At 70.5% G+C, this 115,343-nt stretch carries 78 protein-coding genes (1 of these 78 cut by a window edge); 37 read left to right on the top strand and 41 right to left on the bottom strand.

From position 1 onward, the window contains the following. From dgoD to ACFWXQ_RS19405, 8 genes are all read right to left on the bottom strand, one after another. On the bottom strand, window positions 1-227 hold the 5' end (the start) of the coding sequence (gene dgoD / locus ACFWXQ_RS19440; RefSeq protein ID WP_383942259.1) for a galactonate dehydratase. Its footprint begins 919 nt before the window's first position; only the first 227 of its 1,146 coding nucleotides appear in the window; the start codon lies at window positions 225-227; its stop codon lies off the left edge, out of view. Further along, a complete protein-coding gene (locus ACFWXQ_RS19435; protein ID WP_383942256.1) occupies window positions 224-997 on the bottom strand; it encodes a FadR/GntR family transcriptional regulator in 774 nt (257 codons plus the stop codon). Before ACFWXQ_RS19435 ends, dgoD begins: the two co-directional genes overlap by 4 nt. Window positions 998-1,031: 34 nt before the next feature. Beyond that, the gene (locus tag ACFWXQ_RS19430) at window positions 1,032-1,805 is read right to left on the bottom strand and encodes an SDR family NAD(P)-dependent oxidoreductase (RefSeq protein ID WP_383942253.1); all 774 of its coding nucleotides are present in this window, start codon (window positions 1,803-1,805) and stop codon (window positions 1,032-1,034) included. 71 nt (window positions 1,806-1,876) lie between these two features. Then, window positions 1,877-3,940, bottom strand: coding sequence for an alpha-galactosidase (locus ACFWXQ_RS19425; protein WP_383942250.1), 2,064 nt, complete (start codon window positions 3,938-3,940; stop codon window positions 1,877-1,879). After that, entirely contained in the window at window positions 3,937-4,785 is an 849-nt protein-coding gene (locus tag ACFWXQ_RS19420) for a carbohydrate ABC transporter permease (protein WP_383942247.1), read from the bottom strand. The genes ACFWXQ_RS19425 and ACFWXQ_RS19420 overlap by 4 nt, the downstream gene beginning before the upstream one ends. Further along, complete coding sequence (locus ACFWXQ_RS19415; protein ID WP_383942243.1) at window positions 4,785-5,720, bottom strand: carbohydrate ABC transporter permease; 936 nt, start codon at window positions 5,718-5,720, stop codon at window positions 4,785-4,787. Before ACFWXQ_RS19415 ends, ACFWXQ_RS19420 begins: the two co-directional genes overlap by 1 nt. Before the next feature lies 1 nt (window position 5,721). After that, window positions 5,722-7,011 (bottom strand): ABC transporter substrate-binding protein, encoded by a 1,290-nt coding sequence (locus ACFWXQ_RS19410; protein ID WP_383942240.1) that lies wholly within the window; start codon window positions 7,009-7,011, stop codon window positions 5,722-5,724. A gap of 113 nt (window positions 7,012-7,124) precedes the next feature. Continuing rightward, complete coding sequence (locus ACFWXQ_RS19405) at window positions 7,125-9,296, bottom strand: glycoside hydrolase family 27 protein (protein ID WP_383942238.1); 2,172 nt, start codon at window positions 9,294-9,296, stop codon at window positions 7,125-7,127. A 302-nt stretch (window positions 9,297-9,598) separates the two neighbouring features. Here ACFWXQ_RS19405 and ACFWXQ_RS19400 point away from each other — a divergent pair, with 302 nt between their 5' ends. After that, on the top strand, window positions 9,599-13,678 hold the full coding sequence (locus ACFWXQ_RS19400; RefSeq protein ID WP_383942235.1) for a discoidin domain-containing protein: 4,080 nt from the start codon (window positions 9,599-9,601) through the stop codon (window positions 13,676-13,678). A 28-nt stretch (window positions 13,679-13,706) separates the two neighbouring features. Here ACFWXQ_RS19400 and ACFWXQ_RS19395 read toward each other — a convergent pair whose 3' ends face one another. From ACFWXQ_RS19395 to ACFWXQ_RS19380, 4 genes are all read right to left on the bottom strand, one after another. After that, window positions 13,707-14,090 carry a VOC family protein gene (locus ACFWXQ_RS19395; RefSeq protein WP_383942232.1) on the bottom strand — a complete coding sequence of 128 codons (384 nt, stop codon included), beginning with the start codon at window positions 14,088-14,090 and terminating at the stop codon, window positions 13,707-13,709. Between the two features lie 85 nt (window positions 14,091-14,175). Continuing rightward, window positions 14,176-14,757: a PadR family transcriptional regulator gene (locus tag ACFWXQ_RS19390; RefSeq protein WP_383942229.1), complete on the bottom strand. Its 582-nt coding sequence runs from the start codon at window positions 14,755-14,757 to the stop codon at window positions 14,176-14,178. Window positions 14,758-14,810: 53 nt separating this feature from the next. Beyond that, window positions 14,811-15,608 carry an SGNH/GDSL hydrolase family protein gene (locus ACFWXQ_RS19385; protein WP_383942226.1) on the bottom strand — a complete coding sequence of 266 codons (798 nt, stop codon included), beginning with the start codon at window positions 15,606-15,608 and terminating at the stop codon, window positions 14,811-14,813. Between the two features lie 167 nt (window positions 15,609-15,775). Then, window positions 15,776-16,792 carry a LacI family DNA-binding transcriptional regulator gene (locus ACFWXQ_RS19380; protein WP_383942223.1) on the bottom strand — a complete coding sequence of 339 codons (1,017 nt, stop codon included), beginning with the start codon at window positions 16,790-16,792 and terminating at the stop codon, window positions 15,776-15,778. A 301-nt stretch (window positions 16,793-17,093) separates the two neighbouring features. On the opposite strand from ACFWXQ_RS19380, the gene ACFWXQ_RS19375 reads away from it, so the two are divergent. Together ACFWXQ_RS19375 and ACFWXQ_RS19370 are read left to right on the top strand one after the other, a co-directional pair. Beyond that, the gene (locus tag ACFWXQ_RS19375) at window positions 17,094-20,402 is read left to right on the top strand and encodes a discoidin domain-containing protein (protein WP_383942220.1); all 3,309 of its coding nucleotides are present in this window, start codon (window positions 17,094-17,096) and stop codon (window positions 20,400-20,402) included. Window positions 20,403-20,415: 13 nt separating this feature from the next. Further along, window positions 20,416-21,915, top strand: coding sequence for a family 43 glycosylhydrolase (locus ACFWXQ_RS19370; RefSeq protein ID WP_383942217.1), 1,500 nt, complete (start codon window positions 20,416-20,418; stop codon window positions 21,913-21,915). On the opposite strand, the gene ACFWXQ_RS19365 is transcribed toward ACFWXQ_RS19370, so the two are convergent. From ACFWXQ_RS19365 to ACFWXQ_RS19350, 4 genes are all read right to left on the bottom strand, one after another. Then, window positions 21,887-23,140, bottom strand: coding sequence for a PP2C family protein-serine/threonine phosphatase (locus tag ACFWXQ_RS19365; RefSeq protein ID WP_383942214.1), 1,254 nt, complete (start codon window positions 23,138-23,140; stop codon window positions 21,887-21,889). The genes ACFWXQ_RS19370 and ACFWXQ_RS19365 overlap by 29 nt on opposite strands. A 99-nt stretch (window positions 23,141-23,239) precedes the next feature. Continuing rightward, window positions 23,240-23,998, bottom strand: coding sequence for an IclR family transcriptional regulator (locus ACFWXQ_RS19360; protein WP_383942211.1), 759 nt, complete (start codon window positions 23,996-23,998; stop codon window positions 23,240-23,242). 50 nt (window positions 23,999-24,048) lie between these two features. Further along, entirely contained in the window at window positions 24,049-24,516 is a 468-nt protein-coding gene (rraA, locus tag ACFWXQ_RS19355) for a ribonuclease E activity regulator RraA (protein WP_383942208.1), read from the bottom strand. Continuing rightward, window positions 24,513-24,803 carry a hypothetical protein gene (locus ACFWXQ_RS19350; protein WP_383942205.1) on the bottom strand — a complete coding sequence of 97 codons (291 nt, stop codon included), beginning with the start codon at window positions 24,801-24,803 and terminating at the stop codon, window positions 24,513-24,515. Before ACFWXQ_RS19350 ends, rraA begins: the two co-directional genes overlap by 4 nt. A 293-nt stretch (window positions 24,804-25,096) precedes the next feature. On the opposite strand from ACFWXQ_RS19350, the gene icmF reads away from it, so the two are divergent. Together icmF and ACFWXQ_RS19340 are read left to right on the top strand one after the other, a co-directional pair. After that, window positions 25,097-28,327, top strand: a complete 3,231-nt coding sequence (gene icmF / locus ACFWXQ_RS19345; protein ID WP_386268663.1) for a fused isobutyryl-CoA mutase/GTPase IcmF — start codon at window positions 25,097-25,099, stop codon at window positions 28,325-28,327. Between the two features lie 237 nt (window positions 28,328-28,564). Continuing rightward, window positions 28,565-31,690 carry a discoidin domain-containing protein gene (locus tag ACFWXQ_RS19340; RefSeq protein WP_383953469.1) on the top strand — a complete coding sequence of 1,042 codons (3,126 nt, stop codon included), beginning with the start codon at window positions 28,565-28,567 and terminating at the stop codon, window positions 31,688-31,690. Between the two features lie 46 nt (window positions 31,691-31,736). Here the strand turns inward: ACFWXQ_RS19340 and ACFWXQ_RS19335 are convergent, their stop codons facing one another. The 3 genes from ACFWXQ_RS19335 to ACFWXQ_RS19325 form a co-directional block, all read right to left on the bottom strand. After that, a complete protein-coding gene (locus ACFWXQ_RS19335) occupies window positions 31,737-33,410 on the bottom strand; it encodes a hypothetical protein (protein WP_383953467.1) in 1,674 nt (557 codons plus the stop codon). 174 nt (window positions 33,411-33,584) lie between these two features. Next, the gene (locus tag ACFWXQ_RS19330; protein ID WP_383953465.1) at window positions 33,585-35,858 is read right to left on the bottom strand and encodes a M4 family metallopeptidase; all 2,274 of its coding nucleotides are present in this window, start codon (window positions 35,856-35,858) and stop codon (window positions 33,585-33,587) included. A gap of 423 nt (window positions 35,859-36,281) precedes the next feature. Further along, entirely contained in the window at window positions 36,282-36,599 is a 318-nt protein-coding gene (locus ACFWXQ_RS19325; protein ID WP_383953463.1) for a hypothetical protein, read from the bottom strand. A gap of 266 nt (window positions 36,600-36,865) precedes the next feature. On the opposite strand from ACFWXQ_RS19325, the gene ACFWXQ_RS19320 reads away from it, so the two are divergent. Further along, window positions 36,866-49,282 carry an amino acid adenylation domain-containing protein gene (locus ACFWXQ_RS19320; protein ID WP_386268660.1) on the top strand — a complete coding sequence of 4,139 codons (12,417 nt, stop codon included), beginning with the start codon at window positions 36,866-36,868 and terminating at the stop codon, window positions 49,280-49,282. Window positions 49,283-49,522: 240 nt separating this feature from the next. Here the strand turns inward: ACFWXQ_RS19320 and ACFWXQ_RS19315 are convergent, their stop codons facing one another. Further along, complete coding sequence (locus tag ACFWXQ_RS19315; protein WP_383953165.1) at window positions 49,523-49,963, bottom strand: hypothetical protein; 441 nt, start codon at window positions 49,961-49,963, stop codon at window positions 49,523-49,525. A gap of 131 nt (window positions 49,964-50,094) precedes the next feature. Between ACFWXQ_RS19315 and ACFWXQ_RS19310 the strand changes: the two genes are divergently transcribed. Beyond that, window positions 50,095-51,672, top strand: coding sequence for a CHAD domain-containing protein (locus tag ACFWXQ_RS19310; protein WP_383953167.1), 1,578 nt, complete (start codon window positions 50,095-50,097; stop codon window positions 51,670-51,672). 43 nt (window positions 51,673-51,715) lie between these two features. Here ACFWXQ_RS19310 and ACFWXQ_RS19305 read toward each other — a convergent pair whose 3' ends face one another. After that, on the bottom strand, window positions 51,716-52,765 hold the full coding sequence (locus ACFWXQ_RS19305; RefSeq protein ID WP_383953169.1) for a cytochrome P450: 1,050 nt from the start codon (window positions 52,763-52,765) through the stop codon (window positions 51,716-51,718). A gap of 346 nt (window positions 52,766-53,111) precedes the next feature. Beyond that, window positions 53,112-54,017: an NADP-dependent oxidoreductase gene (locus ACFWXQ_RS19300; RefSeq protein ID WP_386268656.1), complete on the bottom strand. Its 906-nt coding sequence runs from the start codon at window positions 54,015-54,017 to the stop codon at window positions 53,112-53,114. Between the two features lie 148 nt (window positions 54,018-54,165). Between ACFWXQ_RS19300 and ACFWXQ_RS19295 the strand changes: the two genes are divergently transcribed. From ACFWXQ_RS19295 to ACFWXQ_RS19280, 4 genes are all read left to right on the top strand, one after another. Further along, entirely contained in the window at window positions 54,166-54,531 is a 366-nt protein-coding gene (locus ACFWXQ_RS19295; RefSeq protein WP_383956355.1) for a MerR family transcriptional regulator, read from the top strand. A gap of 107 nt (window positions 54,532-54,638) precedes the next feature. Then, window positions 54,639-55,304 carry a hypothetical protein gene (locus ACFWXQ_RS19290; RefSeq protein WP_383956358.1) on the top strand — a complete coding sequence of 222 codons (666 nt, stop codon included), beginning with the start codon at window positions 54,639-54,641 and terminating at the stop codon, window positions 55,302-55,304. A 62-nt stretch (window positions 55,305-55,366) separates the two neighbouring features. Further along, window positions 55,367-55,906, top strand: a complete 540-nt coding sequence (locus tag ACFWXQ_RS19285) for a PadR family transcriptional regulator (RefSeq protein ID WP_383956361.1) — start codon at window positions 55,367-55,369, stop codon at window positions 55,904-55,906. A gap of 20 nt (window positions 55,907-55,926) precedes the next feature. Then, window positions 55,927-56,907: an NADPH:quinone reductase gene (locus ACFWXQ_RS19280; RefSeq protein ID WP_383956364.1), complete on the top strand. Its 981-nt coding sequence runs from the start codon at window positions 55,927-55,929 to the stop codon at window positions 56,905-56,907. A 33-nt stretch (window positions 56,908-56,940) separates the two neighbouring features. On the opposite strand, the gene ACFWXQ_RS19275 is transcribed toward ACFWXQ_RS19280, so the two are convergent. Both ACFWXQ_RS19275 and ACFWXQ_RS19270 read right to left on the bottom strand, forming a co-directional pair. Beyond that, a complete protein-coding gene (locus tag ACFWXQ_RS19275; protein WP_055610229.1) occupies window positions 56,941-57,615 on the bottom strand; it encodes a response regulator transcription factor in 675 nt (224 codons plus the stop codon). Beyond that, the gene (locus ACFWXQ_RS19270; RefSeq protein ID WP_383956369.1) at window positions 57,612-58,826 is read right to left on the bottom strand and encodes a sensor histidine kinase; all 1,215 of its coding nucleotides are present in this window, start codon (window positions 58,824-58,826) and stop codon (window positions 57,612-57,614) included. The genes ACFWXQ_RS19275 and ACFWXQ_RS19270 overlap by 4 nt, the downstream gene beginning before the upstream one ends. A gap of 401 nt (window positions 58,827-59,227) precedes the next feature. Between ACFWXQ_RS19270 and ACFWXQ_RS19265 the strand changes: the two genes are divergently transcribed. The 3 genes from ACFWXQ_RS19265 to ACFWXQ_RS19255 all read left to right on the top strand — a co-directional run bounded on the left by ACFWXQ_RS19265 (window position 59,228) and on the right by ACFWXQ_RS19255 (window position 63,841). Further along, the gene (locus tag ACFWXQ_RS19265; RefSeq protein ID WP_383953249.1) at window positions 59,228-61,435 is read left to right on the top strand and encodes an MMPL family transporter; all 2,208 of its coding nucleotides are present in this window, start codon (window positions 59,228-59,230) and stop codon (window positions 61,433-61,435) included. A gap of 139 nt (window positions 61,436-61,574) precedes the next feature. Beyond that, window positions 61,575-62,786: an NAD(P)/FAD-dependent oxidoreductase gene (locus tag ACFWXQ_RS19260; RefSeq protein WP_383953247.1), complete on the top strand. Its 1,212-nt coding sequence runs from the start codon at window positions 61,575-61,577 to the stop codon at window positions 62,784-62,786. 53 nt (window positions 62,787-62,839) lie between these two features. Continuing rightward, on the top strand, window positions 62,840-63,841 hold the full coding sequence (locus ACFWXQ_RS19255) for an NAD-dependent epimerase/dehydratase family protein (RefSeq protein WP_383953245.1): 1,002 nt from the start codon (window positions 62,840-62,842) through the stop codon (window positions 63,839-63,841). 29 nt (window positions 63,842-63,870) lie between these two features. Here the strand turns inward: ACFWXQ_RS19255 and ACFWXQ_RS19250 are convergent, their stop codons facing one another. Together ACFWXQ_RS19250 and ACFWXQ_RS19245 are read right to left on the bottom strand one after the other, a co-directional pair. Next, on the bottom strand, window positions 63,871-64,983 hold the full coding sequence (locus ACFWXQ_RS19250; RefSeq protein ID WP_384084797.1) for a sensor histidine kinase: 1,113 nt from the start codon (window positions 64,981-64,983) through the stop codon (window positions 63,871-63,873). Between the two features lie 2 nt (window positions 64,984-64,985). Next, the gene (locus ACFWXQ_RS19245; RefSeq protein ID WP_383953241.1) at window positions 64,986-65,795 is read right to left on the bottom strand and encodes a response regulator transcription factor; all 810 of its coding nucleotides are present in this window, start codon (window positions 65,793-65,795) and stop codon (window positions 64,986-64,988) included. 126 nt (window positions 65,796-65,921) lie between these two features. Here ACFWXQ_RS19245 and ACFWXQ_RS19240 point away from each other — a divergent pair, with 126 nt between their 5' ends. The 3 genes from ACFWXQ_RS19240 to ACFWXQ_RS19230 are packed head-to-tail and all read left to right on the top strand — an operon-like array spanning window position 65,922 to window position 68,034. Beyond that, window positions 65,922-66,644: a glycosyltransferase family 2 protein gene (locus tag ACFWXQ_RS19240; RefSeq protein ID WP_386268775.1), complete on the top strand. Its 723-nt coding sequence runs from the start codon at window positions 65,922-65,924 to the stop codon at window positions 66,642-66,644. Continuing rightward, on the top strand, window positions 66,641-67,258 hold the full coding sequence (locus ACFWXQ_RS19235; RefSeq protein WP_383953239.1) for a DUF2064 domain-containing protein: 618 nt from the start codon (window positions 66,641-66,643) through the stop codon (window positions 67,256-67,258). Before ACFWXQ_RS19240 ends, ACFWXQ_RS19235 begins: the two co-directional genes overlap by 4 nt. Then, window positions 67,255-68,034, top strand: coding sequence for a methyltransferase domain-containing protein (locus ACFWXQ_RS19230; protein WP_383953237.1), 780 nt, complete (start codon window positions 67,255-67,257; stop codon window positions 68,032-68,034). The genes ACFWXQ_RS19235 and ACFWXQ_RS19230 overlap by 4 nt, the downstream gene beginning before the upstream one ends. A gap of 316 nt (window positions 68,035-68,350) precedes the next feature. On the opposite strand, the gene ACFWXQ_RS19225 is transcribed toward ACFWXQ_RS19230, so the two are convergent. Further along, window positions 68,351-69,628: a molybdopterin-dependent oxidoreductase gene (locus tag ACFWXQ_RS19225; RefSeq protein WP_383953235.1), complete on the bottom strand. Its 1,278-nt coding sequence runs from the start codon at window positions 69,626-69,628 to the stop codon at window positions 68,351-68,353. Window positions 69,629-69,741: 113 nt separating this feature from the next. Here ACFWXQ_RS19225 and ACFWXQ_RS19220 point away from each other — a divergent pair, with 113 nt between their 5' ends. Further along, on the top strand, window positions 69,742-71,187 hold the full coding sequence (locus tag ACFWXQ_RS19220) for a hypothetical protein (RefSeq protein ID WP_383953233.1): 1,446 nt from the start codon (window positions 69,742-69,744) through the stop codon (window positions 71,185-71,187). 114 nt (window positions 71,188-71,301) lie between these two features. Here ACFWXQ_RS19220 and ACFWXQ_RS19215 read toward each other — a convergent pair whose 3' ends face one another. Both ACFWXQ_RS19215 and ACFWXQ_RS19210 read right to left on the bottom strand, forming a co-directional pair. Next, window positions 71,302-72,246 carry an SGNH/GDSL hydrolase family protein gene (locus ACFWXQ_RS19215; RefSeq protein ID WP_383953232.1) on the bottom strand — a complete coding sequence of 315 codons (945 nt, stop codon included), beginning with the start codon at window positions 72,244-72,246 and terminating at the stop codon, window positions 71,302-71,304. 399 nt (window positions 72,247-72,645) lie between these two features. Then, on the bottom strand, window positions 72,646-73,560 hold the full coding sequence (locus ACFWXQ_RS19210; RefSeq protein ID WP_386268650.1) for an LLM class F420-dependent oxidoreductase: 915 nt from the start codon (window positions 73,558-73,560) through the stop codon (window positions 72,646-72,648). 92 nt (window positions 73,561-73,652) lie between these two features. Here ACFWXQ_RS19210 and ACFWXQ_RS19205 point away from each other — a divergent pair, with 92 nt between their 5' ends. The 4 genes from ACFWXQ_RS19205 to ACFWXQ_RS19190 all read left to right on the top strand — a co-directional run bounded on the left by ACFWXQ_RS19205 (window position 73,653) and on the right by ACFWXQ_RS19190 (window position 80,448). Continuing rightward, window positions 73,653-74,216 carry a TetR/AcrR family transcriptional regulator gene (locus tag ACFWXQ_RS19205; protein WP_383944579.1) on the top strand — a complete coding sequence of 188 codons (564 nt, stop codon included), beginning with the start codon at window positions 73,653-73,655 and terminating at the stop codon, window positions 74,214-74,216. A 281-nt stretch (window positions 74,217-74,497) separates the two neighbouring features. Beyond that, the gene (locus tag ACFWXQ_RS19200; protein WP_383944582.1) at window positions 74,498-75,970 is read left to right on the top strand and encodes a glycoside hydrolase family 76 protein; all 1,473 of its coding nucleotides are present in this window, start codon (window positions 74,498-74,500) and stop codon (window positions 75,968-75,970) included. 217 nt (window positions 75,971-76,187) lie between these two features. After that, on the top strand, window positions 76,188-78,479 hold the full coding sequence (locus ACFWXQ_RS19195; RefSeq protein ID WP_383944653.1) for an AbfB domain-containing protein: 2,292 nt from the start codon (window positions 76,188-76,190) through the stop codon (window positions 78,477-78,479). A gap of 103 nt (window positions 78,480-78,582) precedes the next feature. Next, window positions 78,583-80,448, top strand: coding sequence for a glycoside hydrolase family 76 protein (locus ACFWXQ_RS19190; RefSeq protein WP_383944585.1), 1,866 nt, complete (start codon window positions 78,583-78,585; stop codon window positions 80,446-80,448). 38 nt (window positions 80,449-80,486) lie between these two features. Here the strand turns inward: ACFWXQ_RS19190 and ACFWXQ_RS19185 are convergent, their stop codons facing one another. After that, complete coding sequence (locus ACFWXQ_RS19185) at window positions 80,487-82,871, bottom strand: phosphoketolase (protein ID WP_383944588.1); 2,385 nt, start codon at window positions 82,869-82,871, stop codon at window positions 80,487-80,489. Window positions 82,872-82,921: 50 nt separating this feature from the next. Here ACFWXQ_RS19185 and ppk2 point away from each other — a divergent pair, with 50 nt between their 5' ends. After that, window positions 82,922-83,725, top strand: a complete 804-nt coding sequence (ppk2, locus tag ACFWXQ_RS19180; protein ID WP_383944591.1) for a polyphosphate kinase 2 — start codon at window positions 82,922-82,924, stop codon at window positions 83,723-83,725. A gap of 242 nt (window positions 83,726-83,967) precedes the next feature. Then, on the top strand, window positions 83,968-85,743 hold the full coding sequence (locus tag ACFWXQ_RS19175; protein ID WP_386268649.1) for a SulP family inorganic anion transporter: 1,776 nt from the start codon (window positions 83,968-83,970) through the stop codon (window positions 85,741-85,743). Window positions 85,744-85,750: 7 nt separating this feature from the next. On the opposite strand, the gene ACFWXQ_RS19170 is transcribed toward ACFWXQ_RS19175, so the two are convergent. The 3 genes from ACFWXQ_RS19170 to ACFWXQ_RS19160 form a co-directional block, all read right to left on the bottom strand. Next, window positions 85,751-87,259 (bottom strand): metallophosphoesterase, encoded by a 1,509-nt coding sequence (locus ACFWXQ_RS19170; RefSeq protein WP_383944597.1) that lies wholly within the window; start codon window positions 87,257-87,259, stop codon window positions 85,751-85,753. 102 nt (window positions 87,260-87,361) lie between these two features. Next, a complete protein-coding gene (locus tag ACFWXQ_RS19165) occupies window positions 87,362-88,072 on the bottom strand; it encodes a response regulator (RefSeq protein ID WP_383944599.1) in 711 nt (236 codons plus the stop codon). Next, window positions 88,069-89,211 (bottom strand): sensor histidine kinase, encoded by a 1,143-nt coding sequence (locus tag ACFWXQ_RS19160; RefSeq protein WP_383944602.1) that lies wholly within the window; start codon window positions 89,209-89,211, stop codon window positions 88,069-88,071. Before ACFWXQ_RS19160 ends, ACFWXQ_RS19165 begins: the two co-directional genes overlap by 4 nt. A 241-nt stretch (window positions 89,212-89,452) precedes the next feature. Between ACFWXQ_RS19160 and ACFWXQ_RS19155 the strand changes: the two genes are divergently transcribed. After that, entirely contained in the window at window positions 89,453-90,073 is a 621-nt protein-coding gene (locus ACFWXQ_RS19155) for a hypothetical protein (RefSeq protein ID WP_383944605.1), read from the top strand. A gap of 49 nt (window positions 90,074-90,122) precedes the next feature. On the opposite strand, the gene ACFWXQ_RS19150 is transcribed toward ACFWXQ_RS19155, so the two are convergent. Then, complete coding sequence (locus tag ACFWXQ_RS19150; protein ID WP_383944608.1) at window positions 90,123-91,778, bottom strand: glycosyltransferase family 39 protein; 1,656 nt, start codon at window positions 91,776-91,778, stop codon at window positions 90,123-90,125. 461 nt (window positions 91,779-92,239) lie between these two features. On the opposite strand from ACFWXQ_RS19150, the gene ACFWXQ_RS19145 reads away from it, so the two are divergent. Then, the gene (locus ACFWXQ_RS19145; RefSeq protein ID WP_383944612.1) at window positions 92,240-92,752 is read left to right on the top strand and encodes a hypothetical protein; all 513 of its coding nucleotides are present in this window, start codon (window positions 92,240-92,242) and stop codon (window positions 92,750-92,752) included. A 133-nt stretch (window positions 92,753-92,885) separates the two neighbouring features. Here ACFWXQ_RS19145 and ACFWXQ_RS19140 read toward each other — a convergent pair whose 3' ends face one another. Beyond that, a complete protein-coding gene (locus ACFWXQ_RS19140) occupies window positions 92,886-93,362 on the bottom strand; it encodes a DUF6069 family protein (RefSeq protein ID WP_383944615.1) in 477 nt (158 codons plus the stop codon). 150 nt (window positions 93,363-93,512) lie between these two features. On the opposite strand from ACFWXQ_RS19140, the gene ACFWXQ_RS19135 reads away from it, so the two are divergent. Both ACFWXQ_RS19135 and ACFWXQ_RS19130 read left to right on the top strand, forming a co-directional pair. Next, entirely contained in the window at window positions 93,513-94,364 is an 852-nt protein-coding gene (locus ACFWXQ_RS19135) for a class I SAM-dependent methyltransferase (RefSeq protein WP_386268647.1), read from the top strand. A gap of 95 nt (window positions 94,365-94,459) precedes the next feature. Next, the gene (locus ACFWXQ_RS19130) at window positions 94,460-95,005 is read left to right on the top strand and encodes a hypothetical protein (RefSeq protein ID WP_383944621.1); all 546 of its coding nucleotides are present in this window, start codon (window positions 94,460-94,462) and stop codon (window positions 95,003-95,005) included. A 29-nt stretch (window positions 95,006-95,034) separates the two neighbouring features. Here ACFWXQ_RS19130 and ACFWXQ_RS19125 read toward each other — a convergent pair whose 3' ends face one another. The 3 genes from ACFWXQ_RS19125 to ACFWXQ_RS19115 are packed head-to-tail and all read right to left on the bottom strand — an operon-like array spanning window position 95,035 to window position 98,444. Continuing rightward, window positions 95,035-95,751: an ABC transporter ATP-binding protein gene (locus ACFWXQ_RS19125; RefSeq protein ID WP_383944624.1), complete on the bottom strand. Its 717-nt coding sequence runs from the start codon at window positions 95,749-95,751 to the stop codon at window positions 95,035-95,037. Next, on the bottom strand, window positions 95,748-97,133 hold the full coding sequence (locus ACFWXQ_RS19120; RefSeq protein ID WP_383944626.1) for an ABC transporter permease: 1,386 nt from the start codon (window positions 97,131-97,133) through the stop codon (window positions 95,748-95,750). Before ACFWXQ_RS19120 ends, ACFWXQ_RS19125 begins: the two co-directional genes overlap by 4 nt. A 36-nt stretch (window positions 97,134-97,169) precedes the next feature. Continuing rightward, window positions 97,170-98,444: an ABC transporter permease gene (locus tag ACFWXQ_RS19115; RefSeq protein WP_383944629.1), complete on the bottom strand. Its 1,275-nt coding sequence runs from the start codon at window positions 98,442-98,444 to the stop codon at window positions 97,170-97,172. A gap of 144 nt (window positions 98,445-98,588) precedes the next feature. Between ACFWXQ_RS19115 and ACFWXQ_RS19110 the strand changes: the two genes are divergently transcribed. After that, a complete protein-coding gene (locus tag ACFWXQ_RS19110) occupies window positions 98,589-99,251 on the top strand; it encodes a response regulator transcription factor (protein WP_383944632.1) in 663 nt (220 codons plus the stop codon). Beyond that, the gene (locus ACFWXQ_RS19105; RefSeq protein ID WP_383944635.1) at window positions 99,242-100,444 is read left to right on the top strand and encodes a sensor histidine kinase; all 1,203 of its coding nucleotides are present in this window, start codon (window positions 99,242-99,244) and stop codon (window positions 100,442-100,444) included. The genes ACFWXQ_RS19110 and ACFWXQ_RS19105 overlap by 10 nt, the downstream gene beginning before the upstream one ends. Window positions 100,445-100,523: 79 nt before the next feature. Here the strand turns inward: ACFWXQ_RS19105 and ACFWXQ_RS19100 are convergent, their stop codons facing one another. Both ACFWXQ_RS19100 and ACFWXQ_RS19095 read right to left on the bottom strand, forming a co-directional pair. Beyond that, on the bottom strand, window positions 100,524-101,360 hold the full coding sequence (locus ACFWXQ_RS19100; protein ID WP_383944638.1) for a methyltransferase domain-containing protein: 837 nt from the start codon (window positions 101,358-101,360) through the stop codon (window positions 100,524-100,526). Window positions 101,361-101,529: 169 nt separating this feature from the next. Further along, the gene (locus ACFWXQ_RS19095; RefSeq protein ID WP_386268646.1) at window positions 101,530-104,130 is read right to left on the bottom strand and encodes a PA14 domain-containing protein; all 2,601 of its coding nucleotides are present in this window, start codon (window positions 104,128-104,130) and stop codon (window positions 101,530-101,532) included. 158 nt (window positions 104,131-104,288) lie between these two features. Here ACFWXQ_RS19095 and ACFWXQ_RS19090 point away from each other — a divergent pair, with 158 nt between their 5' ends. From ACFWXQ_RS19090 to ACFWXQ_RS19070, 5 genes are all read left to right on the top strand, one after another. Next, a complete protein-coding gene (locus tag ACFWXQ_RS19090) occupies window positions 104,289-105,302 on the top strand; it encodes a LacI family DNA-binding transcriptional regulator (RefSeq protein WP_383944644.1) in 1,014 nt (337 codons plus the stop codon). Window positions 105,303-105,467: 165 nt separating this feature from the next. Beyond that, entirely contained in the window at window positions 105,468-106,565 is a 1,098-nt protein-coding gene (locus ACFWXQ_RS19085) for an ABC transporter substrate-binding protein (RefSeq protein WP_383944647.1), read from the top strand. A gap of 1 nt (window position 106,566) precedes the next feature. Then, window positions 106,567-108,084, top strand: a complete 1,518-nt coding sequence (locus ACFWXQ_RS19080) for a sugar ABC transporter ATP-binding protein (RefSeq protein ID WP_383944650.1) — start codon at window positions 106,567-106,569, stop codon at window positions 108,082-108,084. Beyond that, window positions 108,077-109,039 carry an ABC transporter permease gene (locus ACFWXQ_RS19075; protein ID WP_386268644.1) on the top strand — a complete coding sequence of 321 codons (963 nt, stop codon included), beginning with the start codon at window positions 108,077-108,079 and terminating at the stop codon, window positions 109,037-109,039. Before ACFWXQ_RS19080 ends, ACFWXQ_RS19075 begins: the two co-directional genes overlap by 8 nt. Before the next feature lie 23 nt (window positions 109,040-109,062). After that, window positions 109,063-110,067 (top strand): ABC transporter permease, encoded by a 1,005-nt coding sequence (locus tag ACFWXQ_RS19070; protein ID WP_383955716.1) that lies wholly within the window; start codon window positions 109,063-109,065, stop codon window positions 110,065-110,067. 125 nt (window positions 110,068-110,192) lie between these two features. On the opposite strand, the gene ACFWXQ_RS19065 is transcribed toward ACFWXQ_RS19070, so the two are convergent. Then, window positions 110,193-113,402: an alpha-L-rhamnosidase gene (locus ACFWXQ_RS19065; protein ID WP_383955710.1), complete on the bottom strand. Its 3,210-nt coding sequence runs from the start codon at window positions 113,400-113,402 to the stop codon at window positions 110,193-110,195. 287 nt (window positions 113,403-113,689) lie between these two features. Between ACFWXQ_RS19065 and ACFWXQ_RS19060 the strand changes: the two genes are divergently transcribed. Continuing rightward, on the top strand, window positions 113,690-114,178 hold the full coding sequence (locus tag ACFWXQ_RS19060; protein WP_383955708.1) for a carboxymuconolactone decarboxylase family protein: 489 nt from the start codon (window positions 113,690-113,692) through the stop codon (window positions 114,176-114,178). A gap of 155 nt (window positions 114,179-114,333) precedes the next feature. Further along, window positions 114,334-115,200 carry a GyrI-like domain-containing protein gene (locus ACFWXQ_RS19055; protein ID WP_383955705.1) on the top strand — a complete coding sequence of 289 codons (867 nt, stop codon included), beginning with the start codon at window positions 114,334-114,336 and terminating at the stop codon, window positions 115,198-115,200. The last annotated feature ends 143 nt before the right edge of the window (window positions 115,201-115,343 follow it).

Below are 115,343 nucleotides of genomic sequence, written 5' to 3'. Positions count from 1 at the left end.
CCGCCCCGGTAGAAGCCGCCCTTGGTGAGCACCTGCCAGTGGTCCTGGATGCGCAGCGGGTCCTGGCCGACGAGGTATTCGGCCAGGACGTCGATGGCGGCGCGGACGACTTCGGCGCGCCCTTCGACGACCGGTTCTCCCCAGCCGACCACGCCCTCGTCGGTCTCGACGCGGCAGAACAGCCAGCGGGGCGGGACCAGGAAGGTCTCGATGCGGGTGATCTTCACTGGGAGCGGGAGCCTTCCACGGAATCGGAGACCGAGTCGGAAACCGAATCGGAGTCGGAGTCGGAGTCTTCGACGCGGTCCAGATCGCGGCCGGCCTGGTCGAGCAGGGCACGCATCGCCGCTTCGGCGGCACCCGCGTCCCGGTCGCGTACGGCGTCCAGGACGGCGCGGTGGGCCGGGACCGGGTCCTCACTGTGCGGGGAGCTGTGCACGATGCGGTCGCGGTGGGCCAGGCCGGACTCGATGACCATCTCCATGCGTTCGAGGAGTTCGTTGTGGGTGGCGGTGAGCAGGGCACGGTGGAAGGCGAGGTCGGACTCGACGGCGTGGGCGGCGCCGTTGTCCCGCTCCCCCATCGCCTCGATGGCGGCGTCCAGGGCGGCGAGGTCCTCGTCGGTGCGGCGCTCGGCGGCCAGGCGCACGGCTGCCGGTTCGATGATGGCGCGTACTTCGGCGAGGTTGTGCAGCAGCGCACGGTCGGACGCGTTGGTGCGGCCGCCCTCGAACTGCCAGCGCAGCACGTCGGCGTCGAGCAGGTTCCACTCGGCGCGGGAGCGCACGAAGGTGCCGCGCTTCTGGCGGGCGTCGACCATTCCCTTGGCGGCGAGCACCTTGAGCGACTCGCGCAGCGCGGTCAGGCTCACGTCCAGCTCGCTCTGCAGCGCCACCAGGTCCAGCGTGGCCCCCTCGGGGATCTCACCGCCCAGGATGCGGCGGGCGAGGAGTTCCACGGTCTGGCCGTGCACGCCGCGACGGGCATAGGGCGTCATGTCGTACAGCCTTTCTGCTGTTGAGGGAGCGTGGTCATGCGGAGGCCTTGACGACGCTCCAGCCGCCGTCCACGACGAGGCTCGTCCCGGTGATGTAGGAGGCTTCGTCGGCGCCGAGGAACGCGATGGCCGCGGCGACCTCCTCGGGGGAGCCGAAGCGGCGCACCGCCGTCTCGGCGATGCTGCGTTCCCGGTCCTCGGGCGGGACCCGGTCCCAGGCGGCGGTCAGGATCGGGCCCGGGACGACGGCGTTGACGCGTACCTCGGGTCCGTATTCGACGGCGAGTTGGCCGCACAGGGAGAGCAGGGCGCCCTTGGAGGCGGCGTAGGCGGGGTGGCCGGGGATGCCCTTGTGGGCGTGGACGGACGAGGTCAGTACGGCTGCGCCCCGCCGGTCCCGCAGATCGGGCAGCACCGCCCGGAAGCCGAGGAAGCTGCCGGTGAGGTTGACGTCGAGCTGCCGCTGCCACGAGGGGAGGGACATCTCGTGGGCGGGGGTGACGTCGACGGTGAAGGCGTTGCTGACGAGGACGTCCACGGGCCCGTAGGCGTGCGCCGCGGCGACCACCCGGGCCCAGTCCTCCTCGGCCGCGACGTCGGCGGTCACGAACCGGGCCCGCCCGCCGTCCTTGCCGATCCGGTCCGCCACGGCCTCGCCCCGCTCCTGGGCGAGGTCGACGAGCACGACGGCGGCTCCCTCCTCGGCGAGGCGTGCGGCCGTGGCGGCTCCGATGCCGGAGGCCGCTCCGGTGACCACGGCCGTGCGGCCGTCGAAGCGGGCGCCGTGCCGTCGTACGGGCTGGTCCATCGTGGGGTTCGACTCCTTCGCGGGCGTGTGACGGTTGATCGGCCGTCCTGAAAACATATGCCGGACCGGGCTCACTGCCGTATCAGCACCACCAGTTCGGCGTCGTGGCCGGCGCTCCACGCGAACGGCAGTCCGTAGTGGAGCAGGTGGGCTCCGCTGTACGTCGTCCCCGTCGCGGTGTCCCGGTAGTGCGCCGCCGGTTCCATGCCCCGCAGCCGCAGCCGGTCGGGCCGCCCTGGCACGAGCGGGGCCCCGTCCAGGCGACCGGTGCCGAGGGCGGCGACGACCGTACGGTTGCCGAGGTCGTACTGCACGCCGCAGGTGCTGTCGTGCGGCGTGCCGAGGAGGCGGGCCTCTCCCCGATGGACGACGTCCCGTACGTTCTTGTACCGGGCGATCCACCCGGCGGCCTCGGCCCGCTCCTGTGGTGTCCAGGCGCGCAGGTCGGCGCCGATGCCGAGGACTCCGCAGATGGCGTTGACGAAGCGGAAGGCGAGGCTGCGGGGGCGTGGGTCGAAGATGCCGGGGGCGTCGGTCACCCAGGAGCTCATGACGTGCGGGGCGTGGGCGTGCAGGAACCCGTACTGGATCGAAAGCCGGTCCAGGGGAGCCGTGTTGTCGCTGGGCCAGACGACATCGGTGCGGGCGATGGTCGCGTGCTCGATGCGGGCGCCGCCGCCCGCGCAGCCCTCGATGGTGACGTCGGGATGGGCGGACCGGAGGTGGTCGAGGACGCGCAGGTATCCGGCGACATGCTCGGCGTCCAGGTCGGCGGGTCCGGCACCGGGGCGTCCGCGCTCGGTGGGCGGGCGGTTCATGTCCCACTTGAGGTAGCTGATGTCGTGGGCGCCGAGCAGCCGGTCGAGCGTGCCGATCACGAAGTCCTGGACGTCGGTTCGGCCCAGGTCGAGCAGCAGCTGGTTGCGGACCAGCCGGGCGGGGCGGTCCTCGATCCGGTAGACCCACTCGGGGTGTTCGGCGTACAGGCGGCTGGCCGGGCTGACGGCCTCGGGTTCGACCCACAGGCCGAAGTCCAGCCCGAGCGCCCGGATGTCCTCGACGAACGGGCCGAAACCGTGCGGGAACGCCGCCGGGTCCGGGTACCAGTCGCCCAGTCCCCCGGTGTCGTCGCCGCGGCCGGTGAACCATCCGTCGTCGACGACGAACAGTTCGGCGCCGATGTCGGAGGCCAGCTTGGCCAGTTCCAGTTGGCCGGCCGCGTCGACGTCGAAGCCGGTGGCCTCCCAGGAGTTGTAGAGCACCTTGCGGGGGCGGTGCAGCCGCTCGCCGGAGAGGTGGCGTTCGTAGCGGTGCCAGACGCGGGACAGTCCGTCGAGGCCTTCGGGGCTGAAGGCGCAGGCGAGGCGGGGGGTGGTGAGGGTGGCGCCGGGTGTCAGGTGGACGACTCCCTCGTGCGGGACCCGCCCGGCGCGGACACGGACGCTGCCGCCAGGCTCTGCCTCCGCGGTGATGTGCCAGTTGCCCGGCCATTCGAGGGCGATTCCATAGGCCGCCTCGGCCTCCGCGTCCTGCACGGCGAGCCAGGGCGCGTACGCGTGTCCGGGCGCGCCCTGGAGGCTGCCCATGGTGAACGTGCCTCTGGCCAGGTCGAGTTGGGTGCGCTGGAACTCCTGGGACCACTGGCCGGTGAGGTACGTCAGCCGGGCGGTACCCGTGACGGGGATGTTCACGGCGGCCGAGTCGAGCCGCTCCAGGCGGAGTTCTTGCGTGGAGGTCAGTTCGGTCCAGCGCAGGATCACGTCCGTGCCCGGAACCGTCTCGTAGCAGAGGACCGTACGCAGTCCCACGACGTCGTCGGTGAAGGTGAGCCGCAGGCTGCCCTCCCGCTCCTCCGCGCCGTCGAAGTCCCACCACACGCCCCGGTCCTGGCCCGGGCGTGCCGCCACCAGCTCGGATCCGGTGAACGGCCGCAGCCCGTACGGCAGATACTCGGCGGGTGCCGCGTCGGCGGGGGTGACGAAGTGGGTGCGGTGGGACCAGTCGAGGGCGGAGGGGCCGTCCTCGACGCCGAGCGGGCCCCAGGCGTCGAGCTCGGCCCACGGGCCGTCCGGGGACAGGCGGACGGTGTAGCTGGTGTGCTCGGTGCGCAGCGTCCAGCGCGGGTACGACGTCACTTCACCGCTCCCAGGTTGAGGCCGGCCACGAAGTGCCGCTGGAACCGCAGGAACACGATCACGGTGGGCGCGGCGGCGATGACCGAGCCGGCGGCGATCACGTTCCACATCGATACGTACTGTCCCTGAAGTCCGATGAGGGCCGCGGTGATCGGCATCTTGGTGTCGCTGCGCAGCACGGTGATGGCCCAGAGCAGGTCGTTGAAGATCCAGGTGAAGGACAGGGCGCTGAGGGCGGCCAGGGCGGGGCGGGTGAGCGGGAGGATGATCCGCCAGAAGATCTGCCAGGGCCCCGCGCCGTCCACGACCGCCGCCTGCTGGATCTCGGCCGGTATGGAGCGCATGAAGCCGTGCAGGACGAAGACGTAGAAGCCGACGCCGAAGCCGATCTGTACGCCGATCAGCGCGGGCAGCGTGTCGAAGACGCCCATCTGCTCGCTGAGCTTGGAGACCGGGATGAGCAGGATCTGCGGCGGGAGCAGGTTGCCGCCGAGCATGAGCAGCAACAGGGAACGCCGGAAGGGCATTTCGTAGCGGCTGAGCGAGAAGGCGGCCATGGCGGCCAGTGCGAGCGTCACCAGGACGCACGGCACGGTGACCAGCAGGCTGTTGATCAGGGCGCGCTGCTGGCCGCCGTCGTTCCAGGCCTGGCCGAAGTTGTCGAGGGTGAAGGACTGCGGCCAGCTGCCCAGGCCGTTCGCGGCGATGTCGTCGAAGGAGCGCAGGCTGGTCACCAGGACCAGGGCGATGGGCAGCAGCCACAGGAGGGCCAGCGCCCCGGCGCCCAGGTGGAATCCGGCGGTCGCGGCCCGCCTGCGGCGCAGGGCCGTGGAGTTGGCGGACATCAGTCGGCCTCCCGGAACGCGCGGACGAGATAGGAGCAGATGACGCCGAAGGCCAGGACGAAGATGACGACGGCGAGTGCGGAGCCGTAGCCGAGTCGCAGGGACTGGAAGGCGGTTGAGTACATGTAGGTGCTCAGCAGCTCGGACGAGTGGTAGGGGCCGCCGCGGGTCAGCGACCACACGACGTCGAAGGAGCGCAGCGAGTCGATGACGATGACGGACAGGACGACCGCGTTGACGCTGCGCAGTTGGGGCAGGGTGACGTGCCGCAGGCGTTGCCAGGCGCTCGCGCCGTCGACCTTGGCCGCCTCGTACAGGGCCGGGTCGATGCCCTTGAGGCCGGCGAGGTAGAGGACCATGACGTAGCCGATCTGCCGCCAGAGCGCGGGCACGATGACCGCGTACAGGGCGGTGTCCTGGTCGGCGAGCCAGGCGTGGCGCAGGCTGCCGAGGCCGACCGACTCCAGGAGTTGGTTCAGGACGCCGTCGGGCTGGTAGATCGCCTGCCAGACCAGGGCGGTGGCGACCAGGGAGAAGACGACGGGCAGGAACAGGGCCGCGCGGTAGAAGCCGACTCCGCGCCGCTCCTGCTGGAGCAGCAGCGCGGCGGCGAGGCCGAGCAGGGCGGAGAGGCCGCCGAAGAGCACGAGCCACAGGACGGTGTGGCCGGCCGCGCTGCGGAAGACCTCGTCGTGGGCCATCTCCCGGAAGTTGTCCAGGCCCACGAACTGTGGTGGCGAGACACCGTCCCAGCGGGTGAGGGCGAGGTAGAAGCCCTGCAGGGCGGGCCAGAACACCCATACCGCTTCGGCCAGCAGCGGGACGAGGACGAACGCGAGCACCAGCGGGGGTGTACGGCGCGGGCCCCCGGTCCGCCGGCCGCGGGGCGACGGCGGGGCCGGGGACTTCCGTTCGGGCGCGGTCAGGACTGCCATGTCAGGCGTTCCAGATCTTCTCGGCGTCGCGCTGCCAGCCGGTGAGGATGCTGCCTATCTCCTTCGGCTTGGCCAGGAACCTGGTCAGTGCGGTGTCCGCGGTGGGCTGGAGGGCGTCGCTGGAGTCCCGGTTGAAGAACTGGGTGATCTCGGCGGCCTCCTCGACGTGCGCGCGGCCCTTCTTCACCAGGGCGGTGCCGGCGTCCTTGGCCTTCGGGTTGCACGGCAGGACGGTGCCCGAGGAGCCCTTGATGTAGATCTCCTGGGACTCCGCGGTGGCGAGGTAGCTCATCAGGTCGACGACCTGGTCGCGGCGGCCGGTGCGGGCGCTGGCGAAGTACCCGTCGACCGGGGCCTCTTCGGCGAGCGGGATCTTCGGGTCGATGACGGGGAAGCGGAAGAAGTCGATGTCGTCGAGCGCGTCCTTGGGGGCCGCGTCGGCGAAGAAGGTGCCGATGAGCATCATGCCGGTGCGGCCGTTGAGCAGGGCGGTCGTGGCGTCCTGGAAGGGGACGGCGTCGCCGTTCGGGTCGAAGTACGGCAGCACCTCCTGCCAGCGGTCGAAGACCTTGCGCACCTCGGGGTCGTCGAACCGGTGCTTTCCGGCGAGGAGTTCGCGGTGGTACTCGGCGCCGTTGATCCGGATGTCGAGGTAGTCGAACCAGGCGGAGGCCACCCAGGCGGTGTTGCCGCCCGCGCCGAGGCCGATCGGGTCGACGCCCTTGCTCTTGAGCTTGTCGCACAGGTCGAGGAAGTCGTCCCAGCTCTTGGGCTCGCTCACGCCCCACTTGGCGAAGTTGGACTTCCGGTAGAACATGCCCCACCAGTAGTAGGTGGCGGGGACGAAGACCTTCTTGCCCGATTTCGCGGTGCACAGGGAGTTCAGGGCCTTGGAGTAGCTCTTGAGGTCGGCCGAGGAGCTCCAGACCTCGCCGAGGTCGAGCAGCAGGTCCTTCTTCGCGTAGGCGTCCGCCACCGAGCCGGGGTACCAGGTGTACACGTCCGGCGGGTTGGCGGAGGTCAGGTAGGTCGGCAGCTGGGTGCGGAAGGTCTCCGCGGCGACCGTGTTGAGGCTGGCGCGCCCCGACCCCTTCTTGGCGTACGCGGCGACGAGGTCCTGCATCGCGGCCTTGGCCTGCGGTGCGGACACGTTGGACTGGAGGGTCACCGCGCCCTTGGAGGAGCTCTTGCCGGAGGAGGTGGCGGTGACACAGCCGCTGAGCAGCGCCGTCGTCCCGGCGGCACCGAGTCCTGCGAGGAACCGGCGTCGGCCGGTCTGATGGTTCGTCATGGATGGCTCCCTGTGGATCCGCGCGGGCGGGGCGGCCCTCCTGACGGCCGGGCCCCGCTCGCGCGGATACAGATTCGCGTGGCACTCACGCCACGTCAAGAATAATTACTAATTTATTTGAACTGGGTCCGGTGCACGTAGCCGTCGACTCCGCGGAACACCGCGTCGACCGTGCCGCCCGGCCCTGCCACCGCTCCGAGCGCGCCCTCGAAGGCCGCGCTGGGGAACTCCTGCCGCTTGGTCCAGCCCTGCCAGGCACCGTTCTCGTACCGCTGCTGCCAGAGCGTGTAGTCGGAGGCCCGCGCGTACAGCACCACGGCGTCTCCTACGGCGACGAGCGTCGGGCTGCCGCCGACGGTCCCGCCGATCGACTTCCATGGCGACCACTCCCCCGACGCCGACGCTTCCCTGGACCGCGTCCACACGTCGTCCGCCGCGGAGCGCACGGCCACGTGGACCCGCCCCTGCGAGTCGACGGCGGCGGACGGCCGCCCGTACACCGCCCGGTCACCGGGTGCGCCGAGCGAGGACCATCCGGTCGAAGGGCCGCGCTGCACGACCTGCCCGTCGGAGCCGGTGGCGAACAGCGTCCAGTGCCCGGGGTCGGTGAACGCCACCGACGGCGCGTCGGTCACCCGGCCGCCCAGGTTCTGCCAGGTGCCCCAGCGGCCGTCGGCGAAGACCCGCCGGTACACCCGCGAGTCGGTGCCGCGCACGAAGACATCGATCCGGCCGCCGGCCGAGGCGTACGCGGCGGGCTGGCCGAGGATCCTGCCCTTCGTGGGGCCGCCGAGATCCCGCGTCCGAGCCCTGCCGTCACCGTCTGCGGTGGCTGTGTGCTGGACGAGCGAGCCGTTCGGTCCGCGCAGGAACGTCGTGAGCGTGTCGCCGTCGCGCACCACCGCAGGGCTCGCCGTGGCCCGCTGGCCCAGGCTGGTGCCGGGCAGGGCGTCGGCCCCGGTCAGCTTCAGGAAAGCGGTGCCGTGTGCGGGGACCTCGACCGTGTACGAGTCGGTGTGGGTACCCCGGTCCGCCCTGGCCCGCAGGTCGCGCACCTTCACCCCGCCGCCGAGGCCGACGTCGGAGAACCGGACAGTGCGCTCGACCGCCTGGTCGGAGCGGTTGAGCAGCACGACCGCGCGCCTGCCGTCACCTGCGAGGACCTTGCTGTAGACGTCGCCGACGGAGTCACTGGCCACCCGTACGCCCTGGATGGCGAGGGGGTCCTGGTCGACGGCGATGATCTCCGGGTTGCGCAGTGTCTTGATCATCGAGTCCGACAGGGTGCGCGGATCGGATCCGATGACCAGCGGCGAGCCCATCTGGGCCCACATCACGAACTGTGTGGTGGACTCCTCCTGCGTCAGCTCCAGGGATCCGTCACCCATGCGCCGCATGGGGATGAGGTAGTCCGGGTCGTTGTAGTGGCCCGGCCCCTGCGCCTCGGGGTGCCAGGCGTTCGCGTCCATGTTGCGCAGCACGTTGGGCCACTGTCCGGGGCTCGGGGTGCCCCAGGCGATGTCCGTTCCGGTGCGCCAGGAGTCGGCGATCGTCGGGGCGTAGACGTACGAGTTGTGCGCGTCCTGCTCGGGTGTGTGCGGCAGACCCCAGTCGTCGGTGAGCGGGTTGCACAGGTTGAGCAGCATCCTGCGGCCGGACTTGGCCACCGCGTCGCTGAACTCCTTGAACGCCGGGCCCGGATCGAGCTTGGCGCCGATCCCGCAGAGGAAGTCGACCTTGACCGCGTCGATCTTCCAGTCCGCGAACTGCCGGGCGTCCTCCTCGTAGTGGCCCCTGCTGCCGAGGCCACAGGTCTTGCCACCGTCGTAGGCGCCGGCGTCGGTGTAGATGCCCGCCTTCAGGCCGCGCTTGTGCAGGTAGGAGACCAGCGCCGGGATGCCGGAGGGAAAGCGGTCCGGATGGGCGGCCAACCGCCCCTTCGCGTCACGTGGATTGTCGGCCTGCCACCCGCCGTCCAGCCACACGATGTCGTAACCGCTGTCGCGCAGACCGCTGCTGACCAGCTTGTCCGCGACGGAGCGCACCGCCTGTTCGGTGGGTGCGCCCAGCCCGTAGTAGGTGTTCCAGCCCATGTAGGGCGTCGGTGCGAGACCACTGTCGTAGTACTCGGGTGCGCCCTGGTCGACGGCGCCCCGATCGGTGCCGGTCTGCGCCGTGGCCGCCGGGGCGGCGGTCACCGCCAGCACGGTTGCGATCGCGACCGCGGTGGCTCGGCGCGTCAGTCTGGACGCCGCGGGTGTGCGGACCTGCGGGTGTGAAATCACTTGCCTCTCCCGAGGGTTGGGAAGCACGAGGACGTGACGCGGGCCGCGCTGCGACAGGGGGCCGTCCACGTCACGGCGAAGACTGTGGCGTGCGGCCGAAACCCTGTCAATATTAATTCCTAATTTAATAGAAAGAGGCGTCGTGCCAACGCCGGCCAACCAGGTCTCAAGAGACGAAGTCCGCCTCGGGGGTTGACAGATTCCCGCCCGCGCCACAGCCTTTGGCAACGTTGTCATTCGTTGGATCACGTGCCGTGTCGTACCCGGCCCGCACCGCTGTCTTTTGATGGGACATCACGCTCATGACAGATCAGTCGAGCTCGCCACGCCTGTCGCGACGCTCCCTCGTCACCACGGGTTCCACCCTGCTGGCGGGGTTCGGACTTGGTTCCCTGTTGCCCGCGCCGACCGCCGCCGCAGCGGGCGCCGACGCGTCGGCCGCGCCCACCTCGCCTCGCGAACTGGCGCTCTACCGCCCCGTCACGGTCTCCTCGACGGCCTACGCGCCCACTCCCGGCTCGTTCGTGGTCGACCGGCTCGCCTCACCGGGAGTGCGGGGCAGTGGCTGGCGTGCCGGGGCGGGTGACCCGCAGTGGATCTCGATCGATCTGCAGGCCGCCTGCGAGGTCACCTGGATCCGTCTCACGTTCGAAGGCGACGCGAGCGACCCGGTGTTCACTCCCCCGACCACGGGAAATCCCGCCAGTGGCACCACGGGCAAGGAGATCCAGTCGAGCTACGCGGTCGAGTACGTGGTCGAGACCTCCACCAATCGCGAATCCTGGACCAGCGTGTACCGCACGACGGCGGGCACCGGCGGAGTGGTGAACATCCAGCTCCCGCGCCCGGTCACCGCGCGCCATGTGCGGATGACCTCGCGCAAACGCTCCAACCCCAACCCCCTCGGTCTGAACGGCTTCGAGGTCTACGGCAGCCCCAAGGGGCACCGTCCTTCGGCCACCGGCTGGACGGACTGGGGCAAGAACTCCGGGCCCGCGCCCAAGCTGGTGATGGCCGACGACGGCACGGTGCCGGTGGAGTCGGGCTGGCGGCTGACCCTCGACGACTGGGCCGACGCCGACGGCAAGGAGTTGTCGAAGACGACTGTCGACACCAGCGGTTGGCTGCCGGCGACCGTTCCCGGCACGGTCCTGGCCTCGCTCGTGGACCAGGGCAAGCTGCCCGATCCCGTCGCCGGACTCAACAACCTCCATGTCCCCGAAGCCCTGTCGCGGCACGCGTGGTGGTACAAGCGGGACTTCGAGCTGCCGCGCGGGCTGCGCACCGGAGCCGGGCGGCGGATCTGGCTGGAGTTCGACGGCATCAACCACAAGGCCGACATCTGGCTCAACGGCAAGCAGGTGGGGGACCTGACCTATCCCTTCGCCCGCTCGGCCCACGACGTGACCGAGCTGCTCTCGACGGGCGGCGCGAACGCGCTCGCGGTGAAGATCACGCCGATGCCGGTGCCCGGCAGCCCCGGCGACAAGGGCCCCGCGGGCGAGGCCTGGGTGGACGCGGGCGCCAACCAGATGAACCTCAACTCGCCCACCTACCTGGCCTCTTCGGGCTGGGACTGGATGCCCGCGGTACGCGACCGGGCCGCCGGTATCTGGAACCACGTCCGGCTGAGATCCACCGGGCATGTCGTGATCGGCGATCCCCGTGTCGACACCCTCCTGCCGAAGCTGCCGGACGTGTCGGTCGCCGAACTGACCATCGTCGTTCCGGTCCGCAACGCCGACACCTCCGACCACAGAGCGACGGTCTCCGCGGCCTTCGACGGCGTACGGGTGTCCAAGGTCGTCACCGTGCCCGCGGGCGAGAGCATCGACGTCACGTTCACCCCCGACGCCTTCGGTCAACTGCGGCTCCGCAACCCGAAACTGTGGTGGCCCAACGGACTCGGCGACCCCGCTCTGCACGATCTCACCCTGGTCGCCTCGCTCGACGGCGCCGAGAGCGACCGCCGCACCACCCGGTTCGGCATCCGCCAGTTCGGCTACGAGTACGAGGTGCCGCTGCCGTTCACCGCCTCCGAGGACGCCTACACCCAGTCGGTGACCTTCGACCGGCAGCAGGCCAGGTACGTACGCGTCAAGTGCCTGACCAGGGCCTCCGGTTGGGGCAACTCGCTGTGGACGCTGGCCGTGTCCGACAGCGCACGGCCCTCCGTCGACCTCGCCCTGCACGCACCCGCCGAGGCGTCGAGCAAGGACGGGGACGACCGCGGTCCGGCCAATGCGACGGACGGCGATCCCGGCACCCGCTGGTCCTCGGCCTACGAGGACGACCAGTGGATCCGGGTCGATCTGGGCTCCCCACAGTCCTTCGACCGGATCGACCTGACGTGGGAGCAGGCATACGCGAAGACGTACGTGGTGCAGGTCTCCTCCGACGACGCCGACTGGACCGATGTGGCGTCGGTGGACAACAGCGCGGTGCCGCTGCCCTTCAACAACGGCAACGCCAGTCTCCAGGTCGAGGAGTTCGCTCCGCGCACCGCCCGGTACGTCCGTATCGCCTGCGGGGTGCGCAACACGAGCTGGGGCAACTCCCTGTGGTCCCTCGGCGTCATCGACAGCGCCAAGCCCGGAACGGATCTCGCCCTGCGTCAGAAGGCGACCGCCTCGACCGAGGAGTCCGACCACCCGGCCGCGCACGCCACCGACGGCGATACGGGAACCCGCTGGTCGTCGCAGTACGAGGACCAGCAGTGGATCCAGGTCGACCTGGGCACCGCGAAGAGGTTCGACCGGGTGGCGATCGTGTGGGAGCCGGCCTACCCGAAGACCTACGTGATCCAGGTGTCCGACGACGGGGACACATGGACCGACGTGAAGTCCGTGTCCAACACCCCCGACCCGCTGAAGATCAGCGTGAACGGCGTGCGGGTCCTGGCCCGCGGCGGCAACTGGGGCTGGGACGAACTGCTGCGCCGGATGCCGCCGGAGCGGATGGACGCGGCCGTGCGGATGCACCGCGACATGAACTTCACCATGATCCGCAACTGGGTCGGCACCTGCGACCGGGAGGAGTTCTTCGCCGCCTGCGACGAGCACGGGATCCTGGTCTGGAACGACTTCCCCAACGCGTGGGCCATGGACCCGCCGGACCACGACGCCTTCAACTCCATCGCGCGGGACACCGTCCTGCGCTACCGCATCCACCCCAGCGTGGTGATCTGGTGCGGAGCCAACGAGGGCAACCCGCCCGCCGCCATCGACAAGGGCATGCGCCAGGCCGTCGAACAGCAGGTCCCCGGCATCCTCTACCAGAACAACTCGGCCGGCGGCATCATCACCGGCGGCGGTCCCTACGGCTGGGTCGAGCCGGAGAAGTACTTCGATCCGTCCACGTACGGCAGCAAGGACTTCGGCTTCCACACCGAGATCGGCATGCCGGTCGTCTCCACCGCGGCCAGCGTGCGGAACATGACGGGCGACGAGCCCGAGTGGCCGATCCGCGGCGCGTGGTACTACCACGACTGGAGTGAACGCGGGAACCAGGCACCGCACACCTACAAGGCAGCCGTCGAGGCCCGACTCGGGGAGACCGAGGACCTGGACGACTTCGCCCGCAAGGCCCAGTTCGTCAACTACGAGAACACGCGCGCCATGTTCGAGGCATGGAACGCGAACCTGTGGGACAACGCCAGCGGCCTGATGCTGTGGATGTCCCACCCCGCGTGGCACAGCACGGTCTGGCAGACCTACGACTACGACTTCGACGTCAACGGCACCTACTACGGCGCCCGCACGGCCTGCGAGCCGCTACATGTCCAGGCCGACCCGAAGGGACAGGTCCTGGCCGTCAACCACACGCGCAAGGACCTCAAGAACGCCACCGTCTCGGCGCAGTTGTTCGACCTGTCGGGTCGTCAGCTCGGCAAGACCAAGAACGCGCGGCTGGACGTGGCACCGGCCGCCACCACGAAGGCGTTCACCAGCGCCTGGACCGACGACCTGCCCGACCTGCACCTGCTGCGCCTGACCCTGGAGAGCAGCGACGGCCGCGTCCTGTCGCGCAACACGTACTGGCGCCATCGCACCGCGGCCGCCATGCGGGCGCTGACCAAGGCGCCGCAGACCAAGGTGTCCGCAGCCGTGACGCGCCTGTCCCGTTCCGGAACCCGTCACGAACTCACCGCCACCGTACGCAACCATGGTCGGTCAGTCGCCGCCATGGTCCGGCTGTCCCTGCTGAACGACAAGACCGGTCATCGCGTGCTGCCGACGCTCTACAGCGACAACTACCTGTGGCTGCTGCCCGGCGAGTCGCAGACCGTCACCTTGTCCTGGCCCGCCCGTGCTCTGCCCTCGCACCGACCGCTCCTGAAGGTGGAGGCGTACAACAGCCGCTCCGCGACAGCGCGCCCGTAGGTTCCTGTCCGACGCACCCCCGGCCAGGTCAGAGGGGCTTGAGCCGGGTGTGCAGGAGGCAGAACTCGTTGCCTTCCGGGTCGGCCAGGGTGTGCCAGTTCTCGGCGCCGGTCTGGCCGACGTCGGCCGGCCTGGCGCCGAGGGCGAGCAGCCGCTCCAACTCGGCGTCCTGGTCGCGGTCGGTGGCGTTGACGTCGATGTGCAGGGGGAGCTTCCCCCTCCGCGGGTCGCTGCTGGGGCTCAGGACGAGGGTGGGCTGCGGGCCGCCGAAGCCGGCGTCGGGCGGCCCGATCTCGATGCTTCCGTCGTCCTCCCGGCCGAGTTCGACGTAGCCGAGAACCTCGCACCAGAATGCGGCGAGCCGTTCGGGGTCGGCGCAGTCGAGTACCAGTTCACTGATGCGGCATGCCATGCCGGGGAGTGTACATAGACAGCCCCGAGGCCGATTGTCGGCCGCGGCATGAGCAACCGCGGGATCGCGGCGGGGGCGTACGCGCTCAGTCTCGTGCTGGGGAAGCGAGCGCCTCCGCGCGCTGTGCGAGTCGTTTGAGGGCCACTTCGCCCCAGGTCACGTTGTCCCGTTCGAGGGACAGGCCACGCAGACAGGTGAGATACGGCCCGATGCGTTCGGCGGTGGTGAAGTACTCGTCCTCGGTACGTCCGGCCAGCAGCCATTCCCGTACCCGCTCATAGCGCGCGATCTTGGTCGCCGCCAGCTCCATGCGCTGGGCGATGGCCGTTCGTACGGCCTCCATGTCGCCGACGTCCACGCACTGGACCTTGACCAGCAACTCGTCCCGGATCGCCGTCGGTTTGGCGGGCGGCTCGGCGGTGTAGGCCCGTACGGCGGCAAGACCCTCGTCGGTGAGCGAGAACAGCCGCTTGTTCGGACGGCGCTCCTGCTGCACGACGCGAGCGGCGACGAGGCCCTCGCCTTCCATACGCTCCAGCTCGCGGTAGAGCTGCTGCGGTGTGGCCATCCAGAAGTTGGCGACCGACGCCTCGAACCCCTTGGCAAGGTCGTACCCCGACGCCTCACCCTCCAGAAGCGCCGCCATCACCGCGTTGCGAAGAGCCATGAATCCAACCTAACAGCCTGTTGATTACTCAGTGCGACGACTATGAGCGGGCCTCACGAGGGGCCTTCGACGACCTGTGCCACCGGAAGCAGGGCGGGCCGCTTGGCCTCCCGGCCGTCACCGGACGAGCGGCCGCACAGGCGACGGGCGAGCCAGGGGCCGAGGAAGGAGCCCGCCCAGCGCAGCTCGGTCCCGACGACGCGCAGCCTCGAATGCGCGCGCTCGTCGGCGGGCAGAGGTCTGATCCAGCTGTCGTCGCTTCCCGGTACGGCGAGTGCCTCGGCGACCGCGGCGGCGATCAGGGCATGGCCGCGCGGGCTCGCGTGCAGCCGGTCGGGACTCCACAGCCGGAGGTCGGTGACCACCGGGTGAGGCTCCGCGTCGGCCACCACTACACCGTGGCGGCGGGCCGCCTCGCGAATGCGGCTGTTCAGTGCGGTGACCCGGTGGGCGATGGGTCTGGCGGCCGGGACGATCCGCGCGAAGTCGGGGAAGGTCAGCGTCGCGACGCGGGCACCGCTCCCGGTGAGCGCGGCGAACATCGCCTCCAGGTGCTCGGCCACCTCGTCCGCGTCGAAGCGGGGACGCAGCACGTCGTTGACACCGGCGACGACCGTCGCCAGATCCGGGCGCAGTGCCAGCGCGGGCTCCAACTGCTGTGAGCGCACCTCACCCGCAAGGCGCCCACGGACGGCGAGGTTGGCGTACAGGAGGCCGGTGTCGGTCCGCGCGATCTGCTCGGCGAGCCGGTCCGCCCACCCTCGCGGGTTCCCGGTGCCGTCGTCGTCACCGAGGCCCTCGGTCTGACTGTCACCCAGGGCGACGTACCGCGCGTAGCCACTGTTCGCCATGATCGCCCGCCTTCTCGGAGCTCGAACCCCCGCTGCCTGCGGAGCGAGAGCGGATGACTGACTAGTCGGCTATTAAGATAGTTGACTATGCCAGGAAGTGCACATGTCGGTCGCGCACGGCTCACAGGAGTGGGAACTCGCCCAGCAGGCACCCCGGCCCCGCGGTCCTACTCCACCACTGTCGACTCCCGGATCGTCAGGCTGCAGGGCATGCGGTGCACCCCCGAGGCGGCCCGGCCGCCGATGGCGGCGAACAGATGCTGGGCGGCCGTGCGGCCCAGCACCTCCAGGTTCATGTCGACGGTCGTCAGAGGTGGCCTGGTCTCGGCGGACAGGACCTCCCAGTTGTCGTATCCGACGACCGCGATGTCGTCGGGAACGCGGCGGCCCCGTTCACGGACCGCCTCGACGAACCCCGCAGCGATCTGATCGCTTCCGCAGAACACGGCGTCGGTCTCCGAGTCGGCGGTGAGTACGATCTCGGCCGCCTGCCGCCCCCATCGCCGCGACCAGGCGCCGAAGAGAACCTGGCCGCCGGAGAGGGGAAGTCCGGCTTCTTCCAGGGTTTCGACGGTGCCGGCCGCCCTGTCCTGGGCGGCCTGGTAATGGGTGGGCCCGGTGATGTGGGCGATACGCCGTCTGCCCACGGTCAGCAGGTGATGAACGGCGATGCGCGCCCCGCCCACGTCGTCGGGCACGAACGAGACGTCCTGCGGATCGTCGGAGGGTGCGTAGGCGTAGACGACGGGCACGGGCAGATCGAGGTTGATCGAGGGTCGTGGGTCCGTGCTCTCGCCGACCACGATGATCCCGTCGACGCGGCGGGCCAGCAGGGTGCGAAGGTAGTGCCGCTCGCGGATGGCGTCTCCGCGGGCGTCACAGAGCAGGACGGCCATCTCCCCCGTGCCGAAGGCGTCCTCCGCGCCGAGCAGCACGGGGATGCCGAAGCGGCCGACGCTGTCGCTGGTGAGCAGCCCGACCGTGCGGGTCTGCCCGGAGATCAGGCTCTGGGCAAGCGCGTTCGGCTGGTATCCCAGTTCCTCCGCGGCCCGGAGAACACGCTGGAGCGTCTCGGCGCGGACCTGGCTCCGGCCGTTGAGTGCCTTGGACGCGGTCGCGATCGACACCCCCGCGCGTGTGGCCACATCGGTGATCGTGGTCGCGCGTCGCCGCGTAGAGTCCATCGTCACGAAAACCTTTTCCGCCTAGAGGAAACCGTCACTTCAGACGCCGTCCGCACTCGCCCGGTCCGAACCTAGACCGGTAAGCCCTTGCCATGTAAGGGATGAGCTCCACTCCCGGCTATTGACAGTGCGTCAGCCCGCCTCTACGTTGCGAAAACCTTTTAGGTCAGCCTCATTTATGGCGTCGCAATCACGCTTTACGTGTGTCAGGGGCACGCCATAGCCCACGGCCCCGGCGGTCGCGCGGCTGAACGCACCATCGCGAGCAACCGCCTGCTGTCAACCGCACAGGGAGCCTCCGATGAGAAGACCGCACGTCCTACTGGTACGACGTCGGCGCACGAGATGCCTCCTCCTCGCACTGATGCTCAGCGTCTGTTCCGTCGTCGCCGGGACCCCGGCCCATGCCGCGCAGACCATCGGCTTCCCCACCTTCGGCGGACCCGCGATCCCGGCCGCGCCCGTCGGCTACACGCCCGGCGACATGATGCGGAGCATCTACGACGCGGAGAGCTCGGGGACCGACTTCTGGATGGACCGCCTCCTGGCCCGCTCGGGCAACGACCCGGCGGGATCCTGGCTGATGAGCCGTGGGCGCGCGGTCTTCATGAAGACCCACGATCCCGCGGTGCTCGGCTTCGGCGGCCATGTCGCCTACTGGGAGAGCATCAACGACCAGAACGCCTACAGCGTCGCGATCAGCCCGGGCACCTTCACGGAGCAGGTCGCCCAGCGCCGGCAGGTGCCCAGCCACTGGAAGAGCGTGCACACCAGCGGTTCGGTCACGGTCGACCAGACCAAGTTCATCACCGACAACAACGTCGCGGTGACCAACCTGTCGATCAGGAACAACGGCAGCAGCCCCACCACGCTGCAGTTGCGGGCCACTTCCCCGTACGCCACCACGGGCGGCGGCAGCGAGTTGACCGGCCAGGTGGGCGCCTACAACAACCTCACCACGATCCGCCCTCGGCTCACGGGCGACGGTTTCGCGGTCTCCAACGGCGGTCTCAACCGGTCCGTGACGATCGCGGCCGGGGCCACCGTCACCGCCAAGGTGGTCATGGGCTTCGTCACCGATGAGATCCCCCAGTCGATCACCGAGTACAACGCCTACGCCGGTTACTCCAACGCCACCGCGTTCGCCACCCACGTCAGGGCCTACAACCTGTGGTGGGCGCAGAACGTGCCCTACATCGACGTGCCCGAGGGCGCGATCAAGAAGAACATCTACTACCGCTGGTGGCTGATGCGCTTCAACAGCCTCGACGCCGACATCCCCGGGCAGACCTTCCAGTTCCCGACCTCCACCGAGGGCGTCCTCGGCTACAACAACGCGATAGCGCTGACCCAGCCCATGCACATCGACGACCTCAAGTACCTGCGTAACCCGGCCTACGCGTACGGGGACTGGCTGAGCGTCGGCCAGACCTCCAAGGGGGCCCGCTTCCTCGACAACCCGGGCGACCCGGAGAACTGGTCCAACAGCTACACCCAGTACATCGCCGAGGCGGCCTGGAAGAGCTACCAGATCCACGGCGGCCAGCCCGGCATCGCAGCCAACCTGGCCCGCTACGCCGAGGGAGACGTCAAGGGACAGCTCGCGCACTACGACCACGACAACAACAAGCTCATCGAGTACGACTGGGGCGCCCTGACCGGCAACGACGCCGACGCGGTCTCCTTCCACTGGAAGCCCGGCAACATGGACCGCGCCGAGTCCGCCTACCAGTACAGCGGCGCGCTCGCCGCCGCGCAGGCCTACGAGGCGACCGGCAACACGGCCAAGGCCACCGAGATGCGCACGCTCGCGACGCAGATCAAGGACGCCATCGCCAACGTGCTGTGGAACCCCAACCGACAGCTTTTCGAGCACCGGTTGAAGTCGACCAACGAATGGGTGCCCTGGAAGGAGATCAACAACTACTACCCGTTCTCGGTCGGAGCCGTGCCCAACACCACTGCCTACAAGCAGGCGTTGCGACTCTACGACGACCCGGCCCAGTATCCGATCTTCCCCTTCTACACGGCCAACCAGGTCGACAAGAAGGCCGCGGCCGACGCGGGCAACCCGGGCTCGAACAACTTCTCCACCATCAACTCGACCGTCCAGTTCCGGCTGTACTCGTCGGTGCTGCGCAACTACTCCAACTCATGGATGAGCGCGACCGACTACAAGAAGCTCCTGTACTGGAACACCTGGGCGCAGTACGTCGGCGGCAACACCCAGTGGCCGGACGCCAACGAGTTCTGGGCCGACTGGAACGGCAGCTCGATCAACTACCGCTCCTGGATCCACCACAACATCCTGGGCAGCAGCAACTGGACTGTGATCGAGGACGTCGCCGGTCTGCGGCCCCGCAACGACGCCAAGGTCGAGCTCTCCCCCATCGACATCGGCTGGAGCCACTTCACCGTCAACAACCTCCGCTACCGGGGCGCCGACCTGTCCATCGTCTGGGACGACCCGGCCGACGGAGTGGTGCGCTACCCCGGCGTGCCCGAGGGGTACTCGATCTACGTCAACGGCAGCCGGGCCGCCACTGTCAGCTCGCTCGTGCCCTTCACCTGGGACCCGGCCACCGGTGACGTGACCACGAGCGGTACGGTCACCCACCACACGTCCGTCGCCGGGCTGAAGGCCCCGAACCAGGTCGTCCAGGACAGCCCCCAGATGGTCGACATGCTCGCCAAGGCCGGCGTCGATCTGACGGCCGACCTGACCAACCTCGCCTCCGGGGCGAGCGTGTCCGCCTCCCACACCGGGTCCGGCAGCGCGGCCTCCGGAGCTGTCGACGGCTACCCCACCAACGAACCGTTCTGGGGCGCGGGCGGTTCCCCCAACAGCCAGGACTGGTACGAGCTGAACCTCGGCACCGCCCGCACGCTCAACGAGGTGCGCCTGTACTTCAAGGACAGCCGCCCGGCCAGTGCCACCTACCGGGCCCCGTCCGCGTACACCATCCAGTACTACAACGGCATTTCATGGGTGAGCGCGCCGGGGCAGGCCAAGAGTCCGGCCGTGCCGCGGGCCAACTACAACGTGGTGCAGTTCCCGGCGATCAGCGCCCAGCGCATACGGGTCCTGGCCACCAACGCGTCGGGGGCGAAGACGGGCCTCACCGAGGTCAAGGTGTTCAACAGGGGCGGTGTCCAGCCACCGGCCAACCAGGCGACATCCGCGGCGACTTCGGCGTCGTACACCTCCGCCTGGGAAACCGTCACCGCGATCAACGACGGGATCGATCCGCCGTCGTCCAACGACACCGTGAACCCACGCTGGGGAACCTGGCCGGAGACCGGTCAGCAATGGGCGGAGCTGACCTGGCCGTCCGCGAGGACCCTCGACAGGGCCGAGGTGTACTTCTTCGACGACGACCAGGGCATCGACATGCCCGCCTCGTGGAAGCTGCAGTACTGGAACGGCAGCGCCTACGTCGACGTACCGGGTGCGGGCGGCTATCCGCTGGCCAAGAACCAGTACAACACCGTCACCTTCACCGCGACGAGCACCACACGGCTACGGGTGCTGCTCACCGGGAACGGCACCAACTCCGTGGGGCTTCTGGAGACGAAGGTGTACGGCCCCGGCGCGACCGCCAAGCGATGAAGGGTGTGCCCAAGTGACTCGTTCCAGATGCCTGTCCGTGCTCACCGCCGTGCTCGCCATGGTGGTCGCCTTCCTGGTGGCGCCGCCGACCGCTGCCGCCGCCGTCTCGTTCACCTCGACGGGGGTGAACCAGAACGGCGCCAACTGCCTTGACGTACCGGGCAGTTCGACGACGAGCGGGACACAGCTCCGCGCCAGCACATGTGCCTCCGGCGCGAGCCAGTCCTTCGGCTTCACCCCGGTCGCGGGGACGGCCGACACCTACACCATCAGTACGCACGCCTCCGGCCAGTGTGTCGACGTGTACGGCGCGTCCACCGCGGACAACGCCACGATCATCCAGTGGACCTGCCACAACGGCACGAACCAGCGGTGGCGGCTCGTGCCCGTGACAGTCAGCGGAACCGACAAGACGTTCAACCTCGTCTCCGTCGGCTCCGGCAAGTGCGTGGCGCCGAGCGGCGGTTCGTCTGCCTCGAACACGGGCCTGGTGCAGCTGCCGTGCGGTACCGGGAACGGCAGGGTGTGGCGCCTGCCCGGCTTCAGCGGCGGCGGCACGGGCCCGGGCACGTTCACCAACCCGCTCTCCCAGCGCGGGCCCGACCCCTGGCTGACGTACTACGACGGCTACTACTACCTCGCCACGACCACCTGGAACTCGACGGTCACCATGCGCAAGGCCGGCACCCTGGCGGGCCTCGCCACGGCCACCGACCAGGTGATCTTCAACCTCACCAGGCCCAACGGCGCCGGCACGATGTGGGCTCCGGAGTTCCACCTGCTCGACGGTCCCAACGGGAAGCGGTGGTACTTCTACTACACGGCCGGACGGGAGCCGTACGACCTGGGAACCCAGCGGATCCACGTCCTGGAGAGCGCAGGCCTGGACCCGATGGGCCCCTACAGCTTCAAGGCCGACCTGCTCGACCCGACCCAGGACAACACCTGGGAACTGGACCCGGGCATCCTGCAGTTGAACGGCCAGCTCTATCTCCTCGGCACGTTCTACAACGGCTCGCAGCCCATGTTCATCCGGCCGCTGTCGAACCCCTGGACCGCGAGCGGCACCCGCCGGGTGCTGTCCACTCCGACCTACAGCTGGGAGACGGTGGGCGGCGCGGTCAACGAGGGCGCCGAGGTGCTGCAACGGGGCGGCAAGACGTTCATCGTCTACTCCGCGAGCCACTGCTCCACGCCCGACTACAAGCTGGGGATGCTGACGTACAACGGAGGTGACCCGCTCAGCTCCTCCTCCTGGGTCAAGTCACCGAACCCGGTCTTCCAGCGGTCCAACGCCAACGGTGTGTACGGCCCCGGCCACAACGGCTTCTTCAAGTCGCCGGACGGGTCCGAGGACTGGATCGTCTACCACGCGAACAACTCCGCGGGCGGTGGCTGCGACATGAACCGGTCGACCCGGGCGCAGAAGTTCACCTGGAACGCCGACGGCACACCGAACTTCGGCACACCGGTGGCCCTCGGCGTCACACTGACCGCGCCGTCGGGCGAGTAGGCGTCACTTCGGACTCAGCAGTGGCTCCGCTCGCTCCGCAGACCGTCGGTTCGGGAACCAGCACTTCCCGGAGCGTCGGTTTGCGGATCAGCAGCAGCGCCGCGTCGTCGTGCAGCCGGCCGCCGACATGGGCCAGCAGTTCGTCATGCAGCGCGGTGAGGGTGCGAGCCGGCTCGTCGCACACGTGGCGGGCCAGCCCTTCGGCGAGCCGGTAGAACTCACGGCCGCGGTCGCGGGCCTCGGTGACCCCGTCGGTGTAGAGCAGCAACTGATCCCCGTCCGCGAACGGCACTACGTCCAGGGCGGGGGCGTGCTTCGCGAGGGCGCGCAGTCCGAGGGGCGGGGCCGGATGCGCGGGCTCCACCGGCTCGACGCTTCCGGACTCGCGTATCAGCAGCGGAGGCGCGTGTCCGCAGTTCACGACCTCCAGCTGCCCGTCCTGGGAGTAGCCGGCGACCACGGCGGTGACGAAGTCGTCGCTACCGAGATTGCGCGCCAGGCTCCGCTCGATCCGGTCGATGACGGTGAGGAGGTCGGGCTCGTCGTAGGCGGCCTCCCGGAAGACACCGAGCACCAGCGCGGCGGTCCCCACGGCCGGCAGTCCCTTGCCCCGTACGTCGCCGACGATCAGCCGCACTCCGTACGGGGTGGGTATCAGCGCGTAGAGATCCCCGCCGATACGGGCCTCGGCCGCCGCGGCGCTGTAGCGGACGGCCACCTGGAACGGGCCGACGGTCGCCGGTACGGGCTTGAGCAGCGCGTGCTGGGCGGTCTCCGCGACCGAGCGGACAGCGGCGAGCACCCGGTCGCGGCGCCCGCGCAGCGCGCTGGCCAGGCCACTCGCCACGGTGACGGCGGCAAGGGCGGACAGCAGGGCCGCCAGTTCACTGCCCGGAACGCCGTCACGGGCTCCGAGCGTCGCCCCGAGCACCGCGGCGAGGACGCCGACGCACGCGACACCGCGCGGCCCGTTCGTGGTGGCGGCCAGTGCGGGCCCGGCCACCAGGAGGGGCAGCCAGACCATGCCCGCTCCGCCGACGAAGTCGGCGAGCACGACGACGGAGACGATCAGCACGGGCAGTACGTGGAGCAGGTGCAGTACGGGCGTCCCGGCGGCCAACCGCGCGGTTGCCCGGCCGCGTGCCGAAGCCCCGGATTCGGTCACCCGGTTCCTGCGTGTCCGTATGGACCAGTGGTTGCCGCCATGATCACGGGCCTGACTCATACTTCGTCCGCTGTCCTCACCTGTGCACGGCGCACATTCCTGAAATGCCGGTTTCATCCAGGAAACGGTGTCGGCCCGGACCTTACAAGAAGCTGATTTTCAGATAGTGAGCGACAGCCTCCTGGTCACGCGGTTCGCGGTCGGGATCAGCCGCGCGCGGACGTCCCGCATCCGGGAGAGCCGTTCCACCGGCATCGAGACGCCGAGCGAGCCGAGCGTGTCCCCGCTGTAGACGGGTACGGCGACGCAGACCGTGCCCAGGGCGTACTCCTCCAGATCCGTGACGGCCGGGGCCACGGGTGAGGTGTCCAGGCGCCGGAGCAGTTCCGGCCTGCTGGTGATCGTCCGTGGTGTGAGATCGGCGAGATGGTGCCTGGCGAGGTAGTCCTTACGGTCCTCGTCGTCCAGTTCCCTGAGCACGGCCTTGCCCAGCGCGGTGGCGTGGCCCGCGTCCTCGAACCCCACCCAGAGGTCGACGCGGGGCGCCCTGGGGCCGTCGACGATCTCCGCGACCCGGATCTCGCCCTCCTCGTAGAAGGTGAGGTAGGCGGCGGTCGTGAGTTCGTCGCGCAGCGCGGCGAGCGTGGGGCGGACACGGCTGAGCAGCGCCTGGCCTCGGCCCGTGCTCTGCATCATCTGCAGCTTGTCGCCGAGGACGAAGCCGCCGTCGTCCAGCTTCCGCAGGTATCCGTCGTGGACCAGTGTCCGCAGCAGGTGATAGGCGGTGGCCAGGGGCAGGCCCGTCTCACGTGCCAGCTGCTTCGCCGGCGCCCCGTTCTGGTGCGCGCTGACGGCTTCCAGGAGGCGGAAGGCCCGCTGGACGGACGTGATGAGGGTGGGGCCGTCGTGCTCGCCCATACGACCAGCGTGCGCCGGACGGGCGCCGCGGGCAAGGCGAGCGCTCGGCCCTACCCGCGAGTGACGAGGATCCCGTCGGTGTCGCTGTAGAGGTGGCAGCCGGGTGTGAAGGTCACCCCGCCGAACGAGACCTCGACGTCCCTGTCCCCGACACCCTCCTTGCGGCTCTTGCGGGGGTTGGAACCGAGGGCCTTCACGCCGAGGTCGATCTTGGACAGCGCCTCGACATCACGGACCGCGCCATTGATGACGACACCCTCCCAGCCGCTGGACGCGCCCAGGTCGGCGATGAGGTCCCCCATCAGAGCGGCGGCCAGCGAGCCACCGCCGTCGACGACGAGCACCCGCCCCGCACCCGGCTCACCGAGCGTGGCCTTGAGGACCACGTTGTCCTCGTGGCATCGCACGGTCGTGACAACGCCCTCGAACGACGTCCGGGCACCGAAGATCCGGAACAGGGTGGTGCACGACTGGAGGTCGTCACCGTGCTCGTCGTAGAGGTCGGCTGTGGGCTTCATCGGATTCCTCTCGTGTTCCCTGAGGTCAGGAAGAAAGTGACAGCGTAGGTGAAGCGTCCGGTGCGGACCGCTTGATCGAACTGGGCCACGAACCGGTCGGCGGCAGCGGTGTGGGCCCAGCTCCGGAGTCCCATCACGTTGTCGGCGGGCGTCGGGTCGCGGACGACGAGGGTGCGGGCTTCCACGAACGGCTCGGCGGTCAGGCGCTTCAGGACCTCGACGAGTTCGGCCGGCCGGGACTGGCTGTCGACCGCAGTGAAAGCGTGTGGCACGTTGCGGCGGCTCATGGATGAAAGCTAGCGCTGAGCGGGACGGGCGTGGCCCCACCCTTCGCGCCAACCGCGTCAACCAGGCCGACCGGGGTCGATCGCCCAGGTCGGCGGCATCACCGTGCCGTCCGCCGGTCTGCGGTCGCCGAGCTTGTAGCCTGCACGGGCCCCGGGAGGGGGCGCTCACGACGCCGAGACGACTCGCGCGCTCCCTGTGCTTCTGCTCACACCGCCGTCGCCTCCTGTAATTTACTAGGACGTCCTACTATCTAGTTAGTCAGCGTTCCCCTGACCTGTCTGGGAAGGCCCCCATGAGCGACCTGCACCGCCCCGCGAACCCCATCCGTCTGGTCACCGCGTCGGCGCTGTTCGACGGGCATGACGCCTCGATCAACATCATGCGGCGGATCTTCCAGTCCCAAGGGGCCGAGGTGATTCATCTCGGACACAACCGGTCGGTGCAGGAGGTCGTGGACGCGGCCCTTGAGGAGGACGCGCACGGTGTGGCGGTCTCGTCCTACCAGGGCGGGCACGTGGAGTACTTCGAGTACCTGGTCGACTCGCTGCGCCGGCAGGGAGCCGAGCACGTGCGCGTGGTGGGCGGCGGGGGCGGCGTCATCGTGCCCGAGGAGATCACCCGGCTGCGCAGCAGCGGGGTGACCATCTTCTCCCCGGAGGACGGCCAGCGCATGGGCCTCGCCGGGATGGTCAACACGGTGGTGAAGGACTGCGACTTCGACCTCTGGGACGGCAAGCCCGCCGACGCGGCCGCCGTCCTCGCGGGCGACCGGTTCGCGATCGCCCGCTCCATCACGGGTGCGGAGCTCGGCAAACTGCCCACGGATTTCCTGGAGCAGTTGCGTGCCGCCGGGGCCGCGCGCAGCACGCCGGTGGTCGGTATCACCGGCACCGGCGGCTCGGGCAAGTCCTCGCTGACCGACGAGCTGGTGCGCCGGTTCCGTCTGGACCAGCAGGACAAGCTGCGGATCGCGGTGATCGCGGTCGACCCGACCCGCCGCCGCGGCGGCGGTGCGCTGCTCGGTGACCGGATCCGTATGAACTCCCTCGACGGGAACCGGATCTTCTTCCGGAGTCTTGCCACCCGCGGCAGCCACGAGCTGCCCGCGCACCTCTCCGAGGTGATCGACGTGGTCAAGGCCGCCGGCTTCGACCTGGTGATCGTGGAGACACCGGGCATCGGCCAGGGCGACGCGGCGATCGTGCCGTTCGTCGACACCTCGCTGTACGTGATGACGCCGGAGTTCGGCGCCGCCTCGCAGCTGGAGAAGATCGACATGCTCGACTTCGCCGACGTCGTGGCTATCAACAAGTTCGAGCGGCGCGGCGCCAAGGACGCGCTGCGGGACGTGGGCCGCCAACTGGTCCGTAACCGCGAGGCGTTCGGGAAGCGGCCCGAGGACATGCCGGTGCTCGGCACCTCGGCGGCCACGTTCAACGACGACGGTGTCACCGCGCTCTACCAGTACGTGAAGGCGGCGCTGGCCGAGCACGGGCTGCCGTTGTCCGAGGGCACGCTGGCACCGGTCGACGTGCGCCACTCCTCCGGCATCCGGCAGGTGGTTCCCGCGGACCGGGTGCGCTACCTCGCCGAGATCACCGACTCGGTCCGCGGATACCACTCCGCCACCGAGCTGCTGGCCGAGGCGGCCCGGCGGGTGCAGCGCCTGGAGGCCGTCGAGGGCGAACTGGTCGCTGCCGGCTCCGAGGCGGCCAACGTCCAGTCGCTGCTCGACGGCGCCCGCAAGCACCTCCCGCAGGACGTCAGGGAGCAGATCGCCAACTGGCCCGCCGTCGTTGCCTCGTACTCCGGCGACGAGCTGGTCGTGAAGGCGCGGGACAAGGAGATCCGCACCAAGCTGACCCGCGAGTCCCTCTCGGGCAACAAGATCCCTCGTGTCTCGCTGCCCCGGTTCACCGACCACGGGGAGCTGGTGCGGTTCTGGCGTCGGGAGAACCTGCCCGGCCACTTCCCGTTCGCCGCCGGGGTGTTCCCCTTCAAGCGCGACGGTGAGGACCCGGCGCGGATGTTCGCCGGAGAGGGAGATCCGTTCCGCACCAACCGACGCTTCAAGCTGCTGTCCGAGGGCCAGCCGGCGACCCGGCTGTCCACCGCCTTCGACTCGGTCACCCTCTACGGCCGCGACCCGGACGAGCGTCCCGACATCTACGGCAAGGTCGGCACGTCCGGCGTGTCGGTCGCCACCCTCGACGACATGAAGACGCTCTACGACGGCTTCGACCTGATCGCGCCGACGACCTCGGTGTCGATGACGATCAACGGCCCGGCCCCGACCGTGCTCGCGTTCTTCCTCAACACCGCCATCGACCAGCAGGTCGAGCGGTTCCGTACCGCGGAGGGCCGTGACCCCTCCCCCGAGGAGACGGTCGAACTGCGTGCGCACGCACTGGCGAACGTGCGCGGCACGGTGCAGGCCGACATCCTCAAGGAGGACCAGGGACAGAACACCTGTCTGTTCTCCACCGAGTTCAGCCTGCGGATGATGGCCGACATCCAGGAGTGGTTCATCGCCAACAAGGTCCGCAACTTCTACTCGGTGTCCATCTCCGGCTACCACATCGCCGAGGCCGGGGCGAACCCCATCAGCCAGCTCGCCTTCACCCTCGCCAACGGCTTCACCTATGTGGAGGCCTACCTCGCGCGGGGCATGCACATCGACGACTTCGCCCCCAACCTGTCGTTCTTCTTCTCCAACGGCATGGACCCGGAGTACTCGGTCCTGGGCCGCGTCGCCCGCCGGATCTGGGCCGTCGCGATGAAGGAGAAGTACGGGGCCAACGAGCGCAGCCAGAAGCTGAAGTACCACGTCCAGACCTCCGGACGCTCCCTGCACGCCCAGGAGATGGACTTCAACGACATCCGCACCACCCTGCAGGCGCTCATCGCCATCTACGACAACTGCAACAGCCTGCACACCAACGCCTACGACGAGGCCGTGACCACCCCCACCGAGGACTCCGTCCGCCGGGCCCTGGCCATCCAGTTGATCATCAACAGGGAGTGGGGCCTGGCCATGAACGAGAACCCCCTCCAGGGCTCGTTCATCATCGACGAACTCACCGATCTGGTCGAGGAGTCCGTCCTCCAGGAGTTCGAGCGGATCAGCGAGCGGGGCGGTGTGCTCGGCGCCATGGAGACCGGCTACCAGCGCGGCCGCATCCAGGACGAGTCGATGCTCTACGAACAGCGCAAGCACGACGGCACCCTGCCCCTCATCGGCGTCAACACCTTCCGCAACCCCCACGCGGACACCGCCGAACCCGTCGTCATCGAGCTGGCCCGCGCCACCGAGGACGAGAAGCAGTCCCAGCTGGAGCGCGTGCGCGACTACCAGTCCAGCCACCGCGACCCGGCCCACGCGGCCCTGGCCGCACTCAAGGACGCGGCGGTCAGCGGCGACAACGTCTTCGCCGTCCTCATGGAGACCGCCCGCGTCTGCTCGCTCCAGCAGATCACCGACGCCTTCTTCGAGGTCGGGGGCCAGTACCGCCGCAACGTCTGATCCGGCGCCCGTCCCGTCAAACGTCTGATCCGGCGTCCGTCCCGTCAAGCGCCTCGCCACGCGACCCGGTCGAGCAGCTCAGCCCGCGGCGCAGGGCGAGGCGCCGTCGCGTCCGCGCACGCCCACCTTCGCGGGCGGCCACCGAGTGCTGCGAGGGACTCCGAGAGTCTTGACGTGCGCACGGGACGACCACAGAATGACCGCACACTCTGACAACGTTGTCGAAAGGTTGCGTTCATGTCGCAGCGCGCCGTGGGGTTCACACGCCGTCGAGCCATGCAACTCCTCGGCGCTTCCGGCATCGTGACCGGGCTCCCGCTCGCCCTGGGTTCGGGCCGGGCCTCCGCCGCGACAACCGCGGCCGCCCCAGGAGAGGACCCCGTCTCCGACACGTACTACCGGGTCCTGCTCTCCCACACCCGGTGGTCGGAGCAGCAATGGGACCCGGCCCAGGGCCACTACACCGACAGGGACTTCGGCTTCGCCGTCGTACTCGGCAACGCCGTCCTGCTGACCCGGGGCCCGTACGACGCCGAGCGGGCCGGAGTCGACAAGGACACCCTGCGCGCCAGGACCCTCGCCACCGTGCAGCACTTCGCGGCGTCCAACCGGCTGACCGGCGGTACCAAGTGGGGGCGGCGACTGTTCTGGGACACCACGTTCCAGTCGTACTTCGTGCTCGCGGCCCGCCTGTTGTGGGACGACCTCGATGAGGCGACGCGCCGGAACATCGACACCATCGCCCGCGAACAGGCGCAGTACACCACGCAGTTGGGCACGGGCGACGATCCCGACTCCGGTGACTGGACCCCGCACGGCCTGACCGGCGGATTCCAAGGCGACACCAAGCTGGAGGAGATGGGGGTCTACACCCAGTCACTGGCCCCCGGTCTGGCCTGGGCGAGCGACGATCCGCGGTACGACGCGTGGCGCGCCGCCTTCGGCCGGTGGAGCCGCAACGAGGCGGGGCTCCCGGCCGCGGACCTCGCCAACCCGGCCCGCGTGGACGGGGTCGCCGTCAGCGCGAACACCGCGCAGAACCTCTATGACACGTTCATCGTCGAGAACCACGGTTCGTTCGGCCCGCACTATCAGGAAGAGCTCTGGCGTACTTCGGGACGCAACAGCGCCCACTTCCTCGCCGCGGGCCGCGCCCTGCCCGAGGTGTTCACGGCACAGCCGAACGCCGGGCCGTTGTGGCGCACCCTGCTCGGCGTGATGAGCGACGCGGGCGAACCCCTGATGCCGATGGTCGCCGATCGCGAGCACCTCTACGGGCGGGACGTCATTCCGCTCGCCTTCCTGGCCCAGGTCGTCGGCGACCGTGCGGCGGCCCGCTGTGAAGTGGCCCTGGCCGAGCGCCTGGAGGCATATCAGGAGTACCCGCCGCAGTACCGCCTGGCGAAGTTCTCGGGCGAGTCCAAGTACGAGCCGGAGGCCCGGGCCGAGCTGGCCATCAGCTACCTGCTGCACGAGTGGCGGGCCCGGTCGGGCAAGGCACCCGTGCGTCCCCTGTCTCAGCGCGAGCTCTTCGAGCGGGCGAGCGGCGTCACCGACTACGGCCCGGGACCCGGCCTCGTCTCCCATCAGTCGCCGGGCGCGTGGTCCGGTGCGGTCAGCAAGTCCGGCTTCGTGAAGTTCGCCTGGCAACCGGCCCATGACGACTGGCTGTTCGCACTCAGCGGTTCGACCCCGATGTTCCTGCCGAGCACCGGTGCCAAGGTCACCCGGCGTTCGGTCGTCACCTACTCGCGGCTGCGGGACGGGTTCGACGGCAGCGCGAGTCTGCTCACGCTGGACCACGGGTACGCGGGCTTCACCACGCTGCCGTCCGGCGCCGTCGTGTACGCGACCTCCGGGACGGCTTACGGCGAGGGCCACTTGGAGGTGCGCAACCTGACCATGCCCGGGATGCCGGGGCTGGACGGGAAGCGCACCTATCGGGCGGCCGAGGGAAGCACGACGGTCGTCGCCGGGAGCGGTGGCACGTCCGCCGGCCCACGCGTCGACGAACTCACCTTTCCGCGTGACCGGTTCCGTCATCTGCGCATGCTCGGAGTGCGCCCCGACCCGTCGTACGGCTATTCGCTGTACGCCTTCGAGATACGTGACGGAGCCTCGGGCCCCGACCTGGCGCGCGAGGCCGGGTCGGCGGCCTCCGCCTCGTCCTTCGACCCGGGCAGGGAGCCCAGGCTCGCCGTCGACGGCAACGCCACCAGCCGCTGGGCGGTGTCGCGCGCGGACCGTCCACGGGCGGACAGCTGGATCGCGGTCGACCTGGGCGCGTCCCGGGACGTGGACCGGGTGACGCTTCGCTGGGAGGCCGCGGCGGGCCGTGCGTACCGGATACAGGGATCGGCCGACGGGCAGCAGTGGACCGACCTGGTCTCCTGGCCGCGGCCGGACCTCACCAGCCGTGGCGGATGGCTGGACGTCGACGGCCGCGCGGGTCTCCTCGTGCGAGGCGGCGCCAACCCGGTCTCGGTGTACGGAGACACAGTCGCCCTCTCCGACGGACCGGCCGAGAGCGTGCTCATCGAGGCACTCCCCGGCGCAACGCCCGAGGAACTGCGTACCGCCGCCGCCCGCAAAACCCCCTCGACGCAGTCCGCTCAGGTGAAGGCGGCCCTCACCGAGCACCACCTGAGCCTGTTCAACCTTTCCTCGGACGCCGTGACCACCACCGTGACGATCCCGGGTTCGCGTGCCGAGGGAATCCGTCTCTACCAAGGCGTTCAGACCGTCACCGAGGCGGGCACGGCCTTCCACGCCGAACTGTCCGCCGCATCCGCCGCCCTGGCGCCCGCGCGCCTCGTCCTCTCCGGCGGCCGCATTCCTGTCGGACTCCGCGCCGAGGTGCGCGACGGCCGGACCGTACGACTCACCGGCCCCTCCTGCCACGTCACCGTCTCGGCGCAGGGCAAGAGCGTCGATGCCAGGGTCCGCGCGGGCCGCACGACCACCGTCACCGTGCCGCGCGCCAAGGCGTACCCCTTCGACGACCTGGCACTCGGGCGCACCACCTTCCCGACCGCACCGCTGCCGCCCGGTATGACGGACCCCAGGGCCGCGGTCGACGGCGACGCGGGCACCGCATGGTCGCCCGGTCCCGACGGTCGCATGGTCGTCGACCTGGGCTCCGAACAGCACATCACCGAGATCCGGACCCAGTGGCGAGGAGGCCACGCCCCGGCATCCCAGGTCGAGTTCAGCCTGGACGGCCGTACGTACAGTGGCGCGGCGCGGCTGTCGGCGCGTGGCGTCCTGCGTACCGACCGCACGACCCGCTACGTGGCACTACGGGTCATGACGTCGGCCGCGCGCCCTGTCTCACTCATCGCCCTCACTGTCACGCGGGAGTGACCGCACCGAACACTTCCGGGGGTGGCGAGGACGTTGCCTCGCCCCTTCAGCAACACCCGCCGTCAGTACCGCCGTTGACCGCTTCGAGGCGGCAGAAGCACGACGCCTCGACCGGTACGTCCGCCAACGCCGTGGCGATCTTCAGTTGCTGGGCAACGATCTCCGCCTCCCCCGTCTTGCCCAGCCGGACGAGGCATTCGTGGAAGCCGTGCAGGGCCCAGACGTTGCCGGGGTGCTGGAGGGCGCGCGGGAGCGTGTCGTCCAGGCCCAGGTCGGCCCGGTAGACGGCTTCGGCCTCCGTGATGCGGCCCTGTTCGAGGAGTAGGGCGCCGTACGCGTGGCGGGTGGGCTGCATCCAGCCCCACGGTTCGTCGTAGGGGAGGTTGTCGTCCAGTGCGATGGACCGTTCCAGGGCGGCGAAGGCGGCCTCGTGGTTGCCCTTGCGGTACTCCAGTTCGCCGTCGAGCATCGCCGACGCGATCGCGAGGATGTCGGCGCAGGTGTTGTTGAACAGCATCCGCGTCTCCGGTACCCGGGTGACGGCCTCGCGGAACAGTTCGCGTTCGGCCGCGGCCGCGTCGATCCGACCGGTGGCCGAGAACGCGACCCCGCGGGCGTAGTGGAGCATCGCGGACGTCGCGCAGTACAGCTTCGGATCGGCGGGCAGTGGCAGTTCCACGATGTCGGACCAGCGGCCGAAGCGGATCAGCGCGTGGACCCGCATGGCGAGGAAGGCCTCCAGCCAGTCCGCCATGGGCGGGCTCTGCACCCGCAGCAGGTCCTCCGGGATGGAGGCTTCGAGCTGGGCGGCCGTCTCCAGAGCGGTCTTCGACTGACCGAGGAACATCGCGCCGTAGATCTTGAAGTGGTAGTTGTGCGAGCGGTACAGCGTGTAGAAGTTCATCGCTCCGGCCCGCGCGCGGTACTTCTCGTCGGCGACGATGGCCGTGCTGTTGTCGGACACCACACGCCGGTAGTCGCCGCAGAGGACGTCCAGGTGTGTGGGCATGTGCTGCAGATGGCCGGCGTCGGGGACCAGGCCGCGCAGCCGGTCCGCGACGGGCAGCGCGGTCTCGGGGGCCGAGGACATCTCCATCAGGTGGATGTACATGTGCAGGACGCCGGGGTGCCGCGCCCCTGCCTCGGTGGCGACCGCCCGTTCCAGGACCGCCTTCGCGTCGAGCGTGCGAGCGCCCTCGGCCGGTTGGCCGGTGCGCAGGTCCCACAGCTGCCACGGGGTGAGGTTCATCAGCGCGTCGGCGTAGAGGGTGGCGATGTCGAGGTCGTCGGGGGCGAGTTCGTACACGGCGCGCATGCTGTCGGCGTAGGGCTCGTTCCACACCGAGCAGTCCTCGACCGCCTCCGCCTGCGGATAGCGGGCCCGCAGCGCGCCGATCAGCGCCTGTTCGACGGGGGTGGCTCCGGCTGCCTTCTCCTGCGCCAGTTCCACGGCGGCGTGGGTGCGGTCGACGGTACGGGCCAGGTCCTCGCCGTCGAAGAACTCCCAGGGCTTGTTGTAGTTGGGGCCCAGGGCGTAGGCGATGCCCCAGTGGGCCATGGCGCAGTCGGGATCCGCGGCCACGGCCGCCTCGAAGCAGGAGACGGCTTCCTCGTGATGGAAGGCGTACGACCAGACCAGGCCGCGGTCGAACCACTTCTGGGCCTCGGGGGACGTTGTCGTCACGGGCCGCCTGTGGGTGCCGAGATCGTAGTAGTCCATCGGTCCGCCTCTCCTGTGCCGCCTCCGTGGCCGAAACCGCGAAGGACATCTCTACCACCGAGGCTAGAGGCGGTACCGGACACGCCGTAGCGCTCCTGGGCGAATGGAACGTACGACGCGAACGCCCGCCCGGACCATGGCGCGGTCCGGGCGGGCGTGGGAGCGGGCGGTGGATCAGGGAGTGATCCTCCACTGCTGGATGTAGCCGACGTCGATCGACGCCACGTCACGCACCCGCAGCTTCCAGGTGCCCTCGATGGGCTGCGCCGAGGCGTCCACGACGAAGGTCTGGTTGACGTTGTCGGCCGAACCGCCGCTGCGGTTCAGCAGCGAGTACACGGTCCCGTTGGGTCCGACCAGATCGACCGTCAGGTCACCCCGGTAGGTGTGCACGATGTTGACGTACACCTCCGTGGTGGCCGAGGCGTTGCCCGGGCGGCCGGTGATGGTGACGGGCGACTCGACCGCCGCACCGACGTCGGGGATGTCGACCCGGGTGGAGTTGCCGTAGACGTACGCCACCCGCCACTCGAAGGTGTCCGACGCGGTCGCACCCGTGCTGTCGGTCACCGTCACGGTGACGTCACTGGTGCCGGTCGTGGTCGGGACCCCGGAGATCAGCCCGCCGGCGCTCGCGGTCAGGCCGTCGGGCAGGCCGGTGACCTCGTAGGTCAGCGTCGCGTCCGTGTTGGTCGTGTAGGCGTCGATCTGCAGGGACACCTCCTGGCCGACCCCGGAGGCCTGGTCGTCGATCGGGGAGACGTTGACGCCCAGTGCTATGCGGTCACCGACGTTGATGCCCGCCCAGGCGGCGGCGACGGCGAGGTAGGTGTCGCTGTAGGCACCGAAGAGGTCACCCGCGGCCTGCAGGGTCGCGACCCTGGCACCCGCGTAGTTGGTCGACGACGTCATGTACGTCGTCAGCGCCCGGTACCAGATCCGGGCCGCGTTCTCGATGCCGATGCCCGCGACCGGGACGCCGTCGGCGGTGGGGCTGTCGTAGTTCACCCCGTTGACGGTCTTCGCGCCGCTGCCCTCGGACAGCAGGTAGAAGAAGTGGTTCGCGGGACCGGAGGAGTAGTGGACGTCGATGCTGCCCAGCGAGGCGTCCCAGTTGTCGCGGGACTGGCCGTCCTTGGAGGGCTTGTCCATGTACCGCAGCGGGGTGCCGTTGCCGTTGATGTCGATCTTCTCGCCGACCAGGTAGTCGGGGACGTCGGCGTCCAGACCTGCGTTGAACTCCACCGCCGCGGCGAAGATGTCGGAGGTCGCCTCGTTCAGACCGCCCGACTCCCCCGAGTACGTCAGGTTGGCGGTGGCGCTGGTGACACCGTGGGTCATCTCGTGCGCCGCCACGTCCAGCGAGGTCAGCGGCTTGGCGTTGCCGGACCCGTCGCCGTACGTCATGCAGAAGCAGGAGTCCTGCCAGAAGGCGTTGACGTAGTTGTTGCCGTAGTGGGCGCGGCTGTAGGCGGCGACACCGTCGTTACGGATGCCGTTGCGGCCGTAAACGTTCTTGTAGTAGTCCCAGGTCGCGGCCGCGCCGAAGGCGACGTCCACACCGGCGGTCTGCCGGTTGCCCGGGGTGCCGTCACCCCAGACATCGTTGTCATCCGTGAACAGTGCGCCGGTCCCGGAGGTTCCCTGGTTCAGGTCGTACGTGCGCTGTCCCGCGCGGTCCCCGTCGACCATCTGGTACGACGAACCGGACGGCGTGGTGCCGACCGCGACCGAGCCGTTGTACTGGCCCGTGCCCGTGCCGGTGTGCACGCTCTCGTACTTCGAGGCGACCTTGCCGGAGGCCGCGTCGGTGACGACGTGCAGTTCGCTGGGCGTGCCGTCCTCCTGGAACCCCTCGACGACGGATTCCCAGGCCAGGACCGGCTTGGACCCGGCGGCGGCCCAGACGACGAGCCGCGGCTTGCCTTCGACCTCGGACCGCTCCACGTCGGCCGCCTTGCCGATCGCGAGCGCCTTGGTGGCGGCGCCGGCCGCGGAGATCTTCGGCGTGGTGGTGGGCACCGCGATGGTGGCGCGGGTGGCCTTGGACGTGGTGGTCCGGCCGTTCTTCAGGTGCAGCACCAGGTCACCGCCGAGGACCGGGAGTCCCGCGTAGGTGCGCTCGTACCGGGTGTGGGTCGTGCCGTCGGCGTCCTTGATGACATCCTTGACGACGAGCTTCTCCCGGGAGCCGAGGCCGAGTTGCCCGGCCGTTTCCCCGGCGGTGGCGGTCGCGCTCTTGAGGAGCGCGGCGCGCTTCGCGGGCGACAGCTCGGTCTGCGCCGCACCGGCACGCGGTGTGGCGGTGATCTTCGAGGAACCGGGATCCGCGGGCGCGGCGGATACGGGTCCGGACTGGACTCCGAGGACGAGCAGCGAGCTCGCGGTCGTGAGGGCCAGGGCCGCGGCGCGTCTGCGCCGGTGGGTGGAACGGTGATACCCGGACAAGGTCTTCTCCTCCTGCGACAGCCGGCCCCTGGTGAGGGCCGACGGCGAGCGGACCGACTGGGTTGCGGCCGGTCCGGAATGGGGGGTGGAGCGGGAAGGAGCACCGCACCGGCCGACACGCGCAGGCGTCCGAAGACGCGGTGACGCGTGCGACGTGAGGGTGCGGGGATGTACGAGTGGGAGACGTGGGAGGTGTGAGAGGTGCGACGATGTGAACGAACAGTGAATGTTCCACAGCAGAGTGACACCACTCGCACAGGCTTGTCATGGAAGTGACAAGACAACGGCTTGAATTGACCATTGCTTGCTGTGAGTTCATCACCGCCGACGAACACTTTCAGCCGCTGCGCGGGTACGTGCCCGGCCGTGTGGGGCTGGGCACGTACGGGTGGGGTGTGCCTGGCCGTGTGAGGCTGTGCCTTCTCAGAACTCGCTGTCGATGCCGGTGACGACCGCCTGCCCCAGCGGGGCGTCGTCCTCGGTGAATCCGCTGTCGCGCAGAGCCTTCGACACCAGCCCCACCGCCTCGCTCTCGGCGCTGGAGCGGTCCGCCGCCTCGACCTCGATCCTGGCCGAGAACATGCCACCCTCCTCGACGGTCAGCAGGCTCAGTTCCTCGCTCTCGCCCAGGTCCGTGTTCTGCGGGTCACGAGGCCGGAGCCTGTCCTCGATGCCGGAGCGCACGGCGTCGGAGACGCTGCGGACGAACGTGCCGGGAACGGTGATGACGTACGTGGTCACTGGAACTCCTTACGAGGACGCCCGGTCTCCCATGTACTCCACGTTCCCCGCCTTCGGCCGGGAATGCGAACCGCCCGCCCGGCCGACGCCTCGGACAGTGGTTCGATACGGAACCCCGTTTGAGTATGCGTACTCATGAAACGGGACACAGGCTCCGGCAGGCTCCCGAATGAACGAAAGGACGAGGTCAAGGGCCTTCGGCTCGCCACCCGGCCTGACCCACCGCTGTTCCGGCTCATTTCACCCACGCACGAACGAACGGACCCATGAAGACTGCATCGCTGTTCGACGTACTGCTGGACGCAGCCCGCCAGGCCCCTGAGCAGGTCGTCGTCCATGTCCGTGGGGACGGCAGCGAACTGGCGGTCACGTTCCGGGAGTTGCTCGACGAGTCCCTGCGCGTCGCAGGTGGCTATCGCGGAGCGGGCGTCGAGCCGGGCACCTGTGTGCCGCTGCTCGCGGACCGCAGCGAGGACTTCCAGCCGATGTTCTGGGGCGCGCTCGCCGCAGGCCTGGTGCCGGTGCCTCTCGCACCCGACGCGCGTCGGGTCGCCCCGGTGTGGGAGCACCTCGGCCGTCCGCCCGTCGTGGTGGACGCGGCCTGCGCGGGGGTGGCTGCCGAACTGCCCGACGGTGTACGGGTGTTGCGGCTGGAGACGCTGCGGGAGCGCGCCGAACCGGCCGCACCAGTCGTGCCGGTCGTGCCGGTCGTGCCGGTCGTGCCGGGCCCGGACGATCTGGCCTTCCTGCAGTTCTCCTCCGGAAGTACCGGGTCTCCCAAGGGGGTTGAGCTGACACACGCGGCGGTTCTGGCGAACCTGCGGCAGATGGCCGCCGCCTCGGGGCTCAACGAGCATGACGTCGTGGTCAGTTGGATGCCCTACTTCCACGACATGGGTCTCATCGGCACTCATCTGGCGCCGCTGGCCGTGCGGGCGAAGCAAGTGAAGATCGGTCCCCTGTCCTTCGCGAAGTCGCCGCGCCTGTGGTTCGACGTGGCCGCGGCGCACCGGGCCACGGTGTTGTCGGCCGCCAACTTCGCGCTCGCCCTGACCGTCCGCCGGGTCCCCGACGAGGTACTCGCCGCCGTGGACCTGCGCACGGTGCGGCTGATGCTGGTCGGGGCCGAACCGATCTCGGCGACGGTGTGGCGTGATTTCGCGGCCAGGATGCGGCCGACCGGACTGGACCCCCGGGCGGCCACGCCCGTCTACGGGCTCGCCGAGTCGACCCTGGCCGTCACCTTCCCGCCGCTCGGCGAAGTGGCGGCACCCGTGGTACTGGACCGGGCCGCTCTCAGCCGTGGCCGGGCGGTGGAAGTGGACGGGGAGGTTGGCGGCGACGCCGTGGAAGTGATGGACGTCGGCGTACCGGTGCCCGGCTGCGCGGTGCGGATCACCGACGACCTCGGCCGGCCGCTGGGTGACCGGCGGGTGGGTCACATCGAGGTCGGCGGCCCGCAGATCGCGCGCGGCTACCACCGGCTTCCCGAGCCGACCGCGCAGACCTTCACGGACGGCTGGCTGCGCACCGGGGACCTCGGCTTCCTTCGGGACGGCCGACTGTGTGTCAGCGGCCGCCACAAGGACGTCCTCTTCCTCAACGGCCGCACCTTCCACGCCCCGGACATGGAGGAGGTGGCGGCCGCGACGCCCGGGCTGCCTGCGGGCCTCACGGCCGTGGTCGGCTCGACCGACCCGGTGACCGGGAGCGAGCGCGTCGTGGTGTTCGTGTCCTGGAGCCGTCCGCCGCGCACCGCGACGGAGGTACTTGACCAGGTCGCGCGGCGGGTTCGTGGAGCACTGGGCCACGACGACGTGCGCGTCCTCGCTCTCCCGCCGTCGGCCTTCCCCCGCACCACGAGCGGCAAGCTGCAGCGGCAGCGGATGCGGGCCCGCTTCGAGGCGGGCTCGTACCAGCCTGCTGCCTCGTCCGGCCCTGGCGGAGCGGCGGGTGGGCCGCGGCAACCTGACGGCGTACGGCGATCGGCGCCACCCCGTTCGCGCGCCGACGTACGGCAGCTGGTGCGCGACGTGTGGGCGCGCGTACTCGCACGACCGGAGGCGTCCTTCACGGACCGGGACCGGTTCACCGATCTGGGCGGCACCTCGCTCAAAGCCATGGAAGTGCTCGCCGAATTGGAGCATGCCCTCGACGTCACCCTCGCTCCGGCCGTGATGCGCAATGACACCGTCAACACGCTCTCCGACCAGCTGCTGGCGACAGTTGACGTTCCGTCAGTTCGACGGTCGTACGCCGCCGATGGGCAGGGGGCCGATGGACAGGGGGCCGATGGACAGGGGCCGGTGCCCGTCCGAGCCGGCACACCCGGGACGGCGATCGTCGCGATGGCCTGCCGGTTCCCCGGTGCGAGCACACCGGAGGAGTTCTGGGACCTGCTGGCCGCCGGACGGGACGCCGTCACCACCGTGCCGTCGGGCCGCTGGGACGGCGCGCCCCCGCCAGAGAGGGGCGAGCAGGTGTCCCCCGGCTCGGGCGGACGCTGGGGGGCCTTCCTCGACGACCCGGCCGCCTTCGACGCCGGGCACTTCGGCATCGGCGACGAGGAGGCCCGCACGCTCGACCCGCAGGCGCGGATCTTCCTCGAACTCGCCCACGAGGCACTGGAACGGGCCGGCTACGCCGGAACCCGCCGCCGTGGGCTGCGCGTCGGCGTCTTCGCCGCCGTCGGAGACAGCGGCTACCGGCAGATCCTCGCCGACGCGGCCCCGGCCGGTACGCCACCCGCGGCCACGGCCCTGACCGGGAACCTGCCCAACCTGGTCGCCGCCCGTGTCGCGCACTGCCTCGACCTCGACGGGCCGGCGCTCGCCGTGGACACCGCGTGCTCGTCGGGTCTGGTGGCGCTGCACCTGGCCCGGCGCAGCCTCGCGGACGGGGAGTGCGACCTCGCCGTCGTCGGCGGCGTGAACCTCCACCTCACGCCCGACGGTTACCAGGCACTGGAGTCGGCACAGGCCCTGTCACCGACCGGCCGCAGCCGCGCCTTCAGCACCGAGGCCGACGGGTTCGTACCCGGCGAGGGCGGAGCTGCCCTCGTCCTGCGGCCACTTGAGGAAGCGGGCCGCGACAACGACGAGATCCTGGCCGTCGTCCGCGGCACAGCCGTCAACAACGACGGCACCTCCCTGAGCCTGATGGCACCCAATCCGCTGCGACAGCACGAGGTGATCGGCCGGGCGTACGAGACCTGCGGCGTCGATCCACGGTCGGTGACGTATGTCGAGGCCCACGGGACGGGCACGGCCGTCGGCGACCCGATCGAACTGCGGTCCCTGGCGCAGGCCTTCCCGGCCGATCCGGACAGGCGGCCGCGGCTGCTCGGTTCGGTGAAGACGAACGTCGGACACCTGCTGAACTCGGCCGCCCTGCCCTCGCTGGTCAAGGTGGTGCTGGCTCTCGGGCACGGCCGACTGCCGGCCTCGCTGCACCACACGTCGCCCTCCCCCGCGGTCGAGCGCTCCGGGTTCGCCCTGGTCACCGAGCTGACCGACTGGGAGTCGCAGGGTCCGCGCAGGGCGGGCATCAACGCCTTCGGCTTCGGCGGCACGAACGCGCACGCGGTACTGGAACAGGCACCGCCGACCCCGGATTCCTCGCCTGCCCCGCGCGAGGTAGGCGGTCCGCACCTGCTGACCCTCTCGGCGCACAGTGCGGACGGTCTGGCCGCCTGGACGTCCCGTCTCTCGGACCATCTGCGCGACCACCCGGAACTCGACGAGGGCGATGTCTGTCTGACGGCGGCCACGGCTCGGGACGAGGGGCCGCACCGCCTCGCCGTCGTGGCCGACGGGGACCTCCGGGAACGGCTCGCCGAGGCGACCGCCGCGAGTGACGGCCGGCCGCCGGGAGTGATCACCGGAACCGTGGCGAACCGGCCGCGGACCGTCTTCGTCTTCCCCGGCCAAGGCTCACTGCAGCCGGGCCAGGGCCGTGCGTTGTACGCGACGGCACCGGTGTACCGCGACACGCTCGACGAGGCGTCGGCCCGCGTCGGCGCCGTACACGGACGGGAGTTGACGTCCTGGTGCGTGGACGCGGAGGTGGATCCGCAAGCACAGGCCTCCACCGAGGTGGCGCAGCCGCTGCTGATCGCCCACGGGGTGGCCCTCGCCCGGCAGTTGATGGCCTGGGGCGTACGGCCCGACGCACTCGTCGGACACAGCGTCGGCGAGCTGGCGGCCGCCTGTGTCGGCGGGACGCTGTCGCTTGCCGACGCGGTGGGGTTCGCTGCGGAACGCGGGCGGCTCATGGGCACGTTGACCGCGCCGGGCGCGATGCTGGCCGTACGGGGAGCCGCCGAACAGGATGTGGCGGCCCTGGTGGCCGCGGCACCGGGCGAGCTCGCGGTGGCCGCGTACAACGGTCCCGGCCGGTTGGTGATCTCCGGCAGCCCCGATGCGGTCGAGCGGGCGGCGGAGAAGCTCGCCGGTCTGGGAGCGGTGGTGCGCCCGCTGAGGGTGTCGCACGCCTTTCACTCACCGTTGATGGAGCCGGTCGCGCAGGCCCTCACAGACGCGGCACGCACCCTGGACGCCGGCGCTGCCGACCTGCCCGTGATGAGCACGCTCACCGCCGAGTGGCAGCCGCGCATCGACCCGGACCATCTGCGCGAACACGCCCTGCGGCCGGTGCTGTTCGGCCGGGCCGTGGCACGGCTGCTCGACGAGGGCTACGACACGTTCGTCGAGCTCGGGCCGGACGAGAACCTCGCGGGCCCGATCCGCGCGGCGGCAGCCCATCACCGGGCCGACGACACGGACGGCAGTCGTGCGCTCGTCGTGTCCGCGCCCGGGGAACCGGACCGTGTCGGGGCCGCCGAGGGCGGTACCCCGGGCGGGGCGCGGGAGTTGCTGGCGACGGTGGGGCGCCTTTGGGCGCGGGGCGTGACGCTGGACCGTACGGCGCTCGACGCGGGCCGTCGGCGTGTGCCGCTGCCGCCCTACCCCTACCAGCGGCGCCGGTACTGGCCCGATGCTTCGGCGGACGGGCTCCTGCACCGCCTGACGTGGCAGGCGGCGCCCCTGGCCGACGACGCTCCCGCCGGACCCGTACTGGTGACCGGCCCGGACGCGACGGCGGCGCGCGAACTCGCGGAACAGCTCGCGGGGCGGGGCGTGGACGCGACCACGGACTTCGGAGTCGTTCAGGCGCAGACGGTGATCCTGCTCGCCGGGCCGGCCAGGCACGGGACGACGGCCGCCGAGTTCGAGCGCATGCAGCGTGGGTGGGTCACGACGTTCCGGGAAGCGCTCGCGCTGCTCGAACGGGCTGGAGCCAGTCGTCTGCTGGTCGTGACCGAGGACGTGCACGTCACCGGGCACGGCTCCGAGCGTTCGGATCCGGCACAGGCAGTGCTGGGTGCCCTCGCCCTGGCCGTGCCCGAGGAGTTCCCCGGCGTGGTGGCGAACTGGATCGACCTGACCTCCCTCGACGACGCCGGGCAACGGCTCCGGGCCGTCCTCGGCGAGGCTGCGGCGCCGCAGGCGGCCGGGGTGGTCGCCTGGCGGGAGGGGCGGCGGCTCGTACGGACCGTCGTCCCGCAACCGGCCGAGACGGCCGAGACGCGCCTCGGCGGGGAGTGGCTGCCCGCCGACGGCACCTTTCTGATCACGGGCGGCTGCGGGGGCATCGGTTCCGCCCTGGCCCGGGACCTCGCCGGCCGTGGGCGTCCGGTTGTCATCCTCACGGGCCGTTCTCCTCAGCCGCCCGAGGGCCTGGTGGAGGAACTCGTGGCGCTCGGCGCAGATGCCCGCTACCACCCGGCCGACCTCGCGGCGCAGGACGATGTCGACAAGCTCGTCGCCGAACTGCCCGCGCTGGACGGTGTCTTCCACGCGGCCGGAGTGGTGCGGCCAGGGAGCCTGCGCGCGACGGACGTACAGGAAGCAGTGGATGCGCTTCAGGCGAAGACGCTCGGCACGATGCTCCTGTCGGAGGCACTGCTCCGGCACGGCCAGCGTCCCGGGGTGTGCGTGGCGTTCTCCTCCGTGTCCTCGGTGCTGCCCGGGCTGGCCGGGGCGCTCGGCGTCTACGCGGCCGCGAACGCCTTCCTCGACTCCTTCGCCGCCGCCGAGCGGCGGGCCGGACGACCGTGGCTGTCGGTGAACCTCGGGCCGTTCGCCGAGACGGGACTCGCCTCGTCGTTGACCCCCTCGCTCGGCGCCGACGCCGGCGCCGGCGCTCTCGCGCGTGTCGGAAGTCGTCCGCTGGCGACCGCCACCGCGCTGGCCGCGCTGCGTTCGGCGTGCGACATGGACGCGGCGCAACTGGTACTCGCCGACCTGACGTCCGTACGGGGGCCGGTCCTTGGCGGCTCGCCGGGGCGACCTGCGGTGATATCGCCGCCGCGGGCCTCTTCATCGGCGGCACGTCAGCCCTCCGGCGCGGACGGGCCGACGTGCGTCTCCAACTCCCGTTCCGTCTCCGGGGCCGGCTCCGGCTCCGGCTCGGACTCGGACTCGGACTCGGACTCGGACTGCAGTTTCAGCTTCGCTTCCGTGCTCCGGGAACTGCTTGCGCAGTCGCTGGGCGTACCGGCGTCGGCCGTCGACGACGACGCCCCGTTCCTGTCGCTCGGGCTGGACTCGCTGGGCGCCGTCGACCTCGTCAAGCGGCTGGAGCGCAGGACGGGACGGCCATGGCCCACCACGCTCTTCTTCGAGTACCGGACCGTGCGCGAGCTGGCCGCCCACCTGGACGCGCAGACCGTGGCCGATCCCGATCCCGGACCCGGGGCCGATCCTGATCCTGATGGTGATGCCGTCGAGCGGGGGCGGCGGGACGCTCTCCGCGCCCAGCTTCCACCCGTGGCGGCCGACGGCACGCCCTTCGCCCTCACCTCAGTACAACTGGCGCTCTACACCAGCAGCCGACTGCACCCGGACGTCCCGGCCCGCGGCCATCTGCGCCTGACGATTCGCGGCCCGCTGGACACCCACGTCCTCGGCCGGGCGTTGACAGCGCTGGCCGAGCGGCACGGCATGCTGCGGCTGCGTATCGACGGCGCGGGTGCCACGCCGATGCAGCGGCTGGCGCCGACGATGCCCCTGCAGAGCTGGTACGAGGTGCGCGAGGGGACTGCCCAGAGCGTGGCCGACGTCGAATCGGCCCTGTGCAACGGGCCCTTCGACCTGGCCGTCGAACCGCCGGTGCGGGCCGTCGTACTCCGTCAGGAACCGAGCCTCGCTCACCTGCTGTTGGTGGTCCATCACGCGGCGGCGGACGGGTACAGCCTGAACGTCCTGGCCGAGGATCTGTGGGCCCTGTACACCTCGCTCTGGCGCGGAGAACGTCCCCAACTGCTCCCGCCGCCGCTGGACTTCGCGACGTACGCGGCAGCGCGCGTCCACTCCACCGGTTCCAACACCCTGGACGACACACGGCGTTACTGGGCGGAACGCCTGGCCGGGCGGGGCGAACCGTTGCGGCTGCCGTACGACGGCGATCCCGACGCACCTCCGTCGGGCCCGCTCGTGCAACACCACGGCGTACTCGACTCTGCCCTCACCACCGGCCTGGAACGGCTGGCCGCCACGCATGACGTATCGCTGTTCCACCTGTTGCTCGCTGCCTACGTGCGCTGCCTGGTGCGGTGGACGGGCCGCCGGGACATCGCCGTGAACGTCGCCCGGGCCCGGCGCGAGGACCGGTTCGACGGGGTGGACCGGCTTGTCGGTCCGCTGGCCGACACGCTTCCACTGCTGTGCGAGGCGGACCCGGAGGAGCCGCTCGTGGCGTTGGCGGCGCGGCTGCGCCGGGAATGGCTGGAGAGCGAGCGGCACGCCGACCTGAGCAGCCTTGACCTGGCCGGGCTGTTGTCCGGCGCGGACGGCGGCCCCCGCACGGCGAGCCCGGCGGGCTTCAGTTTCGCCCGGTTCCCGGCCCGCCTGGCTGCCGACTGCCCGGTGGACGTGCGGGCGACCGCGGCCGGCACCGGGTCGGCCGCGACCCGGCTGAGCCTGCTGTGCTGGGCGGACGGCCCTGTGCTGCGTATGTCGTGGAACTTCCCGCTGCCGCTCTTCGAGCGGGGGACGGTGGCGCGTCTGGACCGGGAGTACCGCGCGGAACTGGAGGAACTGGCCGCGCTGTCTGCGCTCCCCGCACCGCCTGCGCCTGCGCCTGCTCTTACGCCTCCGCTTGCTCTTGCGCCTGCTCTCGCATCTGCTGAGGTCGCTTCCCCGGCTTCCGCCGTGGCGTCCGTGGCGCTCGCAGGATCGGGCGGCGGCTCGCGCCTGGTCGCCCGGCTGCTCGACCGGTTCCGTGCCACGCCCACGGCAACCGCGGTCGACGACGGAGCGACGACACTCACCTACGCAGGCCTCGACCACGCATCGGCTCTGCTCGCCGCGCGCTTGCGGGCCCTCGGCGTGCGTCCGGGCGACCTGGTCGGACTCCTCACCGAGCCGGGCCCGGACACCGTGATCGGCGTGGTGGGCATCCTGCGGGCCGGTGCCGGCTGGGTTCCGCTGGATGCGGGCCACCCCACGGCACGGCTGGCGGTTCAGCTGGCCCGCACCGGTGCCACCGTCGTCGTCTGCCATGCCTCGACGCTGTCAACCGCCGCCGCCCTCGGCGGAGTTCGGGCCGTGGCCGTCGACGATCTGCCGACCACAGAGGCCGCCGTCCCCGCGTCCGCGGCGGAGGCCGAGACCGAGGCGGAGACTCAGACTGAGGCGATCGCGTACGTCATCTTCACCTCCGGATCCACCGGCCGCCCCAAGGCGGTACCCATCACCCACCGGGCGATGGAGAACTACCTCGACTGGGCAGTCACCACCTTCGGCTACGGCCCGCAGGACCGCCTGGCCCAGACGGCGTCGCCGTGCTTCGACGCCTCCGTACGCCAGTTGCTCGCACCGCTCCTGGTCGGCGCCACCGTGGTGACCGTGCCGCCAGACCTGCGGCGCGACCCCGAGCTGCTGCTCGCGTACGTGGAGCGGGCGCGGATCACCGTATGGAGCTCCGTGCCGACGCTGTGGGAGCAACTGCTGTCGGCCGCCGAGGAGCAGGGGCGACGCGGGGCGGGCCGACCGGACCTGTCGGCGCTGCGCTGGGTGCACGTCGGAGGCGAGGCGCTGCCCGCCGCGCACGTACGCCGGTGGTTCGACCTGTTCGGAACAGGCACACGGATCGCCAACCTGTACGGGCCCACGGAGGCGACCGTCAACGCCACCTGCCATGTCATCGACGTCCGCCCCGCCGATGACGTACAACTGCTGCCGATCGGACGGCCCGTAGCCGGTACCAACCTGCAGGTGGTCGGCCCCGACGGCAGGCCGTGCGGGCCGGGCGGGTTCGGCGAACTGCTCATCGCCGGCGTCGGGTTGACACCTGGTTACCTGGGCGAGCCGGACCTGACGGCCCGCGCGTTCGCCGTACGCGACGGTCGCCGCTGGTATCGCAGCGGGGACCGGGTACGCCTCGGCGAGGGCGGCATCCTGGAGTTCCTGGGCCGTGTCGACGACCAGGTGAAGATCCGTGGGAACCGGGTGGAACCGGGAGAGGTCGAAGCGGCCCTCCAGACGCACCCCGGCATCGCACGGGCCGCGGTGATCGCGCGCGAAGGGCGGCTGCTGGCGTTCGTGACCGTCCGGCCCGATTCCGACCGACCCGCTTCCGACCAGCCCGATTCGGACCGGCCGGATTCCGACCGGCCGGACACCCGCGATGTGCGCCGGCACCTGTCGGACATCGTGCCGCCGTACATGATCCCGGCACGCATCACGGTCGTCGACGCGTTGCCGCTGACCGGAACCGGCAAGGTCGACCGCCGCGCCCTGTCCGACCGCGCAACGGCCCCGGTGGACCGTGCGGGCAAGGCACCGGCTGCACTGTCGATGCCCGCCGGTCGGGGCACTCCCCCGGCGACGCCCACCGAACGGCGGCTGGCGGCGATCTGGTCCGAACTGCTGGAGGTCGACACGGTCTGCCGGGAGGACGACTTCTTCGCCCTCGGCGGGGACTCGATGCTCGTCCTCCAGGTGTTCGCCCGGCTCGGGGAGCAGGAGGGACCGTTGCCCAGGCCGACCGCCGTCTACCGGCACCGCACTCTCGCCGCGCTCGCCACGGCAGTGGACACGGCAATGGACGCAGCGGTTGACACGGCGGTGGATGCTGCCGCCGGGCCGGCGTGCGGGACGGGGACGGTCACCGCCACGCGCTCCCGCTCGGCCCGTGAGGACCACACGGCCCCCTTCCCCCTCACACCGGGCCAGCGCGGATTTCTCCTCGCCGAGGAGCTCTCACCGGGCGGCGGCGCCTGGCTGGCACGGCTGCGGCTGTCCGGCCCCCTGGACCAGGAGGTTTTCCAAGCCGCGGTGGACCTCCTGGTGGAACGCCACGCGATGCTGCGCACGGTCTTCCCTTCGGGCGCGCGGCCGCCCGTCCAGCAGGAACTGCCGCGCTCGCTGCGACTGCCGGTCGTCTTCGAGACGCTCCGCGACCGCGGTGACGTGGACGAGCGGGCCACGGCCGAGGCCGGCCGACGCTTCGAGCCGTGGACCTGGCCCCTGCTGCGACTTCGGGTGCTCACCCTGGCTCCGCACGAGCACGTCCTCCTCGTACACGCACACCACCTCATCGGCGACGGGTACAGCGCCGCACTGCTCATGCGGGAACTGACGGACGCGTACGACCTGCTGACCGCCGACCGCACCGCCGAACTGCCCACACCTCGCGCCACCTTCCGCGACCACTGTCTGCTGCTGACCGAGACGGGCATCGAAGCCGGAACGGCAGCAGAGGGAGCGGAAGCGGGATGCGGCTCAGCGCCTGACGCCGCGGAACGGCGAGCCCGGCTGAGTGTCCCGTACCGGCCCCCGGTGCTCCGCGCCCCCGACGACACCAGCGGCAGCAGTACGACTATCGGCGGCGCCACCCCCGCCTTCCATTCGGCGGAGTTCGTGCTCGACGCGAGTCGTACGGCAGCGCTCCGCGCGCTCGCGGCTGAAGCGGGTGCCACCCTGTACGCGCCCCTGCTGACCGCCTACTACCAGCAGTTGGCGGAGACGACCGGCCAAGCGGACCTGGTCCTCGGGCTGGCGGTGAGCGGGCGGGACCGTCCGCTGCCGGACGTGCACCGGATCTTCGGCCCGTTCGCCGCGGCCGTACCGGTGCGGCCGGGCGCCGCGGCGGGCCAGGAGCCGAGGCAAGGAGACTTCGGCGATGCCCTGCGCCGGATCGTCGCCGAGGCCGAAGAGGCACGGACCCACGACGACGTCCTGCCGCGGCACGCCAACGGGCTGCCGCTGACGTCGCAGTTCTTCTTCACCTTCCTGGACTTCTCCGCGCTGGCTGCCCCCGGTGGCGGCACGCTGACGGTGTCGTGGGAGGACGCTGACAGCGCGTTCGCTCCGCCGTCGACGGCGACGGACGTGTTCATGGCGGTGCGGCCGGACGGGGACGGGCTGCGTGTGACGCTCCGTGGGTCCGCGAGGGCCTTCTCGCCGCCCGCGCTGGACGGCTTCGCGCACGCGATCCGGGCCCGGCTGACGCGGGCGTCAAGCCCTGGGTCGGCGGTTCGACGGCAGAGGCATCGGGAGACGATGGACGCGGCGCTGGTCGGGTACCTGCCCTCCCCCGACCATCTGGCGCGGCTGGCGGGCCTGCCCGACGGGGCGCTGCCACGCGCCGAGCTGCGCGCGATGCTGTTCCCCGAAGGCGCGCCGCGCCTCCTGGAGACGGTGGAGACGCCACTGGGCCGGTCGGGCTTCGTCTGCGTGCCGCTCTTCGCCGACGAACTCGGCCGGGACCCCGGCCTCGTCCGGCACACCGGCCGCGCGGTGTCGCTGGCTTCTTCGCTCGGCGCGCGCTGCGTCTCACTGGCGGGCATGATCCCGTCGCTGACCGGTTACGGCTTCGACGTGCTGTCCTGTGTCGAGGGGGCGGCGGCCGTGACGACAGGCCACGCCGCGACCGTTGTGTCGGTGGTCAGGACGGTGCAGGCGGCCCTCGACGCCACCGGCCAGAAGCTCGCGGATCTCGATGTCGCGTTCGTCGGGCTGGGTTCGATCGGCTCCTCCTCGCTGGAACTGCTCCTCTCAGGGGTCGCCCGTCCACCCCGGCGGCTTCTGCTGTGCGACGTACGAGGCAGCGGACCACGACTGACGGAACTGGCCCGGAACCTGCGTGAGCGAGGGCTGGCCGACGAGGTCGACGTGGCGGAGTCCCGGCAGGCACTGCCGGACGCGGTGTACGGGGCCGATCTGCTCGTGACCGCGATCAGCGGCAGCGCCGCGGTCCTGGACGTGGACCGGCTGAAGCCCGGCACCACGGTGATCGACGACTCGTTCCCCCACTGCTTCGACACCGCCCGGGCACTCTCCCGGATGCGGGAGCGGCAGGACGTACTGGTCCTGGGCGGCGGGCTGCTCCACATCGGCCGCACCCGCCGTGAGCCCGCCGAGGGACTGCCCGCCGCGGCGGCGGCCGGCTACCTCGCCCAGCCCTGGATCGAGGACACCCTCGCTTCCTGTCGTACGGAGTCACTGCTCCGAGCCGCACTGCCCGAACTGCCGCTGGTGCACGGCCTGGTGGACCAGGAGACGGCTCACGCCTACGCCCGGGCCGTCGAACGGGCCGGGGTGACGGCGGCCCCGCTCCACCTGCTCGGGCACGTCGTCGGCACGGAGCTGGCGGCCGGTGTGCCGAGGAAACGCTGACGGGTGCCGACGCGGGCGGCAGGCGCGGTCGGTGGGCAGCGGGCGGCGGGCGTGGGTGGCCGACACCGCCCCGCGCCGGCCGCCGGTCCCCGTACGAGCCGGTCGAAGGGCCGGGTACGAGCCGGTCGAAGGGCCAGGCCCGTGACCAGTCCCGTACACGCCGGTCGAACGGTCGGGCCCGCCAGAGCGGAAAGCTCTCGCGGGCCCGTGCCGAGGAGCGCCCCGGTGGCGTTCTGCTGCTCAGATACGGCCGCCACTGAGGCGGGAGAGCGGTCCACGCCGACGCAGACCGGCACGGCGGCCCAGTGTGTAGGAGCAGAGAACCACGGTGGCGGTGCCCGCTCCGGCGGCGACCGCCAGGACCTTCCTGGCCTTCAGGAGGGTCCATGCCGTGCCGACCTTCCCGATCGTCTGCTGGGCGGCCGAGGAGACGGTGCCCTGCACTGTCCTGGCCGCTTCCCTGGCCTTCTGCGACGCCGCTCCGCCGAGAGTGACCACGGCTTCCTTGCTGCCGTGGCCCACGGCTGCGGCCGCTTCTCCAGCGCTCTCCGCCGCCTGGGCGGCAGCCCGCTGCGACTCCTTCGCCGGTTCCGCGGCGCCTTGGGTCACGGTCTTCGTCGCCTCTCGCGCGCTCGCGGTCGGCGACTGTCCGTTCGTCGTCCTGTTACTTGCTCCAGCCATGCGCGTCGGGTATCCAGCCGCACGGTCGGCAAACAGCGGTCCACGTCGCACAGACGGCGACCCGCGTACCGAATTGCGAAATCACGTCCAAGGCCGTGTTTCACCCGGCGCATCGCGCCTACCGGTACTACATGGTCCAGTCGATGCGCGAAACAGAACGTAAGTACGCCGTCCCTTCGTCCTCCGACACCTCCTGGCTGTCCGGAGCCTCCTGGCTGTCACGGCTGGAGCGTGTGGAAGGTGTCACGGCGGTCGTCGACCGGGGACCCGAGGAGTTGGACGCGGTCTACTACGACACCGCCGACCTTCGCCTGTCCGGTTCCTCGGCCACGTTGCGCCGAAGGACGGGCGGCTCCGACGCCGGGTGGCATCTCAAGCTGCCGTTGCCGGGCGACAGCCGGGAGGAGATCCGGTCGGCTCTGACCGACGCCGACGCCGATGCCGTCCCGGACACCATGCTCGACCTGACGGCCTCCCGTACGCGCGGGGCAAGGCTGACCCCGGTGGTCCGTATCCGCTCGACCCGCGAGGTGCGGCATCTTGTCGACGCCGAAGGCACTCTCCGTGCCGCGTTGAACATCGACACGGTTCGCGCGGAGTCCCTGCGTGCGGAGGGCAGGCGTGCCGTGTGGAACGAGGTGGAAGTGGAGCTGGCCGAGGGCGCGGATCCCGCTCTGCTGGACGCCGTGGACAAGAGGCTGCGCAAGAAGGGCATCGCCCGTGCGCAGTCCCCGTCGAAGCTGGCCCGAGCCCTCGACGAGACGGCGACGCCCGCCGCTCCGGCCGATGGCGCCGGCCGGTCCGGCGACCTGGGCCTGGACCAGGGCTCGGCCGGCGAGCAGGTCCTCGTATACGTACGAGACCAGATCCGCACCCTCACCGCCCTCGACCCGGCCGTACGACGCGACCGGCCCGACTCGGTGCACAGGATGCGCGTCGCCTGCCGCCGGCTGCGCAGTTGTCTGCGCTCCTACCGGTCCGTCCTCGACCGCGATGTCACGGACCCGATCCGGGCCGAGCTGAAGTGGCTGGCCGGGGAGTTGGGCGCCGAGCGCGATCAGGAAGTACTGATGGAGCGCCTCACCCACCGCGTCGGCGTCCTGCCCGAAGAACTCGTTCTCGGCCCCGTGGTGGCGCGGCTTCAGACGTGGAACGTCGTGCGTGGCACCGAGTCCCATCAGCGCACTCTCGACGCCCTGGGATCGCCCCGCTACCTGACCCTGCTCGACTCCCTCGCCGAGCTGCTGGAACAGCCTCCGCTGCGTACCAAGGCCGGCAAGAAGGCGGGCAAGGTCATGGCCAGGGCTGTCCTCAAGGAGTACGACCGCCTGACCGAGCACATGACCCACGCTCTGGACCTGTCGCCCGGCCCGAAGCGTGACATGGCGCTGCACGAGGCCCGCAAGGCGGCGAAGAAGGTGCGGTACGCGACCGAGGTGGCCCGTCCTGCCCTCGGCAAACCGGCCGAGCGTCTGGGCAAGCGGGTCAAGGCGGTGCAGAAGGTCCTCGGCGATCACCAGGACAGTGTGGTCGCCCGCGGCACGATCAGGGATCTGGCCGTGGCGGCCCAGGGGGCCGGCGAAGCCGGTTTCACCTGGGGTCTGCTGTACGGCGCGGAGCAGGCCGTTGCGGCGACCCGGGAACAGGAGGTGTCCACGGTGTGGGCGCACGCCTCCGCCCCCGCGCTGCGCAGGCAACTCCGTAAGTAGGTCACGGATGTTTCGACGGTGCGCGGATGGTTCGACGGTGCGCCTACCAGGTGACGGGGAGTTGCGAAACGCTGCAGACCCGGCTTCCGCTGGTCCAGGTGAGTTCCTGGGCGCTGCCCGCGAGCGCGAGGCCGGGGAACTCCCGGATCAGCGATCCGATGGCGACCTGCAGTTCGACGCGCGCGAGGTTGGCGCCCAGGCAGAAGTGCGGCCCGTGTCCGAAGGTGATGTGTTTGTTGTCGGCGCGCCGGACATCGAACGTGTCCGGGGCCGGGAAGTGCTCGGGATCGAAGTTCGCGGCCACGACCGGGGCGAGAACACCCCGTCCCTTGCTGACAGTGCCCCCTGACGGGAGCGACAGGGTTTCGGTGGCAACGCGCAACAGCCCTCCGTGGCCCGGGACCTCCATACGGAGGATCTCCTCGACGGCGACAGTCAGGAGCGCCGGATCATCGCGGAGTACGGCGAGTTGGTCCGGGTGCCGAAGGAGCGTGAGGATGCCCCGGCCGATGACATTGCCGGTGGTCTCGTGTCCCGCGATGATCAGCCCCCGAACCATGCGGGCCAGCTCGACTTCGTTGAGCCGGTCATCCGCGTCATGGGCGTTGATGAGACTGTCGAGCAGATCCTCGCCCGGGGCGCGGCGGCGCGCGGCGATCAGGGCGTCGACGTACGCAGCGAACTCCGCCCCGGCTTTGGAGCGTTCCGGAGCGTCGGCGGTGCTCGTGGACAGGAACATGTCCGACCAGCTGCGGAACTGAGGGCTGTCCTGAGCCGGGATGCCGAGCAGCGCGCAGATGATGTTGATCGGGAGCGGGAACGCGAAGGCCGTCATCAGGTCCGCCGGGGGTGATCCGGCGCGCATCTCCGCGAGGAGTTCGTCCGCGACGGTCTGGATGCGGGGCCGACAGCTCTCCGCCCGCCGAGGAGTGAAGGCGGCCTGGACGATGCGCCGCAGTCGCGTGTGTTCGGGCGGGTCCATGTTGACCAGTGCGTTCGGGTCGTCGGAGAAGTCCGCGTCGGACAGCATGCGCGGCGCGCCCGCGTAGCGCAGATTGCGGCTGAAGCGCAGATCTCCGAGGACTGCACGCACGTCGTCGTAGGTAGTGGCCAGGAGCGCTTCGTCCCCGCTGGGCAGGACCACCGGGGCCAGCGGGCAGGCACTCCGCCTGCCGGCGTAGTCCCGCGGTGGGCTGCCATGAGGACCCGGCCGGAAGGGGAACGTCGTCCCCTCATCGGATAACTCGTTGTCCGGCACTCTTGAACCCCTCCCATGACAGCGCACCACGATCCGACTTGACTGACGGACCGTCAACTACCTTCGAGAGTCCTCAGGTTCATGGAGATCGTCAAGGCCGCGGCGTCTCCGCACACCGTGTGGAGACGCCCTGGATCCTGTACGTCCCAGTTGGCGGTGGGCCCCGGACGATGGGGCAGGCTCAGATGTGGACCACGATCTTTCCCCGCGTGTGTCCGCGCTCGGCGTACGCGTGCGCTTCCGCGGTCTGTTCCAGCGGGTAGGTCCGCTCGACGCGCGGTGTGTAGCGGCCCTGCCGGCCGAGTTCGCCCGCTTCGGCCAGGAGCGTGGAGTCGTTCTCCGCGTTGGCCAGATGCACACCCAGGCGCTGCGCGTTGGCGTAGTCGGCGATCGTCGACACGCGAGCGGGGTCGCCCACGATCGCGACGAGGTCGGCCAGGGACCCGGAGGCCGCGGTGTCGAGCGCGATGTCGACACCGTCCGGAGCCAGGGTGGCCAGGCGTTCCGCGAGGCCGGTGCCGTAGGTGGTGGGAACGGCTCCGAGGGAGGTGAGGAACTCGTGGTTGCGCTCGCCGGCCGTACCGATCGCGGTGGCGCCCTGAGCCACCGCGATCTCGACCGCGGCACTGCCCACACCTCCGGCGGCGCCCTCGACGAGCAGGGTGCGCCCCCGCAGGGGACCGAGCGCCTTCAGGCCGCCCATCGCGGTCACGGATGCCAGACCGGCGCCTGCGGCCTCCTCGTCGGTCCACGCGGTGGGCGCGTGGGCCCAGGCCGAGAGCACGGCCAGCTCCGCTGTCGCGCCGGTGACGCCGCCCAGCCCGAAGACACGGTCACCGATGCTCACCCCCTGGACGCCCTCGCCGATCTCGTCGACCACGCCGACGGCATCACGCCCGGGAATCGCGGGCAGGTCCACGGCGAGCACCTCGCGCACCGCCCCGGAACGCACCTTCCAGTCAACGGCATTGACGCTCGCCGCCGCGACGCGGATGCGGATCTCGCCGGACCCGGGATGCGGGTCCGGCACCTGCTCGACCACGAGGGTCTCCACGCCGCCGTACTCGTGATACCGGACTGCGCGCATGACGTTCCGCCTTTCCACACGGCCTGACCGGCCGTTGGTGACATCAGTGGGGTGAATGTTCGGCGAGCGCCGACCCCCACTACGCTAAAAGCTGACGTTGGCGTCAGGTGCAAGTCGGGCGGGCCGCCCGGCGGACGGAGGAGGACCGGTGCGTATCGGTGAGGTCGCCGACAAGGCGGGAGTGAGCGTCCGGGCGCTGCGCTACTACGAGGAACAGGATCTGCTCCAGGCGCAACGCAGCCCCGGCGGCCAGCGGCACTACCCCGACACCGCCGTCCCCCGAGTCCGGCTGATCCAGCAGATGTATGCCGCGGGCCTCCCGAGCAGAGTGGTCCGCGAGGTGCTGCCGTGCGTGGACTCGGGTGAAGCGCCCCCGGCACTCCTGGACCAGCTGGAGGCCGAGCGGGTCCGCATCGACCAGCGGATCACCGACCTGCTCGCCGTGCGCGACCGGCTCGACGACGTGATCGCCATCACGCGGGACCCTGACGCCGACTGCTCTCACATGCACTGAAAGTTTCGCCAGGTGCTCCAGGTCGGGCCGGGGTCGTCGGCGAAGTACGTCAGCACCATCTTGACCGGTGCGTCGACGTCCGCATCGACCATCGGCTCGCCGAGGACATGAACTCGGCTCGACCGGCGGCCGAGGTACGGCCCCTCATCGACGGCGCGGACGTCCTCAAGGAGGTCCACCCGGAAGGGCTGGCAGTCAGTTGCGACCGCTGGAAAGGTCCGGCGGAGAGCTGGCCGCTGGCCGTCACGGAGGAACCCCGCAGGATCATGATCACCGAGCCGACCTGCACGGCCGGCTGCTGCGGCGCCCTGTACGTCACCATGCGCCGCGAGGGCGATCAGGTGATCTGGGACGCCTGGGAAAACACCAGCGACATCACCGCCGTACCGATGGACTTCCGCTTCGATGCCGCCCAGTACGAGGCTGAACTCGCGCGAGCCGCGGCCGACCGGAGTTGGGAAGAGCCGGTGGACACCATTGCCCGGCTCCTTGAACAGACCCTTGTGGACAGCGGCTGGTTCGCACGCTGGGAGTGCGTTCTCACGAGTGTCTCGCCACGCCGCGAGGAGCCCGATCTCCCCGAGGCGTTCACCAGCCCCGAGGGTGTTGATGTCGCGTTCCGCCAGGCCCGGGGGCCGAACGAGCCTGCGGATCACTACGAGTTCGAGTTGTTCGTCACCCGCGACCAGTCCGTGGAGGAGCAGGTACGGCAGCTCGCGGACCACATTCTGGCGGACGATCCACGGAAGACCGCTGAGGCTCTCCAACGCTGAGGAAGCTGGGACATCGATTCGAGGTTCATATCGATTCGATGCAACTGTGAGACGATGGCCCCATGCTGGAACTCGCGATTCTGGGCTTCCTCGCCGAAGGCCCGCTGCCGGGTCATGAACTGCGCAGCCGTGTCTCCCATCTGACCGGCTACACCCGCCCGGTCAGTGACGGCAGCCTCTACCCGGCCATCAACCGCCTCGCCAAGGCCGGCCTGCTGGAACGGCAACCCGACCCGCGCGCGGGTGCCGCCCGCTACCTGCTGAGCCTCACGGAAACCGGCCGCACCGACATGCTCCAGCGCCTGCGCCGGCCCGCCGACCACGAGATCACCGACCACACCCGCTTCTACACGGTGCTGTCGTTCCTCTCACTGCTCCCCGACGTCGCCGAACAGCACGCGGTACTGCGCCGACGCCTGGCCTTCCTGGAGGAGCCCGCGAGCTTCTTCTACGACGGTGACCGGCCGATCCGCGCCGAGGAGCTCACCGACCCATACCGGCGCGGCCTGCTCCTGACCGCCCGCGCGACCAGCCGCGCCGAACGCACCTGGCTCCGCGAGGCGCTGGGCGAGGAACCCCCCGAGAGCCCCGCGACCGCCTGAGAGACACCGGAGGTACGTCCATGCTCGCGTCCTGGTACGACCAACAGGGCCCCGCCGCCGACGTGTTGCACATCGGCGAACTGCCCGACCCCGAGCCCGGCCCCGGTGACGTACGGGTCCGTGTGAGCGTGTCCGGCATCAATCCCGGCGACACCAAGAAGCGCCGCGGCTGGCTCGGCTCCTCGATGCCCTACCCGCGTGTCATCCCGCACAGCGACTCCGCCGGTGTCATCGACAAGGTGGGCGAGGGAGTCGACGCCCGCCGCGTGGGACAGCGGGTGTGGACCTACGGCGCCCAGTCCTACCGGCCCTTCGGCACCGCGGCCCAGTACACCGTCGTACCCGATCAGCAGGCAGTCCCGCTCCCCGACCACCTCGGCGACGAACTCGGCGCGAGCCTGGGCATCCCCGGAATCACCGCCCACCGCGCGGTGTTCGCGGACGGCCCGGTCGACAGCCGGGTCGTACTCGTGCACGGCGTGCTCGGCGGCGTCGGCTCCCTCGCCGCCCAACTCGCCCACTGGGGCGGCGCCACCGTCATCGGCACCGTCCGCCGCGGCGGCGACCTCGACCGCGTCGACCCGGCCACCATCCCCCACGCCGTCGCCCTGGACGCCGACGACCCGGCAGCCGAGATCCGCGCGCACGCCCCCGACGGCGTGCACCGCGTCGTCGAGGTGTCCCTGTCGGCCAACGCCGACCTGGACAACGAGGTCACCGCGCTCGACGCCGTCATCGCCGCCTACGGAACCCACGCCGACCGCACCGAACTCCCCTTCTGGCCCCTGCTGTTCAACAACGTGACCGTGCGTCTGCTCGGCAGCGACGACTTCCCCGCCCCGGCCAAACGACAGGCCGCCCGCGACCTCACCGCGGCAGCCGCGGCCGGCGCCCTCACCGTCGACGTCGGCGACCGCTTCCCTCTGGAGGACATCGCCAAGGCCCACGACCGGGTCGACGCGGGCGGGCGCGGCCGGGTGCTGGTCACGGTCACCGGTTGACGTAGGGCACCAGCGGCTCACCCCCTGACGTCGTCAGTGGCCGACGTCGTGGTCGCCCGCTTCCACGAGGCCGCTCTCGTACGCGAAGATCACGATCTGGATCCGGTCGCGCAGCCCGAGTTTGGTGAGGATGCTCGACACGTGTGATTTGACGGTGGCGGCGCCGATGGACAGCTGCTCGGCGATCTCCGCGTTGCTCGCGCCCCGGGCGACGGCGGTCATGATCTCGCCCTCGCGGCCGGTGAGCCGTTCAAGGCGGGCCGCGGCGACGGTGTTGACGCGACGCTGCGTGAACCGGTCGATGAAGCGCCGGGTGATCGAGGGGGCCAGCAGTGTCCCGCCCTCGGCCACGGTGCGTACGGCGGTGGCCAGTTGCTCGGGGGGAATGTCCTTGAGCACGAAGGCACTGGCGCCGGACCGCAGCGCCTCGTAGACGTACTCGTCCGGGTCGAAGGTGGTCAGGATCAGTACCCGGGTGTCCCAGTCGGCCTCCTGAAGGATCCGGGAGGTCGCTTCCAGGCCGTCCATCTCCGGCATGCGGATGTCCATGAGGATCACGTCCGGGCGATGCCGGCGTACGGCCTCGATCGCCTCGATACCGGTCCCCGCCTCGGCCACGACCTCGATGTCGTGGTGGACCCGGAGAATCATGGCGAAGCCGCGGCGTACGAGCGCCTGGTCGTCGGCGACGACGACGCGGATGCTCACGTGGGCTCCCCCTTGGCGGGCAGATGGGCGGTGAGCCGGAAGCCGCCGCCGGGACGCGGCTGGGCGTCGAGGCTTCCGCCGAGCAGCAGGGCTCGTTCCCGCATGCCGACGATGCCGTGGCCGGGCAGCCCCTCGTGCGCGGCCGACACGGAGCGGACGGCGGTACCGCGGCCGTCGTCGAGGACCACGATGGTGACGCCGTCGCCTTCGGCGCGCAGGCGCACCTCGGTGCGGGTCTGCGGTCCGCTGTGCTTGAGCACGTTGGTCAGTGCCTCCTGGACGATGCGGTACGCCGAGAGATCCACCCGGGCCGGGAGGGGGTCCCGGATGCCTCCGGTGACCGAGACGTCCAGACCCGCCTCCCGGACCTCGGCGACCAGGCGGGGCAGGTCGGCCAGGCCCGGCTGAGGGCCCAGTCCGTCGCGCTCGGCGTTCGGCCGCAACACTCCCAGCAGGTGCCGCAGTTCGTCCAGCGCCTGGCGTCCCGCTTCCTCCACCGCCGCCATCGCCTCCAGGGCGCCCTGCGGATCCTCGGCGGCCACCATCCGGGCCGCACCGGCCTGCACCGTCATCATGCTCACCCGGTGGGCGACCACGTCGTGCAGTTCACGGGCGATGTGGGTGCGCTCCTCGGCCACGATCCGCCGTGCCTCGGCGGCCTGTTCCTGGCGGATCCTGGCAGCGCGCCCGGCTCGAAGTCGCAGGCGCCGGCCGAGATACCAGGCCCCGAACATGAAGACGTAGCCGAAGCCGATGTCCTCCCAGGGGGTGGAAAGGAGGATGCCGTCGATCGTGAGCGCGGCGATGGCCGCGCCGACGCCGAGAGGGCCCCACCGGTTGTCGTCGTCGTGCCTGCCGACGCTGTAGAGCGCGACGATCACCATCCCGCCCAGAACGGAGTAGCTGCTCCCCAGCGTCGGGGCCCACGCCACGAGTGCGACGCACAGGACCGGGACCGGCCTGAGCCGACGCAGGTAGAGCGCCGCGCCGGCCACGGTGATGAGCAGGAGGGCGGGATCGAACACTTGGGCGACCGGTCGGACGACGAGGGAGTCCCCCGGCCCCTCTTCCAGGAGCGCGGTCAGCAGGAAAATCACAGTCGCGAGGACGGCGTCCGCGCCCCGCGGCCAGCGCGTGAACGGGCCGCGGAACCTGCCCGGCGCCCTGCGGCCGGGGCCGGGCGTCTCGGCATGCGGAGCCGTGCGGATCATCGTCGCTCCATCGAGAGGCGGCCGGTGCCTTGGCCGGGAAGCGTCCCATGGCCTGGCGCAGGCACCGCGACGCGCCGGGCAAGCCATCGTAAGTCCAGCTCCGAGGCACCGTCACCCGCCTGCGGGCGGATGCGGTCCTCCGTCCCCCGGCGGAGACGTTCGCTCGTATTTCCCGTCGCGCGTGGGGGCGTCCAACCCTCCTGACGGCGGGAGACGGCAGCGGCGTCGGCGCCCACGATGGAACCGCTCGAACACCTCCTGCCGCCGCGCACCGGCCGGTGCCGCGAACGGCGGCTGTCCCGTACGAGCCCAGCCGACCGTGCCACCGGACGGCGGCCATCCCGCACGAGCCCAGCCAACAGGTGCCGCCGGTCGGCGGCCGTCTCCCAGGAGTTGCAGCCATGAATCGACTCACGCGCCGTATCGGCGACGCGAGCGCCCGCCGACCGTGGGTGACCATCGGGGCCTGGGTGGCCGCCCTGGCGCTCGTGCTGCCCCTTGCCGGGCTGGTCGGCGGCTCGTTCGTCGACGACCTCGTCGCTCCCGGCAGCCAGAGCGAGAAGGCGATGGAACTGCTGGAGGAGCGCTTCCCCGAAGCGTCCGGCGGCAGCGCCGTCGCCGTCTTCGCCGTGCCGGAAGGAGAGCGGATCGACCGCCACCGGACGGCTGTCGAGGCGGCCGTCGGCCGCGCCGCCGAGGTGGAGCACGTCGCCACGGTCACCGATCCCTTCACCGCGGGCTCGGTCTCGCCCGACGGACGGATCGGCTACGTCCAGATCGACTTCGACGTACCGTCGATGAAGGTGCGCCCCGAGCAGATCGACGCCCTCAACGACGCGATCGAGCCAGTACGCGGCGACGGTGTCGTCGCCGAACTCGGGGGCGACGCGGTGTTCATCAACGCCGAGACTCCGACCTCGGGCGCGGAGGCGGCGGGCCTGCTGAGCGCACTGGTCATCCTGGTGGTCGCGTTCGGCACCATCGTGGCCGCGCTGGTCCCGATCGCGCTCGCCCTGGTCGCCGTCGCGGCCGGCCTGGGCAGCATCGTGCTGCTGGCCAATGCGACGGACGTGTCCACCGCCGCGCCCACGATCGGCGCGATGATCGGCCTGGGTGTCGGTATCGACTACGCCCTGTTCATCGTGGCGCGCTGCCGCGAGAACCGAGCGGCCGGCCAGGACAACTCCACCGCGCTGTCGAACGCCATGAGTTCGTCCGGCGCGGCCGTGCTGTTCGCCGGGGGCACCGTGGTCGTGGCGATGAGCGCGCTCGCGCTGACCGGCCTGGGCTTTCTGACCTCGATCGGCCTGAGCACCTCGTTGGTCGTACTGTTCGCCGTGGCGACCGCCCTGACGTTGCTGCCCGCCCTGCTGTCCCTGCTCGGCGACCGCATCCACAAGGGGCGGCGGAGCCTTCGTACGCGCCGCGTCAAGAAGTCCGACAGCCCCGAGAAGACGGCATGGTGGCGGTTCGCGCACCGCGTCTCCGGTCGGCCGTGGCCCTACCTGCTGGCCGGGTCCGCGGTGCTGCTGGCCCTGGCGATCCCGGCGCTGCGCATGGAGACGGGTTTCCCCGACGCGGGCAACGACACGACCAGCACCACCCACCGCCGCGCCTACGACCTGTTGGCGGAGGGCTTCGGTCCCGGCTTCAACGCCCCACTGCTCCTCGTCGCAGACCTGCGTGACCCGGGTGTGGACGCCGAGGGCATCCCCGAGTTGTCCCGGCGTGTCGCCGACGACCCCGGCATCGCGTCGCTCGGCGAGCCCCGGTTCTCCGCGGCCGGGGACACGGTCGTGCTGCCCGTGCTGCCCACCACCGCCCCTGCGGACGCCGCGACCTCCGACACCCTCGAACGCGTCCGCGGCATCATCCCCGACAATGTCGCGGTGTCGGGCCTGACCGCCATGACCGACGATCTCACCCGTCAACTCGCCGACACCCTGCCGGTGTTCATCGCCGCGATCCTCGTGGTGTCGTTCCTGCTGCTGATGCTGGTGTTCCGGTCCGTCGCGGTTCCGCTGAAGGCCGCCGTGATGAACCTGCTGTCCATAGGCGGCGCGTACGGCGTCGTGGTGGCCGTCTTCCAATGGGGCTGGCTGGGAGGGCTGTTCAACCTCCATGAGACCCTGCCGATCGTCTCGCCCCTGCCGACGATCTTCTTCGCGGTCCTCTTCGGCCTGTCCATGGACTACGAGGTGTTCCTGCTCTCGCGCGTCCGCGAGGAGTACGACGCCACGGGTGACCCCACCGAGTCGGTGGCACGCGGTATGGCGGTCACGGGCCGCGTGATCACCTCCGCCGCGCTGATCATGACGGTGGTCTTCCTCAGCTTCGTCGCCAACCCCTCGCCACTCGTCAAGATGATGGGCCTGGGGCTGGCCACGGCCATCGTGCTCGACGCCACGATCGTCCGCATGGTGCTGGTGCCCGCGTCCATGGCACTGCTGGGGCGCGCCGCCTGGTGGCTGCCCCGGCCGCTCGACCGCCGGCTGCCCCGCATCGCCGTGGAGAACGTGGAGGGTGTGGAGGGTGTGGAGGGTGTGGAGCGCGACGACGTCCCGCCTCCTTCCGAGGCCGCGCCGGCCCCCACTGCCCGAATCAGCTGAAGTCACAGGCTCAAACGCGCCGCGCTCCACGCATGCGAAGTGGTCTGAAGTGGCCTCAAGTGGTCTGCCTCACAACCTGTCACAAGGTCCGGTCGGGCGGCGTCTTGAGGCCGAACCCACTGCGAACGAGGGAGAGACCATGGCTGAGAACACTGATGTGGTCGTGATCGGCGGCGGCTACGCCGGCGTCATGGCGGCCAACCGCCTGACGCAGCGCGACGACGTGACCGTGACCCTGATCAACCCGCGCCCGGTCTTCGTTCACCGGATCCGCCTGCACCAAGCGGTGGGCGGGTCCAACGACATGGTCGTCGACTACCGAGAGGTCCTGGCCCCGAGCGTCCGTCTGGTGGTCGACACCGCCGCGCGGATCGACGCGGCCGAGCACAGTGTGGAGTTGGCGGCCGGGGACACCGTCGGCTACGACTACCTGATCTACGCGGTGGGCAGCGGCAGCGCCGACCCGGACGTGCCCGGAGCGGCCGAGTTCGCCTACCCGATCGCGGCCCTGGAGGAGGCGCAGCAGCTGCGGTCGGTCCTCGACGACGCGCCGGCGACGGCCGCGGTGACGGTGGTCGGAGCCGGTCCGCTCGGCATCGAGGCCGCCGCCGAGCTGGCGGAGGCGGGCCGCAGGGTCACCCTGGTGTGCGGCGAGACGCTCGGGCCGTATCTGCATCCCCGCGTTCGGCGCTCGATCGCCAAGCAGCTGGCCAAACTCGGCGTGACCGTACTCGAAGGCCCCGGCGCGAGGGTGACGGCCGTGACGCGCGATGCCGTGCGGCTCAGCGACGGCCGCGAGCTGCCGAGCCGGGTGACCGTCTGGACCGCCGGTTTCGGCGTGCCGGACCTGGCCTTGCGCAGCGGGCTGAGCACGGACGCCCTGGGCCGCCTGCTCACGGACGAGACGTTGACGAGTGTGGACGACGCGCGGATCGTCGCGGCCGGGGACTCGGCGGCACCGTCGGATCTGCCGCTGCGGATGAGCTGCCAGGCCGCCGGCCCGCTGGGCGCGCACGCCGCCGACACGGTGCTCAGCCGGATCGCGGGTGAGCAGCCCGCGTCCATCAGCGTGGGTTTCTTCGGCCTGTGCGTCAGCCTGGGCCATCGCGCGGCCACCGTTCAGCTCGCCTCCAAGGACGACAGCGCGAACAGGTTCTCCATCGGTGGCCGCCTTGCCGTGAAGATCAAGGAGAGCAGTTACAAGGGCTTGCTCAAGCGTCTGGCGGACGAGGCGCGCAAGCCCGGTTCGCACACCTGGCCCTTCAAGGACGACAAGCGCCGGCAACTGCTGCAGGCCAAGCGCAACGAGGCACCGGCCTTGCGGACAGCGCAGCGTCTTACGGACTCGTGACGTGGTGCGCGCGGCCCGGGGGTCCGGCCGGTGTGCCGCCCTAACGTGGGCGCATGCGAGTACTGGTCACCGGCGGTGCCGGGTTCATCGGGTCCCATGTCGTCGAGGCGCTTCGGGCGCGCGGGCACGAGCCCGCCGTGTTCGACGTACGTGCTGATCCCGATGCGGACGTCCGGGACCCGGAGGCGGTCGCCCGTGCCCTGGCCGGTATGGACGCCGTGTGTCATCAGGCGGCGATGGTCGGCCTTGGTACCGGGTTCGCCGACGCGGCGGAGTACGTCTCCCGCAACGACCTCGGCACCGCCGTACTGCTCACGGCCATGGCCGAGAAGGGCGTCCGGCGCCTGGTGCTGGCCGGCTCGATGGTGGTCTACGGGGAGGGCAGGTACACGTGCGCTCGGCACGGGGTGGTTCGGCCCGGGCCCCGGGACGTCACCGACCTGGCGGCCGGGCGCTTCGAGCCGCGGTGCCCGGCATGCGGGGAGGAGTTGTCGCCGGGGCTGGTCGGCGAGGACGCGCCGGTGGACCCGCGCAACGTGTACGCCACCACCAAGCTCGCCCAGGAACATCTGGCCGCCGCCTGGGCGCGCGCGACGGGTGGGTCGGCGGTGTCGTTGCGCTACCACAACGTGTACGGGCCCCTGATGCCCAAGGACACGCCGTACGCCGGAGTCGCCTCCTTCTTCCGTTCGGCGCTCGCCCGGGGTGAGGCTCCGCGTGTGTACGAGGACGGCCGTCAGCGGCGCGACTTCGTGCACGTACGGGACATCGCGACGGCCAATGCGACAGCGCTGGAGGCGGATTCGGCCGCAGGAGCGCTCACCGCGTACAACACCGGCAGCGGTGAGCCGCACACGGTCGGCGAGATGGCGAGGGCGCTGGCCGCGGCGGACGGCGGGCCCGAGCCGGTCGTGACCGGCGAGTACCGGCTGGGCGACGTGCGGCACATCACGGCCGACTCGTCCCGGCTGCGGGCGGAGCTGGGGTGGAAGCCGGAGGTCGGTTTCACCGAGGGCATGCGGGAGTTCGCGCGAGCCGGGATGCGTGGCGCGTAGCCTCGCTTGGACCGGTGGTGCTGCCCGCTTCAGGAAGCGGCCGCGGGCAGCACCACCTCGAAGCGGCAGCCACCGGGGATGTTGCGTACGGTGGCCCGGCCCTGGTGGGCCTCCACGATGCCGCGGACGATGGCCAGGCCGAGCCCGGCGCCTGCCGGAGGCGTGCGGGCGTGGGTGCCGCGCCATCCGGTGTCGAAGACGCGGGGCAGGTCCTCCTCGGGGATGCCGCCGCAGCCGTCCGTCACGGACAACACCACGCCGTCGGGCAGACGTTCGGCGGCCACCATGACGGTGCCGTCCGCGGGGGTGCGCCGGATCGCGTTGACCAGGAGGTTGCCCAGCACACGGCTCATCTCCTTGCCGTCCACCTCGACCGGCAGGGGCTCGACGCCGTCGCCGACGAGTCGCACCCCGTGTTCGCGGGCCAGCGGATACACCCCGGCGAGGGCATCGCCGACCAGGTCGTAGACGGACATCCGGGAGAGCGACAGAGCCAGGCTGCCGGCGTGGATGCGGGAGAGTTCGAAGAGGTCGCCGACCATGTCGTTGAGGCGTTCGACCTCGGTGCGGATCTGCTTCAGATAGCGGTCCGGGTCGGCGGCGACACCGTCCTCCAGCGCCTCGGCCATCGCGCGCAGGCCCGCGAGCGGGGTGCGCAGATCGTGCGAGATCCAGGCGACGAGTTCACGGCGGGAGGCCTCCAGGGCGCGCTCGCGCTGCCTGGATTCGGTGAGCTTCGCGCTGGTGGTCTGCAACTCGCGGCTGAGCGCGGCCAGTTCAGCGGTGGCCGCACCGTGGGGTGCCGTGAAGTCGCCGTCGTCGCCGAAGGAGCGGGCGGCGAGGGCGAGTTCGCGACTGCGGGCGACCACCCAGCGGCCCAGCAGCAGGGCGGCGGCCAGGGAGACGACGGCCGCCATCGCGACCACCGTCGTCACCACGGACAGGTCGTGTGCGGACAGGAACATCGCCTGAGCCACGGCCAGGGTGCCCGCGAGCATCGCGGTCACTGCGACGGCGGCCACCACTGTGAGGGAGGTGGTCAGGGAGCGGCGGCGCAGCATCCACAGTGTTCCCGCGCCGAGCAGGCCGGCCGCCCCGGCACCGAGGAAGGCGTACAGAGCGATGAGGAGGGTGTCGCGCATGATCACTCCTCGCCCTGAGGGGAAGACCCGGGGGAACCGGAAGGACCAGAAGGGTCGGCAGGATCAGAGGGACCTGCGGGACCTGCGGGATCGAACCGGTAGCCAACCCCCCACACCGTCTGGATCAGGCGGGGCCTGGCCGGATCGTCCTCGACCTTGTTGCGCAGCCGTCGGACGTGGACCGTGACGGTCGAGAGGTCGCCGAAGTCCCAGCCCCACACCTCCCGCATCAGGTCCTCGCGGCTGTACGCCCGGCCCGGATGCCGCAGGAAGAACGCCAGCAAGTCGAACTCACGCAGGGTGAGGGCGAGTTCGCCGCCGTTCTTGGTGGCGCGGCGCGCGGCCGGGTCGACGGTGAGTCCGGCCGCGCTGTGGGAACGCGTGCCCGCGCGGGGCCTCGTGCGGCGCAGGACCGACTCCACCCGCAGCACCAGCTCCCGAGGGCTGAACGGCTTGGTGACGTAGTCGTCCGCCCCCACCTCCAGGCCGAGGATGCGGTCGTCCTCGTCGCCGCGGGCGGTGAGCATGATGACGGGCACGGGGCCGCGGCCGCGCAGCCGGCGGCACACCTCCAGGCCGTCCATGCCGGGCAGCATCAGATCGAGTACCACCAGGTCCGGCCAGTGTGCGGCGGCGCCTGCGAGGGCGGTCGGCCCGTCCTCGGCCCGGTCCACCAGGTACCCGGCGCGATCCAGGTAGCCCGAGACGACCTCGGCGACCGTGGGGTCGTCGTCGACGACGAGGACGCGTGCCGTCCCGGTCCGTCCGTCGGCGGAGGCGCCCGCCACCGACTCGTGCGGTTGCTGTTCCATACGGCCAGCCTCGCACCGCGTGCCTTTGAGCGTCGCTCTCGAGTGGTCCACCGGCCCTGACGTCCGTGTTTCGTAAGGAGCCGAAGACCGATATGCGTGGTTTGCGTTCGTAGGGTGAGAGCCGTGATGACCCCCTCCACACCTGAGGACGTCGACGTCGTCCTCCCCTGTCTGAACGAGGCCGAGGCACTGCCCTGGGTACTCGCCCGCATTCCGTCCGGCTGGCGTGCCCTTGTCGTGGACAACGGCTCCACCGACGGCTCGGCGGAGATCGCCCGGGAACTGGGCGCCACCGTCGTCCGTGAACCGCGCCGCGGCTTCGGCGCCGCCTGCCATGCGGGACTGACCGCGGCCACGGCCGGCATCGTGTGTTTCTGCGACTGCGATGCCTCGCTGGACCCGGCCCTGCTCGTGCCGTTCGTGGACGAAGTCCGGGGCGGCGAGGCCGACTTGGTGCTCGGGCGGCGCCGGCCTCGGGGCCGCGGCGCCTGGCCCGTGCACGCCCGGGCGGGCAATCTCGCACTCGCGCTGATGCTGCGCCGCCGCACCGGTCTGCGCCTGCACGATCTCGGTCCGCTGCGTGCCGCCCGCCGTGAGGCGCTGCTCGCCCTGGACCTGACCGACCGGCGCAGCGGCTACCCGCTGGAGATGGTCGTGCGGGCCGCCGACGCGGGCTGGCACGTCACCGAGCACGACGTCCCGTATCTGCCGCGGTCCGGCGCCTCGAAGGTGACCGGGACCTGGCGCGGCACCTGGCAGGCGGTTCGGGACATGAGCCGCGTCCTGGCCGAGCGACCCCTCGTACCCACGGCGGCCACAGCACAGGCACAAGGAGGAGCCCGCCGGTGACCACCCTGCTCGTCATCGCCAAGGAACCGCGGCCGGGACGGGTGAAGACCCGCCTCACGCCGCCGTTCACCCCCGAAGAGGCGGCGGCGCTCGCCGAGGCGGCCCTCACCGACACCCTGCGCGCGGTGGCCGCGACACCGGCCCGACGCAGGGTCCTGGTCCTCGACGGACAGCCCGGACCCTGGCTGCCACCCGGCTTCGACGTCGTACCGCAGTGTGCGGGCGGCCTCGACGAACGGCTGGCCGCGGCCTTCGCCGGCTGCGACGAACCGGCCCTGCTGATCGGGATGGACACACCGCAGGTCACCCCCGCCCTGCTCACCGCGGGCTTCGACGGGTACGACGCCTGCTTCGGCCCGGCCGAGGACGGCGGCTTCTGGGCGCTCGGGCTGGCGGAGCCGGACCCGGAGCTGCTGCGCGGGGTTCCGATGTCGACGCCCGGCACCGGCGCCGTACAGCGCGCCCGGCTCGTCGCGGCCGGCCTGCGGGTGCGCGATCTGCCGTGGCTGCGGGACGTGGACACGTCCGCCGACGCCGAAGCGGTCGCCGCCCTGGCGCCGCACGGCTGTTTCGCCGCGGAGCTGTCCCGGCTGCGGACGGCCGGCCGCCGATGAGCACGGCGCACGAGGTGATGGCGCGGGACCCCGGCGGGCACAGCTGGTCGGCCGACCCCTATGCCGACGCCCTCCGGGCCGGCCGTGGGCCGCTCTTCCTGCGCCGTGGCGACGGCTGGCTGCTGCCGCTGGATGTAGAGCGGTGGTGTGCGCGGGCCGACGCCGTGGACCGGCAGGTCCTGGACCGGTGCGAGGGTGCCGTCCTCGACGTCGGGTGTGGGCCGGGACGGCTGGTCACTGAACTCGCCGCCCGGGGCCGGATCGCGCTCGGTGTCGACGTCAGCGAGGCCGCCGTCGACCACACCCTGGGCCTCGGCGGACCCGCCCTGTGGCGCTCGGTCTTCGAACCACTGCCGGGCGAGGGCCGCTGGAACACCGCTCTGCTCCTGGACGACAACCTCGGCATCGGCGGCGATCCGCGCGCCCTGCTCCGCAGAGTGGCCCAACTACTGCTGCCCGGCGGCCTGTTGATCGCCGAGACAGCCCCGGTGGACGTGGACGAGCGCGCGGACGTCCGTATCGTGCGCGGCACCGACGCCCGGGGTGACACCGGGGCCGCGTTCCCCTGGGCCCGGCTCGGTACGCGGGCACTGCTGCGGTACGCCCGCCCGCTGGGCTGGCGCACCGTGGATCAGTGGTCGGCCGGTGGCCGCTGCTTCGTCTCCCTGCGCAGCCTCAGCACCAGCAACAGGGCGGAACCGCCGAACAGCACGGCGGTGATCAGCAGCCAGCGGGCGAGGAAGCCGTCCGCGGACAGGCCGGTGGCGGACTCGTAGCCGTCCGCGACCCGGCCGCTGATCAGCGGGAACCACACCAGCAGCAGAAGCCCGGAAAAGGCCGCCGGCACCCGGACGTACAGGGTCCAGGCCCGGCGGCCGGCGGCGCCGAGCACTCCGGTGACGGCCCGGTCCACGGCCGCGTACAGCGGCAGGAACACCAGGTCGTGCAGCACGGCCGCGCCCACGAACCACAGCGTCACCCCGAACCAGTCGTCGGACAGCAGACGCACACCCGCGTATCCGGCGAGGGCGAACGAGCAGGCCAGGAGCAGCAGTTGCAGCGGGCTGCCGAGCGGAGGGAACGCTCTGCGCATCACAGGTCTCCGAACGTCATCCGGGCCACCCACTTGGTGTTGAGCACACCGGGCGCCGCGGGCACGATGATCCGGGCCGGGTAGCCGTGATCGGGGGTCAGCGGCTCGCCGTTGACGTCCAGGGCGAGCAGGGAGCGCGGGTCACGCACCTGGTTGGACCGCAGGGCGGCCTTGCGGAAGGCGCCGCGTCGCTGGAGGGACTCCACCATGACGTCGGGGGCCGCTTCCGCGTCGTACCCGACGAGGACGGCCAGTTCCCGCAGCCGTACGCCCCGCCACCACTGGTCGCCGGTCGACCAGCCCTCCACACAGGCGATGGGCAACGCCGAACTGTGCAGCGGCAGTTCGAGCAGTTCGGCGCGGCTCAGCCGGACGGTCCCGGAGGGTCCGGTGAGGACCAGCCGCCACACGTCCTCGTGCGTCTCCCGCGCGCTGATCCCCCGGGACGCGGCCGTCTTGTTGATCTGGAAGCCGCCGGGACCGTTGCCCGGATCGGCGGCGCCGTGCGGTGCGAGGAGGGCGGTGCGCCGCAGCGGACCGTCGAAGTTCTGTCCGGCCGTGGTCCCGAACAACAGCAGTGAACCGCCGCCGACGAACCACAGCGCGCCACGCCGGGACACAGTGGGCTCGGCCGGCCGCGGGGAGACCAGCGGGAAGTCCGGCTCCCCGCCCGCCTCCTCCTCGGGGCCGGTCCCCGCCCGCATACGACGCAGGTTGCGTACGGCGGCGGGGGCCCGGAGCACCACGTGCACCAGGAACGCGCCGAAGAACACCCAGGCGCCGTAGAAGTGCAGCGGATAGAAGGAGCCGGGGAAGAGGTAGTCCAGCTGGACGTTGAGCACACCCGTCACGAACTCGAACAGCACACCGCCGACGAGGAACAGCAGGGAGATCCGCTCCAGGGCGTGCGCGAGCGACCGGGCCGGCGGCAGCGCGAACAGCTTCGGAACGACCGACCACAGCTTGGCCAGCAGGACCGGGACGAGCGTGATGCCCAGCGTGACATGGACGCCCTGGGTGAGCCGGTACAGCCAGTAAGGATGTGTCGGCCAGGCGAAGAGGTAGAAGCCGAGCAGTCCCTTGTCCGGGGTCTTGTCGTTGACCGGCGAGAGATCCGGGTTGTACGCGGCGTACGACAGCAGCCCCGTCACGAACAGCGCGGTGATCCCGCCGAGCAGCACGACACCGAGCACCGACGTGAACCACGGACCGCGTACGGGACTGCGCCAGAAACCGGGGGACGTGGGCGAGACAGGCGGGGTGGGCAACCGTGACATGCGCCGACCGTAGGCCGCCGCACCTGCGAAAAGGGTCCTTCAACACATGACGAAACGCTGACGTCCGCACGCGCCACGGCCTCGGCGCGGTCCCCGCGGCCTAGCGTTCCCCCGTGACCCGTGATCTTCTCCGAGACCTGTACGCGACCGCGGCCGCCGCGCTGCTCGTCGTGGCGGCCGCGCTGGTCGGCACCGCGATCGAGCGGGAGCACGGCACCCTGCACGTGGGGTGGCCTCCCCTGTACGCGAACTGGGGCCCCCACCTCGGTCCAGGCACCCCTGCGGCGATCGTCGTCGCGGTCGGCGTCGTGGCGTACGGGCCGCGAGTGGCCGCCCGGCTGCCGTGGCGCGCGCTGCTGGGCGCCGCCTGGGGTACGGCCATGGCGTGGACGTGGTCACTGGCGCTGATCGACGGCTGGCAGCGCGGGGTCGCCGTCCGGCTCACGACCAGCTACGAGTACCTGCGGGTCATCGACCGCTTCCAGGACATCCCCGCGACGCTGCGGGACTTCACAGGACACATCCTGATCCACTCCCCCGACCACTGGCCCGCGCATGTGGCGGGTCATCCTCCGGCGGCGACGGTCACGTTCGTCCTGCTCGACCGGGTCGGACTCGGCGGCGGAGGCTGGGCCGGCGCCTTCTGCATCACCGTCGGTGCGTCGGCGTGCGTGGCGGTACTGGTCGCCGTGCGGGCGCTCGCGGACGAGACACTCGCGCGCCGGGCGGCGCCGTTCCTGGTGATGGCACCGGCCGCGGTATGGATGGGGACGTCCGCGGACGGCTACTTCGCGGCGGTCGCCGCCTGGACGATCGCGTTCCTCGCCCTCGCGGTCACCGGACACCGGCCGCGGCTCACCGGTTTCGCCTCCGGCCTCCTCTTCGGCCTCACCTGCTATCTCTCCTACGGGCTCACGCTCTTCGCGGTGATCGCGGGCGCCGTCCTGCTGCTCGGCCCACGACGAATCCGGCCGCTGCCCTACGCCCTCGCCGGAGTCGCCGTCGTCCCGGTCGTGTTCACCCTCGCGGGCTTCAACTGGTGGGAGGCGTATCGGCTGCTCGTCGAGCGCTACTACCAGGGAGCCGGCGGCATCCGGCCCTACGGCTACTGGGTGTGGGCCAACCTCGCCTGCACGGTCCTGATCGTGGGTCCGGCGACGGTGGCGGGCCTGCGACGAACCGGCGCCACGCTCCTGGAGACCCGGAGACGACTCAGGGCACGTTCCTCCCCCGACGCTGCTCTGCGCGGGCGCACACCCGACCTCCACGGCGGATCCGTACGGGTCGGCTCGACCCTGCGCCAACGGGTCCTGCGCTGGGCGGACATGCCCGGCGCCTCCGCCGAACTCCGCCTCGCCGTGCTGGTCGCCGCCGCGCTCGCCGCCCTGCTCATCGCCGACCTGTCCGGGATGAGCAAGGCGGAGACCGAGCGCATCTGGCTGCCGTTCGTCATGTGGCTACTGGCCTCGTGCGCCTTCCTGACCCGCCCCCGCACCTGGCTCGCGGCCCAGGCCACGCTCGCCCTGCTTCTCAACCACCTGCTGCTGACCGGCTGGTGACGGACGGCGCCGGGCCCGGCGGGCGGGCCGCCCGGACCCGGTGAGGACCAGGGCCAGGGCCGGCTTGGCTCGCGGCGCAGCCGTACCGTCCGGCGGCGACTCGGTGGCCCGCCTTCAGCCTGCTGCCCGCACCGCGCGCAACACGGCCCGCGCCATGCCTCGCTCGCCGCGCTCGTTGGGGTGCATGGAGGCCGCCGGGGCCGCAGGCATCAGGGGCTCGATCCAGCGCACGTCCTTGTCCGCGCAGGCGTCGTGGCCGACGGAGGGCGTGTAGGTGTCGACGTACCCGGCTCCGGCGGCTTTCGCGCTGTCCCGCAGCATGGCGTTGAGCTGCCGTTCCTTCTCCCGCAGGTAGCTCACGTCACCCGGCGCCAGGCCCGTCGCACGTTCGCAGCCGCGGCCGTCGTCCGGCAGTATCGCGGGATAGCCGACGACGTACACCCGTGCCTCGGGGGCCCGGCGGCCGATGTCTCGCAGCGCGGCGGAGAGCCGCTCGCCCGCTGTGTCGATCCTCGCCGCCACCTGGTCGGTGCCACCGGAGACGTACCGCTTCCGGCACGGGGCGTCGTTCAGCGCGCCGTCCTCGAAGCGGCTCTCCATCTGGTACCGGACGCCGTCCTTGACGCACGCGGTGATCAGCGAGCCGAAGCCGATGTCGTTGCCGCCGACGCCGACTGTGACCAGGCCGGTCGCGGCGCTGACGGCCGCCAGCTGGGCCGGGTTGACGCCGTCGTCCGTGGACTGCGGGGCGGACAGGTCGGCAACCGTGGCCCCACTGCAGCTGACGTCACGGAACTCCGCCGCGCCGAGGCCGAGGCCGTCGGCGACCAGCGCCGGGTAGTTCCGGTCGGAGCGGTCGCACCCCGGGGGTCTGCCGTTCTGGTCGGGGATCTTCGGGCCGGCCGTGTAGGAGTCGCCCAGAGCGACGTACGGTCCGCGCGGGGCCGACAGGAGTGCCGATGCCGTGCCACCGTCGCCGTCCCTGGTCACGGCGACCGCTGTGAGGAACGCGGCGCACGAGACGACCCCGGCCAGTCCGAGCGTGATGCGGGCCTTCATCGTGTGTGCTGCCTCCCAGTGCGGGAGTCCGGGAGAGAGGCACGTCGCGCGGGCGTGCGCGACGCGGTCGGCTTTCCCCTTCGGACGCCGGGCGATGACCGGCACACGCCACCCTGATCGCGGGCGCGGAGCAGTCGGTCTCGGATACCAGCTCAGGCTCCCCCGGCGGGGCCCTCCCCGTCGTCATGCCGTGGTAGGCACCGGGACTACTGGGGACGCAGTACGCCCGCGGCGGCATGTCGTACGCAGGTAGGCCCGACGTCTCTCGTGGGGCCTGGCGTTCTGCCGGCTCGACGCGACACGGCACGGCGGTCGCGGCCGACGACATCACGGCGCTCGGAACCGCGACACGCGACGGTGCTCCGCCGCGGGAGCCGACTGGCGCATCGGCAGAACGGGCTACGCCGTCGCGCCTCGGTCGCCCAGTGCCGCTCCCAGCCGGCGCCACTGCCGCATCGGGAGTTCCATCATGTCGCCGGTCAGCACCTGAAGAGCGACGTGGTCGGCGCCTGCGTCGAGGTGTTCGTCGACACGGCGGAGGATGGCGTCTTCGTCACCCCACGCGACCAGCGCGTCCACGAGCCGGTCGCTGACGGTCTCCACGTCGTCGGGGGAGAACCCCGACTGCAGCATCTTGTTGGCGTAGGTGGCATAGGACAGGTAGCCACTGAGGAACTCCCGGCCGATGGTGCGCGCCTCGTCGGCGTCATCGGTGAGGACGACCGTCTGTTCCGGCGCCAGCAGCGGTCCGGTCCCGAGGATCTCGCGGGCCTCGCGGGTGTTGTCGGGAAGGATCAGATAGGGATGCGCGCCGCCGGCCCGCTCGGCCGACAGGCTCAGCATCTTCGGGCCGATCGCGGCGAGCACCCGGTGGTCGCTGGGCACCGGGTCGGGTGCGGCATCCAGGTCGTCCAGGTACGCGCGCATCGCGGCCAGCGGTTTCCGGTACCGGCCGGGTTCCAGCGACGCGTCGACCACCGCCGCCTGGCTGACGCCGATGCCGAGCAGGAACCGGTCGTCGTGTGCTTCTCGCAGTTCGGCGTAGGCCGCGGCGACCTGTGCCGGGTCATGCATCCAGAGGTTGAGGACGCCCGTGGCGACCGTCGTGCGCACAGTGGCCTTCAGCAGGTTCTCCACCGATTCGAGCACCGATCCGCCGGTGTCGGGGAGCCACAGGGCGGTGAATCCGAGCTCCTCGAGTTCCGCGGCGGCTTCGGCAGCCCTTCCCGGATCGCCGTAGCGCAACGGCACACTCCACACACCGACGCCGGCCGGCCTCAGGGGACCGTGCAGGATGGAGGGGCTGGATCCCATGGCGGGACTCCTCACGCAGTATTCGGAGACTGTCTCCGAATACTATACGGAGACAGTCTCCGTATAGCGGAGCGGCTACCGAGGAGGGTGCTGTGGCTACCGGATCGGGCGCGCGTCCACTGCGCGCCGACGCAGTACGCAACCGGCGTTCGGTGACCGAAGCCGCCCGCGAGGCGTTCGCCCGTCATGGCGTGACCGCGTCGCTGGACGATGTCGCACGCGCGGCCGGAGTCGGCCCCGGCACCCTGTACCGGCACTTTCCGAGCAGGGACGACCTGATCCTGGCGGTGATCAACGAAGGCCTGGCCGACCTGCACCGGCTCGGCGTCGAACTGCTCGACGAGACGGACCCCCTGAAAGCGGTCAGCCGCTGGCTGGAGGCGTACATCGAGCAGTGCGGCATGTACGACGGCCTGGCCCAGGCCCTCGCTCGCACACCGGTTCACGAGAGCGACAACTGCCGGCTTTCCATCGATGCAGGCACGGAACTCATCCGCCGCGCCGCCGATGCCGGCGCACTCCGCGCGGACTCCGACGCCGACGACATACGGCATCTGGCCGCGGCCATAGCCTGGATCAGCGGGCAGCTGCCGCCCGAGCCGCACCGGCGGACCCGCCTGTTGCGGATGATGCTCGACGGGCTTCGCCCCCGCTGACGGAAGAACGTGGGCGCCTGGCCACCGGCCAACCGGGCACGAGGCCGTCAGGGCCTGTCCGGCGGTGCCCGTCCGCCGCGGAGGATGCCCCCGCTTGCCCCACGTTCAACTCCCTTGTGCGTCGGTACCGTTGACGCTCCCTCTCCCCCTCACTACCTTCCGAGAGCGCTCTCATGTTCGTTTCCACAGCCCCGGCCTTCGCTCGCACCGATGTCGTCCGTGAAGGAACGAGACCGGTCCCACGGCAAGACTCAGGGGCGTTGCCCTGACAGAGAGGCCCCATGACTCTCCTTCCGAGACCCCGAATCCTCAGACGGTCGGCCGCGACCCTCACCCTTGCGCTGCTGGCGGGCCTCGCCCCGCAGTCGGCGTCAGCCGCCGACTCCGCCGCGGCGGCGACCATCTGCAACGAGTACTGCGACGCCCGCGACCCCGCCCTCTCCCCCGGCGACCGGACTCCGGTCACGGCGGCCGTCCACGGGCGGTCGATCGCCCTCCACTTCGACGACACCGATGCGATGGGCTGGGCGTCCATCGGCAACGGCAACCCGGGCGACGAGGTCTGGCTCGACCGCTCCTTCGACGGCGGCCGCACCTGGAGCTCGGGCAGCAAGCTCGGCGACACCACCGTCCCGGCAGGCCAACGCGGCTGGCGCACGCTCATGTACAACGTGGACGACTGGAACAACCACGGCGTCGGCGCCCTGCGCGCCTGCGGCAGGGCCGGGGACCGCACCGAGATCGCGTGCACCCCGTGGGCCCGCACCACATGGAACGCCGGCAACCGGCGCACCGCGGCGGCCACCGGGCTGATGACCTTCTACAACTACGGAACCGGCTTGTTCGACACCACCGGCTGGTGGAACTCGGCCAACGCCCTCAACGCCGTCGTCGACAACATCCGGGTGACGGGCATGGGCAGTTACTCGTACGCGATCTCCCGCACGTACAACCTCAACCTGAACGCGAAGGACGGGCAGTTCCGCAACGAGTACATCGACGACACCGGCTGGTGGGGGCTCGCCTGGGTCGCCGCGTACGACCTGACGGGCGACCGCCGCTATCTGGACACCGCCCGCGCGGACGCCGACCACATGGCGGCGTACTGGGACGGCACCTGCGGCGGCGGAGTGTGGTGGAGCACGGCGAGGACGTACAAGAACGCCATCGCCAACTCCCTCTACATCCAGCTCAGCGCCGCCCTGCACAACCGCATTCCGGGCGACACGACGTACCTGAACCGGGCCCGGGCCGGCTGGTCCTGGTTCCAGGGCACCGGCATGATCAACGGCTCGAACCTGGTCAACGACGGAGTCGACCTGTCCACCTGCCGCAACAACGGCCAGCCCGTCTGGTCGTACAACCAGGGCGTCCTGCTCGGCGCCCTCACCGAGCTCAACAGGGCGACCGGCGACGGCCAACTCCTCACCCGCGCACGGCAGATCGCCGATGCCGCGACCACCACCTCCTCGCTCCACACCGCCGACGGCATCCTGCGCGACCCCTGCGAGGGGGGCGACTGCGGCGGCGACGGGCCGTCCTTCAAGGGCGCGCACGTGCGCGGTCTGGGCAAGCTCAACTCCGCGCTGCCGGACCATCCGTACACCACTTACCTGCAACGCCAGGCGGACCGTGCCCATACGAGCGACCGCAACGCCCTCGACCAGTACGGACTTCGCTGGTTCGGTCCGGTCGACAAGCTGGACGCGGCGCGGCAGCAGAGCGCCCTCGACCTGTTCAACGCGTCGCCATGAAGCGGGAGTTCATCGACCGCCCGACAACGTTGTCTGCCGTTGGTCTGGACAATTGGCCGGGTGAATGCTGTGGTGTTCGTGCAGCAAGTCATCCCGTGCTGAACAAGTTCCACCGTCCTGCGGGCGGCGTTCCTCCGTGCGTCACCGAGACCTTGGAGCGATCACCGTGCTGAGACCCCCCTCGACCTGGCGGCGCGTCACGACCGCCGCCACGGTGCTGGCACTCGCCCTCACCGGCCTCCTCACCTCCGGCACGGCCCCCGCCGACGCAGCCGCGGCGGCCTGGACCCCCAAACCCGCGCCGATGACGACGCCGTGGACCGACCAGGTCCCGGTCGACAACCCGCTGCCCGAGTATCCGCGACCGCAGCTCACCCGCCCCGACTGGGCCAATCTCAACGGCATCTGGGACTTCGCCGTCACATCCCGCGACGCCGGTCAGCCGGCGACGTTCGGCGAGCAGATCCGGGTGCCCTTCGCACCGGAGTCCGCGCTCTCGGGCATCCAGCGGAAGATCACCGAGAACGACAAGCTCTGGTACAAGCGCACCTTCACCGTCCCGTCCGGCTGGAACGGCCGCCGCGTCCAGCTCAACTTCGGCGCCTCCGACTGGGAGACCACGGTCTGGGTCAACGGGCAGCAGGCCGGGGCCGTCCATCGAGGGGGCTACGACTCCTTCTCGTACGACATCACACCGCTGCTGAACGGTGGCGGCACCAACACGATCGTCGTCTCCGCCTACGACGCCACGCAGACCGGCGGCCAGGCCGTCGGCAAGCAGCGCATTCAGGACGTCACCCCGCACGCCGGGCGCAGCATCTTCTACACCGCCACGTCCGGGATCTGGCAGACGGTCTGGCTGGAGCCGACCGCCGCCGCCCGCATCACCCGGCTCGACATGGTCCCGAACCTCCAGGACAACACCCTGCGGGTGACGGTGCGCGCCGCCGGGGCCGACGGCGCGAACGTCAAGGTCACCATTTCCGATGGCGGCACACAGGTCGGCACCGCCACTGGGTCGGTCGGACAGCAGTTCTCCGTGCCGGTGCCGAACGCCCGTCTGTGGACTCCGGAGGACCCGTTCCTGTACGACGTCACGGCCGAGCTCAGCGGCAGCGCGGGCGGCGACCGGGTCGGTTCGTACACGGGCATGCGGTCGATCGCGGTGCGGAACGTGAACGGTGTCCAACGCCCCGTGCTCAACGGGTCGTTCGTCTTCCAGAGCGGCACCCTGGACCAGGGCTACTGGCCGGACGGCCTCCACACCGCGCCCACCGACGCGGCGCTCAGGTACGACCTGCAGAAGCACAAGGACCTGGGCTTCAACATGGTCCGCAAGCACATCAAGGTCGAGCCGCAGCGGTGGTTCTACTGGGCGGACCGTCTGGGGCTGCTGGTGTGGCAGGACATGCCGGCCATGGACAGCGGAAAGAGCCCGTCCGCCGCGGCCCGCACCCAGTGGGAGACCGAGTACCGCGCGATCATCGACGAGCACCGCAGCTCACCCTCGCTGATCCTGTGGGTCAATCAGAACGAGGGCTGGGGCCAGTACGACCAGGCCCGCATCGCGGACATGGTCAAGTCGTACGACCCCACGCGGCTCGTCGACAACATGAGCGGCGTCAACTGCTGCGGCTCCCAGGACGGCGGCAACGGCGACGTGGTCGACAACCACAACTACGTCGGCCCGGGCAACACTCCGACGGAGCCGGTGCGCGCCTCCGTGCTGGGCGAGTACGGCGGCCTCGGCATCCGGGTCACCGGCCACGAGTGGTATCCGGGCGGCGGGTTCAGCTACGAGGACCAGCCGAGCCTGTCCGCCCTCAACGACCGGCTCGTCGGGCTGCTCGACGGCATCCGGGAGAACTCGATGCCCGCGGGCGGCCTGTCGGCGGCCGTCTACACGCAGATCACGGACGTCGAGAACGAGGCAAACGGCCTGCTGACCTACGACCGTCAGGTCGTCAAGGTCGACGAGGCCCGCGTCCGGGCAGCCAACCAGGCCCTCATCACGGCGTCCCGCACGGTCGGACCGACGGTGAAGCTGCCGGTGGAGCAGTACGTGTCGATCCAGGTGACCACGCCGGGCTACACCGACCGCTACCTCCGTCACAAGGACGGGCTCGGCTTCACCGAGGTGGTGAACTCCGGCAGCACCGCCCTGCTGAAGGAGGACGCCACCTGGAAGGTGAAGCCGGGTCTCGCCAACCGGCTCTGCTACTCCTTCGAGTCCCGCAACTATCCGGGCGAGTACCTGCGCCACCGCGAGTTCCGCGTCCGACGTGACACGAACGACAACTCCATGCTCTACAAGGAGGACGCGACCTGGTGCCCGGTGCAGGGCCCCGGTGGCGTCCGGCTGTCGGCGTCGGGCTTCCCCCGCCAGTACCTGCGGCACATCAACGCGGAACTGTGGCTCGCCCAGCAGGGCGGCACGCACACCTGGGACAACCCGGCGAGCTTCGTCCCGGACACCACCTGGGCGATCTCGGCACCCTGGGCTCCCTGAGCACGACCGCTCACGGACAGCAAGCGCTTCTCAGGGTGGCCGCCCTTCCCGGGCGGCCACCCCACCCTTCCGCGCACAGCCACCCACGGATTGGCGGTACGTCATGTCGGCGCGGCCCCACCCGGTCCTCGGCGGACCCCTGACCCTGTTCCTGGCGCTGCTACTGGCCCTGACCGGCCTCGTCGCCCTCCCCGCGCCAGCCGCCCATGCCGCGACACCGGTCTGTGCCCTGGCGTGCGACACCCTGGACCCCTCCAAGGCCCGGCAGGACACCTTCCCGGTGCCGAACAAGACCATCAACGGCCGAATAGTCCGGCTGCATGTCTCCGACCCGGACAACATGGCCTGGGCGAGCATCGACAACGGAACGACGGGCGAGTCGGTCTGGCTGGACCGGTCCTGGGACCGGGGCGCCACCTGGGAAGGCGTGCTCGGCAGGGCGAGCATCCCCGGCACCTGGACCGGCACCCGCACGCTGATGTACAACATCACCGACCCGGTCGGACACCGGCGCGGCTGGATCCGTGCCTGCGGTGACGCGGGTGGTGTCACCTGCACCGACTGGGCGTACCCGAAGGTGTGCGACGGCTCGTTCTGCGACGGCGCCGACCCGGCCACCGCTTCCGGTGACGACACCCCCGTACCGTCGACCACCCTCTTCGGTCGCACCATCAGCCTGCATGTCGACCAGCGCAACGGCATGGCCTGGGGCGTCGTCGGGGGCGGCGGCGCGGGCGACGAGATCTGGCTCGACCGCTCCTGGGACAGTGGTGCGAGCTGGCCCGAAGGCGCTTCCCTCGGCCGTACGAGCGTCCCGTCCGGGGCGACTTCGACCCGTACGGCCATGTTCGCCACCCGGGACCCACGGGGCCTGCTCTATGGCGGGGCCGTCCGCGCCTGCGGCCGAGAGGCCTCCCATCAGGAAGGCAGCTGCACCGCCTGGGCCAGGCCGGCACCGACCCGGGCCCGTGCGGGAGCGGACGCGCTGATGGCGTCGTACCAGACCAACGAGGGCTGGTGGCGCAGCAGTTGGTGGAACTCGGCCGTCGCCACCACGTCGATCATCGACTTCGCCGAGCGCACCGGACGCCACGACTACGACTGGGTGATCGCCCGTACCTTCGAGCAGAACCGCGGCGTCTTCCCCGCGGGCGTGCGCAGTTCGGACCCGATCGAGGGGCACTTCATCAGCCGTGCGATCGACGACGCGGGCTGGTGGGCCATCGCCTGGCTGACGGCGTACGACTACACGGGCGAGCGGCGCTACCTGGACGAGGCCGTGACGATCGCCAACTACGTGCACCAGTACTGGGATCCGGGCACCTGCGGCGGCGGTGTGTGGTGGGACCGGGAGCGCACGTACAAGAACGCCGTGACCAACGGGCAGTATCTGTGGCTGACCACCTCGCTGCACCAGCGGATCCCCGGTGACACCGTGTGGGGCTCACGGGCGACCACGGCCGCGAACTGGTATCTGGGCAGCGGGCTGATCAACTCCTCCGGTCTGGTCAACGACGGGCTGAACGCGAGCTGCGGCAACAACGGCCATACCGTGTGGAGTTACAACCAGGGCCTCGCCATCGGAGCCTTCACCCAGCTGTGGCGGTCCACCGGAACCAGCCGGTACCTGGACACGGCCGAGCGGCTGGCCGACGCCGCGATGTCGTCGCCGGCACTGACCCGCGGCGGCGTGCTGACCGAGTCCTGCGATGTCGGCACGGGTTCCTGCGACGACAACCAGAAGCAGTTCAAGGGCATCTTCATGCGGCACTTCGCCGACCTGGCGGACGCCACCGGGTCGGCAAACCACCGGGCCTACGTGACGAAGCAGGCCGACTCGATCTGGGCCACCGACCGGGACCCCCTCAACCGCCTGGGTCAGCGCTGGTCCGGCGCCGGCCCCAACCCGTCGGACTGGCGCACCCAGGCCAGCGCGTTGGAGGCACTGACGGCTGCGGAGGGTCTATAGGGGCCCGGACGATGAACTCCTTTTCGCAGAAGGGATGTTCAGGCGGTCCAGGTCCAGTCGGCGACCTCGGGCAGGTCCGTGCCGTGTTCGCGGATCCAGGCGTGGTGGCGGGTGCGGGCATCCGCCATCCGCTGGCGTACCGCGGCGGCGCGGACGCCGAGGCCCGGGACGCGGTCGATGACGTCCATGACCAGGCGGTAGCGGTCCAGGTCGTTGCGGACGACCATGTCGAACGGGGTCGTGGTGGTGCCCATCTCCTTGTAGCCGCGGACATGGAGGTTGGCGTGGCCGGTGCGGCGGTAGGCGAGGCGGTGGATCAGCCAGGGATAGCCGTGGTAGGCGAAGATCACCGGCTTGTCGGTGGTGAACAGGCCGTCGTACTCGAACTCGCCCATCCCGTGCGGGTGTTCCGCGCGTGGCAGCAGCCGGGCCATGTCGACGACGTTGACGACCCGGACCGCGAGTTCGGGCAGATGGCGCCGGAGCAGGTCGGAGGCGGCCAGGATCTCCTGGGTGGGGACGTCTCCCGCGCAGGCGAGGACCACGTCGGGCTCGCGGTCTCCGTTTGCGGAGCCCGCCCACTCCCAGATGCCCGCTCCCCGTGCGCAGTGGACGCGGGCCTGGTCCATGGAGAGCCAGTCGAAGCAGGGCTGCTTGCCCGCGACGATGACGTTCACATAGTCGCGGCTGCGCAGGGCGTGATCGGCCACGGAGAGCAGGGTGTTGGCGTCCGGCGGCAGATAGACCCGTACGACCTCGGGGCTCTTGTTGAGGACGTGGTCGACGAAGCCGGGGTCCTGGTGCGAGAAGCCGTTGTGGTCCTGGCGCCAGACATGCGATGTCAGAAGGTAGTTGAAGGAGGCGATCGGGGCCCGCCACGGCAACTCCCTCGATGTCTTGAGCCACTTGATGTGCTGGTTGACCATCGAGTCGACGATGTGCACGAACGCCTCGTAGCAGGAGAACAGGCCGTGCCGTCCGGTGAGGAGATAGCCCTCCAGCCAGCCCTGGCAGAGGTGTTCGGAGAGGATCTCCATGACCCTGCCGTGCCGGTCCAGGTGTTCGTCGACCTGGAGCAGCTGTGCCTGCCAGGCCTTGCCGCTGGCGTTGAAGACGGCGTCCAGCCGGTTGGAGGCGGTCTCGTCGGGGCCGACGAGCCGGAAGTCGCGGCGGCTCGACGTGTCGTTCATGATCTGTTCGAGGAGGTCGCCGAGGACCCGGGTGGGCTCGTGCGAGGTGACGCCCGGCTTGTCGACGTGGACGGCGAAACGGTCGAGCGAGGGGACCGGCAGGTCGCGTACGAGCAGGCCGCCGTTGGCGTGCGGGGTGGCGCCCAGGCGGCGGGTTCCCGCGGGGATGCAGGCGAGGACGTCCGCGGTGGGCCGGCCGTCGGCGTCGAAGAGCTCCTCGGGCCGGTACGAGCGCAGCCACGTCTCCAACTGCCGCAGGTGGTCGGGGTTTTCGCGTACGCCTGCCAGCGGGACCTGGTGCGCACGCCATGTTCCCGCGACGGGCTCCCCGTCGACCTCGCCGGGTCCGGTCCAGCCCTTCGGGGTGCGCAGCACGATCATGGGCCAGCGGATCCGTTCCGACACGCCGTCCTCACGAGCCGTGCTCTGCATCAGCGCGATGCGGTCGAGGGCGTGGTCGAAGGCGCCGGCCATGGCGCGGTGGATCTCGCGCGGGTCGTCACTGGTGACATGGATCGGCTCGTGTCCGTATCCCCGCAGCAGGTCGTCGAGCTCGTCCTCGGGAATCCGGGACAGCACGGTCGGGTTGGCGATCTTGTAGCCGTTGAGGTGCAGGATCGGCAGGACCGCGCCGTCGTGCACCGGGTCGAGGAACTTGTTGGAGTGCCAGGAGGCGGCCAGGGGCCCGGTCTCCGCCTCGCCGTCACCGATCACGCAGGCGACCAGCAGATCGGGGTTGTCGAAGGCGGCCCCGTACGCGTGCGCGAGCGAGTAGCCCAGTTCGCCGCCCTCGTGGATCGAGCCCGGTGTCTCGGGGGCCACATGGCTGGGCACGCCGCCGGGGAACGAGAACTGCCGGAAGAGCCGGTCCATGCCCGCCGCGTCGCGCGACACGTCCGGGTAGGTCTCGCTGTAGCTGCCCTCCAGCCAGGAGTTCGCGAGGACGGCGGGACCCCCGTGACCGGGACCCCAGACACACAGGGCGTCGAGCCCGCGGGCCTTGATCACCCGGTTGAGGTGCGTGTGCACGAGGTTGAGGCCGGGCGAGGTCCCCCAGTGGCCCAGCAGCCGGGGCTTGATGTGCGCGGGTGCCAGGGGCTCGGTGAGCAGCGGATTGGCCAGCAGGTAGATCTGGCCCACGGCAAGGTAGTTGGCGGCCCGCCAGTGGGCGTCCAGGGTGCGCAGTTCCTCGTCGGTCAGTACGGTGCTGTCCTGGTGTTCGACGTTGGTCATGGTGACTCCGTGGGTGTCATCGAAGGACGTCATCGAGCGGAGGAGGCGGCATGGCCGGCAAGAAGACGGCGAAGGTGCCGCGCGCGGCGTACGAGCAGGAGCTGCTCCGTCTGCAGACGGAGCTGGTGAAGCTCCAGGAGTGGGTGCGGGCCGAGGGCACCCGGCTCGTGGTGGTCTTCGAGGGACGGGACGCGGCGGGCAAGGGCGGCACGATCAAACGCGTCTCGGAGCACCTCAACCCGCGCGTCGCGCGGACCGTGGCACTGCCCAAGCCGACCGAGCGCGAGCGCACCCAGTGGTACTTCCAGCGGTACGTCGAGCATCTGCCCGCGGCCGGGGAGATCGTGCTTCTCGACCGCAGCTGGTACAACCGCGCCGGTGTCGAGCATGTCATGGGTTTCTGCACCAAGGAGGAGTACCAGCTCTTCCTCCGTCAATGCCCGATCTTCGAGCGGATGCTGGTGGAGGAAGGGATCCTGCTGCGCAAGTACTGGTTCTCGGTGAGCGACACGGAGCAGCAGAAGCGGTTCCGGCAGCGGCTGAAGGATCCGACGCGGCGCTGGAAGCTCTCTCCGATGGACCTGGAGTCGATCACCCGTTGGGAGGCGTACTCCCGGGCGAAGGACGAGATGCTGGTGCACACGGACATCTCGGAGGCGCCGTGGTTCGTCGTGGAGAGCGACGACAAGCGCCGGGCCCGGCTGAACATGATCGCCCATCTGCTCGGCTCCGTGCCGTACCACGAGGTGCCGCCGCCGGTGCTTGAGCTGCCGCCCCGGCCGCCCTCGACCGGCTACCGGCGCCCGCCCCGCGATCTGCAGACATACGTCCCCGATCACGCGGCGAGCCTCTGAGCCGGCCGCGGCGCAGCGGGTCCGGAGCCGTCGAAACCGACGACCGGGGGAAGCTCCACCGTCCTCACCTTCCTTCACCGGGGTCGTAGACGATCCTTGCCGTGATCCGGCCGCACGGCACCTCGTCGGTGCGCTCTCGGTGCACTCGTTGACGCGTTCAGCCGGAGGACATCGGCCAGGCCGGCGTCTCGCGGCCGTCCGCCACTCGGTGGATCCTGAGGTCACGCGGCAGAAGGAGACTCATGGCAGGGAGCGCGGGCGGGCAGGTTCCGGGGCGCGGGCATCCGGCACCGGGGCCCGGCACTCTCCTCGGCGGCCTCGCGCCCGGACTCGGCACGCTCCTCGGCTACCGGCGCTCGTGGCTGAAGGGCGACCTGCTGGCCGGGGTGACCGTGGCCGCGTACCTCGTCCCGCAGGTCATGGCGTACGCGGGCGTGGCGGGTCTGCCGCCGGTCGCCGGACTGTGGGCGATCCTGCCCGCGCTCGCGCTGTACGCCGTGTTCGGCTCCTCTCGCCTGCTGTCGGTCGGCCCGGAGTCGACGACCGCGCTGATGACGGCGACCGTGGTCGCCCCGCTGGCCGCCGGAGACCCGGACCGTTACGCGGCGCTGGCGGCCGGTCTCGCGGTCACGGTGGGACTGTTGTGCGTGGTGGCGTGGGCGGTGCGGCTGGGGTTCCTCGCGGACCTGCTCTCCCGGCCCGTCCTGATCGGCTACCTCGCCGGCGTGGCACTGATCATGATCGTGGACCAGCTGCCCAAGCTCACCGGCGTGGACACGACGGGTTCCGCCTTCTTCGCCCAACTCTGGTCCTTCGTACGGCACCTGACGCAGGTCCATGGGGCGACACTGCTGTTCGGCGCCGTCACGCTCGCGTTCCTCTTCGCGGTGGCGCGGTTCCTCCGGACGGTCCCCGGCCCGCTGCTGGCGGTGGTGCTCGGCACGGCGGCCGTGGCCGTGTTCGACCTCGACGACCGGTACGGCATCAAGGTGATCGGCGAGGTTCCGTCGGGGCTGCCCGGCCTCGCCGTGCCCGACCTGACGGAACTGGCGCACCTGGTCCTGCCGGCCCTCGGGGTCCTCCTGGTCGGCTACACGGACTTCATCCTCACCGCGCGTGCCTTCACCGTCGACTCCTCCGACGACTCCTCCGGCGACAAGGGCCCCGGCCTCGACCCCAACCAGGAGTTCCTGGCCCTCGGCGCGGCCAACCTGGGTGCGAGCGCGCTGCACGGTTTCCCGGTGAGCAGCAGCGCCAGCCGGACCGCGCTCGCCGCCTCGGCGGGCGCCCGCAGCCAGGCGTACGCGCTGGTCGCGGGTGGGGTGGTCCTCGCAGTGCTGCTTTTCCTGAGCCCGCTGCTGACCCGCATGCCGTCGGCCGTGCTGGGCGCGCTCGTCGTGTACGCGGCCGTCCGCATGATCGACCTGGCGGGCTTCCGCCGGCTGAGGTCCTTCCGCCGCAGGGAACTCCTGCTGGCCCTCGGCTGTCTGGCCGGGGTGCTGGCCCTGGACATCCTGTACGGCGTGATCGTCGCCGTCGGCCTTTCGGTCGCGGAGCTGCTGGTCCGCGTGGCCCGTCCGCACGATGCCGTCGAGGGAGTGGTCCCCGGTGTGGCCGGCATGCACGACATCGACGACTACCCGCAGGCCCGCACCATCCCCGGCCTGCTGGTCTACCGCTACGACTCGCCCCTGTTCTTCGCAAACGCCGAGGACTTCCGGCGCCGGGCCCTGGCCGCCGTCGACGAACAGGGGGACCCGGTCCGCTGGTTCGTCCTCAACACCGAGGCCAACGTCGAGGTCGACATCACCGCTCTGGACGCCGTCGACGCCCTCCGCCTCGAACTGGCCCGGCGCGACATCGTGTTCGCCCTCGCCCGGGTCAAGCAGGACCTGATGGACGAGCTGGACGCGTACGGCCTGACGGAGTCGGTCGGCACCGGTCTGATCTTCCCGACGCTGCCGACCGCTGTCGCGGCGTACCGGGAGTGGGGTGGCGCCAGGGGCGACGCTCAGTAGGCCCGCGTCAGCCCGCCTGCTGGGCAGCCCCACGGACCGGGCCGCGCGACGCGGCCGGGGTGATGCCCGAGAGATCGCGGACCGCGACGCTGTTGCGGTCGCAGACCGAGCGGCCGAGGGCGTGCTGGGGCCACAGACCGGCCGCCACGCGTCGGCTGCGCTCGCTCCACTCCCGGGCCGGTCCGCTGCTGGTCTTGTAGTAGTTGAGGGCGTAGCCGCCCGTGTGGATCCGGAGCAGGCAGAAGCCGCCCGGGTACTCCTTCACGGCACTGACCTCCTGCAGCGTGACGTGCCGGGCCTGTGGGAGGACGGTGCGCTTGTTGCGGTGGGTGTGACCGGCGTGGTGCAGGAAGACGCCGGGGGCGACGGAGTAGGCGTCGAGGATCGCGCGGGCCTGGCGGCGGTTGAGGCGCTGCCCGCTCATCACGGGGAACAGTGAATGGCGTACGGTCAGCGGGTGGTGTCCGAAGACCATGGTCGGCTGGTCCCTGTTCTCGCTCAACCTCGCTCGGAACCACGACAGTTGGCCGGGTGAGAGTCCGCCCGAGTCACTGCCGTTGCCCTTCTTCTCGTAGGTGTCCAGTCCGACGATCCGCAGACCGCCGAGATCGCGTGCGAAGTACGCGGGTCCGTCGCCGCCGGGAAACTCGTCCAGGAAGCTGTCGCCGGACGGTTCATGGCCGCTCGTCGGTCTTCTGGGCCGGTCGTGATTCCCGCGGACGACGAAGTAGTCGTGCCCGTGCCTGCCGAAGCCGTCCAGGATCCGCCTGGCCTCGGCCAGATCGCGCGGCGCGCCACCGGCCGAGATGTCGCCCGCGGCCAGCAGATGGTCGGCTCCGCGCCGGCGGGCCTCGTCGACCAGGGCCCGGCCCATGATTTCCGGATACGGGGCGAGGCCGAGCCGCTGCGAGACGCCCCGCATCAAGGGGACTCCGGCCACCAGCCCGGCCGTGGTCTCCCCCAGGTGCAGGTCGTTGCAGAGGGCGATCGTCCTCAGATGGCGGCCCGGCGGAGGCTGGGGCGTCGTGAAGGAGTACGGGCCGCCGCGCGAGCCGAACCCGTGCAGCGAGGTTCCGACGGCGTTGCCCTTCACGAGGTGCAGCGGTGTGGGTGTGGCCGCCGAACCCCGGGAGCGGGCCTGGTAGTAGTACGTCTGGCCGGGTTCCAGATCCGTCAGCTCCACGTGGTGGTGGGCGGTGCGGCGGCCCTCGGAGGCGGTGCGGTTCAGCCGGGCGGGGTGGGTGCCGTAGACGACTTCGCCCTCGGTCACCGCGGGGATCAGGTGGCCGAATCCGTCGTCGCTGCCGGTCACGCCGGTGTACCAGGTGATGACGGCCAGGTCCTCGGTGAGGGTGACCAGTTCGAGGTTGACGGCGGACACGGCGTCCGGGTCGCGGGGGTGGCGTATCTGTGTCGTACTGCGGCGGGCGGCGGCGTGGAGGGCTCGGAGCAGGGCGGGGGCGAGAAGTGCGGCGGATCGCAGGCCACCGTGGGGAGCGGAGAGGCAGCAATACATGTCTGACTCGTGCCCGCTGGTGGTGAACTGCAACAGTGCGGCGGGCGGCGGCCACTTGAAACACCGGCGCGCGCGGTTCTCGACGACGACGTGCGCGCTTCTTCACAGCAGGCCGAGGTCCCGGGCGCGCAGGGCCGCCTGGGTGCGGTCGCGCAGGGCGAGGCGGGTGAGGATGCGGGAGACGTGGTTCTTGACCGTGCCCTCGCTGAGGTACAGCCGCGCGGCGATCTCCCGGTTGGTGTGACCCTGGGCCACGAGCCGCAGAATGTCCGTCTCGCGCGGGCTCAGGACGGCGGCGGTCTCGGCGGGCTCGGGCCTGGCGACGGGGGCGGGCGTGGGGGCCGGCAGGGAGGCGGTGAGGTGGCGGGCGACGGACGAGTCGAGTTGGGTGACGCCCGCGTGCGCCAGGCGGACCGCGTGAGCGAGTTCCTCGGCCGGCAGATCCTTCAGCAGGTATCCGTGGGCGCCGGCCCGCAGCGCCCGCACGACGTACTCCTCGTCCTCGAACGTCGTCAGCATGACCACCCGGCACTCAGGGGCCCGGCCGCGCAGGACGGCGACCGCTTCGATCCCGTCCATCTCCGGCATCCGGACGTCCATGAGCACGACGTCCGGGCCCAGTTCGAGTGTCTTCGCCACGGCGTCCCGCCCGTCCACGGCAGTACCGACGACCGCGATGCCCGGCCGGATGGCGAGCAGCGAGGCGATACCGTCCCGGATGAGCCGCTGGTCGTCGACCACCAGCACCCGCACCGGCGGCGCCGGCTCCTGGTCGTCCATGGTCATCTCCGCCCGCGTTCGTCCATGCGTCATCCCCACGCAGTCTTCCCGCGCGGCACGGTCACCGTCAGCCGGGTTCCGGCATCCGGGCCGCTTTCGATGTCCACGCTCCCCGCCACCAGATGCACCCGTTCCCTCATCCCGAGCAGCCCGAACCCGGGGGCGGCCGCGTCCGGTGCGAAGCCGCGGCCGTCGTCGGTCACCACCAGACGCGCGGTGTCCTCGGCCAGCAGGACCGCCACCGTCACCCGCGTGGCCCGCGCATGGCGGCGCGCGTTGGTCACCGCCTCCTGGGCGGCCCGGTACAGGGTGGTCAGTTCGGCCGTGCCGAGGCCGTCCTCGTCGCCCGTCACCTCGACGGTGACCACCGGACGGGCCTCGCCGCCGTGGGCCAGGCCGGCGAGCGCGGCCGAGAGCGTGGGGTGCGCCGCCTCGCCGCGCAACGCGCGGACCGACTGCCGTACGTCGCCGAGTGCGAGCTTCACCGAGCGCCTCGCCTCGTTCAGCGCCCGTTGGGCCGCGTCGGGGTCCAGGGCCCTGAAGTCCGAGGCCATCTCCAACTGCACGGACATCGCCGTGAGATGATGCCCGAGGCTGTCGTGGATGTCCCTGGCCAGCCGGTTGCGTTCGGTGGCGGCCGACAGCTCGGCGACCCGCTCGGCGTACGCCTCCAGCTCGCGCCGGGCGCGCTGTTCGCCGACGGCCACGGCGGCCATCGAGAGCGCCAGCACCAGACCGACGGAGAGCATCAGCAGGTCGGAGACGTGCTCCAGGTCGCGGTACCAGCCGGGAGCGGTCAGCACGTACAAGGTGAGCAGACCGGCCAGGCAGAGCGCGCCCAGCGCGAGTGCGGTCGTACGGCCGAAGGCGAAGTAGGCGGTGAACGGCAGCAGCACGAACAGCACTTGGGCCAGGTCCGACGCGTCGAGGACCACCGCCGCGCCGATCAGGGCGCAGCGCGCCAGCAGCAGCGGCACCCGGGCCGCGGGACGGCGGTGACCCGCCGCTTCCAGGGCGAGCAGCGCCCCGATCACGGCGACGAAGCCGACCGTCCGCCACACCGACGGCCCAGGGCCGTCACCCAGTCCGGCCGCCGCGTAGTACAGACCGCCCACGAGCACGGCGCCGTACAGCAGCGGCGGCACCCATCGCACGGGCCCGTACGCCGCCATGCAAACCCCCCCACCAGCTGTCGCCAGGCTAGGCCGAACCCGGCGGCCCAGCGGCATCGCCGCTCGAACTCTGCGCGGTTCGGGCCGAACGACATGAGCCGAACGGCTGGAGGGCGCGCGGGAGATGGTGACTTCCGGCAGTCGATGTCCCCGTTCTGCACCTCCTGCCGCTGACCGGCGGCTCCCTACGGTTGCGGCCTGTCCCACCGTCAGAACCGTCGGAGCAACCGGAGTCAGCCTCATGTCCTCGCCCACTGCCTCACCCATCACCTCATCGACGTTCCGCGCCGGCGCCCTGTGCGGGGCGTTGGCCGGTCTGCTGATCGCCCTGCCCGCGCTGGTCGAGGCGTTCACCGGGGAGACCAGCGCTACCAGCGTCCCGCTCGGCCTCTCCCCGGCCTTTGCCCTGCTCCTGCTCACCGCGCTGCAACTCCGGCAGCGCCCGGCCACCGGACGCTTCGCGGAGGTGGCGCACATCGTGAACCTCATCGGTCTCGGCCTGTTCGGCGCTGCCGCGTTCGCCTCGAACCTGGTGCTGTTCTACTTCGACGACGACGTCATCGACGAGGTACTGACCGGCCCGACGATCCCCGTACTCATCGGCTGTGCGGCCGTGTTCGCCGTGGGCTGTGCCCTGTTCGGGGCGGCGATGATCCGCGCCCGGGTGTTCCCGGCGATTCCGGCCTGGGGCTACGCCGTCGTCCTGCCGCTGTTCGCGTTCCTCACCGGGCTGTCCGACAGTCCGCTCACGAGCGGGCTGCACGTCCTGGTCGGCGCCATCCTGATGTGGCTCTCGGCAGCGTTGTGGCGCATGGCAGGGGACGCCCAACACGCCATGGCCCAGGCCCGGGTGTCGGTCTGAGGCGTCGGCGTCCGCCACGGTGACGCGCGGCACTGCTGGAGCGGGGCGGTCATGGGCCGCGCTCCAGCAGCAGGAGTCTCACGTTCGCGAAGTCCGCGGTGCGTACCGTACGGAACTCCTCCCGCAGCAATCGCGACTTCCGTTGCCCCATGCCGGAGAACGGGTCCTTGCTCCGGCCGGCGGCGACGAGCCAAATCCGCTCGTATCCGGCGGCGCAGCGGCGGGGGTCCGGGCACTCCCCGGCCTCGTAATCGGCGCGCTGCTGGGGGGTGCCATGCAGGAGGACGTCCCGGGGCCTGGCGCCTTCGCGCAGTTCGAAGTCCAGGGCCCGGCGCGGCTTGAGGCGGTGGGTGTAGGCGATGCCGTCGCCCGGGCGCTGGTCGGCGAGAATCCTGAGGGCGACGGAGTGGTAGTCCGGCTCGCGGGGCGTGTTGCGTGTGACCGTGCTCCGGTCGAACGGCGCGAACGCGGCGATGACGGCGACCAGCGCGACGGCGACGCGGCGGACCACCCGGGGCCGGGCGGTGAGCCGGTGGAGGCCGATCGTCGCCAGCAGGATCCAGGCCGGGACGGTGAACAGCAGATAGCGGTCGAGAAAGAGATGCAGCCAGCGGGCCGTTGCCGCGGTGAGCACGAACGGCGCCAGGGCCCACAGCGCGAGCGGAGTGAGCGGAGTGAGGCGGGCCCGCAGCCCGGCATCACGGCCGAGGCCGAAACCGGGGCCGGAACCGGGGCCGAGGCCGAAACCGGAGCCGGAACCGGGGCCGAGGCCGGAACCGGAGCCAGCAGGGGAACCGGGGCCGGGATCACGTTCGTTGCCCCGCCTCCGGCGAAACGCCGCGACCAGCGCCACGGCCGCACCGCCGAGTACGACGACGGTGGCCACCGGGGACCGGAAGAGCATGTAGGGCATGGCGGCGATGTCGTTCCAGGCCGGCGTGTTCCAGGCGATCTGCTGAGCCTGGGTGCGGGCGAGGACGACCAACGGCACGACGAGCGCCAGCCCTCCGCCCACCGCGATCAACCACGCACCCAGGACGTTTCGGTCACTCCGGCGCCGAGCGTCCAGCACGGCGGCGAGGTGGGCGACGAGCACGGTGAGGGCCACCAGGTGCGACCAGCCCATGAGCGGGACGGTAAGGGCGTACAGCACCCACCGTCGTGGCGCCGGGTGCTCCAGTGCGCGCAGCAGTGCGAGGAAGCCCAACAGGGCCGCCGTCATGGCGAAGGCGTACGGTCGCGCCTCCTGTCCGTGCCGTGCCACGGTCGGGAGGAGCGCGAAGAGCAGGCCCGCGACGAGCCCGCCCTGTGTACTGCCGACCGCACGACGGCCGAGGAGGCCCACCAGTCCGCCCGCCACGGCCATGGCGAGAACGGAGGGCAGCCGCAGGGCGGTGAGGGAGTCGCCGAACAGCGAGACCCACAGATGCATGAACACGTAGTACGGCGCGATGGCCAGGTCGACGTTCCGGGTGAGCTCGTACAGGTCCCCGAACGACAGCGACGCCGCCCACCAGGTGGCGTGTTCGTCCCGCCAGGCGCTCCGTCGATCGATCCCCCACAGACAGCTGAGCAGTGTCGCGAGCGCTGGTAGGAAGAAGACCAGACCAGGTGCCTTGAGTAGGCGGCGTAATCGGGAACGACCGGCCGACGACATGCTCCGGTCATCGTCTTCCGCGCCGACGACCGGTTGCGTGGTGGTCACAAGTCCCCCGCCCGGAGCCCACTTCGACGTCACCGATACGACAATTGATCGAACCCTAACGCGAACACCACGAGCCCGCACACGCCGGTTCCCGTGATCACGGGCCGGAGCCGGCCATGCGGATACGGGCGTGGCCCAAATGCGTACGATTGACCGAAACTGCCATCGCGTCGCACGCGGCCGTGCTCGTTCAGTGGCGGCCGACGCATCCTGTATCCGCCATAACCGCCGCGCCGCTCCTACCTGTTCCGGGGAGCCGTCCGACGTGGCGTGCCGCGCCCATCGGGTTCTCGATTCCGCGTTGTCGTGCGGGAATGCAGGAAGTGGCCATTCGTGGAGGCGCCTTCACGGTGACATCACCGGACGCACACTTCCGGCCGAGCGTCGCTCCGGATGTGGCCGTCGGGGAAGACGGTGCGTTCACGGTTTGCCTAGCCTCCCGGGTCATGCGATCAACACACATGAGACGCATCGGTCTCACCGGCATCCTCGCCCTCGTCCTCGCCCTGTTCGGTCTCGCGCCCACGGCGAGCGCGGCCGAACCGGGCCCGGCCGATCTGACCTTCACCACGGACAGCGCCACCACGTCCCCGGGTGGCACGGTGAATCTGTCGATGACGCTCACCAACAACAGGACCTACGACGTCTGGTTCATCTACCAGACGATCGAGCCGACCTGGCTGACCACCCAGCGGCCCGATCTCAAGTACAGCTTCACCGGTTGCAGCCTGGCCACGGCAGCCGGCAGCGTTCCGTGTTCCGGCACCGGACCCGCCAACCTCGGCACCAACTACGGCGCCACGATCCCGCCCGGTCAGAGCCGGACCGTGACCCTCACCCTGCAGGTCGCCGCCGACTCCGGCTGCAACGGGAACATCGGCTTCTACTCGTACTTCTACGCCGAGTTCAGCGACAGCGCGAACACCAGCGGCGGTCCGGTCTACACGCCCGAGACCCGCGTTCTCTGCGCCTGACCTCGAAGCCGGCGCCACCTCGGAGTGAGGACGCCCGGGGCTGAGCCATGGCACACCGCCGGCACAACACGACGTCAATGGCGGCCGGCCCATGTGGGCCGGCCGCCACCGGTGCCGCACGTCGTCCGATGCGTCACGGGCGCCGGTGGGAGAGCCGGCGCGCCACCACGGGGATGATCACAGCGGCGGCCACCAGGTGGGAGAGCGCCAGGACGAACTGGGTGGAGGTCGCGGTGTGCGGGGCCACCGCCGGACCGGCCATGGACAGGGCGGTGAGCGCCACGGTGGTCACCACGAAGGTGCGGGCGGGCCGCTTCGCCCAGCGAGCCAGGGCCACCGCGAGGACGATGCCGACGACCGACCAGAACAGCACGCCTCCGAAGAAGCCGCCCACTGGGATCTCCGCCGCTTCCGTGGCGCCGGGACTGGCCGCCTCCATCGGTACTCCGGCGCCTCGGGCGATGAGCCCGAACGCCTCGGTCACGACGGCACCGGCGAGCGTGGCGAGGATACCGACCAGCCACACGGGGCGCGTGTCGAGCAGCCGCGCGGACCGGGCGACGGACAGGGACGAGGCGGCGGAACGGGTCTGGGACGTGGTTGCGCTCATGGCATGAACTCCAGCTTCGTTGTGGGGTGTTGATGTCTTTCGCAGGGGTAGACCGCGGCCCGCTCCACAACTCATCGGTCACCGGAGGACTACTTGGGGAGATCCACCGAGATGCTTGGGCAGGGCGGAACTTCACGGTTGGATGGGTCCATGACTGAGGCTGCCGAGCGATTCGACCCCGCGGTCCGGGAGATGATGCGGGCCAACCGGGCGAACTGGGACGCGCGGACTCCCGTACACCTGGCCAGCCGTTTCTACGGTGTGGACGAGCAACCCGATCCGTTCCGCTGGTTCGCTCCCTTCGAGTGGGAGGACCTCGGCGAGTTGGCAGGGCGGGAGGTGGCGCATCTGCAGTGCCATCTGGGCACGGAGACCCTCGCGTTCGCGAGGCGTGGAGCGCGCACGGTCGGACTCGACATCTCCGGGGCATCGGTGGCGGCGGCCCGGGACTTCGCGGCGAAGGCGGACTGCGCCGTCGACTACGTCCGCGCCAATGTGTACGACGCGGTGGACGCGCTGGGCCAACGACGCTTCGACGTGGTCTACACCGGCAAGGGGGCGCTGTGCTACCTGCCGGATCTGGACCGCTGGGCGGAGGTGATCGCCCGTCTCCTCAAGCCGGGCGGACGGCTGTACCTCGTCGAGTTCCACCCCCTGCTCAACGCCCTGGGTCCCAAGCCCGCCCCCGACGAGGGCCCGGACCTTCTCCTGCGGCACGACTATCTCCAGGGGCGCGGCGCCATCCGCGGCAACTCCACCCACACGTACACCGACGGCCCGGCGGTCGACGGCGCGACGGAGAGTTTCGAGTGGCGGCACGGCCTGGACGAGGTGATCAACGCACTGGCCGGGGCCGGCCTGCACATCGTCCGGCTCCGTGAGAGCGAGGAACTCCCCTGGCCACGCTTCCCGCAGATGATCCGCACCCCGTCCGGCTGGTGGCGACTGCCGGACAGCGCGCCGCGTATCCCGCTCCTCTACGGGCTGCTCGCTTCCCTCTAGGCGCGCTCGGCTCTGCGGAGGTGGTCGGTTCGCTGCCGAGAGGCACCGGGGCCTCCCGGCCGACGGGCGATCCGGTCCACCTACACTTTCCGCCCATGATGCCTTTGGACGACCCGCGCTGGCCCGCCCTCGACCACCGGGGCTGGTCCAACGGGCAGGGCAGTTCGCCCGACGCCCCCTTCGTTCCCGACGAGTTGCGCCATCTGATGGCCGACCCGATGAACGGCGGGCACTTCAACGACCTGTGGCCGTACCTGTGTTCCGAGGGCACCGCCTGGCCGGCCGCCTACGCGGCCGTGCCGTACATCGTCACGATCGCGCGCGGGCTGCCTCCGGCCAAGCGGGACGACTATCTGTACGTCGTCGGCCTCGTGGCGATGTGCTCCGGCGGACTCGGCGAGACTCCCGCCGACCTGCCCGACGACATCGCGGACGCCTATCGTCAGGCCCTCCCCGAGGCCATGACCCTGCTGGCGGACACGTTGGCCACGGCGGAGCACGACCAGATCACCACTCGCTATCTGCTCGCCGCCACGGCGGCCCTCAAGGGCCACCCCGAGTACGCCGAGATACTCAACGATCTCGACGTCTACGCCGAATGCCAGTCCTGTGGTGAACCCATGCTGGAGCTCCCGGAGTAGCCGCGTACGGCGAGCGAGCCGCCCAGGGGTCACTCCGTCAACCTGCCCTTGCGCAGGGTGAGGACGCGATCGGACTGGGCCGCCAGGCGCTGGGAGTGGGTGACGACCACCACGCACTTGTCCTGCTCGTGGGCCAGGTCGCGGAAGGTGTCGATGATGCCCTGGGCGGTGTCCTCGTCGAGGTTTCCGGTGGGTTCGTCGGCGAAGAGGATGTCGACGTCGCAGGCCAGGGCACGGGTGATGGCGACACGCTGCTGCTGGCCGCCGGAGAGCTTCATGACGTTGCGCGTGGCCGTGTGCCTGTCCAGGCCGACCCGCTCCAGGAGTTCCAGAGCGCGGGCCCTGCGGCCGCCGCTGCCCGGCTTCACGCCGGTGATCTCCATGGCGGTGGTGACGTTCTGAAGGGCGGTCATGTAGGTGAGCAGGTTGTAGTGCTGGAAGATCGTGGCGGCGTGCTTGTTGCGGTAGCGGCCGAGGCCCAGTCTGGTCAGGTCCTCGCCGTCGAAGCTGATGGTGCCCCGGGTGGGTGCGTCGAGGCCGCTCGCGAGGCTGAGCAGGGTGGTCTTGCCGCTGCCCGAGGGCCCCAGGACGGTGTAGAACGTGCCGCGTCGGAAGCTGTAGTCGATGTTCTTGAGCACGGTGGTCCGGCGGCGCTGGCCGATGTAGGCGTGGCTGACACCGTCGAGCCGGAGGACGGGCGGGGTTTCGTTGGCGGTGGTGGGGGCGGTGGTCATGGTGGCTGTCACTTGCCCTTCGTGAGGATGGTCCGCGGGCTGAGCCGCAGTACGGAGGCGGCCGGGACTGCGGTGGCGAGCAGGCCGAGGCCCAGGCCGACGGCGCCCACCGTGGCGAAGGCCGCGGGGTCCAGGCGTATGTCGATGCTGTCGATGGGGTCGGCGTTCTCCACCGGCTGGTCGTTCGGGTCGATGCCCTGGTCGATGCCGGTGCTGCCGGGAGCCGGAGCCTGCCACGAGTCGAGCTTGTGCCGGGCCTCGGCGGCCTCTTGGCCGAGCAGCGACCGGCTCGCGCTCTGGGTCAGGTTCTGGGTGAACAGGGAGCTCAGTCCGATCGCGAGGGCCGCGACCGCGACGATCTCCAGCGCCTGCTGGGCGACGAGTTTCCACTTCTTCTCGCCCATGGCCAGCAGTACGCCGTACTCCTTGCGGCGCTGCTTGACCGCGAGGTTGACGAGGAGGACGAGCACGGCGGCGCCCGCGACACCGATCAGCCACATCGCGAGGGCTGCGGTGGAAGCGATGCTGTCCAGCGGGCCCGTCATCTGCTGGATCGCCTTGTCGTTGGCGTCCAGTTCGAACCCGTCGAGCTCGGACCCCGCGATCCGCTCGGCCTCCTCTTTGAACTTCCCCAGGTCTCCGGCGTCCTGGAGGAGGAACGTGGCTTTCGTGACCTGGAGGGACGCGTCCTGGGTGGCGTTGAGTCCGGCGAAGCCGCCGATGGACGCGTACAGCATGTTGGCCGGGTCGACGAAGTACTCGGGCTCGGGTTCGGAGCTGGGGCGCGGGTCCCGGTAGATCCCGGCGACGGTGAACTCGGCTTTGGCAGGGCCTTCGTTCGCCCCCAGGGTGATCTTGTCGCCGGTCTTGAGGCCGTTCTTCCGGGCCAGCCTCTCCTCGACCAGCAGCAGGCGCTTGTCCTTGTCCGCGGCGGTGAGGTGTGCTCCGGACAGGAGTTGGAACTTGCCACTGCGGAAGTCGGGCAGCAGGGCCGAGTCGAGGACTCCGACAGTCGCGGTGCCATCGGGACCCATGCCGGAGGCCGCGGTGTCCGCTCCCCCGGTGACCAGCTCGGTGCCGCCCTTGACGACACCGCGGTCGAACATGGAGTAGTTGTACTTCTGGACCAGCGTGGACGCGCCCAGCTTCTCCACCGTCGCGGCGCCGATCCGAGGGGCCAGACCACCGGCGGCGTTCTGGCCGCTCAGGTCCATCACCAGATTGACCTCGGCGCCCACGGAACGCTTGGCCTCGTCCTTGGCCTGGGCGGTCGCGTCCTGGATCAGTACACCGGCCAGCACCATCACGGAGATGACGAGGAAGGTGCACAGGGTGATCAGGGTCCTGCCCCTGCGGGACCACAGGCTGAACCCTGCGCGTTTGACGAAGTTCATGTCGGTCGGCTCTCCCGGTCTGTGTCGGTGCGGTGCTTATTCGCTGTCGGTGAGGATGGAGCGGGGGTGGAGGCGGAGGATTCCGATGCCGGGGACGACGGTGGAGACCAGGGAGATACCGAGACCGATACCGGCGACCTTGCCGAGGTCGGACGGCTCGACGCGTATCTCCGGCGGGTCCGCCGGCGGGTCCGGGGCACGGGGTCGCGGGGAGGCCGCGGACTCCTGCCGGCCCAGCAGCGCGTCGCCCGCCTGCTGGGCGGCGATCTGACCGGCCAGGGCGGCGACGGCCACCGCGGGCAGGGCGACGGCGGCCACTTCCACGGTGTGCTGGCCGATGAGCTTCCACTTCTTCTCGCCCAGCGACAGCAGCATGCCGAGTTCGTCGCGGCGCTCCCGGATCTGCAGCATCACGATGAGCCCGAGAACCAGCGCCCCGGCCACGGCGATGAGCCGGACGATCAGCCTGGAGAAGGTACCGACGCGCTGGATCGGACGGACCTGGTCCTTGTACGCCTTGTCGTTGACGCGGAAGTCGAACGACCCCGTGCCGAGGAGCCGCCGGGCCTCGGCATGCAGTTGCTCGGCCTGTTCCGGGGAGCCGATCCTGAAGACCGCTTCGGCCAAGTCGGCGGTGCCTGGGCTCAGTTGCTGAACCGTGCGGACCGGCACGTACAGCGTGTTGCCGGGCAGCAGGTGCGGCGGCGTCCACCTCGCAGGGTCCGGCGTCGAGTCGCGGTAGATCCCGACGACCGTGAGCGGCACGGTGCGCTTCCCGTCGGCGGACTGCGCGCGAAGGGTGTCCCCCACCTTGAGGCCGTTCTTCGAAGCCAGCCGTTTCTCGACAACAGCGACCCCGCGGCCGGCGTCCTCAGGACTGATCCCACGCCCGGCTGTGATCTTGTTCGAGCCGTACGAGAAGGGCAGCAGCAGCCCCGAGTCCCGCACTCCGTTCAGTGCCAGGGGACGCCCGATCTTCGCCCCGGCGCGGTTGCCGCCGGGCCTCGGGACGTCGGACTCCAGCGGCTCGATACCGCGGCCGTCGGCCTCGATCAGGAGCCGAGGGTTGTACCGGTGAACCTGCGGGGACGCCCCGAGCCGGTCCGCCAGCGCCGGAGTGAGGGCCTTGCCCTTCAACGTCACATCGACGCCGATCGTCCGCTGTGCGTCCGCCTGCTGACGCGCGGTGGCGCCTTGCAGCAGGAAACCGCCCAGGAGCAGGGTGCAGATGACGACGAAGATCCCCAGCAGGACGGCGGTCCTGACTTTCCTGGCACGCAGGCTCAGCCCGGCGCGCTTGACGAAGTTCATGGCCACGACAGAAGCAGGGCGCCCTTTGCAGCGGGATAAGCGCGTTACAGGGGCATAAGGGCGCGGTCCGGCGAGGCCGGGGGCGTGCCACCGCGGCAGCCGTCCTTACTCCGCTGCAATGCCGCGCCGGGTTTCATGGGGCGCATGAGAGTTCTGGTAGCCGAGGACCATCGTGTTCTCGCCCGTACGATCGCCACGGGTCTGCGTCGGCAGGCGATGGCCGTCGATCTCGCCGTCTCCGGTGACGAGGCCGAGCGGATGTGTCTGCTCACCGACTACGACGTGCTGATCCTCGACCGCGATCTGCCGGTCATGACGGGCGACGAGGTGTGCCGGCGGCTGCGTGAACTCACCGACCCACCAAGGATCCTGATGCTGACCGCGGCCGGCGGGATCACGGACAAGGTGTACGGGCTCACGACCCTCGGCGCCGACGACTACCTGGCCAAGCCCTTCGACTTCGCCGAACTGGTCGCCCGGATACGGACGCTCGGCCGCCGAGTGCCCAAGTCGCCACCGGTGGCGCTGCGGCACGAGGGCATCACCCTGGACCGGGCGCGGCACGAGGTGTCCGTGGAGGGCAGGCCGCTGGAACTGACACCGAAGGAGTTCGCGGTCCTGCGGCTGCTGATGGAGGCTCAGGGGGTGGCGGTGCCGCACGACGAACTCGTACGCACCCTCTGGGACGAGAACCTCGACCCGCGCACCGGCGTGGTACGGGCCGTCGTCAGCCGGCTGCGCCGCAAGCTGGGCGACCCCGGCCTCATCACCGCCGACAAGGGTCAGGGGTACCGGCTGTGCGACTGAACCCACGGGTGCTGCTCAGGGGCATGCCGTTCCGTGCCCGGCTGACCGCGGCCTTCTCCGTGCTCTTCCTGCTCGCGGGCGCGGCGCTGCTGGCCTTCGTGGTGCTGCTCGCGCGCTTTGGAACAGCCCAGCAGGTCAAGGGAATCGAGATCACCAAGGGCGACTTGCCGAACGGCGGCGGGTTCGCCGCGGTGCGCGCGCAACCCACGGATCCCCAGGGAACTCTTTCGCCGCCGGTCGGGCCTCGCGACGACTTCGCCATGATCCGGCAGCTGGACCAGACCGTACAGGCCGTGCAGGACACCGCCCTGCGTCAGATGGTCCTCTGGTCGGCCGTCGGGCTGTTCGTCATGGCGCTGCTGGCCGGACTGCTCGGCCGGTGGCTGGCCGGGCGGGCGCTCGGGCCTGTCGCCGCGATGACTGAGGCCACCCGGCGGATCAGTGAGCAGAACCTGCATCAGCGGCTGGCGCTCACCGGTCCCGACGACGAACTCCACCGCCTGGCCGACACGTTCGACTCCATGCTCGACCGGCTGGAGAAGTCGTTCGAGAGCCAGCGGCGCTTTGTCGCCAACGCCTCCCACGAACTCAGGACGCCCCTCGCGGTCCAGCGCACCAGCCTGGAGGTCGGCCTCGCCGATCCCCTCCCCGACGGTCTCGCCGACGTACGCGAGGACCTGCTCACCGCCAACCGTGAGGCCGAGCACCTGATCAGCGCGCTGTTGCTCCTCGCCCGCAGTGATCGCGGCCTGGAAGAGACCGAGCCCGTGGACCTGTCGGCCGCGGCCCGGCTGGTGGCGGCCGAGCTCGCCCCGCAGGCCGAGGGGGAGCAAGTGGACGTAGAGGTGTCTGCGGACCGGCGGTTGACCGTCCTTGGTGATCCGGTGCTGCTGCGCCACCTGCTGACCAACCTCGTCCGCAACGCCATTCAGTACAACCACCCCGGTGGCCGGGTCCGGGTACTCGTCGACGGCCGCACGCTGACCGTGGCCAACACCGGGCCTCCGGTACCCGCAGACCGGGTGCCGGACCTCTTCGAGCCGTTCCGCCGCCTCGGCCAGGACCGCATCGGCACCACGGGGCACGGGCTGGGCCTCGCCATCGTCCGCTCCATCGCCGAGGCCCACGGAACCGAGGCAACCGCCGAACCCGGCCGGCCCGGCGGCCTCGCCGTCACCGTCCGTTTCCCGTGATTCCGGCCGCCGCCCCTCAGCGCCCCGGCGCCTCTCAGCCCCGGCTCCTCTCAGCTCCGCCACTTCTCAGCCCAGGCGCTCAGCCCCGCCGCCCGGTGATCCGTACGCCTCCGATCCCGCCGCCCGCGAGCAGTGTGCTCACCGTGTCGTAGAACCGGAGCAACCGTCCGGCGAGCGGCTCGCCGTGCAGTCGTACGCGCTCCTCGTATCCGCGCCGGAAGGCATCGGCGCGGTCGCGCACCCAGGGCAGCCACAGGTCGGTGGCGTCCGTCCAGGTCACGTCCGTGAAGCCTGCTTGTTCCAGGTCCTTGCGGTACCGGGCCTCGTCGGGGAGGTAGGGGCAGGCGACGAAGTCGGCGAGATCGGCCCGCTCGTCGTCGGTCAGGGGGCGACGGATGTAGAAGTCCTCGACGTAGAAGGTGCCTTCGGGCCGGAGGAGGTCTCGGCAGACGCCGAAGAGTTCCTCGCGTCGCGGAATGTGCAGGATCGCCAGGAGCGAGATCAGGTGGTCGTACCGCCCGGTCCAGCCCTCGCCGTCCAGAGTCAGGGCATCGGCCTCGACGGCCCGGACGCGCTCCGACAGTCCGCACAGCGTGGTGAGTTCCTCGCTCAACCGGTGGAGCTCCGGCTGCAGTTCGACCGCGGTGAGGTGGCACTCGTACCTCTCGGCCAGATAGCGGGCCGGTCCGCCGAGCCCGGAGCCGATGTCGACGACATCCGCGCCGGGGGTGATCTTCAGTTGTGCGACGGCGTGGTCGAGGGCGCGATGACCGAGGTAGTGGAGCTGGTCGTACGGTTCGAGGTCGCCCGGGGTGAGCGGGCCTAGGCGGCTCAGGAGAGGGGTCAGCACGTTGCGGACGTGCTGGAGGTCGTACAGGGCCATGTCGTCGAAGCGGGTGCTGTGTTGTTCCGTCACACGGGCATCCTTCCCACGCAGGCGTGTCCCGGATGCCCCCATGCCGCCAGAAATCGGGCGAAGGTGACGGCAGTTCGGGTCCGCGAAGAGCAGGAAGACCAGAAAGAGCAGATGGTGGGACCGGAGCCGCCCGGCGAGCGGAGATGAGTCACTCGCCGGGCGGTCCGGGTCAGGTGCAGCCGGCGGGAGTCGGCCGCGACACGTCGTTGATCAGTGCCTCGTGGGCCGCCTTGACCCGTGGCACATCGGGCTTGACGACCTTGCGGTCGTAGGTGATCAGCCCGTTCAGCTCGCCCTCGACGTCCGCGATCTGGGTGTAGACCGCGCCGTTGCCGCCCTTGCAGGCCAGGGCGTGCACCTCGGCGAGCTTGGTGAGGTAGTCGTCGGTGTACGTGGCCGGGTCGACGTCGACGTAGGACTGCTGCACCGACCAGGCGTGTCCGGGTACCGCCAGGCCGAGGCCGCCGTACTCGCCCATGACCGTGGCCCGTTTGCCGTCCGGGCGCGGTGGCAGTGCGGGGCTCGGGTAGCCGTGCTCGTCCATGATGTCGCCGGTGCCGCCGTCGGCGCCGAGGTTGAGGCCCGACTGGTTGTTGACCAGGCGGGTCGGGTCCCAGGCCTTGGCCTGTGTGGCGATGCGGCCCACGTCGTACTGGCCCCACCCTTCGTTGAAGGTGACCCACATGACGATGGACGGGCTGCTGATGTGCTCGTCGATCATCTGCTTCATTTCGAGCTCGTACTCGGCTCGGGCCGCGGTGGACGGGTTGACGCCCGCCGTCATGGACGGCATGTCCTGCCAGACCAGCAGGCCGAGCCGGTCGGCCCAGTAGAACCAGCGGTCGGGTTCGACCTTGATGTGCTTGCGGACCGAATTGAAGCCCATCGCCTTGTGCATCTTCAGGTCGTAGGCCAGGGCCTTGTCGCTGGGTGCGGTGTGCAGGCCGTCCGGCCAGAACCCCTGGTCGAGGGTGGCCATCATGAAGACCGGCTTGCCGTTGAGGACGGTTCGGGGAGTGCCGTTGATGTTCTCCACGGTGATGGACCGCATGCCGAAGTAGCTGTTGACACGGTCAGTGCCGACGCTGACCTTCAGGTCGTACAGGAACGGGTCGTCGGGCGACCACAGCCGGGGATTCTTGATCTTCAGGGTGAGCGGGCTTCCGGTGCGTCCGGTGACGGTGGCGACCTTCCGCTTGCCGTCGTACGCGGTCGCGGTGACGGCGAGTCCGGGGCGTACGCCCTGCGGCTCGACGGTCAGGGTGCCCGTGCCCGCGTCCGGCGTGAGCTTCAGTGAGTCGACGTGGTCGGTGGCGACGGGCTCCATCCACACGGTCTGCCAGATACCGGAGGACGGGGTGTACCAGATGCCGCTGGGGTCGAGGCGCTGCTTGCCGACGGGCGGGTTCTCGCCGCTCGCGGCGTCGGTCGGGTCGTAGACGCCGACGATCAGCTCCTGGGTGCGGCCGGGCTTGAGGGCGTCGGTGACGTCGGCGCTGAACTTGTCGTAGCCGCCCTTGTGTTCGGCGACCTTGGTGCCGTTGACGTAGACCTCGGAGCGCCAGTCGACCGCGCCGAAGTTGAGCTGCAGGCGCTTGGTGGAGCCGATCCTCCAGTCGGACGGGACCGTGAAGGTGCGCCGGTACCACATGCGGTCCTCGTGCCGCTCGATGCCCGACAGCTGGGACTCGACGGGGTACGGGACGAGGATCTTCTCGGCGAGTTTCCGGCCCACCGGGGGCTGTTCGCCCGCCTTCGCCGCGGCGAACTGCCAGGTGCCGTTGAGGTTCTTCCAGTCGGCGCGGGTGAGCTGCGGCCTGGGGTACTCGCGGTGGGCGTTGGCCGGGGTGACCTTCTCGCCCCACGGGGTGCTCAGCTGGTAGGTGGATTTGTTGGCGCCGCTGCTCCAGAAGGCCTTGACAACGTTGCCGTCCTTGCCGGAGAGGCCGCCCGATCCGTCGTAGCGCACATCGGCGGCGCCGCGCGCGGTGCCGGTCTTGTTGCCGACCACGGGTTCCTTGAGCGCGACCAGCAGCGATCTCGGGTTGGCCGGATCCAGTCGCGCGCGGCCCAGCGGCCAGGTGGCTCCGCCGATCACGGCGTCCAGGTGATCGGTGAGACCGGCCGGGGCGGCCGCGAGTTGCTGGGCGAAGTCGAGCCGCAGAGTGCGGCCGTCCTTGAGGACCGTGGTGGCGATGGCCCCGTTGTAGTCGTAACCCTCGGGCAGCAGGAAGGCCGACTGGGGGACGGCGGTCTTGGTACCGCCGGGCGGTGTCCAGCGCACGTGGAGGTTGGAGCCTCCGTAGTGCTCGAAGTACTCGATCTTGATGTCGTAGGCCTTGCCGGCGGTCAACTCCACGGGGGCGCCGGTCTGTTCGCGGTCCCAGTCGTCGACCCAGTGGTCGATGGCGATTTTCCCGTCCACCCAGAGGCGGAAGCCGTTGTCCCCGATGATCGAGAAGGTGGTGGGACCGGTTTTCTCCGGCACGATCCGGCCGGTCCAGCGGACGGAGACGTCGTCCGACCGTCCGGTCGCCGAGCGGAGACGGGGTTCCAGGTTGTCGAAGTCGAGTTGCGGGTCGAATCCGGTGGCTTTGAGTTCGTGGAAGTCGAAGGCGCCGGGGGCGGACTGGGTGTAGTACTCACCCTTGAGGCCGTGGATCTCGGGATCCTCCGCGGCCGTCGCGGCAGGTGCTGCGGCCAGTCCCGCGGCACCCAGCACTGCTGCGACGAGCAGGGCGAGGCTGTGTGTGAACGGTCTGATGCGCACGAATCCTCCTTGGTTGAGGAAGGGTGGCGGCTCGGTGCTTCAGTCTGTACAACGTTGGAAGCAGAGGCAGTTGGCATGAGAGCACGGGCTCTCGGCCGCTGTCCAGGTCCATGACAAAGCTCCGGTCGCGGAGCCCCTGTCGATGCCGAGGAGATTCCTTGCGGGTCAGCCTGAAGGACGTGGCCGAGCGGGCCGGCGTCTCGATCAAGACCGTTTCCAACGTCGTGAACAACTATCCGCACGTCACACCCACGATGCGCGCCAAGGTGCAGGAGGCGATCGACGAGCTCGGCTACCGGCCGAACCTCACCGCGCGCCATCTTCGCAAGGGCCGTACGGGCATCATCGCGCTCGCCGTTCCCGAGCTCGGCAATCCCTACTTCGCCGAGCTCGCCGGCGCGGTGATCGACGCGGCGGCCCAGCACGAGTTCACGGTCCTGCTCGACCACACGCGCGGCGACCGTGAGCAGGAGCTGCTGGTCAGCCAGGGTTTCCGGGCCCGGGTCATCGACGGGCTGATCCTGAGCCCGCTGGAACTGGAGGCCGAGGACCTGCACGGCCGGGCCGACGACGTACCGCTCGTACTGCTCGGCGAGCGCGAGTACGACCTCCCGTTCGACCACATCGCGATCGACAACGTGGCCGCCTCGCGGGAAGCGGTGCGTCATCTGATCGGCCGCGGCCGGACCCGGATCGCCTACCTCGGCGCCCGCACCGACTCCGCGAACCGCCCCGCCCATCTGCGACTCGACGGCTGGCGGGCGGAGTTGACGGCGGCGGGCCTGCCGACCACGGACGACATGGTCGTGCCCGTCGACGGCTGGGACCGGGACGACGGGGCCCGGGCCATGGCCCGGCTGCTGGACTCGGGCATCCGGCCCGACGCGGTCTTCGCCTACAACGACCTCATCGCGATCGGCGCCATGCGGGTGCTGCACGAGCGCGGGCTCAGGGTGCCGTGGGACGTCGCCGTGGTGGGTTTCGACGACATCGCCGAGAGCCGTTTCGGTGCCGTCTCACTGACCACGATCGCGCCGGACAAACAGGCCATCGCCCGCCTCGCCATGGCCTCGCTGCTGCGCAGCCTGTCGGGCCGTCAGGAACCCGGCGGACGTGAACTCACCGCGGAATACCGGCTGGTGGAGCGGGAGAGCACCCTCGGACGACGCTGAAAACGGTCCGGACCAACTGGCCGAGATTTCGGACGGAAGGCTTTACAGCGTCCTTCCAACGATGTAAAAAACTCCCCTGAACGACGTGCACGCCATGTTGACCGCAAGTGCCGAACTCCCCGGGAGCGCTCTCAGCGCCGGGGCCGCGCCGTTTGGGGAACTCCCATGAAGCCCACCGCACTTCTCCGTCGTACCTCCGCTCGAACCCTCCTCGCCACCGGCCTCCTGACAAGCCTGGTCCTGACCACCGGATGCACCAAGTCCGAGGACTCCTCCGAAAGCGACAAGGCCGCACCCCAGCAGGGTGACGCCGGCCAGCAGGTCGCCTCGCCCAGCGCCGGATCCGGCCCCGCCTGCACCATCGACGCGTACGGGGGCGAGAAGCTCGACCTCAAGAGCGCCACCGTCGGTTTCTCCCAGTCCGAGAAGGAGGCCAATCCCTTCCGGATCGCGGAGACCGCCTCGATCGAGGCGGAAGCAAAGAAGCGGGGCGTCAAGCTGCTCACCGCCAACGCCCAGTCGCAGTTCTCCAAGCAGATCAGCGACGTCCAGGACCTCATCGCCAAGGGCGCCGACCTGCTCGTCATCGCGCCGCTCAACTCGGACGGCTGGGAACCGGTCCTGCGCACGGCGGCGGCCAAGCACATCCCGATCGTCACGGTGGACCGCAAGATCAACGCCACCGCCTGCAAGGACTATGTGAGCTTCATCGGCTCCGACTTCGTGGAGCAGGGCAAGCGGGCCGCCGACGAGATGATCAAGGCGACCGGGGGCAAGGGCGACCTCGCCATCCTGCTCGGCTCGGCGGGCAACAACGTCACCACGGAACGCACCAAGGGCTTCGTCGACCGGATCAAGGACAAGGCGCCCGGTCTCAAGGTGGTGTTCCAGCAGACCGGCGAATTCGCCCGCGAGAAGGGCCAGTCGGTCACCGAGAACCTCATCCAGTCCAAGCCCGGGATCAAGGGCATCTACGCCGAGAACGACGAGATGGGCCTCGGCGCCGTCAACGCCCTCAAGGGCGCGGGCAAGAAGGCCGGTGCCGTGAAGATCGTGACCATCGACGGCACGCGCAACGCCGTACAGGGCATCGTGGACGGCTGGATCCACGGCGTCATCGAGTCCAACCCGCGCTTCGGACCGCTCGCCTTCCAGACCCTCGACACCTTCACCCAGGGCTCCGAGGTGGCTCAGGACATCGTTATCAAGGACAGCGCCTACACCGAGGCCAACGCCCAGTCGGACCTCGACAAGGCGTACTGAGATGCTCGCTGTCACCGGCGTGTCCAAGGTCTTCCCCGGCGTGAAGGCGCTGTCCGACGTGGACTTCACCGCCCGCGCCGGGGAGGTCCACGCCCTCGTCGGCGAGAACGGCGCGGGCAAGTCGACCCTGATCAAAGTACTCACCGGCGTCTACCGGCCGGACGCGGGCGAGGTCGTCCACGACGGCACGCCGGTCCGTTTCACCACCCCCCTGCAGGCCCAGCAGGCCGGCATCTCGACCATCTACCAGGAGGTCAACCTCGTCCCGCTGATGAGCGTGGCCCGCAATCTCCTCCTCGGCCGCGAACCCCGCGGCCGGCTCGGTCTGATCGACTTCCGGCGCCTGCACCGGGAGGCGGACGAGGCGCTGCGCGGCCTGGGCATCCGCGTCGACGTGCGCCGCCCGCTGCGCGAACTCGGCGTCGGGGCCCAGCAGATGGTCGCCCTCGCACGTGCCGTCGCCATCGACGCCCGTGTGGTGATCATGGACGAGCCCACCTCCTCACTCGAACCGCGCGAGGTGCGCACCCTGTTCGACGTCATCCGCATGCTGCGCGAGCGCGGCATCGCCGTGGTCTACGTGAGCCACCGCTTGGACGAGCTGTACGAGATCTGCGACACGGTCACCGTGCTGCGCGACGGCCGCGTGGTGCACACCGGCCGCCTCGCCAACCTCGACCGCCTGCGTCTGGTCTCGCTCATGCTGGGCCGGGAGATCGGCGAGGTCCGCAGCGAGGGCCTGACCAAGTTCACCGGATCCCACCACGCCTCGGCCGAACCCATGCTGCACGCCGAGGGATTGACGGTCCGTCACCAGTTGCGGGACGTGTCGCTGTCCATCCGCCCGGGCGAGGTGGTGGGCCTGGGCGGGCTGCTCGGCTCGGGCCGCAGCGAGACGGCCAGGGCCGTCGCCGGGGCCCTGCCGACGGACTCGGGCCGGGTCTCGGTCGGCGGCGCTCCCGTGCGCACCGGTTCGACACCGGCCGCGATCCGCGCCGGAATCAGCCTCCTGCCGGAGGACCGCAAGGCCGAGGGAATCGTCCCCGGTCTTTCGGTACGGGAGAACATCGCGCTGGCCGCCCTGCCCTCGCTCTCACGGTTCGGCCTGGTGGACGACGCCCGTATCGACCGGATCGTCGACACCTTCGTACAGCGGCTGCGCATCAAGTCCGCAGGACCGCACCAGAAAGTGGGCGAGCTCTCCGGCGGCAACCAGCAGAAGGTGCTGCTGGCCCGCTGGCTCGCGCTGCATCCGAAAGTGCTGCTGCTGGACGAGCCGACCCGCGGCATCGACGTCGGCGCCAAGGCTGAGGTACAGGCACTCATCGACGAACTCGCCGACGACGGACTGGCCGTGCTCCTGATCTCCTCCGACACCGAGGAGCTGATCGAGGGCAGCGACCGGATCGTCGTACTCAAGGACGGGGCGGTGGTGGACGAGTTGACCGGCGACGACGTCACCGAGGACGCGCTGATGCGGGCCATCGCGGCCGAACCCGCCGGGAGCCACCATGACTGAACTCACCCTCGTGCAGGGCCGGGTGGACCGCGACCGGCTGCTGCGCCTGCTCCAGGAGTACGGCGTCTACGCGGGCGTCGCCGCACTTCTGGTCTTCAACTTCGCCTTCACCGATCACTTCGTCTCCGCGGAGAACTTCCGCACCCAGGCCGTCCAGGTCGCCCCGGTGCTCATCGTCGCGCTGGGCATGGCGCTGGCGATCGGCACCGAGGGCGTCGACCTGTCGGTGGGCTCCGTGATGGCCCTGTCCACCTCGCTGCTGTCCCTCTATCTCGGCTACGGGCCTTGGATCGCCGTGTTCGTGGCGGTGGCGGGCGGCATCCTGATCGGGCTCGCGAACGGAACACTGGTCGCCCACCTGGGAGTTCAGCCGATCGTCGCCACGCTCGCCCTCATGGTCGCCGGTCGCGGCCTCGCCCTGGTCCTGCTCCCCCAGCTCAAGGACGTACGCGATCCGGGCATGGCGGCGCTCGGCTCCGGCGACGTGCTGGGCGTGCCGTATCTCGTCCTCATCGCCGTCGGCCTGGCCCTGTTGGTGGCCTTCGTGGTGCGCCGCACCACCTTCGGGCGACAACTGCTCGCCATCGGCGACAGCCGGCCGGCGGCCCGCCTCGCCGGCCTGCCCGTACGCCGGATCCTCATCGTGGTGTACGCCTGCTCCGGCGCCCTGGCCGCGGTGGCGGGCATCCTCGCCACCGCCCGGCTGACGGCCAGTGACCCGACCTCCCTGGGCACGCTCATGGAACTGTCGGCGATCACCGCCGTGGTGGTCGGCGGCACTCCCCTGTCCGGTGGCCGGGTCCGGATCGGCGGCACGGTCGCCGGTGCCGTCCTCATCCAGCTGCTGACCACCACGCTCGTCAAGCACGACCTGCCGCCGTCGTGGACGCAGATGGCCCAGGCCGTGGTGATCGTCGGCGCCGTCTACGCGGCCCGCGAACGGGGGAAGCGATGACGACCGAGACCACGGAAGCCGACATGCAGCCCGACGCCGTCCAGCAGATCACCGACGAGGAACGCGGACCGGGTCGCGCCGACCGGTTCAGCGCCCTCGCCCAGCAGCACGGGGCCCTGGTCACCCTCCTGATGGCCATGGTCGTGGCGTCACTGAGCTTCGACACGTTCCTGACCGGCGACAACCTCGAGAACATGGCGCTGTCCTCGGCCTTCCTCGCCGTGGTCGCGCTCGGCATGACGTTCGTCATCGTCACCGGCGGGATCGACCTGTCGGTCGGTTCGCTCTTCGCCCTCGGCGGGGTGGTGGCCGCCTGGGGCTCGCAGTACGGCTCGGCGGTGGCCCTGCTGCTCCCGCTCGCGGTGTGCGGGCTGATCGGCCTGGTCAACGGACTGCTCATCGCCCGGTCCGGTCTGGCCCCGTTCATCGTCACCCTCGCCGCCATGCTCGGCGCGCGCGGCATCCTGCTGGCGATCACCGACGAGGGCTCACGGACCTATCTCGTCGACAAGGACTCCTTCTTCGCGACACTCGGCCAGGGCTCCCTGCTCGGGATCGGCGTGCCCGTGTGGATCACGGTGGCCCTGTTCGTACTGGGAGCCGTCGTACTGCGACGGACCAGATTCGGCCAGTACGTGTACGCGGTCGGCGGCAACGAGGACGCGGCGGCCCTGATGGGTGCGCCCGTGGCCCGTACGAAGATCGCGGTGTACGCCGTGTCGGGGCTGTGCGCAGGCCTCGCGGGCGCGCTCAACGCGGCCTGGCTGCTGTCGGGCGTGACGATCCTCGGCTCGGGCATGGAACTGGAGGCCATCGCGGCGGTCGTCATCGGCGGCACCCTGCTGTCCGGCGGTTTCGGCTTCGTCAGCGGCTCGATCGTCGGGGTGCTCCTGCTGAAGGTGATCCAGAACGTCATCAACCAGATCGGCTCCCTCGACTCCGCCTACCAACAGGTCGTCAGCGGCGCCTTCCTCGCCGTCGTGGTGGTGGCCCAGACCTGGCTCGGGCGTAGACGACGGGTCCTGTGACCGCGAACCCGCGGCCGTCTTTGTGGAGCGGCCCTCTTTGTGAATCCTGACGACGATCTCGATGTGCAGCGCGGGCTGCCACAAGGCAGCCCGCGCCGACGTGTTCAGCTGTCCCGGCAGCCGCGTTACGTGGTGAAGCGGTGGGTACCGGACCCTGCCCGGTACACCACGCAGCCGTCTTCCTCGCGCAGGAACGTCGCGCGGGTGTGGGTGACCGCGTCCGGATCGTCCGCGGGGATCCATACCTCGGCGGACGTGTTGGCGGGCACGGTGCACGTCAGGGAGAAGCCGCCGGACCGCTTCTCCCACCGCGTCGAGATCGGACCGTGGACCGAGGTGAACGTGGCGCGTGCGGAGGTGACCTCACCGCCCGGACGGGGACGGATGACGATCTCCCGGTAGCCGGGGCGGCCCGCCGAGATGCCGGCGATGTTCGTGTACATCCACTCCCCGACCGAGCCGTAGGCGTAGTGGTTGAAGGAGTTCATGTCCGGTGTCTGGAAATCGCCGTCGGGCTCGATGGAGTCCCAGCGTTCCCACATCGTGGTGGCGCCCTTGTCGATCTGGTAGCCCCAGCTGGGGTAGGAGCGCTGCTGGAGCAGCCGGTAGGCGACATCGGTGTGCCCGGCGTCGGTGAGGACGGGCAGCAGCCGGGGCGTACCGAGGAAGCCGGTCGAAAGGTGCCAGTCCTTGGCCTCGATGAGCGCGACGAGCCGGTCGGCCGCCGCTTTCCGCAGCGCGTCCGGCAGCAGGTTCATCGACAGGGCGAGGACGTACGCCGTCTGCGTGTCGCCCTTCACCTTGCCGTCTGCGGTGACGTAGGCGTCCTGGAACGCCTTGCGGATGCGCTCGAACAGGTCCCGGTAGGGGGCGGGGTCCTTGCCGAGTTCCTCGGCCGTCCGGGCCGCGAGGTCGGCGCTGTGTGCGAAGTACGCGGTGGCGATGACGTCCTTCGGTGTCTCGTCGGAGACGTTGAGCCAGTCGCCGTACCCGCCGGCCGGCCGCAGCAGGTTCGTGCTGTTCTTCTCCAGGTACTTCAACCAGGCCTGGATGGACGGCCAGGCGTCCTCAAGCACCTGCCGGTCGCCGTACGCCTGGTACAGGGACCAGGGGACCGTGACGCCCGCGTCGCCCCATCCGGCGACGCCGTTGCCGATCGTCCCGACCATGGGCGCCACGTCCGTGAACGCGCCCTCGGCGGTCTGGGCGTCACGCAGGTCCACGAGCCACTTGGTGAGGAAGCGGGCCGATTCCATGGTGTACGCGGCCGTCGGGGCGAAGACGTTGATGTCGCCCGTCCATCCCAGGCGTTCGTCGCGCGCGGGTGTGTCGGTCGGGATGGAGAGGAAGTTGCCGCGCTGCCCCCAAGTGATGTTGCTGTGCAGCTTGTTGAGCATCGGGACGTTCGTCTCGAACTCGAAGGTGAAGGACGCAGCCGTGTGCATGACGCGGCCCGTCATCGCCTTCGCCGAGGGAGTGCCCGGGAACCCGGTCACCTCGACATAGCGGAACCCGTGGAAGGTGAAGCGCGGCTCGTACGTCTCCTCGCCACGGCCTTTCAGGATGTACGTGTCGGTCGCCGCGGCGGTGCGCAGGTTCGCGGTGTAGAGGGTGCCGTCGGGGTTGAGGACCTCGGCGTGTCTCAGCCGCACGGCCGTTCCCGCGGGGCCCGCGACACGCAGCCGGACCGAGCCGACCATGTTCTGGCCCAGGTCGAACACGAAGACTCCAGGCTTGGGTTCGGTCACCTTCTTGACCGGGAGTTCCCTGGCCACGCGGACCGCGCCGTCCACCTGGGCGACGATCAGGCCGGGAGCGGCCTCGCCCGCGGCGCGCACGGGGAGCCATGTCCGGTCGTCGAAGCCGGGTGACGTCCAGCCGGCGGTCTCCTTGCGCGCGTCGTACGTCTCGCCGCCCAGCAGGTCGGCGGCGACGATCGGCCCCGAGGCGGCCCGCCACTGGGTGCCGGACGTGATGCGTTCGCTCGTGCCGTCGGCGTACTCGATCTCCAACTGCGCCAGCAGCGCCGGGCGTTCACCGTACTGGTGGGGTCCGAACATGCCGACGTTGCCCGCGTACCAGCCCGGCGCCACGTAGGCGCCGATGGCGTTTCCGCCCTGGCGCACGAGCTTGGTGACGTCGTACGTCTGGTACTGGACGCGTTCGCGGTAGTCGGTCCAGCCGGGGGCCAGCTCATCGCGGCCCACGCGACGGCCGTTGAGGTGTGCCTCGTACAGGCCGAGGGCCGTGGCGTACAGGCGTGCGCGTGACACCTTCTTTCGCGGCAGCCGGAACTCGTGGCGCAGTTGGTTGGCGGCGTACACGACCGGGACGACCCTGCCCCACGGCCCGGCTCCCCACGCGGCTGCCTTCTTCGCCGCCGGCCAGCCGCTGTCGTCGAAGCCTGCGTCGCGCCAGCCGTCGGCGGGTTCCTTGTCCGTCGACTTCCAGGCGGTGTCGGTGACGATCTTCTGCTCGCCGGCGGGCGTCTGGACGGTCAGGACGGCGACGAGGCCGGCGGGGCCCACGCTCGCGTTGGTCGCCGAGACCGCGAGGACGTTACTGCCGGCACGCACCTGGGCGAGTACGTCGACGACGGCCGGGCGGCGCCAGCCCTCGTGGTCCGTGGCCAGGTCGGTGCGGGCCACCTCGGTGCCGTTCACGGAGACGGCGTACACGTTGTCGGCGGTGATGGCCAGGGTCGCCGCCGTGACTCCGCCGGGGAGGTCGAAGGTGCGACGGAACCAACGGGTCGCCGCGGGCGCACTGTTGGCCGGTTCGCCCTCGGGGAACCAGATCCAGTCGCAGCCTTCGAGGGACGGTGCGTCCGTGAGGGCGGCGGGAGCGGAGATCCATTTCGCGGACCACTGCGCGGCGCCCATGAGGCCTGTTTCCCACCAGGAGGGCGCGCTCCAGCCGGACGCCTCGCCGTCGCCGTCCCATACCCGCACGGACCAGAAGTAGCGTGTCCGTGGCTTGAGTTGAGGGCCCGTGTACGGAACGAGGGACGAATCGCCGGAGACGACCTTCCCGCTGTCCCAGACATCCGGGCGGGACAGTCGCGACTCGCTGGAGGCGACGCGGACCTGATAGGCGCTCTGGCGCGAACCCGGCTTCTCCGAGGCCATCGGCCAGCTCAGGCGCGGGTGTTGCACGTCGAGGCCCAGAGGGTGCTGAACGTACTCGACGGTCGGCGCGGTGACGCGCAGGGCGCCGCGTTGCGCGGACGCCGGAGCTGATGCTGACGCCGGCGCGGCGACGGCCGGCCCTGCTCCGGCGGCCACACCGGCAACCGTGGCCGCCGCGCTCGCCAGGATGTTCCTCCTACTTATCACTACGGGCCCCTAACGCAGAATGATGAATCGATTCACGGCGTTGGACGTACGTGAACGTAGGGGCGCCCGAGGCAAGGGTCAATGAGTGTGCAGGGATTTCTTGACGGACAGTCGGATGAGGGTGCGACTTCAGCCGGGCCCGTCACAGTCACGACGCAAGGCGATTGAACGGTTTCAATTCCCTGAACGTCAGGCGCCGCATGAGGCCTGAGACGATGATCTCGACACGTGCGCGACGGACGCGACGCAACGATCAGGGCCGGGACGGCCCGCCGAAGGAGTTCAGCTTGAGCGACACGACGACGGGCACCGCGGGCAGGCGGGTCTTCATCGACAAGCAGAGCCCCAAGGCCTATCACGCGCTGGTCCAGGCCTCCGAAGCCGTCCGTGCGACCGCCGCCGACGCGGGTCTCGACCGCATCCTCGTGGAGCTGATCAACCTCCGCGTGTCCCAGATCAACGGCTGCGCGTACTGCCTCGATGTGCACACCAAGGCCGCTCTGCGCGCCGGCGAGACCACACAACGCCTGGGCGTACTGCCCGCCTGGCGTGACACGGAACTGTTCACGCCACGGGAACGGGCCGCGCTCGCCCTGGCGGAAGCGACCACCGACATCGCGAACGCGAACGCCCAGGCGGACGCCTACGCGGATGCCCGCCAGATCCTGACCGAGGACGAGATATCCGCCGTGATCTGGGTGGCGCTCACCATCAACGCCTTCAACCGGGTCTCGATCATGAGCAAGCATCCGGTGCGGGGGCTCCCTCAGGGGTGACGGGTACGCGCTCGCGCAGGGGCTTCGACGGCGTCGTCCTGGATCGGCCCCGGCGAACGAAGTCCCGTCGTGCCCGACCGAACCGGGCACAGGATGTCGGGTCCGGCGGGGTGGGTCCTTCCTAACGTTGGTGATCGAAAGGGAAGGAGACCGGGGTGCTGGAGCGGCTCAACCAGGCCATGGAGCACATCGAGTGCCACCTCGATGAGCGCATCGAGGTGTCCGAACTGGCGCGGATCGCGGTGACGTCGGAGTACCACTTCCGGCGGCTGTTCTCGGCGCTGGCGGGGATTCCGCTGTCGGAGTACATCCGGCGCAGACGTCTGACGATCGCGGGAGCCGAAGTGCTGGCAGGCGAACGGACACTGCTGGAGATCGCGGTGCGTTACGGCTACAGCTCGGGGGAGGCGTTCGCGCGTGCGTTCCGCACGATGCACGGCATCGGTCCCGGCGAGGCCAGGCGGGCCGGTGCGAGTCTGCAGTCCCAGCCCCGGATGTCCTTCCGACTCGTCGTCGAAGGGAGCAGCAGCATGCGGTACAGGGTCGTGGAGAAGGAGGAGTTCCGAGTGGTGGGCAGGAAGGCGCGTGTCCCCCTCGTGCATGAGGGGATGAACCCGGCGATCGCCGACTTCATCCGGGGCATCGGCCAGGAGACGATCCAGCGCATCGAGCGGCTGTCCGATCAGCAGCCGGAGGGGATCATCTCGGTGAGCGACAATCTGGACGAGAGCCGCGCCGAGGGAACCGAACTCGACTACTACCACGGCGTGGTGACCCACGCCGACGTGCCCGAGGACATGGACGCGCTCACCGTCCAGGCCGGGACATGGGCCGTCTTCGAGAACTCCGGGCCGTTCCCGCAGGCGCTCCAGTACCTGTGGCGGGACGTGTTCACCCAGTGGTTCCCGTCCAATCCGTACCAGAGCCGACCGGGGCCCGAGATCCTGCGGACCCGGCTGTCGCAGGGTGCCACGCACGCGGACGCGGAGCTGTGGATCCCCGTGGAGCGGACCCCGGTCTGAGGGACTGGCGGGGGGGGGGGGGCGCGGGGGGGGGCGGCCCCCCCCCCCCCCCCCAACCCACCCCCCCCCCCCCCCGGGAGACACAGACGCGCCGACGGGCCGCGATTCGGCCCGGTCGGACCAGCCCCCGCAAGTTATATAAA

It is taken from the genome of Streptomyces sp. NPDC058697 (genome assembly GCF_042715345.1).
Taxonomy (GTDB): Bacteria; Actinomycetota; Actinomycetes; order Streptomycetales; family Streptomycetaceae; genus Streptomyces; species Streptomyces liliifuscus.
This window is presented reverse-complemented; position numbering and strand designations above follow the sequence as displayed.

Excerpts from the sequence above, each read along its gene's own strand:
- ACFWXQ_RS19435 (WP_383942256.1), bottom strand. The coding sequence starts at position 997 with ATGACGCCCTATGCCCGTCGCGGCGTGCACGGCCAGACCGTGGAACTC.
- ACFWXQ_RS19430 (WP_383942253.1), bottom strand. The coding sequence starts at position 1,805 with ATGGACCAGCCCGTACGACGGCACGGCGCCCGCTTCGACGGCCGCACG.
- ACFWXQ_RS19420 (WP_383942247.1), bottom strand. The coding sequence starts at position 4,785 with ATGTCCGCCAACTCCACGGCCCTGCGCCGCAGGCGGGCCGCGACCGCC.
- ACFWXQ_RS19415 (WP_383942243.1), bottom strand. The coding sequence starts at position 5,720 with ATGGCAGTCCTGACCGCGCCCGAACGGAAGTCCCCGGCCCCGCCGTCG.
- ACFWXQ_RS19410 (WP_383942240.1), bottom strand. The coding sequence starts at position 7,011 with ATGACGAACCATCAGACCGGCCGACGCCGGTTCCTCGCAGGACTCGGT.
- ACFWXQ_RS19400 (WP_383942235.1), top strand. The coding sequence starts at position 9,599 with ATGACAGATCAGTCGAGCTCGCCACGCCTGTCGCGACGCTCCCTCGTC.
- ACFWXQ_RS19395 (WP_383942232.1), bottom strand. The coding sequence starts at position 14,090 with ATGGCATGCCGCATCAGTGAACTGGTACTCGACTGCGCCGACCCCGAA.
- ACFWXQ_RS19390 (WP_383942229.1), bottom strand. The coding sequence starts at position 14,757 with ATGGCTCTTCGCAACGCGGTGATGGCGGCGCTTCTGGAGGGTGAGGCG.
- ACFWXQ_RS19385 (WP_383942226.1), bottom strand. The coding sequence starts at position 15,608 with ATGGCGAACAGTGGCTACGCGCGGTACGTCGCCCTGGGTGACAGTCAG.
- ACFWXQ_RS19380 (WP_383942223.1), bottom strand. The coding sequence starts at position 16,792 with ATGGACTCTACGCGGCGACGCGCGACCACGATCACCGATGTGGCCACA.
- ACFWXQ_RS19375 (WP_383942220.1), top strand. The coding sequence starts at position 17,094 with ATGAGAAGACCGCACGTCCTACTGGTACGACGTCGGCGCACGAGATGC.
- ACFWXQ_RS19365 (WP_383942214.1), bottom strand. The coding sequence starts at position 23,140 with ATGAGTCAGGCCCGTGATCATGGCGGCAACCACTGGTCCATACGGACA.
- ACFWXQ_RS19360 (WP_383942211.1), bottom strand. The coding sequence starts at position 23,998 with ATGGGCGAGCACGACGGCCCCACCCTCATCACGTCCGTCCAGCGGGCC.
- rraA (WP_383942208.1), bottom strand. The coding sequence starts at position 24,516 with ATGAAGCCCACAGCCGACCTCTACGACGAGCACGGTGACGACCTCCAG.
- ACFWXQ_RS19350 (WP_383942205.1), bottom strand. The coding sequence starts at position 24,803 with ATGAGCCGCCGCAACGTGCCACACGCTTTCACTGCGGTCGACAGCCAG.
- icmF (WP_386268663.1), top strand. The coding sequence starts at position 25,097 with ATGAGCGACCTGCACCGCCCCGCGAACCCCATCCGTCTGGTCACCGCG.
- ACFWXQ_RS19340 (WP_383953469.1), top strand. The coding sequence starts at position 28,565 with ATGTCGCAGCGCGCCGTGGGGTTCACACGCCGTCGAGCCATGCAACTC.
- ACFWXQ_RS19335 (WP_383953467.1), bottom strand. The coding sequence starts at position 33,410 with ATGGACTACTACGATCTCGGCACCCACAGGCGGCCCGTGACGACAACG.
- ACFWXQ_RS19320 (WP_386268660.1), top strand. The coding sequence starts at position 36,866 with ATGAAGACTGCATCGCTGTTCGACGTACTGCTGGACGCAGCCCGCCAG.
- ACFWXQ_RS19315 (WP_383953165.1), bottom strand. The coding sequence starts at position 49,963 with ATGGCTGGAGCAAGTAACAGGACGACGAACGGACAGTCGCCGACCGCG.
- ACFWXQ_RS19310 (WP_383953167.1), top strand. The coding sequence starts at position 50,095 with ATGGTCCAGTCGATGCGCGAAACAGAACGTAAGTACGCCGTCCCTTCG.
- ACFWXQ_RS19300 (WP_386268656.1), bottom strand. The coding sequence starts at position 54,017 with ATGCGCGCAGTCCGGTATCACGAGTACGGCGGCGTGGAGACCCTCGTG.
- ACFWXQ_RS19290 (WP_383956358.1), top strand. The coding sequence starts at position 54,639 with ATGAACTCGGCTCGACCGGCGGCCGAGGTACGGCCCCTCATCGACGGC.
- ACFWXQ_RS19285 (WP_383956361.1), top strand. The coding sequence starts at position 55,367 with ATGCTGGAACTCGCGATTCTGGGCTTCCTCGCCGAAGGCCCGCTGCCG.
- ACFWXQ_RS19280 (WP_383956364.1), top strand. The coding sequence starts at position 55,927 with ATGCTCGCGTCCTGGTACGACCAACAGGGCCCCGCCGCCGACGTGTTG.
- ACFWXQ_RS19270 (WP_383956369.1), bottom strand. The coding sequence starts at position 58,826 with ATGATCCGCACGGCTCCGCATGCCGAGACGCCCGGCCCCGGCCGCAGG.
- ACFWXQ_RS19265 (WP_383953249.1), top strand. The coding sequence starts at position 59,228 with ATGAATCGACTCACGCGCCGTATCGGCGACGCGAGCGCCCGCCGACCG.
- ACFWXQ_RS19260 (WP_383953247.1), top strand. The coding sequence starts at position 61,575 with ATGGCTGAGAACACTGATGTGGTCGTGATCGGCGGCGGCTACGCCGGC.
- ACFWXQ_RS19255 (WP_383953245.1), top strand. The coding sequence starts at position 62,840 with ATGCGAGTACTGGTCACCGGCGGTGCCGGGTTCATCGGGTCCCATGTC.
- ACFWXQ_RS19250 (WP_384084797.1), bottom strand. The coding sequence starts at position 64,983 with ATGCGCGACACCCTCCTCATCGCTCTGTACGCCTTCCTCGGTGCCGGG.
- ACFWXQ_RS19245 (WP_383953241.1), bottom strand. The coding sequence starts at position 65,795 with ATGGAACAGCAACCGCACGAGTCGGTGGCGGGCGCCTCCGCCGACGGA.
- ACFWXQ_RS19240 (WP_386268775.1), top strand. The coding sequence starts at position 65,922 with ATGACCCCCTCCACACCTGAGGACGTCGACGTCGTCCTCCCCTGTCTG.
- ACFWXQ_RS19230 (WP_383953237.1), top strand. The coding sequence starts at position 67,255 with ATGAGCACGGCGCACGAGGTGATGGCGCGGGACCCCGGCGGGCACAGC.
- ACFWXQ_RS19225 (WP_383953235.1), bottom strand. The coding sequence starts at position 69,628 with ATGTCACGGTTGCCCACCCCGCCTGTCTCGCCCACGTCCCCCGGTTTC.
- ACFWXQ_RS19215 (WP_383953232.1), bottom strand. The coding sequence starts at position 72,246 with ATGAAGGCCCGCATCACGCTCGGACTGGCCGGGGTCGTCTCGTGCGCC.
- ACFWXQ_RS19210 (WP_386268650.1), bottom strand. The coding sequence starts at position 73,560 with ATGGGATCCAGCCCCTCCATCCTGCACGGTCCCCTGAGGCCGGCCGGC.
- ACFWXQ_RS19200 (WP_383944582.1), top strand. The coding sequence starts at position 74,498 with ATGACTCTCCTTCCGAGACCCCGAATCCTCAGACGGTCGGCCGCGACC.
- ACFWXQ_RS19190 (WP_383944585.1), top strand. The coding sequence starts at position 78,583 with ATGTCGGCGCGGCCCCACCCGGTCCTCGGCGGACCCCTGACCCTGTTC.
- ACFWXQ_RS19185 (WP_383944588.1), bottom strand. The coding sequence starts at position 82,871 with ATGACCAACGTCGAACACCAGGACAGCACCGTACTGACCGACGAGGAA.
- ppk2 (WP_383944591.1), top strand. The coding sequence starts at position 82,922 with ATGGCCGGCAAGAAGACGGCGAAGGTGCCGCGCGCGGCGTACGAGCAG.
- ACFWXQ_RS19175 (WP_386268649.1), top strand. The coding sequence starts at position 83,968 with ATGGCAGGGAGCGCGGGCGGGCAGGTTCCGGGGCGCGGGCATCCGGCA.
- ACFWXQ_RS19170 (WP_383944597.1), bottom strand. The coding sequence starts at position 87,259 with ATGTATTGCTGCCTCTCCGCTCCCCACGGTGGCCTGCGATCCGCCGCA.
- ACFWXQ_RS19165 (WP_383944599.1), bottom strand. The coding sequence starts at position 88,072 with ATGACGCATGGACGAACGCGGGCGGAGATGACCATGGACGACCAGGAG.
- ACFWXQ_RS19160 (WP_383944602.1), bottom strand. The coding sequence starts at position 89,211 with ATGGCGGCGTACGGGCCCGTGCGATGGGTGCCGCCGCTGCTGTACGGC.
- ACFWXQ_RS19155 (WP_383944605.1), top strand. The coding sequence starts at position 89,453 with ATGTCCTCGCCCACTGCCTCACCCATCACCTCATCGACGTTCCGCGCC.
- ACFWXQ_RS19145 (WP_383944612.1), top strand. The coding sequence starts at position 92,240 with ATGAGACGCATCGGTCTCACCGGCATCCTCGCCCTCGTCCTCGCCCTG.
- ACFWXQ_RS19140 (WP_383944615.1), bottom strand. The coding sequence starts at position 93,362 with ATGAGCGCAACCACGTCCCAGACCCGTTCCGCCGCCTCGTCCCTGTCC.
- ACFWXQ_RS19135 (WP_386268647.1), top strand. The coding sequence starts at position 93,513 with ATGACTGAGGCTGCCGAGCGATTCGACCCCGCGGTCCGGGAGATGATG.
- ACFWXQ_RS19130 (WP_383944621.1), top strand. The coding sequence starts at position 94,460 with ATGATGCCTTTGGACGACCCGCGCTGGCCCGCCCTCGACCACCGGGGC.
- ACFWXQ_RS19120 (WP_383944626.1), bottom strand. The coding sequence starts at position 97,133 with ATGAACTTCGTCAAACGCGCAGGGTTCAGCCTGTGGTCCCGCAGGGGC.
- ACFWXQ_RS19115 (WP_383944629.1), bottom strand. The coding sequence starts at position 98,444 with ATGAACTTCGTCAAGCGCGCCGGGCTGAGCCTGCGTGCCAGGAAAGTC.
- ACFWXQ_RS19110 (WP_383944632.1), top strand. The coding sequence starts at position 98,589 with ATGAGAGTTCTGGTAGCCGAGGACCATCGTGTTCTCGCCCGTACGATC.
- ACFWXQ_RS19085 (WP_383944647.1), top strand. The coding sequence starts at position 105,468 with ATGAAGCCCACCGCACTTCTCCGTCGTACCTCCGCTCGAACCCTCCTC.
- ACFWXQ_RS19080 (WP_383944650.1), top strand. The coding sequence starts at position 106,567 with ATGCTCGCTGTCACCGGCGTGTCCAAGGTCTTCCCCGGCGTGAAGGCG.
- ACFWXQ_RS19075 (WP_386268644.1), top strand. The coding sequence starts at position 108,077 with ATGACTGAACTCACCCTCGTGCAGGGCCGGGTGGACCGCGACCGGCTG.
- ACFWXQ_RS19070 (WP_383955716.1), top strand. The coding sequence starts at position 109,063 with ATGCAGCCCGACGCCGTCCAGCAGATCACCGACGAGGAACGCGGACCG.